General features: G+C 69.4%; 105 protein-coding genes and 1 pseudogene (1 of these 106 running past the window's edge). 71 read left to right on the top strand and 35 right to left on the bottom strand.

Annotated elements, in window-relative coordinates; genetic code table 11:
* Together ABZ453_RS17115 and mqnP are read left to right on the top strand one after the other, a co-directional pair.
* Positions 1-1,339 carry the 3' portion of a menaquinone biosynthesis decarboxylase gene (locus ABZ453_RS17115; protein ID WP_359015764.1) on the top strand. It extends 122 nt beyond the left edge of the window, so 1,339 of the gene's 1,461 nt are visible here — the last part of the coding sequence; its start codon lies off the left edge, out of view; its stop codon occupies positions 1,337-1,339.
* Positions 1,336-2,238, top strand: a complete 903-nt coding sequence (mqnP, locus tag ABZ453_RS17110) for a menaquinone biosynthesis prenyltransferase MqnP (protein ID WP_359015763.1) — start codon at positions 1,336-1,338, stop codon at positions 2,236-2,238. Before ABZ453_RS17115 ends, mqnP begins: the two co-directional genes overlap by 4 nt.
* Here mqnP and ABZ453_RS17105 read toward each other — a convergent pair.
* Entirely contained in the window at positions 2,228-2,833 is a 606-nt protein-coding gene (locus tag ABZ453_RS17105) for a rhomboid family intramembrane serine protease (protein ID WP_359015762.1), read from the bottom strand. The genes mqnP and ABZ453_RS17105 overlap by 11 nt on opposite strands.
* A gap of 153 nt (positions 2,834-2,986) precedes the next feature.
* Here ABZ453_RS17105 and ABZ453_RS17100 point away from each other — a divergent pair, with 153 nt between their 5' ends.
* The 7 genes from ABZ453_RS17100 to ABZ453_RS17070 all read left to right on the top strand — a co-directional run bounded on the left by ABZ453_RS17100 (position 2,987) and on the right by ABZ453_RS17070 (position 7,756).
* On the top strand, positions 2,987-3,619 hold the full coding sequence (locus ABZ453_RS17100; RefSeq protein WP_359015761.1) for a UbiX family flavin prenyltransferase: 633 nt from the start codon (positions 2,987-2,989) through the stop codon (positions 3,617-3,619).
* A 73-nt stretch (positions 3,620-3,692) separates the two neighbouring features.
* Positions 3,693-4,148: an Lrp/AsnC family transcriptional regulator gene (locus tag ABZ453_RS17095; RefSeq protein ID WP_240869314.1), complete on the top strand. Its 456-nt coding sequence runs from the start codon at positions 3,693-3,695 to the stop codon at positions 4,146-4,148.
* Positions 4,149-4,198: 50 nt separating this feature from the next.
* Positions 4,199-5,362, top strand: coding sequence for an aminofutalosine synthase MqnE (mqnE, locus tag ABZ453_RS17090; RefSeq protein WP_359015760.1), 1,164 nt, complete (start codon positions 4,199-4,201; stop codon positions 5,360-5,362).
* Between the two features lie 102 nt (positions 5,363-5,464).
* On the top strand, positions 5,465-6,103 hold the full coding sequence (locus ABZ453_RS17085) for a UdgX family uracil-DNA binding protein (RefSeq protein ID WP_359015759.1): 639 nt from the start codon (positions 5,465-5,467) through the stop codon (positions 6,101-6,103).
* A 16-nt stretch (positions 6,104-6,119) separates the two neighbouring features.
* Entirely contained in the window at positions 6,120-6,644 is a 525-nt protein-coding gene (locus ABZ453_RS17080) for a GNAT family N-acetyltransferase (protein WP_359015758.1), read from the top strand.
* Positions 6,645-6,734: 90 nt separating this feature from the next.
* Complete coding sequence (locus ABZ453_RS17075; RefSeq protein WP_359015757.1) at positions 6,735-7,043, top strand: DUF4229 domain-containing protein; 309 nt, start codon at positions 6,735-6,737, stop codon at positions 7,041-7,043.
* A gap of 50 nt (positions 7,044-7,093) precedes the next feature.
* On the top strand, positions 7,094-7,756 hold the full coding sequence (locus ABZ453_RS17070) for a TetR/AcrR family transcriptional regulator (RefSeq protein WP_359015756.1): 663 nt from the start codon (positions 7,094-7,096) through the stop codon (positions 7,754-7,756).
* Here ABZ453_RS17070 and ABZ453_RS17065 read toward each other — a convergent pair.
* Together ABZ453_RS17065 and ABZ453_RS17060 are read right to left on the bottom strand one after the other, a co-directional pair.
* On the bottom strand, positions 7,721-8,419 hold the full coding sequence (locus ABZ453_RS17065; protein ID WP_359015755.1) for a hypothetical protein: 699 nt from the start codon (positions 8,417-8,419) through the stop codon (positions 7,721-7,723). The genes ABZ453_RS17070 and ABZ453_RS17065 overlap by 36 nt on opposite strands.
* A gap of 35 nt (positions 8,420-8,454) precedes the next feature.
* Complete coding sequence (locus tag ABZ453_RS17060; protein WP_359015754.1) at positions 8,455-9,744, bottom strand: DUF6716 putative glycosyltransferase; 1,290 nt, start codon at positions 9,742-9,744, stop codon at positions 8,455-8,457.
* A 250-nt stretch (positions 9,745-9,994) separates the two neighbouring features.
* Here ABZ453_RS17060 and ABZ453_RS17055 point away from each other — a divergent pair, with 250 nt between their 5' ends.
* Positions 9,995-10,348, top strand: a complete 354-nt coding sequence (locus ABZ453_RS17055; RefSeq protein WP_359015753.1) for a hypothetical protein — start codon at positions 9,995-9,997, stop codon at positions 10,346-10,348.
* Between the two features lie 74 nt (positions 10,349-10,422).
* Here the strand turns inward: ABZ453_RS17055 and ABZ453_RS17050 are convergent, their stop codons facing one another.
* Together ABZ453_RS17050 and ABZ453_RS17045 are read right to left on the bottom strand one after the other, a co-directional pair.
* Positions 10,423-11,268 carry a MaoC/PaaZ C-terminal domain-containing protein gene (locus tag ABZ453_RS17050; protein ID WP_359015752.1) on the bottom strand — a complete coding sequence of 282 codons (846 nt, stop codon included), beginning with the start codon at positions 11,266-11,268 and terminating at the stop codon, positions 10,423-10,425.
* Positions 11,268-12,590 (bottom strand): 3-oxoacyl-ACP reductase, encoded by a 1,323-nt coding sequence (locus tag ABZ453_RS17045; protein WP_359015751.1) that lies wholly within the window; start codon positions 12,588-12,590, stop codon positions 11,268-11,270. The genes ABZ453_RS17050 and ABZ453_RS17045 overlap by 1 nt, the downstream gene beginning before the upstream one ends.
* Positions 12,591-12,859: 269 nt before the next feature.
* On the opposite strand from ABZ453_RS17045, the gene ABZ453_RS17040 reads away from it, so the two are divergent.
* From ABZ453_RS17040 to ABZ453_RS17030, 3 genes are all read left to right on the top strand, one after another.
* Positions 12,860-14,812 (top strand): AMP-dependent synthetase/ligase, encoded by a 1,953-nt coding sequence (locus ABZ453_RS17040; protein WP_359015750.1) that lies wholly within the window; start codon positions 12,860-12,862, stop codon positions 14,810-14,812.
* Between the two features lie 258 nt (positions 14,813-15,070).
* Positions 15,071-16,987, top strand: coding sequence for an AMP-dependent synthetase/ligase (locus ABZ453_RS17035; protein WP_359015749.1), 1,917 nt, complete (start codon positions 15,071-15,073; stop codon positions 16,985-16,987).
* A 151-nt stretch (positions 16,988-17,138) separates the two neighbouring features.
* Positions 17,139-19,454, top strand: coding sequence for an MFS transporter (locus ABZ453_RS17030; RefSeq protein WP_359015748.1), 2,316 nt, complete (start codon positions 17,139-17,141; stop codon positions 19,452-19,454).
* Positions 19,455-19,547: 93 nt separating this feature from the next.
* Here ABZ453_RS17030 and ABZ453_RS17025 read toward each other — a convergent pair.
* The 4 genes and pseudogenes from ABZ453_RS17025 to ABZ453_RS17010 form a co-directional block, all read right to left on the bottom strand.
* Positions 19,548-20,382 (bottom strand): annotated as a pseudogene (locus tag ABZ453_RS17025) (YceI family protein).
* A gap of 21 nt (positions 20,383-20,403) precedes the next feature.
* Positions 20,404-21,024: a TetR/AcrR family transcriptional regulator gene (locus tag ABZ453_RS17020; RefSeq protein ID WP_359015747.1), complete on the bottom strand. Its 621-nt coding sequence runs from the start codon at positions 21,022-21,024 to the stop codon at positions 20,404-20,406.
* A 103-nt stretch (positions 21,025-21,127) separates the two neighbouring features.
* On the bottom strand, positions 21,128-21,373 hold the full coding sequence (locus tag ABZ453_RS17015; RefSeq protein ID WP_359015746.1) for a DUF397 domain-containing protein: 246 nt from the start codon (positions 21,371-21,373) through the stop codon (positions 21,128-21,130).
* A complete protein-coding gene (locus tag ABZ453_RS17010) occupies positions 21,370-22,224 on the bottom strand; it encodes a helix-turn-helix transcriptional regulator (RefSeq protein WP_359015745.1) in 855 nt (284 codons plus the stop codon). The genes ABZ453_RS17015 and ABZ453_RS17010 overlap by 4 nt, the downstream gene beginning before the upstream one ends.
* Positions 22,225-22,339: 115 nt before the next feature.
* Between ABZ453_RS17010 and ABZ453_RS17005 the strand changes: the two genes are divergently transcribed.
* A complete protein-coding gene (locus ABZ453_RS17005) occupies positions 22,340-22,837 on the top strand; it encodes an ATP-binding protein (protein ID WP_359015744.1) in 498 nt (165 codons plus the stop codon).
* On the opposite strand, the gene ABZ453_RS17000 is transcribed toward ABZ453_RS17005, so the two are convergent.
* A complete protein-coding gene (locus ABZ453_RS17000; protein WP_359015743.1) occupies positions 22,764-23,669 on the bottom strand; it encodes a LysR family transcriptional regulator in 906 nt (301 codons plus the stop codon). The genes ABZ453_RS17005 and ABZ453_RS17000 overlap by 74 nt on opposite strands.
* A gap of 197 nt (positions 23,670-23,866) precedes the next feature.
* Here ABZ453_RS17000 and ABZ453_RS16995 point away from each other — a divergent pair, with 197 nt between their 5' ends.
* Positions 23,867-24,388, top strand: coding sequence for a DUF6817 domain-containing protein (locus tag ABZ453_RS16995; RefSeq protein ID WP_359015824.1), 522 nt, complete (start codon positions 23,867-23,869; stop codon positions 24,386-24,388).
* Between the two features lie 62 nt (positions 24,389-24,450).
* On the top strand, positions 24,451-26,229 hold the full coding sequence (gene kstD, locus ABZ453_RS16990; RefSeq protein WP_359015742.1) for a 3-oxosteroid 1-dehydrogenase: 1,779 nt from the start codon (positions 24,451-24,453) through the stop codon (positions 26,227-26,229).
* Here the strand turns inward: kstD and ABZ453_RS16985 are convergent.
* Complete coding sequence (locus ABZ453_RS16985) at positions 26,226-26,900, bottom strand: class I SAM-dependent methyltransferase (RefSeq protein WP_359015741.1); 675 nt, start codon at positions 26,898-26,900, stop codon at positions 26,226-26,228. The two genes, kstD and ABZ453_RS16985, sit on opposite strands and share 4 nt — an antisense overlap.
* 848 nt (positions 26,901-27,748) lie before the next feature.
* Here ABZ453_RS16985 and ABZ453_RS16980 point away from each other — a divergent pair.
* The 3 genes from ABZ453_RS16980 to ABZ453_RS16970 are packed head-to-tail and all read left to right on the top strand — an operon-like array spanning position 27,749 to position 31,343.
* Positions 27,749-30,172 (top strand): glycoside hydrolase domain-containing protein, encoded by a 2,424-nt coding sequence (locus ABZ453_RS16980; RefSeq protein ID WP_359015740.1) that lies wholly within the window; start codon positions 27,749-27,751, stop codon positions 30,170-30,172.
* Between the two features lie 26 nt (positions 30,173-30,198).
* Positions 30,199-30,663, top strand: coding sequence for a hypothetical protein (locus ABZ453_RS16975; RefSeq protein WP_359015739.1), 465 nt, complete (start codon positions 30,199-30,201; stop codon positions 30,661-30,663).
* Positions 30,660-31,343: a hypothetical protein gene (locus ABZ453_RS16970; RefSeq protein WP_359015738.1), complete on the top strand. Its 684-nt coding sequence runs from the start codon at positions 30,660-30,662 to the stop codon at positions 31,341-31,343. The genes ABZ453_RS16975 and ABZ453_RS16970 overlap by 4 nt, the downstream gene beginning before the upstream one ends.
* A 407-nt stretch (positions 31,344-31,750) precedes the next feature.
* Here the strand turns inward: ABZ453_RS16970 and ABZ453_RS16965 are convergent, their stop codons facing one another.
* A complete protein-coding gene (locus tag ABZ453_RS16965) occupies positions 31,751-31,954 on the bottom strand; it encodes a cold-shock protein (protein ID WP_003992177.1) in 204 nt (67 codons plus the stop codon).
* A 286-nt stretch (positions 31,955-32,240) separates the two neighbouring features.
* Here ABZ453_RS16965 and ABZ453_RS16960 point away from each other — a divergent pair, with 286 nt between their 5' ends.
* Positions 32,241-33,089, top strand: a complete 849-nt coding sequence (locus tag ABZ453_RS16960; protein WP_359015737.1) for a menaquinone biosynthesis protein — start codon at positions 32,241-32,243, stop codon at positions 33,087-33,089.
* A gap of 107 nt (positions 33,090-33,196) precedes the next feature.
* Positions 33,197-35,026, top strand: coding sequence for a serine/threonine-protein kinase (locus tag ABZ453_RS16955; protein WP_359015736.1), 1,830 nt, complete (start codon positions 33,197-33,199; stop codon positions 35,024-35,026).
* Here ABZ453_RS16955 and ABZ453_RS16950 read toward each other — a convergent pair.
* Entirely contained in the window at positions 34,998-35,603 is a 606-nt protein-coding gene (locus tag ABZ453_RS16950; protein WP_359015735.1) for a hypothetical protein, read from the bottom strand. The genes ABZ453_RS16955 and ABZ453_RS16950 overlap by 29 nt on opposite strands.
* A 5-nt stretch (positions 35,604-35,608) precedes the next feature.
* Positions 35,609-40,174, bottom strand: a complete 4,566-nt coding sequence (locus tag ABZ453_RS16945; protein ID WP_359015734.1) for an FtsK/SpoIIIE domain-containing protein — start codon at positions 40,172-40,174, stop codon at positions 35,609-35,611.
* A 271-nt stretch (positions 40,175-40,445) separates the two neighbouring features.
* On the opposite strand from ABZ453_RS16945, the gene ABZ453_RS16940 reads away from it, so the two are divergent.
* From ABZ453_RS16940 to ABZ453_RS16915, 6 genes are all read left to right on the top strand, one after another.
* Positions 40,446-40,748 carry a WXG100 family type VII secretion target gene (locus tag ABZ453_RS16940; protein WP_133043420.1) on the top strand — a complete coding sequence of 101 codons (303 nt, stop codon included), beginning with the start codon at positions 40,446-40,448 and terminating at the stop codon, positions 40,746-40,748.
* Between the two features lie 105 nt (positions 40,749-40,853).
* Entirely contained in the window at positions 40,854-41,177 is a 324-nt protein-coding gene (locus ABZ453_RS16935; protein ID WP_359015733.1) for a hypothetical protein, read from the top strand.
* Positions 41,178-41,203: 26 nt separating this feature from the next.
* On the top strand, positions 41,204-42,694 hold the full coding sequence (locus tag ABZ453_RS16930; protein ID WP_359015732.1) for a putative T7SS-secreted protein: 1,491 nt from the start codon (positions 41,204-41,206) through the stop codon (positions 42,692-42,694).
* Between the two features lie 276 nt (positions 42,695-42,970).
* Positions 42,971-44,074, top strand: coding sequence for a hypothetical protein (locus tag ABZ453_RS16925; RefSeq protein ID WP_359015731.1), 1,104 nt, complete (start codon positions 42,971-42,973; stop codon positions 44,072-44,074).
* A 47-nt stretch (positions 44,075-44,121) separates the two neighbouring features.
* A complete protein-coding gene (locus tag ABZ453_RS16920; protein WP_359015730.1) occupies positions 44,122-44,772 on the top strand; it encodes a hypothetical protein in 651 nt (216 codons plus the stop codon).
* Positions 44,765-45,358: a hypothetical protein gene (locus tag ABZ453_RS16915; protein WP_359015729.1), complete on the top strand. Its 594-nt coding sequence runs from the start codon at positions 44,765-44,767 to the stop codon at positions 45,356-45,358. Before ABZ453_RS16920 ends, ABZ453_RS16915 begins: the two co-directional genes overlap by 8 nt.
* 414 nt (positions 45,359-45,772) lie before the next feature.
* Here the strand turns inward: ABZ453_RS16915 and ABZ453_RS16910 are convergent, their stop codons facing one another.
* The 9 genes from ABZ453_RS16910 to ABZ453_RS16870 all read right to left on the bottom strand — a co-directional run bounded on the left by ABZ453_RS16910 (position 45,773) and on the right by ABZ453_RS16870 (position 52,227).
* Entirely contained in the window at positions 45,773-46,663 is an 891-nt protein-coding gene (locus ABZ453_RS16910; RefSeq protein ID WP_359015728.1) for a hypothetical protein, read from the bottom strand.
* Positions 46,664-46,699: 36 nt separating this feature from the next.
* Complete coding sequence (locus ABZ453_RS16905) at positions 46,700-47,368, bottom strand: hypothetical protein (RefSeq protein WP_359015727.1); 669 nt, start codon at positions 47,366-47,368, stop codon at positions 46,700-46,702.
* Between the two features lie 9 nt (positions 47,369-47,377).
* Positions 47,378-48,583: an enoyl-CoA hydratase/isomerase family protein gene (locus ABZ453_RS16900; protein ID WP_359015726.1), complete on the bottom strand. Its 1,206-nt coding sequence runs from the start codon at positions 48,581-48,583 to the stop codon at positions 47,378-47,380.
* A 1-nt stretch (position 48,584) separates the two neighbouring features.
* Positions 48,585-48,887 carry a hypothetical protein gene (locus tag ABZ453_RS16895; RefSeq protein ID WP_359015725.1) on the bottom strand — a complete coding sequence of 101 codons (303 nt, stop codon included), beginning with the start codon at positions 48,885-48,887 and terminating at the stop codon, positions 48,585-48,587.
* Between the two features lie 60 nt (positions 48,888-48,947).
* Complete coding sequence (locus ABZ453_RS16890) at positions 48,948-49,907, bottom strand: hypothetical protein (RefSeq protein ID WP_359015724.1); 960 nt, start codon at positions 49,905-49,907, stop codon at positions 48,948-48,950.
* A gap of 71 nt (positions 49,908-49,978) precedes the next feature.
* Positions 49,979-50,638: a hypothetical protein gene (locus ABZ453_RS16885; RefSeq protein ID WP_359015723.1), complete on the bottom strand. Its 660-nt coding sequence runs from the start codon at positions 50,636-50,638 to the stop codon at positions 49,979-49,981.
* A 284-nt stretch (positions 50,639-50,922) separates the two neighbouring features.
* Positions 50,923-51,441 carry a hypothetical protein gene (locus ABZ453_RS16880; RefSeq protein WP_359015722.1) on the bottom strand — a complete coding sequence of 173 codons (519 nt, stop codon included), beginning with the start codon at positions 51,439-51,441 and terminating at the stop codon, positions 50,923-50,925.
* 145 nt (positions 51,442-51,586) lie between these two features.
* Positions 51,587-51,928, bottom strand: a complete 342-nt coding sequence (locus ABZ453_RS16875; protein WP_359015721.1) for a hypothetical protein — start codon at positions 51,926-51,928, stop codon at positions 51,587-51,589.
* Positions 51,925-52,227 (bottom strand): hypothetical protein, encoded by a 303-nt coding sequence (locus ABZ453_RS16870; RefSeq protein WP_359015720.1) that lies wholly within the window; start codon positions 52,225-52,227, stop codon positions 51,925-51,927. Before ABZ453_RS16870 ends, ABZ453_RS16875 begins: the two co-directional genes overlap by 4 nt.
* A gap of 157 nt (positions 52,228-52,384) precedes the next feature.
* Between ABZ453_RS16870 and ABZ453_RS16865 the strand changes: the two genes are divergently transcribed.
* On the top strand, positions 52,385-52,675 hold the full coding sequence (locus tag ABZ453_RS16865; RefSeq protein WP_359015719.1) for a winged helix-turn-helix domain-containing protein: 291 nt from the start codon (positions 52,385-52,387) through the stop codon (positions 52,673-52,675).
* A gap of 30 nt (positions 52,676-52,705) precedes the next feature.
* On the opposite strand, the gene ABZ453_RS16860 is transcribed toward ABZ453_RS16865, so the two are convergent.
* A complete protein-coding gene (locus ABZ453_RS16860) occupies positions 52,706-53,446 on the bottom strand; it encodes a VOC family protein (RefSeq protein WP_359015718.1) in 741 nt (246 codons plus the stop codon).
* A gap of 170 nt (positions 53,447-53,616) precedes the next feature.
* Here ABZ453_RS16860 and ABZ453_RS16855 point away from each other — a divergent pair, with 170 nt between their 5' ends.
* The 15 genes from ABZ453_RS16855 (at position 53,617) to ABZ453_RS16785 (ending at position 64,483) form a co-directional block, all read left to right on the top strand.
* Positions 53,617-53,949: a type VII secretion target gene (locus ABZ453_RS16855; RefSeq protein ID WP_359015717.1), complete on the top strand. Its 333-nt coding sequence runs from the start codon at positions 53,617-53,619 to the stop codon at positions 53,947-53,949.
* Positions 53,946-55,346 carry a putative T7SS-secreted protein gene (locus ABZ453_RS16850; protein ID WP_359015716.1) on the top strand — a complete coding sequence of 467 codons (1,401 nt, stop codon included), beginning with the start codon at positions 53,946-53,948 and terminating at the stop codon, positions 55,344-55,346. The genes ABZ453_RS16855 and ABZ453_RS16850 overlap by 4 nt, the downstream gene beginning before the upstream one ends.
* A 47-nt stretch (positions 55,347-55,393) precedes the next feature.
* Entirely contained in the window at positions 55,394-56,185 is a 792-nt protein-coding gene (locus tag ABZ453_RS16845) for a hypothetical protein (RefSeq protein ID WP_359015715.1), read from the top strand.
* Complete coding sequence (locus tag ABZ453_RS16840) at positions 56,182-56,349, top strand: hypothetical protein (protein ID WP_359015714.1); 168 nt, start codon at positions 56,182-56,184, stop codon at positions 56,347-56,349. The genes ABZ453_RS16845 and ABZ453_RS16840 overlap by 4 nt, the downstream gene beginning before the upstream one ends.
* A 56-nt stretch (positions 56,350-56,405) precedes the next feature.
* On the top strand, positions 56,406-57,023 hold the full coding sequence (locus ABZ453_RS16835) for a hypothetical protein (protein ID WP_359015713.1): 618 nt from the start codon (positions 56,406-56,408) through the stop codon (positions 57,021-57,023).
* Positions 57,023-57,604, top strand: a complete 582-nt coding sequence (locus tag ABZ453_RS16830) for a hypothetical protein (protein WP_359015712.1) — start codon at positions 57,023-57,025, stop codon at positions 57,602-57,604. The genes ABZ453_RS16835 and ABZ453_RS16830 overlap by 1 nt, the downstream gene beginning before the upstream one ends.
* A 389-nt stretch (positions 57,605-57,993) precedes the next feature.
* The gene (locus ABZ453_RS16825; RefSeq protein WP_359015711.1) at positions 57,994-58,725 is read left to right on the top strand and encodes a hypothetical protein; all 732 of its coding nucleotides are present in this window, start codon (positions 57,994-57,996) and stop codon (positions 58,723-58,725) included.
* 17 nt (positions 58,726-58,742) lie between these two features.
* Positions 58,743-59,591 (top strand): hypothetical protein, encoded by an 849-nt coding sequence (locus ABZ453_RS16820; RefSeq protein WP_133043403.1) that lies wholly within the window; start codon positions 58,743-58,745, stop codon positions 59,589-59,591.
* Positions 59,588-60,895, top strand: a complete 1,308-nt coding sequence (locus tag ABZ453_RS16815) for an ATPase, T2SS/T4P/T4SS family (RefSeq protein WP_133043402.1) — start codon at positions 59,588-59,590, stop codon at positions 60,893-60,895. The genes ABZ453_RS16820 and ABZ453_RS16815 overlap by 4 nt, the downstream gene beginning before the upstream one ends.
* Positions 60,896-60,900: 5 nt before the next feature.
* The gene (locus ABZ453_RS16810) at positions 60,901-61,863 is read left to right on the top strand and encodes a type II secretion system F family protein (protein ID WP_359015710.1); all 963 of its coding nucleotides are present in this window, start codon (positions 60,901-60,903) and stop codon (positions 61,861-61,863) included.
* Positions 61,860-62,783 carry a type II secretion system F family protein gene (locus ABZ453_RS16805; RefSeq protein WP_359015709.1) on the top strand — a complete coding sequence of 308 codons (924 nt, stop codon included), beginning with the start codon at positions 61,860-61,862 and terminating at the stop codon, positions 62,781-62,783. Before ABZ453_RS16810 ends, ABZ453_RS16805 begins: the two co-directional genes overlap by 4 nt.
* A gap of 62 nt (positions 62,784-62,845) precedes the next feature.
* Entirely contained in the window at positions 62,846-63,097 is a 252-nt protein-coding gene (locus ABZ453_RS16800) for a hypothetical protein (RefSeq protein WP_133043400.1), read from the top strand.
* A gap of 23 nt (positions 63,098-63,120) precedes the next feature.
* Positions 63,121-63,573: a TadE family protein gene (locus tag ABZ453_RS16795; protein WP_133043399.1), complete on the top strand. Its 453-nt coding sequence runs from the start codon at positions 63,121-63,123 to the stop codon at positions 63,571-63,573.
* Positions 63,573-64,025 carry a TadE/TadG family type IV pilus assembly protein gene (locus tag ABZ453_RS16790; RefSeq protein WP_359015708.1) on the top strand — a complete coding sequence of 151 codons (453 nt, stop codon included), beginning with the start codon at positions 63,573-63,575 and terminating at the stop codon, positions 64,023-64,025. The genes ABZ453_RS16795 and ABZ453_RS16790 overlap by 1 nt, the downstream gene beginning before the upstream one ends.
* Positions 64,026-64,039: 14 nt before the next feature.
* Positions 64,040-64,483, top strand: coding sequence for a pilus assembly protein TadG-related protein (locus tag ABZ453_RS16785; RefSeq protein ID WP_359015823.1), 444 nt, complete (start codon positions 64,040-64,042; stop codon positions 64,481-64,483).
* 10 nt (positions 64,484-64,493) lie between these two features.
* Here the strand turns inward: ABZ453_RS16785 and ABZ453_RS16780 are convergent, their stop codons facing one another.
* Positions 64,494-65,918: a sigma-70 family RNA polymerase sigma factor gene (locus ABZ453_RS16780; protein WP_359015707.1), complete on the bottom strand. Its 1,425-nt coding sequence runs from the start codon at positions 65,916-65,918 to the stop codon at positions 64,494-64,496.
* Positions 65,919-66,141: 223 nt separating this feature from the next.
* On the opposite strand from ABZ453_RS16780, the gene ABZ453_RS16775 reads away from it, so the two are divergent.
* The gene (locus tag ABZ453_RS16775) at positions 66,142-66,555 is read left to right on the top strand and encodes an SsgA family sporulation/cell division regulator (RefSeq protein ID WP_359015706.1); all 414 of its coding nucleotides are present in this window, start codon (positions 66,142-66,144) and stop codon (positions 66,553-66,555) included.
* Between the two features lie 103 nt (positions 66,556-66,658).
* On the opposite strand, the gene ABZ453_RS16770 is transcribed toward ABZ453_RS16775, so the two are convergent.
* The gene (locus ABZ453_RS16770; RefSeq protein ID WP_359015705.1) at positions 66,659-67,009 is read right to left on the bottom strand and encodes a hypothetical protein; all 351 of its coding nucleotides are present in this window, start codon (positions 67,007-67,009) and stop codon (positions 66,659-66,661) included.
* Positions 67,010-67,120: 111 nt separating this feature from the next.
* On the opposite strand from ABZ453_RS16770, the gene ABZ453_RS16765 reads away from it, so the two are divergent.
* The 3 genes from ABZ453_RS16765 to ABZ453_RS16755 all read left to right on the top strand — a co-directional run bounded on the left by ABZ453_RS16765 (position 67,121) and on the right by ABZ453_RS16755 (position 73,052).
* Positions 67,121-67,768: a hypothetical protein gene (locus tag ABZ453_RS16765; RefSeq protein ID WP_359015704.1), complete on the top strand. Its 648-nt coding sequence runs from the start codon at positions 67,121-67,123 to the stop codon at positions 67,766-67,768.
* A 104-nt stretch (positions 67,769-67,872) separates the two neighbouring features.
* Positions 67,873-72,414 carry a DUF6531 domain-containing protein gene (locus ABZ453_RS16760; protein WP_359015703.1) on the top strand — a complete coding sequence of 1,514 codons (4,542 nt, stop codon included), beginning with the start codon at positions 67,873-67,875 and terminating at the stop codon, positions 72,412-72,414.
* Positions 72,411-73,052: a hypothetical protein gene (locus tag ABZ453_RS16755; protein ID WP_359015702.1), complete on the top strand. Its 642-nt coding sequence runs from the start codon at positions 72,411-72,413 to the stop codon at positions 73,050-73,052. Before ABZ453_RS16760 ends, ABZ453_RS16755 begins: the two co-directional genes overlap by 4 nt.
* A 160-nt stretch (positions 73,053-73,212) precedes the next feature.
* On the opposite strand, the gene ABZ453_RS16750 is transcribed toward ABZ453_RS16755, so the two are convergent.
* Both ABZ453_RS16750 and ABZ453_RS16745 read right to left on the bottom strand, forming a co-directional pair.
* Entirely contained in the window at positions 73,213-74,241 is a 1,029-nt protein-coding gene (locus ABZ453_RS16750; RefSeq protein WP_359015822.1) for a hypothetical protein, read from the bottom strand.
* Between the two features lie 50 nt (positions 74,242-74,291).
* Positions 74,292-74,945, bottom strand: coding sequence for a hypothetical protein (locus ABZ453_RS16745; RefSeq protein WP_359015701.1), 654 nt, complete (start codon positions 74,943-74,945; stop codon positions 74,292-74,294).
* Positions 74,946-75,235: 290 nt separating this feature from the next.
* On the opposite strand from ABZ453_RS16745, the gene ABZ453_RS16740 reads away from it, so the two are divergent.
* The 4 genes from ABZ453_RS16740 (at position 75,236) to ABZ453_RS16725 (ending at position 80,818) form a co-directional block, all read left to right on the top strand.
* Positions 75,236-78,208 carry a BTAD domain-containing putative transcriptional regulator gene (locus tag ABZ453_RS16740; protein ID WP_359015700.1) on the top strand — a complete coding sequence of 991 codons (2,973 nt, stop codon included), beginning with the start codon at positions 75,236-75,238 and terminating at the stop codon, positions 78,206-78,208.
* 8 nt (positions 78,209-78,216) lie between these two features.
* Complete coding sequence (locus ABZ453_RS16735; protein ID WP_359015699.1) at positions 78,217-79,080, top strand: A24 family peptidase; 864 nt, start codon at positions 78,217-78,219, stop codon at positions 79,078-79,080.
* Between the two features lie 90 nt (positions 79,081-79,170).
* Positions 79,171-80,370 (top strand): cyclic dehypoxanthinyl futalosine synthase, encoded by a 1,200-nt coding sequence (mqnC, locus tag ABZ453_RS16730; RefSeq protein ID WP_359015698.1) that lies wholly within the window; start codon positions 79,171-79,173, stop codon positions 80,368-80,370.
* A gap of 7 nt (positions 80,371-80,377) precedes the next feature.
* Positions 80,378-80,818 (top strand): hypothetical protein, encoded by a 441-nt coding sequence (locus tag ABZ453_RS16725; protein ID WP_359015697.1) that lies wholly within the window; start codon positions 80,378-80,380, stop codon positions 80,816-80,818.
* Between the two features lie 9 nt (positions 80,819-80,827).
* Here ABZ453_RS16725 and ABZ453_RS16720 read toward each other — a convergent pair whose 3' ends face one another.
* Entirely contained in the window at positions 80,828-81,853 is a 1,026-nt protein-coding gene (locus ABZ453_RS16720; RefSeq protein WP_359015821.1) for a chitinase, read from the bottom strand.
* A 304-nt stretch (positions 81,854-82,157) separates the two neighbouring features.
* On the opposite strand from ABZ453_RS16720, the gene ABZ453_RS16715 reads away from it, so the two are divergent.
* Genes ABZ453_RS16715 through ABZ453_RS16700 form a run of 4 tightly spaced genes read left to right on the top strand, consistent with a single transcriptional unit; the run spans position 82,158 to position 86,738 of the window.
* Positions 82,158-82,547, top strand: coding sequence for a hypothetical protein (locus ABZ453_RS16715; protein ID WP_359015696.1), 390 nt, complete (start codon positions 82,158-82,160; stop codon positions 82,545-82,547).
* A gap of 17 nt (positions 82,548-82,564) precedes the next feature.
* Positions 82,565-84,880: a glycosyltransferase gene (locus ABZ453_RS16710; RefSeq protein WP_359015695.1), complete on the top strand. Its 2,316-nt coding sequence runs from the start codon at positions 82,565-82,567 to the stop codon at positions 84,878-84,880.
* The gene (locus ABZ453_RS16705; protein WP_359015694.1) at positions 84,880-86,019 is read left to right on the top strand and encodes an acyltransferase; all 1,140 of its coding nucleotides are present in this window, start codon (positions 84,880-84,882) and stop codon (positions 86,017-86,019) included. The genes ABZ453_RS16710 and ABZ453_RS16705 overlap by 1 nt, the downstream gene beginning before the upstream one ends.
* A gap of 23 nt (positions 86,020-86,042) precedes the next feature.
* Entirely contained in the window at positions 86,043-86,738 is a 696-nt protein-coding gene (locus ABZ453_RS16700; protein WP_359015693.1) for a demethylmenaquinone methyltransferase, read from the top strand.
* Between the two features lie 102 nt (positions 86,739-86,840).
* On the opposite strand, the gene ABZ453_RS16695 is transcribed toward ABZ453_RS16700, so the two are convergent.
* Complete coding sequence (locus tag ABZ453_RS16695) at positions 86,841-87,179, bottom strand: PASTA domain-containing protein (protein WP_359015692.1); 339 nt, start codon at positions 87,177-87,179, stop codon at positions 86,841-86,843.
* A gap of 83 nt (positions 87,180-87,262) precedes the next feature.
* On the bottom strand, positions 87,263-87,787 hold the full coding sequence (locus ABZ453_RS16690) for a GNAT family N-acetyltransferase (RefSeq protein WP_359015691.1): 525 nt from the start codon (positions 87,785-87,787) through the stop codon (positions 87,263-87,265).
* Between the two features lie 97 nt (positions 87,788-87,884).
* On the opposite strand from ABZ453_RS16690, the gene ABZ453_RS16685 reads away from it, so the two are divergent.
* Positions 87,885-89,177 carry a geranylgeranyl reductase family protein gene (locus tag ABZ453_RS16685; protein WP_359015690.1) on the top strand — a complete coding sequence of 431 codons (1,293 nt, stop codon included), beginning with the start codon at positions 87,885-87,887 and terminating at the stop codon, positions 89,175-89,177.
* Positions 89,178-89,596: 419 nt separating this feature from the next.
* On the opposite strand, the gene ABZ453_RS16680 is transcribed toward ABZ453_RS16685, so the two are convergent.
* Entirely contained in the window at positions 89,597-90,400 is an 804-nt protein-coding gene (locus ABZ453_RS16680) for a C40 family peptidase (RefSeq protein WP_359015689.1), read from the bottom strand.
* Between the two features lie 767 nt (positions 90,401-91,167).
* Here ABZ453_RS16680 and ABZ453_RS16675 point away from each other — a divergent pair.
* The 14 genes from ABZ453_RS16675 to nuoN are packed head-to-tail and all read left to right on the top strand — an operon-like array spanning position 91,168 to position 107,210.
* The gene (locus ABZ453_RS16675) at positions 91,168-91,527 is read left to right on the top strand and encodes an NADH-quinone oxidoreductase subunit A (protein ID WP_003992243.1); all 360 of its coding nucleotides are present in this window, start codon (positions 91,168-91,170) and stop codon (positions 91,525-91,527) included.
* A 15-nt stretch (positions 91,528-91,542) separates the two neighbouring features.
* A complete protein-coding gene (locus ABZ453_RS16670) occupies positions 91,543-92,097 on the top strand; it encodes an NADH-quinone oxidoreductase subunit B (RefSeq protein ID WP_055635348.1) in 555 nt (184 codons plus the stop codon).
* Entirely contained in the window at positions 92,094-92,855 is a 762-nt protein-coding gene (locus ABZ453_RS16665) for an NADH-quinone oxidoreductase subunit C (protein WP_359015688.1), read from the top strand. The genes ABZ453_RS16670 and ABZ453_RS16665 overlap by 4 nt, the downstream gene beginning before the upstream one ends.
* Positions 92,852-94,174: an NADH-quinone oxidoreductase subunit D gene (locus tag ABZ453_RS16660; RefSeq protein WP_359015687.1), complete on the top strand. Its 1,323-nt coding sequence runs from the start codon at positions 92,852-92,854 to the stop codon at positions 94,172-94,174. Before ABZ453_RS16665 ends, ABZ453_RS16660 begins: the two co-directional genes overlap by 4 nt.
* Complete coding sequence (gene nuoE, locus ABZ453_RS16655; RefSeq protein WP_356771105.1) at positions 94,171-95,040, top strand: NADH-quinone oxidoreductase subunit NuoE; 870 nt, start codon at positions 94,171-94,173, stop codon at positions 95,038-95,040. The genes ABZ453_RS16660 and nuoE overlap by 4 nt, the downstream gene beginning before the upstream one ends.
* A complete protein-coding gene (nuoF, locus tag ABZ453_RS16650; RefSeq protein ID WP_208779888.1) occupies positions 95,037-96,386 on the top strand; it encodes an NADH-quinone oxidoreductase subunit NuoF in 1,350 nt (449 codons plus the stop codon). Before nuoE ends, nuoF begins: the two co-directional genes overlap by 4 nt.
* On the top strand, positions 96,383-98,887 hold the full coding sequence (locus ABZ453_RS16645) for an NADH-quinone oxidoreductase subunit G (protein ID WP_359015686.1): 2,505 nt from the start codon (positions 96,383-96,385) through the stop codon (positions 98,885-98,887). Before nuoF ends, ABZ453_RS16645 begins: the two co-directional genes overlap by 4 nt.
* Positions 98,884-100,245 carry an NADH-quinone oxidoreductase subunit NuoH gene (nuoH, locus tag ABZ453_RS16640; RefSeq protein ID WP_359015685.1) on the top strand — a complete coding sequence of 454 codons (1,362 nt, stop codon included), beginning with the start codon at positions 98,884-98,886 and terminating at the stop codon, positions 100,243-100,245. Before ABZ453_RS16645 ends, nuoH begins: the two co-directional genes overlap by 4 nt.
* On the top strand, positions 100,238-100,879 hold the full coding sequence (nuoI, locus tag ABZ453_RS16635) for an NADH-quinone oxidoreductase subunit NuoI (RefSeq protein WP_356771113.1): 642 nt from the start codon (positions 100,238-100,240) through the stop codon (positions 100,877-100,879). The genes nuoH and nuoI overlap by 8 nt, the downstream gene beginning before the upstream one ends.
* Positions 100,876-101,718 carry an NADH-quinone oxidoreductase subunit J gene (locus ABZ453_RS16630; protein ID WP_359015684.1) on the top strand — a complete coding sequence of 281 codons (843 nt, stop codon included), beginning with the start codon at positions 100,876-100,878 and terminating at the stop codon, positions 101,716-101,718. Before nuoI ends, ABZ453_RS16630 begins: the two co-directional genes overlap by 4 nt.
* Positions 101,715-102,014, top strand: coding sequence for an NADH-quinone oxidoreductase subunit NuoK (gene nuoK, locus ABZ453_RS16625; RefSeq protein WP_071373444.1), 300 nt, complete (start codon positions 101,715-101,717; stop codon positions 102,012-102,014). Before ABZ453_RS16630 ends, nuoK begins: the two co-directional genes overlap by 4 nt.
* Before the next feature lie 14 nt (positions 102,015-102,028).
* The gene (gene nuoL, locus ABZ453_RS16620; RefSeq protein ID WP_359015683.1) at positions 102,029-103,975 is read left to right on the top strand and encodes an NADH-quinone oxidoreductase subunit L; all 1,947 of its coding nucleotides are present in this window, start codon (positions 102,029-102,031) and stop codon (positions 103,973-103,975) included.
* A 5-nt stretch (positions 103,976-103,980) separates the two neighbouring features.
* Positions 103,981-105,555, top strand: a complete 1,575-nt coding sequence (locus ABZ453_RS16615) for an NADH-quinone oxidoreductase subunit M (protein ID WP_359015682.1) — start codon at positions 103,981-103,983, stop codon at positions 105,553-105,555.
* Complete coding sequence (gene nuoN / locus ABZ453_RS16610) at positions 105,552-107,210, top strand: NADH-quinone oxidoreductase subunit NuoN (RefSeq protein WP_359015681.1); 1,659 nt, start codon at positions 105,552-105,554, stop codon at positions 107,208-107,210. The genes ABZ453_RS16615 and nuoN overlap by 4 nt, the downstream gene beginning before the upstream one ends.
* Before the next feature lie 66 nt (positions 107,211-107,276).
* On the opposite strand, the gene ABZ453_RS16605 is transcribed toward nuoN, so the two are convergent.
* The gene (locus ABZ453_RS16605; protein WP_359015680.1) at positions 107,277-107,804 is read right to left on the bottom strand and encodes a hypothetical protein; all 528 of its coding nucleotides are present in this window, start codon (positions 107,802-107,804) and stop codon (positions 107,277-107,279) included.
* Between the two features lie 208 nt (positions 107,805-108,012).
* On the opposite strand from ABZ453_RS16605, the gene recQ reads away from it, so the two are divergent.
* On the top strand, positions 108,013-110,043 hold the full coding sequence (recQ, locus tag ABZ453_RS16600) for a DNA helicase RecQ (RefSeq protein WP_359015679.1): 2,031 nt from the start codon (positions 108,013-108,015) through the stop codon (positions 110,041-110,043).
* 109 nt (positions 110,044-110,152) lie between these two features.
* On the opposite strand, the gene ABZ453_RS16595 is transcribed toward recQ, so the two are convergent.
* The gene (locus ABZ453_RS16595) at positions 110,153-113,155 is read right to left on the bottom strand and encodes a fumarate reductase/succinate dehydrogenase flavoprotein subunit (protein ID WP_359015678.1); all 3,003 of its coding nucleotides are present in this window, start codon (positions 113,153-113,155) and stop codon (positions 110,153-110,155) included.
* 29 nt (positions 113,156-113,184) lie between these two features.
* Positions 113,185-114,033, bottom strand: coding sequence for an ABC transporter ATP-binding protein (locus ABZ453_RS16590; protein WP_359015677.1), 849 nt, complete (start codon positions 114,031-114,033; stop codon positions 113,185-113,187).
* Positions 114,034-114,134 lie beyond the last annotated feature (101 nt).

The following is a 114,134-nucleotide window of genomic DNA, read 5'->3' as shown; positions in this document are numbered from 1 at the left end:
GGCAGGCGGCCCCGCACTGCTCTTCGAGAACGTGAAGGGCTCCGCCATGCCCCTCGCGATGAACGTCTTCGGCACCGACCGGCGGCTGCTGAAGGCCCTGGGCCTGAAGTCGTACGGCGAGATCAGCGAGAAGATCGGCGGTCTGCTGCGGCCCGAACTGCCGCACGGGTTCGTCGGGATGCGCGAGGCCTTCGGCAAGCTCGGCGCGATGACGCACGTACCGCCGAAGAAGGTGAAGTCCGACAACGCGCCGGTGCAGGAGGTCGTCCTCACCGGCGACGACGTCGATCTCGACCGGCTGCCCGCGCTGTTCACCTGGCCCAAGGACGGCGGCTCCTTCTTCAACCTGGGCCTGACCCACACCAAGGACCCGGAGACCGGGATCCGCAACCTCGGCCTGTACCGGCTCCAGCGGCACGACAAGCGCACCATCGGCATGCACTGGCAGATCCACAAGGACAGCCGCAACCACTACCAGGTCGCGGCGCGGCGCGGCGAGCGGCTGCCGGTCGCGATCGCCTTCGGCTGCCCGCCCGCGGTGACGTACGCCTCCACCGCGCCTCTGCCCGGTGACATCGACGAGTACCTCTTCGCCGGGTTCATCGCAGGCAAGCGGATCGAGATGGTGGACTGCAGGACGGTGCCGCTGCAGGTGCCGGCGCAGGCGGAGGTCGTGATCGAGGGCTGGCTGGAGCCCGGCGAGATGCTCCCCGAGGGCCCCTTCGGCGACCACACCGGCTTCTACACCCCGCAGGAACCGTTCCCCGCGCTGAGGATCGACTGCGTGACGATGCGGAAGCGGCCGCTGCTGCAGTCGATCGTCGTGGGCCGGCCCCCGACGGAGGACGGACCCCTCGGCCGTGCGACCGAACGCTTCTTCCTCCCCCTGCTGAAGATCATCGTCCCGGACATCGTGGACTACCACCTGCCCGAGGCGGGCGGCTTCCACAACTGCGCGATCGTCTCGATCGACAAGAAGTACCCCAAGCACGCCCAGAAGGTCATGCACGCGATCTGGGGGGCTCACATGATGTCCCTGACGAAGCTGATCGTGGTCGTGGACTCCGACTGCGACGTCCACGACCTGCACGAGGTCGCGTGGCGGGCGCTCGGCAACACCGACTACGCCCGCGACCTCAGCGTCGTCGAAGGCCCCGTCGACCATCTCGACCACGCCTCCTACCAGCAGTTCTGGGGTGGCAAGGCCGGGATCGACGCGACGAAGAAGTGGCCCGAGGAGGGCTACACCCGCGACGGTGGCTGGCCCGACATGGTCCTGTCCGACCCGGATACGGCGGCGAAGGTCGACCGCCGCTGGAAGGAGTACGGCCTTTCATGAGCAGTGCCTCCGCCGCGATCCCGCAGCCAGGACGCACCAAGGCGTTTCTGCGTCTGGTGATGATCGAGCACTCGGTGTTCGCCCTGCCCTTCGCGTACATCGCCGCGCTCACCGCGATGTACGAGTGGGACAAGAACATCCACTGGGGGCGGCTGCTCCTGGTCACCGTCTGCATGGTGGGTCTGCGGACGTTCGCCATGGCCGTGAACCGGATCATCGACCGGGAGATCGACGCCCGGAACCCGCGCACGGCCCACCGCGAGCTGGTCACCGGCGCGATGTCGGTGAAGCACGCCTGGACCGGTGCCCTCATCGCGGTCGTGGTCTTCCTGGGCTCGGCGGCGCTGCTCAATCCGCTCTGCCTGGCGCTGGCGCCGGTCGCGGTCCTCCCGATGGTCGTCTACCCCTACGGCAAGCGGTTCACGAACTTCCCGCAGGCCATCCTGGGGCTCGCCCAGGCCATGGGCCCGATCGGCGGCTGGCTCGCCATCAGCGGCGAGTGGAACTGGCACGCGGTGATCCTCGGCCTCGCCGTGGGCATCTGGATCGGCGGCTTCGATCTGATCTACGCCTGCCAGGACGTCGCGACAGACCGCGAGGTCGGCGTCATGTCGGTCCCGGCCCGCTTCGGCATCCCGGCGGCCATCTGGGGCGCGCGGGTCTGTCACTTGCTGACCATGTCCCTCCTCGTCTGGTACGCCGTCGCCACCGACGCGGGAGGGTTCTTCTGGGTCGGTCTGATGATCGTCGCGGGCGCCTTCGTCTACGAGCACTCGATCGTGCGACCCCACGACCTGTCCCGCCTCAACCGCGCGTTCTTCAGCGTCAACGGCTTCATCGGCATCGCCCTGTTCGTGTGCGCGCTGCTGGACCTGCTGGTTCGGGGCCTCACCGTGTGAGTGCGGGAGGCGAGGCGGGGCGGCGCCGGAACCAGAACGCCGTCCCGACTCCCGTCGCCAGGCCTATCAGGTGGGCCTGCCAGCTGACGCCCGTCTGCAGGGGGGACAGGCCCAGGAGGATCGACGTGCCCCAGACGGCGCCGATCAGCAGGCCCACCAGGACGCCCAGCGGGCGGCGCTCGACGAAGCCGCTGACCAACAGGAAGCCGAACAGGCCGAAGATCAGGCCGGACGCGCCCGCGGTGTTGGTGTGGTCCGGGGCTGTCAGCCACACGCCCAGTCCGTCGGCGACGATGATGACGAGGCAGAGGGCGGCGAACCGGCGCAGTCCGCCCAGCGCCGCGAGGAAGCCCATGACCAGCAGCGGCACGCTGTTGGCGGCCACATGGGCGAAGCCGAAGTGGATGAACGCGGCCGGGACGATGTCCACCAGCTCGGAGACCCGGCGCGGCATGATGCCGAGACCGTCGAGCGCGTGGCCGCTGACCACGTCGACCACTTCCAGCAGCCACAGCAGGGCGACCCAGCCCACCATCAGCTTGGCCGCGGCCTTCGCCCGCTCACCCCGCGACCACTCGAACTGCGTACCCGACATGCCGTCCCCCAACGATCCGCCCGACCCCTGAGGGGTCCTAGGGACAACGGCCGAGCCCCCTCGACCGGTTCCCACCCCGCGGCGCCGGATAGGCTCGGTGTCGTGGACCCAGTCAAGCCAGGAGAGACGCCGCGTACACCTTGGATCGTAGGGGTGTCCGGCGCTTCCGGCACGCCATATGCCGCGTCGGTGCTGCGTGCGCTGCTCGACGCCGGCGAGAGCGTGGACCTGGTCGTCAGCCGGGCCTCCCGGCTCACCCTCCTGGACGAGACGGGGATCTCGTTCCGGGACGCACACTGGCGTGACGACCTGCGGGAATGGCTGACGCGGGGTGCCGACGGAAAGCCCGGGACCTACACCGTGGACGTCGGCGCCGTGCGGTACTGGCCCGCCGGGGACCTCGCCGCGGGCCCGTCCTCGGGGTCGTACCCGGTCAAGGGCATGCTCATCGTGCCGGCCTCCACGGCGTGTGTGGCCGGTGTCGCGCTCGGGCTGTCCAAGGATCTGCTCCAGCGCGCCGCGAGCGTCACACTGAAGGAACGCCGGCCGCTGGTCGTGGCCGTACGGGAGACCCCCTTGAACGGCCAGACGCTGCGCCACCTCGTCGCCCTCGACGACGCGGGCGCCACCGTGGTCCCCGCCTCGCCCGCCTTCTACGCGGGCGCCACACACATCCAGGACCTGGTGGACTTCGTTGCCGGGCGGGTGCTGGACGCGGCGGGCGTCGGGCACGGCCTGTACCGGCGCTGGAAGGGCGAACTGGGCGGCGGCCACAGCGCGGACTAGGGCGCCGGCACCTGTGAGCACCTCGCACTACCTCTCATCACTCGGGAACTCTTCAGCGGAAGGCATCGATCGCATGGACGCGGTGGACAGGCAGCTCATCCAGGCCCTGAGGGAGAACGGCCGGGCCTCGTACGCGGAGCTGGGGCGCCTCGTCGGTCTGTCGGGGCCCAGCGTCACCGACCGCATCAACCGGCTGGAGGCGGCCGGTGTCATCACCGGCTACCGCGCCACCGTCGACGCCGCCTCGCTCGGCCTCGGCGTCACCGCGCTGATCGGGATCTCCCTCTCCGACGCGGCCGACCACGAGGACGTGGCCCAGCGGATGAAGGAGCTCAGCGAGATCGAGGACTGCTGGTTCATCGCCGGCGACGACTCGTTCATGCTCAAGGTGAGGGCGAACGACGTGGACGGCCTGGAGAAGATCATCCGGCGGCTCAGCGGGACGAAGGGCGTGTCCCGGACCCGTACCACGATCGTGCTCTCCACGAAGTGGGAGAACCGGGTGGGTGAGCTGCCCGAACAGGTGTGAGCCCGTGGGCGTACCGTTGGGTCGAGTTGTCGTAGAGGAAAGGTCGTGGCATGGACGTCGGGCTCAAGCGCGAGCTGGAGGAGAAGGTCCGCTCCGGTGAGCGGCTGTCCCGCGAGGACGGCATCGCGCTGTACGAGTCGGACGACCTGGCGTGGCTCGGCGGCCTCGCCCACGAGGTGCGCACCCGCAAGAACGGTGACGTGGTCCACTTCAACGTCAACCGGCACCTCAACATGACCAACGTGTGCACGGCCTCCTGCGCCTACTGCTCCTTCCAGCGCAAGCCGGGTGAGAAGGACGCGTACACGATGCGCATCGAGGAGGCGGTGAAGCTCGCGAAGGCGATGGAGAGCGACAACCTCACCGAGCTCCACATCGTCAACGGGCTGCACCCGAACCTGCCGTGGCGCTACTACCCGCGGTCCCTGCGGGAGCTGAAGGCCGCGCTGCCGCACGTGTCGCTGAAGGCGTTCACGGCGACGGAGATCCACCACTTCGAGACGATCAGCGGCCTGTCGGCGTCGGAGATCCTCGACGAGCTGATCGACGCGGGCCTGGAGTCCCTCACCGGTGGCGGCGCCGAGATCTTCGACTGGGAGGTCCGGCAGCACATCGTGGACCACCGCACCCACTGGGAGGACTGGTCCCGCATCCACCGGCTGGCGCACGAGAAGGGTCTGAAGACCCCGTGCACCATGCTGTACGGCCACATCGAGGAGCCGCGCCACCGCGTCGACCACGTTCTGCGCCTGCGTGAGCTGCAGGACGAGACCGGCGGCTTCCAGGTCTTCATCCCGCTGCGCTACCAGCACGACTTCGTGGACATGAAGGACGGCAAGGTCCGCAACCGGCTCCAGGCGCGCACGCAGATGGCGACGGGCGCGGAGGCCCTGAAGACCTTCGCGGTCTCACGCCTCCTCTTCGACAACGTCCCGCACGTCAAGGTCTTCTGGGTCATGCACGGCGTCCAGACCGCGCAGCTGGCGCTCCAGCACGGCGCCGACGACATGGACGGCTCGGTCGTCGAGTACAAGATCACCCACGACGCGGACAACTTCGGCACCCCGAACAAGCTGACCCGCGAGGACCTCCTGGACCTGATCCGCGACGCCGGCTTCCGCCCGGTGGAGCGCAACACCCGCTACGAGATCATCCGAGAGTACGAGGGTCCGGACCCGGCGCGAAGGGAAGAGCCGCAGCCGATGCGGGTCTGAGCCCCGTCGGGGCGGGTGCGGGTGAGTGGGGGCTGGTCGCGCCCCGCGGCGCAGCCGCACATCGATGCGGTCCCGCGCCCCTTGGGTGGGTACTCGCAGCGCATGTCGTCCGAAGACGCGTATACAGCGGAACCTTTTCTCCCGGAGCGGCGCGACTTGGGGGCACTGCGCAAAGCCGCCGCAGACTGCCGTGGCTGTCCGTTGCATCGGGACGCCACTCGGACGGTGTTCGGTGAAGGGGACGCTCACGCGCGCGTGATGCTGGTCGGGGAGCAGCCCGGGGATCAGGAGGACCGGCAGGGGAAGCCGTTCGTGGGGCCCGCCGGGAAGCTTCTCGACCGGGCTCTCGCGGACGCCGGTATCGACCCGGGGGACGCCTATGTCACCAACGCGGTCAAGCACTTCAAGTTCACCCGGGCCGAGCCCCGCAAGCGGCGCATACACAAGGCGCCCACGCTGCGCGAGATGACCGCCTGCGGGCCCTGGCTGGCCGCCGAGCTGGCCGTCGTGGAGCCGGAGCTGATCGTGGTGCTCGGGGCCACCGCCGGCAAGGCGCTGCTGGGGTCGTCGTTCCGGGTCACGCAGGTGCGCGGGACGGTGCTGGAGGAGGACGTTCACGGCCGGCGGGAGCGCCTGGTGCCCACCGTTCACCCCTCGTCCGTGCTGCGCTCGGACGATCGGGAGTCGGCGTACCAAGGACTCGTAGCGGATCTGAAAGTCGCGGCGCGCGCCCTGGTGTAAGGGCTACGATACCTGGGTGTCCCTTACCTTCACTCTCGACCCCGCCGTCACCCCCGCCCTCCGTGACGGCATCCTCGACCTGTGGACGGACGTGTCCAACGCCGGCGGTTCCGTCGGCTTCGTGCCGCCGGTGACGGCGGAGACGATCCGGCCGGAGCTGGTCCGGCACATGGTCGCGATGGCGGAGGGCCGCACCCGGCTGCTCGTCGGGCACGACGAGGACGGACGGGTCGCCGCCACCGCCTTCCTCGCCCTCAACACGCACCGGCTCATGACCCACTGGCTGTGGCTCTACACGGTGATGGTCCACCCCCGCCACCAGGGCAAGGGGTACGGCCGCGACCTGCTGGCCGCCGCCCAGGACGCGGCGTGCGGATTGGACGGCATCGAGGCGATCCGGCTCACCTGCCGCGGCGGCCTCGGGCTGGAGCGGTTCTACGGCTCCTGCGGCTACAAGGAGGTCGGCCGTGTCCCCGGCGCGATCCGGGTGGCACCGGGCGACGACCGCGACGACGTGATCATGCTGCTGCCACTGCGCTGAGCCCCCGCCTGCAAGATCGGGTACCTGACGTGCTTCACTGGACGGTGCCCTTTGGCAATGTTCGTACCGTTGACGGAAGAGTGGATTGAGATGCTCCGCTACACGCTGATGCGCCTCGGGATCTTCGCGGGCTGCTTCGTGGTCGTCTGGGGTCTCGTCTACACCGGCATCGTCCCGCGCGGCTTCGGCGCCTCCAACGGCATCTGGATGGTCCTGCTCGCCCTGTTGATCTCGGCCCCCATCAGCTTCGTCGTCCTGCGCAGGGAGCGGGACCGGGCCTCGATCAAGGTCGTCGAGCGGGTCGACCGGATGAAGGCGAACTTCGAGGCGAACGCGGCCCAGGAGGACGACGTGGACGACGCGGCCCGCACCCAGGGCCAGGCACCCCAGACGTCGTAAGCCTGTCACGCGGGGTTTGCACGCGCTTGGTCCCAACTACTCTGTGCGGCATGGGTGCCGTGAAGACCAAGCGGATGCCGCGGGCGGTGCGGGAGCAGCAGATGCTGGACGCCGCCGTGCGTACCTTCGGGCAGCGTGGGTACATGGCCGCGTCGATGGACGAGATCGCCGAACTGGCGGGCGTGTCCAAGCCGTTGGTCTATCTGTACCTCAACTCGAAGGAAGACCTGTTCACCGCTTGCATCCGGCGTGAGGCGAAGGCGCTGACGGAGGCGGTGCGGTCCGGGGTGCGGCGGGAGCTGCCCGTCGACCGGCAACTGTGGGAAGGGCTGCGGGCGTTCTTCACGCACACCGCGCAGAACCCGGACGGCTGGGCCGTGCTGCATCTGCAGGCCCGTACCCACGGCGAGCCGTTCGCGGCCGAGGTGGCGGCGATGCGCGAGGAACTCGTCGCGTTCGTGACGCAGTTGATCGTGGTGGCCGCGCGGGAGGCGCACCGGGATCCCGATCTGGCCGAGGGCGAGGTCGCGGGGCTCGCCGAAGCGCTGGTCGGTGCCGCCGAGTCCCTCGCGGCCTGGGCCAACGCGACCCCCGGCGTCACCGCGCGGCAGGCCGCGGCCACCCTGATGAACTTCGCCTGGGCCGGGCTCGGCAACCTGATGGAGGGGCGGCCCTGGTCACCCCCGCAGGAGGCGGAGCAGCCCGTCCCGTGACGCGGCCACGTCGACGACGTCCACGCCGGTTCCCGTGAGCAGCGACGCCAGGGCGGGCTCGGGGCGCAGGGTGACAAGGCGGGACGCGACCGGGCCGAGCAACAGCTCGGTCTCCAGAGCCGCCTCGGGCCGTACGACGTCCATTCCGGCCCGTGCTGCCAGCCGGCGCAGGCGCTGGTCGCTCTCGCGTGGATGGGCGAAGTAGCGCTCGGCGTTGAGCCGGTGGGCGAGCGCGGCCACCTCGTCCACGGGAACGCCCGGCGCGCCGACCAGGTCGGTCCCGGACAGCACCTCGGGCGGCCCGAACCGCCGCCGCACCCAGCCGTGCCCCGGCCCCCGCGCCTCGACGACGTTCCGCGCCCCGACCGTCGCCACCAGCAGCCGCAGCGCCCGCGAACAGGACGCCCCCACGACGACCCGCTCGACACCGGCCAGCCGAGGAGCGAGTGCGAGTGGCGACCCGTACAACCCGACCGGCATCCCCTCGTTCCGGGCCAGCCGTGCCGTGCACCACACCCGCTCCCGAGTCCGGGCATGCCACGGCAGCACGACGGCGACCTCGCACCCCGACCCGTCCCGCTCACCCCACTCCAAGACCTCCAGCAGCCCACGGACGGAGTCGGCCACCGCGATCCCGGTCCCACCCGCCACACCGACGGCCACCTGCGTGAGGGCACCCGCCGAAGTGCCACGCCCCCTCACGCCGACCCCCAGCGGCGCAGTGCCGGTGCCACCCTCTGGTGGCCCACGCGGTACAGCCTCTTCGCGCCGCGGCGGGCCGCCGTGCGGACCGCGCCCCGTACCCCGCCGGAGGCGGCCGGAGCGGCTGTCGGCAGGGGGTGGCCCTTTTCGTCGAGGCCGTGGCGGGCCAGGATCGGCAGGAGGTAGGGCCCGGCGGAGCTCGGGGTGTAGTACGGGCGCAGGGGCGGCAGGTGACGCAGGGCGCGCAGGTCGGCGAGGCGGGCGCGGGCCGCCGCGTACGGGTCGGTCCGGCCGATGCCCTGCGCCGCCGCCCACTCGGCACGCGGCATCGGCAGCGCGCCCGCGTCCAGGTCGTCCCAGGAGGCCAGGCAGCCGGAGTGCAGGAAGTAGTGGTTGCCGTGCGCCTCGCGGACGCCGAGGTCGGTCAGGATCGCCGTCGGGATGCCCCGGTGCATGGACTCCAGGGCGGCCGTGGAGCTGACGGTGACCAGCAGGTCGGTGCGGTCGAGGACCTCGGCCATGTTGCCGTAGACCAGCCGGAGGTTGGCCGGGGCGGGCTCGGAGAGCCGCTCGACGAGGAGTTGGTACGGGTCCGCCTCGACGTGCGTGGTCTGCTCGCCCGGCAGACTGCGCAGCTTGACCAGCACCTCGCGGCCGGGATGACGGCGGGCGTGTCCGGCGGCCCGCTCCAGGAGGTGCAGCCGGGCGCTCCGTTCCTTCGGCACCGAGGGCTGCACGGCGAAGGTGAGGGTGAACGGCCGCTCGGGGGAAGGGCGGTGGGGCTGCCCGGTCAGGAAGGGCAGGGCGCACTCCACCACCGAGTCCGGGTCCACGCCGACCGAGTCGAAGGCGCGGGCGAAACGGGCCGCGTCGTGGGCCGAGTTGGCGAGGACGAGGTCCGTGCCCGCGCGGGTCAGCAGCCCGTCGACCATCTTCTCGTAGACGACCCCGACGTATCCGCTCACCGTGACCGGTCGCCGCTCGCGGCCCTCCCAGGCCCGCCCGAGGGTGTGCGTGAGGGCGAGGACCGTGCCGCCGGAGACGGCCAGGACGACCACGTCGGCGGCGGCCAGTTCCCCGTCGCCGGCGAGCTCGGCGACCGTCGCCTCGCGGCGCGTGCCGGGCTCGATGCCGACCTCGGCGAGCTGACGCTCGGTGGGTGTGGAGCGGCCCCGCAGGAACACGGCGTCCAGCGCGTGCTCCGGGGCGAGTTGCCGGGCCACCGAGGCGCCCCATTTCCAGCGGGTGTCGGAGTCCGCGACTACGGCGATACGTCTGTGCGACATGCCCGGAGGTTAGGAACGGCTCCTGAGCGCGGGGTGAGTCTTCCCTGTGTTGTTTCCTGCGGATGTGAGTGCCGACTGTGAGAATTCGGTCAACTCGCCTTACCAGAAGCGGAAGTTCGAAACCGCCCGAGTGAATGGACGGCAGCTGTTCGCCCGTTGTTCATGAGGCATGAAGGGTGACAACTGTCATCCCGATCGGCGGACGACGGACACTGGGGGAACGCGTCCCTCCGCCCGTACTTTCATGCTCATGACGAAGACCAGTGGCGAGGACCCGCAAAAGACCGACATCAAGGTGAGCCTCATCGGCGGCCACCGCCTCAAGGGCGAGACCCTGCACGTGCGCACCCTCACCGCATCCCTCATCGGCGGCGCCGACATCGACCTCACGGACATCGACATTCCCGACGGCGCCGAGCTGCGCGTCACCAAGCTGAGCCTGATCGGCGGCGTCAGCCTCAAGGTCCGCCCCGACGTCCGCGTCGAGGTCCACGGCATCCGCCTCGGCGGTGTGAAGGACGACGGCCCCACCGAGCCAGGCGGCCCGACGGTCCGTATCGACGCGTGGGGCCTGATCGGCGGGGTCAGCGTCAGCCGCGGCTGAACCGGTCGGTCACGGCAGGGGCAGGGGCAGAGCGCCCGGAGGCCGTGTCGTCGGCCGCGAGGAGCGGGGAGGCGCTACGGCAGCGGATCGACCCGCCCGCTGACGTGCACGCGATCACCGCTTCCGCGCAGCTCGAACCGGCCCCCCTCCGCCCCGTACGTCACCGTGCCCGGCAGCAGCACCGGCGCCCGGAACTCCGCCCGCACCCGCACCGGGTCCGGCGCCCCATGGGCGGCGAGGCAGCGGGCCACGGTCCACATGCCGTGCGCGATGGCGCGCGGGAAGCCGAAGAGGCGGGCGGTGAGGGGATGGAGGTGGATGGGGTTGCGGTCGCCGGACGCGGCCCCGTACCGCCGCCCGACGTCCCCGGCCAGCCGCCACTCGGCGAGCACGGGAAGCGGTGCCCGCTCGGCCCGTTCGGCGGACGGCTCGGCGTGCGTGCGGTGCCGCGCGAGATACGTGCTGCGCGACTCCCACACGACGTCCCCGCTCTCCCCGCCGTCCCGCAGCTCGGTGATCACCGAGGCCTCGGTGCCGCGCCGGTGCGGCTCCAGGCCGCCGACGTGGACGGCGAGTTCGTACGCGCCGGTGGCCGGGAGCGACCGGCGCCGGGTGATGTCGACGGAGGTGTGGACGAGGCCGAGCAGCGGCAGCGGGAAGCCGCGGTCGCTCATCAGGCGCATGGCCAGCGGGAAGCCCAGGACGTGCGGATACGTCAGGGGCAGGGCGTCGTCGCCGGTGGCGAAGCCGCAGACCCGCTCGTACGCGGCCAGCCGCGCGAGGTCGACGCGCAGGCCGGGCAGGACGAGGCGGGTGCGCGGGAACTCCGCGTCGGGGCTCGGCCGTTTGAAGGGGGACAGGAGGGCGCCCCGGGCGAGCAGGGGCGGGAGGGAAGGAGAGCCGGTGAGGACGAGGGACATCACGCCCCCAGCAGGCTCTGGCCGCATACGCGGACGATCTGGCCGTTGACGGCGCCGGACGCCGGATGCGCCAGCCAGGCGGTGGTCTCGGCGACGTCGGCCGGAAGTCCGCCCTGTGCGAGGGAGTTCATCCGCCGCCCCGCCTCCCGGATGAACAGGGGGATCGCGGCCGTCATCGTCGTCTCGATGAACCCGGGCGCCACCGCGTTCACGGTCACCCCGTGCTCGGCGAGGGCGCGGGGCGCGAGCGAGCGGACCAGTCCGACGACGCCCGCCTTGCTCGCGCCGTAGTTGGTCTGCCCCGCGTTGCCCGCGAGCCCGGCGATCGAGGCGGTGGCGACGATCCGGCCGCCGCGCCGGAGCGCCCCGGCGTCGAGCAGCGCGTCCGTCGTGCGCAGCACGCTCGCGAGGTTCACGTCGAGCACCGAACCCCACCGCTCGGCGGGCATGTTGACCAGCCGCCGGTCCCGGGTGATCCCGGCGTTGTGGACGAGCACGTCCAGCCCGTCGGGCAGGGCGTCGGCGATCCGCGCCCCCGCGTCGGGCGCGGTGATGTCGAGCGCGAGCGCCCTCCCACCGAGCCGCTCGGCCACCCGCCGGGCATCGTCCTCGGCCTGCGGCACGTCCAGTACGACGACCCGTGCCCCGTCCCTGGCCAGCACCTCCGCGACCGCCGTACCGATCCCCCGTGCGGCACCGGTGACGAGCGCGGTACGACCGGCGAGGGGCTGGTCCCGGTCGGCCGGCACTTCGCCCCCTGGGCCGACCGCGGCCCCCGACCCCGTACCCACCGCGATCATTTGCCCGCTCACATACGCCGACCTGGGTGAGAGCAGGAAGCGCAGGGTCGACTCCGCCGCGGGGGCGTTGGTCAGGCGGATCAGGTTCACCGTCCGTCCGCGCCCGATCTCCTTGCCGAGGGAGCGGACGAAGCCCTCCAACGCCTGCTGGGCGGCGGCCTGGTGGTGGTCCGTGGGGTCGAGCGGCGCGCCCAGGACGACGATCCGGCCGCTGCTCGCGACCGACCGCACGACCGGGTGCAGCGCCGCGTGCACCTCGGCGAGCGTCTCGACGTCCCGCACCCCGGTGGCGTCCAGGACGACCGCGGCCGGTGCGTCGGCGCTCCCGGTCAGGCCCGTGCGGGCGAGGACGGGGGAGAGGTCGAGGTCCGACTTGCCGGCGGTGAGGGCCTGCAGCCCGCCGGTGAGCGCGGGGCGTCCGGGCGACCAGCGGTGCAGGGGCGCCGGTTGCGGCAGCCCGAGCCGGCGGGTCAGGAAGCGGCCGGGCGCGGTGCCGGCGAAGCGCAGATAGCGGTCGGCCATGTCCAGTCTCCCCAGGCGGCGGCTTGCTTACTCCAGAGTCAGGTTACCCGAGGTAATAGCACGTGGGGAGGTGAAAAAGGTTCAACATACCGCCCGGTAACGTCTTTTCGGCATGAAAAGCGACGACCTTGCACATCCCTGACGCACGCCCACCGCCGGACCACCTCCGTACCCTCACCGGACCATCACGCCGGCACCGTACGATCTCCTCCCCTTGACCTGCGACAACTCCCCGGCAGGGCAACTGGGTTGAACATCTGGAGCCGCCCGTGTCCACCTCGCACCAGCCCGCCGACCTGGTGGTCCACTCCACGGCGTACGACGGCGCACCGATCCTCGTGGAGCCCGCCGTCCGCCGGCTGGACGGAGAGGTGCGCGAGGTCTCGGTACCGCTCTTCGTGCCCCCGGTGCGCCACGGCTCGCTCGCCGACCTGCCCTTCGACAACGCCCGGATCGCCCCCGACGACCGGGTCCTCAGCCGCCGTACCGAGGCGGGCCGTTGGACGGACGTGACGGCCGCCGAGTTCGCCGCCGAGGTGCTGGCCACGGCGAAGGGACTGATCGCGACCGGGCTCACACCGGGCGACCGCGTCGCCGTCATGGCCCGCACGGTCTACGAGTGGACGCTCCTGGACTTCGCCGCCTGGGCCTGCGGCCTGGTCACCGTGCCGATCTATCCCACCTCCTCCCTCTTCCAGACCCGCTGGATCCTCCAGGACTCCGGCGCGGTGGCCCTGGTGACGGAGACCGGCGCCCAGGCCGCGGCCCTCGGCCCCGAACTGGACCGCGTGCCCGATCTGCGGCACCTGTGGGTGATCGAGAAGGGCCATGTGGAGCGCCTGGGGGAGTGCGGCGCACAGGTGCCGGACCAGGAAGTGGCCGTACGGCGCGGGATGCTGGGCCCCGACACGCTGGCCACGATCGTCTACACCTCGGGCACCACTGGCCGTCCCAAGGGCTGTGCGATCACGCACGGCAACTTCTTCGCCGAGGTCGACAATGCCATCGAGCTCCTCTACCCGGTCTTTCGCTCCCGCACCAGCGAAGAGGCGTCGGTCCTGCACTTCCTGCCGATGTCGCACATCTTCGGCCGGATGGTGGCCGTCGCCTGCATCAGGGCGCGGGTGCGGCTCGGGCACGCGCCGAGCCTGAAGTCGGAGGAACTGCTGCCCGACCTGGAGAGCTTCCGGCCGACCTGTCTCGTCGCCATCCCGTACATGCTGGAGAAGGTGTTCAACGTGGCCCGCGCGCGGGCCGAGACCGGCGGCCGGGTGAGCGCCTTCGACCGCGCGGTGGGCGTCGCCTGCCGCTACGGCGAGGGGCGCGAGGCCCGCCAGTCCGGTACGGGCCCCGGCCCGGGCGCCGTGCTGAAGACCGCCCGCGCCTTCTACGACCCGCTGGTCTACCGCCGTATCCGCAACGCCATGGGCGGCCGGGTCCGCTACATGATCTGCGGCGGCTCCCCGCTGGGCCGCCGGCTCGCCTCCTTCTACGCGGGCGCGGGCATCGACGTCTACGAGGGCTACGGGCTCACCGAGACCACGGGCGCGGCCACCGTCTCCCCGCCCCTCAAGCCGCGTCTGGGCACCGTCGGCTGGCCGCTGCCCGGCACGAAGGTGCGCATCGCGGCCGACGGCGAGATCCTGCTGGCCGGCGGTCATGTCCTGCGCGGCTACTGGGACCCGAACGCCGGCGGGGTCGTCCCGGCGACCGCCGACGGCTGGCTCCCCACCGGTGACATCGGGCGGCTGGACGAGGACGGCTACCTCCACATCACCGGCCGCAAGAAGGAGATGCTGATCACGGCGGGCGGCAAGAGCGTCGCCCCGGCCCCGCTGGAGAACTGGCTCCGTCAACACCCGCTGATCTCCCAGGTGATGGTCGTCGGTGACGCCCGACCCTACGTCGGCGCCCTGGTCACCCTCGACATGGAGGGCGTCAACCACTGGCGCCGGATGAAGGGCAGGCATCACCCGGTCCCCGCCGAACTGCTGCTGGAAGACGAGGAGTTGCGGGCAGTCCTGCAACGCGCGATCGACGAGGCCAACAAACTGGTCTCCCGCCCGGAATCCATCCGCCGCTTCACGGTCCTGCCGGTCGACTTCACGGAGGAGGCGGGCCACCTGACGCCGTCGATGAAGCTGCGCCGCGAGGCGATAGCCGAGGAGTTCGCGGAGCAGATCGAGCAGCTCTACGACTCTTACGGCGCGACAGCGCAGTAGAGGGGCGCGGGGCTGTGACATGGGCGGCTCCGCCGCGTGGGCGCGACGAGCCACAACGGACCCGCACCCCAACGACACCCCCACCCACTTCCCCCACCGGCATTCCCGGATCATCACGAACTCGCCATGGCCGAGACGTATCCTTTCTGCTGTAACCAGCGGTAACATCCCGGCCACGCACCGCCGGTGAACAACTCGGTACGCACCGCACGTACCACTGCAGAGCGGTACCGAGCTGCACGCCCCAGGAGAGCTGCCATGTCCGTGTCCGTGCCCTACCCCGCCGCGTCCGACTACGACGGCGTACCCCAGCTCCTCGAGCCGGAGATCCGCCGGCTGGACGGCGAGGTGCGCGAGACGTCGGTGCCCCCGCTCGTGCCGCCGCCCACGCACGGCTCCCTCGCCGACCTGCCCTTCGACAACGCGGACGCGGCGCCCGACGCCCGTGTCCTCAGCCGCCGCGCGGAGGACGGCGGTTGGGCGGACGTCACCGCGGCGGAGTTCGCGCGGCAGGTGCTGGGTCTGGCCAAGGGGCTGATCTCGGAGGGGCTGGTCCCCGGCGACCGGATCGCCGTGATGGCGCGGACGATCTACGAGTGGACGCTTCTGGACTTCGCGGCCTGGGCGGCGGGCCTGGTGACCGTCCCCATCTACCCGACCTCCTCGGTCTTCCAGACCCGCTGGATCCTCCAGGACTCCGGCGCGGTGGCCCTCGTCACGGAGAACGCGGGTCAGGCGGCGGCCCTCGGCCCGGAGCTGAGCCAGCTGCCGGACCTGCGGCACATGTGGATCGTCGAGAAGGGCCACCTCGACCGGCTCGCCGAACTCGGGCAGCCCGTCCCCGACCAGGAGGTCGGCGTGCGGCGCGGCATGCTAGTCCCCGACACGCTCGCCACGGTCATCTACACCTCGGGCACCACCGGCCGTCCCAAGGGCTGCGTCCTCACCCACGGCAACTTCCTGTCCGAGGTCGACAACGCGATCGAGCTGCTCTACCCGATCTTCAAGTCGAAGGCGGACAACCCCTCCACCCTGCTCTTCCTGCCCATGTCGCACGTCTTCGGCCGCATGGTGGCGATCGCCTGCGTCCGCGCCCGGGTCCGCCTCGGCCACGCCCCGAGCCTGCAGGCCGAGGATCTGCTCGCCGACCTGGCCGCCTTCCGCCCCACCTTCCTGCTGGTCATCCCCTACATGCTGGAGAAGGTCTTCAACAACGCCCGTGCCAAGGCGGAGAGCGGCGGCCGGGTCTCCGTCTTCGACCGCGCCGTCAACGTCGCCGTCCGCCACGCCGAGGCGACCGAGGCCCGGCACGCCGGCACCGGCTCGGGCCCGAGCACGGCCCTGAAGGCGGCCCGCACCTTCTACGACCCGCTGGTCTACCGCCGTATCCGCAACGCCATGGGCGGCAGGATCCGGCACATCATCTCCGGCGGTTCCCCGCTCGGCCGCCGTCTGGCCGCCTTCTACGCGGGCGCGGGCATGGAGATCTACGAGGGCTACGGCCTCACCGAGTCGACCGGTGCCGCGACCGTCACCCCACCGCTCAAATCCCGTCTGGACACGGTGGGTTGGCCGCTGCCCGGGACCAGGGTGCGGATCGCGGCGGACGGCGAGATCCTGCTCAGCGGCGGTCAGATCTTCCGCGGCTACTGGGACCCGCACGGCGGCGGCGTGATCCCCTCGCAGACCGACGGCTGGTTCCCCACGGGGGACATCGGCCGCCTGGACGAGGAGGGCTATCTGACCATCACCGGCCGCAAGAAGGAGATCCTGATCACCGCGGGCGGCAAGAACATGGCCCCGGCCCCGCTGGAGAACTGGCTGCGCCAACACCCGCTGATCTCCCAGGTGATGGTCGTCGGTGACCGGCGTCCCTACATCGCGGCGCTCATCACCCTGGACATGGACGGCCTCAGCCACTGGCGCCGGATGAACGGCAAGCACCCGGTCCCGCCGGAACTCCTGGCCGATGACGAGGAGTTGAGAGAAGTTTTGCAAAGGGCGGTGGACGAGGCGAACAAGCTGGTCTCGAGGCCCGAGTCGATCCGGCGGTTCGCCGTGCTGCCCCGCGACTTCACCGAGGCGGAGGGGCATCTGACCCCGTCGATGAAGCTCCGCCGGGATGTCGTGCTGCGGGACTTCGAGGCGGAGGTCGAGGGCCTGTACGCGCGGTGAACGACCGCGTGTGACCCGTTCCGCGGTCCGTGTGAAGCTAACGAAACGTTTGCGTTTCGTTGCCCGGGTGGCATACGTTGGCATGGTTTGCTGTACGAAACCGTTTCGGACCGATGTGCTGAACAACCAGCCCCCTGAGGGGAGTACCACCTTGGAAGCCATCCCGGTCGCCACCGCCCAGGCCGGGCCCTCCGGCCAGACCCAAGCTCCGTCCAAACACCGCTGGTGGGCGCTGGCCGTGATCGGCCTCGCCCAGCTCATGGTCGTGCTCGACGCCACGATCGTGAACATCGCACTGCCCTCCGCCCAGCAGGACCTGGGCTTCGACAACAACGGCCGGCAGTGGATCGTCACCGCCTACTCGCTGGCCTTCGGCAGCCTGCTGCTCCTCGGCGGCCGCCTCGCCGACCTCTTCGGCCGCAAGACCACCTTCGTCGTCGGCATCGTCGGATTCGCCGCCGCCTCCGCGCTCGGCGGCGCGGCGAACGGCTTCACGATGCTGGTGATCGCCCGCGTGGTGCAGGGCCTGTTCGGCGCCCTGCTCGCCCCGGCGGCGCTCTCCCTGCTGACCACCACCTTCACTGAGGCCAAGGAACGCGCCAGGGCGTTCGGCATATTCGGCGCCATCGCCGGTTCCGGCGCGGCCGTCGGCCTGGTCCTCGGCGGTCTGCTCACCGAGTACCTCGACTGGCGCTGGACGCTGTACGTCAACGACGTCATCGCCGTTCCCGCGCTGATCGGCGCGATCGTCCTCATCAGCCGTTCCGTCCCGGCCGAGCGGCCCAAGCTGGACATCCTCGGTGCCCTCCTGGTCTCCGGCGGCCTGTTCGGCGTCGTCTACGGCTTCGCCAACGCGGAGACGCACGACTGGGGCAACTGGATGACCTGGGGCTTCCTCGTCGCGGGCGGGGTTCTGCTGGTCGCGTTCTTCCTCTGGCAGACCCGGGCCGCACACCCCGTACTGCCGCTGCGCGTCCTGGCCGACCGCGACCGCGCGGCCGCCCTGTCGACCGTGCTCATCTCCTCCGCCGGCATGTTCGGCGTCTTCCTCTTCCTCACCTACTACCTCCAGTCGACGCTGGGCTATTCACCGGTCAAGAACGGTGTGGCCTTCCTGCCGATGGTGGCCGCGCTGATGGTGATGGCGCAGTTGTCCACCAACGTCCTGGTGCCGAGGATCGGCCCCAAGACCGTCGTACCGGTCGGCATGCTCCTCGCCGTGGGCGGCATGATCTGGCTGACCCGCCTCGGCCTGCACAGCGGATACGCCTCGGACGTGCTGGGGCCGCTGCTGCTGCTCGGCGCCGGATTCGGCATGTCGATGCCCGTCGCGATGAGCTATGCCACCTTCGGCGTGCAGGCGAGCGACCAGGGCGTGGCCTCGGCGGCCGTCAACACCACCCAGCAGGTGGGCGGTTCGATCAGTACCGCGCTGCTGAACACGCTCGCCGCCACCGCCGCCGCCAACTACGCCAAGGACCACCTGACCGACCCGCTGGTCAAGGCGAACGCGGCCCTGCACAGCTACGAGGTCGCCTACTGGTGGTCGGCCGGCTTCTTCGCCTTCGCCGTGATCGTCACGGCGCTGCTGTTCCGCGCGAAGAAGAGGGGGAACGAGCCGGCCAAGGAGGCCGGGGCGCCCGTCGAGGCCACGATCCCGGAGACGCCGGCCGCCGCGAGGGCCACCACGGCCGTGCTCCCCGCCACGACCGCGGCCGCCGTCCGGGGCCAGGTGCGCGACGGCACGGGGGCGCCCGTACCCCGCACCGCCGTCACCCTGCTCGACAACTCCGGCCGTCAGCTGGCCCGAGACGTCTCCGGCCCGGACGGCACCTACGCCGTGGACACCGCCGAGCATGGCAGCCTCGTTCTGATCGGCTCGGCGCCCGGCTACCAGCCGCAGGTCGTCACGCTGACCCTGAACGGCGCGCCCGTCTCCCACGACCTGGTGATCCTGCCGAGCCCCGGCGGACTGACCGGCACCGTGCGCGGCGGCGACGGGGAGGTCCTGCCCGGCGCGCTGGTGGTCGCGACCGACCAGCACGGTGACGTGACGGCCTCCACGACGACCGGCATGGACGGCGGCTACCGGATCGGCGACCTGCTGCCCGGCGACTACACGCTGAGCGTCAGCGCCCCCGGCCACCGCCCGGCCGCCGTACCCGCCACCGTCACCGCCGAGACCGCCCGCTGCGACATCCAGCTGACCGCCGCGGCGACCCTGCGGGGCACGGTGCACACGCCCGACGGGCGGGCGCTCGACGACGCCCGGGTCACTCTGATCGACGCCGCGGGCAACGTCGTCGGAACCCGCACCACGAGCGTCGACGGCAGCTACGCCTTCACGGATCTCTCCAGCGAGCAGTACACGGTGATCGCCAGCGGATACCCGCCGGTGGCGACCCAGGTCACGCTGGACGGCGGCCGGGAAGGCGTCGACATCCTGCTGGGCCACAAGGAGTCCTGACCGGAAGTCCCCCCACCCACCGACCCCCATGCGGCAGCGTCCGCCACCCGGAGTCCCGGGCGGCGGACGCTGTCGTATATACGGTCCCGATGCTCAGCCCAGGGACGGCAGTCGCTCGCCCTGGACGGCCTGGACGTCGAGTTCCACGCGCAGGGTGGCGCCGATGGCGGCGACGCCCGCCTGGACGACCTGGTTGTAGTTCATGGCGAAGTCCTCGCGCCGCAGCTCGGTGGTGGCGCGGAAGGACGCCCGCACCCCGCCCCAGGGGTCCGGGCCGGTGCCCAGGTAGGACAGGTCCAGATCGACGGAACGGGCCACACCCCGCAGGGAGAGTTCGCCGTGCACGGTCCAACGGGCCTCACCGGCCGGGGTGATGCCCGTGCTGCGGTAGGTGATCTTCGGGTGGACGTCCACGTCGAGGAAGTCGGCGGAGCGCAGATGGCCGTCGCGTCCCGTTGCCGGTGTCGATCGAGGCACCCTCGATGACCGCCTCCACGCTCGACGCCAGCGGGTTCTGAGCGACCTCGATCCGCCCCCCGAACTCCTTGAACCGCCCGTGCACGCTGGTCAGCCCGAGATGCTGGGCCACCGCGCTGACGCTGGAGTGCGCCGGATCGATGGTCCACGGCCCGGGCGGCGGAAGCTCCACGCCCCCGGCCCGGGCCAGTACGAGCGAGCCGAGGTCGGCGCCGCCGGAGGCGGTCACGATGGCGGTGGAGGCGACGGGGGCGTAGCCGAGGGCGGTGACGATCACGGTGTACGTGCCGGGCGCGAGGGCGTCGGTGGCGACGAGCCCCTCCGCGGTGGCCTCCCGGCGGACCGCCTGCTGCCCCGCCATGTCCGTGACGGTCAGCACGGCGTGCGGGACGGCCCAGCCGTCCTTGGTACGGATCCGGGCCCGCAGGCCGCCTGTGTGGGTGCTGGTCATGAACGCTGCCTCTCGAAGTGCTCAGGCGGTGACGCTGTTCCGGGACGGGGGAGGCGCGAGGAGCACGGGGAGGACCACGGCGTCGACGTACGCCCGCAGGAAGGCGCGGGTCGGGGGCAGATCTTCCAGCAGTCCACGGGCGACCAGGGCGCCGAGCAGCATGTGGGCCGCGTGGTCCAGGGCGGGGTTGTCGGCGTTGATCTCGCCCCGGTCGACGGCGTGCCGCAGCACTCGCTGGAAGGCCTCCAGCTCCACGTTGAGGATCCGTTCCCGGAACACCCGCCCCAGGTCCGGATGCCGGTGCATCGCCACGGCGAGGCCGCGCATGAGCGAGGACGTCTCCTCCATGGAGGACTCGGCCGCGCGGTCCAGCAGGACGTCGAAGTCCTCTCGCAGTGATCCCGTGTCCACGTCGGCGACGACGCCGGACCTCTTGTGCCGCATCGCCTCGACGACCAGCTCGACCTTGCCGCCCCACTGGCGGTAGAGCGTCGCCTTGCTGGTCCGGGTGCGGGTGGCGACGGCGTCCATGGTCAGTCCGTCGTACCCGACCTCGCCGAGCAGCTCCAGCACGGTCTCGTACAACGCGCTCTCGCGCTCGGCCGTGAACCGACTGCGCCGCGACGCCGCGACCTCGGTCACTTTCCTCACCTTCCCCAGGTGAACGATACGGTTTCGTACGTATCCTTACCTCTTCGACCTTACCCTGTGCGACTGCAAAACGAAACAGTTTCGTACGCGCCGGTCACTTCGTGGACGCGAGGAAGGCGGCCCAGGCGGTGGGGGAGACGGTGAGGTGGGTGCCGGCTTCCGGGCGGTGCTTGGAGTCGCGGATGTGGACGGTGGCGGGGGTGAGGGCGACTTCGAGGCATTCGCCGCCCCCGCCGCCGCTGTAGCTGGACTTGCGCCAGCTGTACGCGACTTCGAGGCACTGGCCGCCTTCACCGTCGCTGTAACTCGACTTGAACCAGCTGAGCTTCTCTATGGTCATCGCTCTTCCAGCATCTTCTCGATCAGCTCTAGGGACTCGTGCGTGTTGAGCGCCTGCGCCCGGATGATCCCATAGCGTGCGGCCAGGACGCGTACCTCTTCTCGGTCGGTGATCAGGCGCGGATAACCCTGGTTCTCCATGTAGGCCACCTGGTCCTTGCCCTTCGGGATGAGCAGGGTGAACGAACCGCCCAAGCTGGGGTGTTCGGTACGCCCCGTCGGCATCACCTGCAGCTGCACATTCCGCATGCGCCCGATCCGCAGCAACTGCCGAAGCTGCCCCGCGTGCACCTCGGGTCCGCCGATCGGCCGTTCCAGGACCGCCTGTTCCATCACGAAGGAGAACTCGGGCGGAGGCCACCGCTCGAAGACCTGCTGACGTGAGAGGCGGTCCGCCACGCGCTTCTCGATGGTCTCCTCGTCCAGCGGCGGATGGCGTTGGGTGAACACGGCCCGCGAGTAGTCCTCGGTCTGAAGCAGCCCGAGCACGCCCATCGTGCTGTAGTCGTACAGCGCGACCGCCTCGGCCTCCAACTTGGCGTACCCCCGATACCACTCTGGATGCCTGGTCCGCGCCTTCGCCATCGCCTCCCTGACGTCCGGGATCACCTCCTTCAACAACCCGCCCGCGTCCAACAACTCGTCCGCCTTCTCCAGGAAGTCCGGCTGGGGTGTCCGTACGCCCCTTTCCATCGCCGAGATCTGGTCGGGCCCGTACGACACCAGCTCGCCGAACTCCTTCTGCGTCAGCCCCCTCCGCTCCCGCAGCAGCCTGAGCATCTTGCCCAGGGCCGTGAACAAGCCCGTCGTCCCCTCGGCCTCCGCCGGTGTCTCCGGCCTCCGCTCCTCCACGGCTCCACCCTCCGGCCCGACAACCCGTACTCCGCACCGAACGCGGCCGTACAGCTACCCACAGTCGCCACGTTGCTCCTGGTCAGGGTAGAGACAACCCAGCACTCTCAGTCACGTGAACGCCGAAATCCCCACCCCCACAAGCACCCCCACCGCCGAACTGACCCAGCGCCTCAGCTCGACGCCCCGAGGCGCACGCCTCGCCCGTCATCTCACCGCGCAGCAACTGGACACCTGGGGATTCCCGCACGACAGCGACCTGAACGACACCGCACAGCACGTCGTCGCGGAACTCGCCGCCAACGCCGTCACCCACGGCCGCGTGCCCGGGCGGGACTTCGAGCTGAAGCTGTCACTGCTGCCGGCCGAGGACACTCTGCGTATCGAAGTGAGTGACGCTCGCGGGGATCGAGCGCTGCGGTTCGCCGCCGCCGACCCGGAGGGCGACGGAGGCCGTGGGCTCGTCCTCGTGACGCTTCTCGCCGCCTGGGGCGTCACTCCCCGCCCTGTCGGCAAGACTATCTGGGCCGAACTGCCCCTCAAGGAGCCGAAGTCGACCCTCGCCGTCGACTCTCGACGACCGTGTCCGCGAACGCCCGCGCCGGAGGACTGAGCGCGTCCCAGCGTCGTACGGCCCACCCGACGACAAGGGGGCGCAGGGCCGGGACCGGGATCAGCCGCAAGGCACCGTCCCCGGGCACCGCGAGCCCAGGCAGCGCGGGTACCAGCGCACGGCCCACCCCCAACTCGGCCAGCAACAGTGCCGTGTCCCAGTCCGCGACACTCGTGTCGTAACCGAAGCCGATCCCCAACTCCGCGCAGGCCGACTCCAGATGCGCGGCCGACGCCGAGTTCGGGGGGAGGCGGATCAGACGTATGTCGTTCAGCTCGGCCGCGTCCAGGGACAGGCGTCCGGCCCACACGTCGTCGTCCCTCACCGCCAGCACCCACGGCAGTTCGACCACCGCCCGCTGCTCGATCCCGCGCACCGGCGGACCGAGGGTGATCCACGCCAGGTCCAGCGTGCCGTCGGCCAGCGCGTCGAAACTGCCGCGGCCCGAACTGACCGTACGGAACTCGACGTTGACCTTCGGGTAGCGGCGCCGGAAGCGAACCACCGCGTCCGACATGAAATGCCGTACGGTCGTCGCGCCCGTCGCGACGCGGACGTACCCGCTCTCGCCCTCGACCAGGTCCCGCAACTGCCGTACGGCGAGGTCGAGTCCGGAGATCCCCTCGGCCGCCGCGGCCTCCAGTACCCGGCCGGCCTGCGTCGGGACGACCCCGCGCGGCTGCCGTTCCAGAAGCGCCACCCCGGTCTCCCGCTCCAGCCGCTTGACGTGCTGGCTGACCGCCGACTGGGTGCAGCCCAGATCGCGCGCCACCGAACTGAGGCTTCCGGCCCGGCACACCGCCACGAACACACGCAGGTCGTCGAGGGTCACAACCCCCAAGCTAGCACTTGGAGTTGGGCAGAAATCCCAAGGATTGACTGTGCGGAGGGCGCGGTACGACGATCCTCTGAGGGCCCCCAAGGGCGGCAACCCGCTCCAGGCGCCGGAGCGGGTGCCGACCCATACGCCGAAGGGACTTCACCGTGCCCCTAACCGTCCTCACCCCCCAGCACCGAGCCACCGCCCTGATGCGGGACCTCGGCGCCGACCGTCAGCCGCACCCCGGCGGCACGCTCCTCGCCCATCTCGACCGGGTGCGCGAGCGGCTCGCCGGCTGGGGCGCCCGGCCCGCGCTCCAGCTCGCCGGCCTCTGCCACGCCGCCTACGGCACGGACGGATTCCCGACGGCGCTGCTGTCGCTGGACCGGCGGGGCGAACTGGCCTCCGTGATCGGGCCGGAGGCCGAGGAGATCGTCCATCTCTACGCGAGCTGCGACCGCAGGTCCACCTACCCCGATCTCGCGACCCCGGGCGGCCTCTTCCACGACCGGTTCACCGGCCGGAGCCATGCCCCCGCGCACCACCTCCGCCGGGACTTCGCCGAACTCACCGCCGCCAACGAACTCGACCTCGCCCACCGCAACCGCGACTTCCGCGCCCAGTGGGGCCCCGAACTCCTCGCCCTCTTCAGTCGCTTCCAGCCCCTGCTGACCCAACGTGCCTGGCAGGACTGCCTCACCGTGCTCGGCCCCGGCCGGCACGGCTCTTGACTTCCCAAGACCCCCGCGCCACATTCCGGTCCCCTTGTCCTCATGCGGTAGAAGGGACCGACATGTCCACAAGCGCGGACCGTGCGAGACGAACAGCCCGACCCACCCGCAGACAGGTGCTCGGTACGACGGCCGGGGCGGGGCTCGCCCTCGCGGCGGGCGCCCGCGGTGCCGGTGCCGCCGACCTGCCCCTGCTCGGCACGTACGACGTCGTCGTCATCGGCTCCGGTGCCGCGGGGATGACCGCCGCCCTCACCGCGGCCAAGCAGGGGCTCGGTGTCGTGGTCGTGGAGAAGGCGGCCACCTTCGGCGGGTCGGCGGCCCGTTCCGGAGCCGGGGTGTGGATCCCCAACAACTCCGTGATCCTCGCCGCAGGCGTCCCGGACACCCCCGCCAAGGCCGCCGCCTATCTCGCCGCCGTGGTCGGATCGGACGTCCCCGCGGCGCGGCAGCAGGCCTTCCTCGCCCACGGGCCCGACATGATCTCCTTCGTCATGGCCAACAGCCCGCTGCGGTTCCGGTGGATGGAGGGCTACAGCGACTACTACCCCGAACTGCCCGGCGGCCTCCCGAACGGCCGCTCCATCGAACCCGACCAGTTCGACGGCAACCTCCTCGGCGCCGAACTCGCCCATCTCAACCCGCCGTACATGCAGGTCCCCGCGGGCATGGTCGTCTTCAGCGCCGACTACAAGTGGCTCGCCCTCGCCGCCGTGAGCGTCAAGGGCGCCGCCGTCGCCACCGAGTGCCTGGCACGCGGCACCAAGGCGGCGCTGCTCGGACAGAAGCCGCTGACCATGGGGCAGTCGCTCGCCGCCGGGTTGCGCAAGGGGCTCATGGACGCCGGGGTTCCGGTGTGGCTCGGCACCCCGCTGACCAGCCTGTACGTCGAGGGTGGTGCCGTCACCGGCGCGGTCGTGACGAAGAACGGCACCTCCGGGCTCGTACGCGCCCGCCGTGCCGTCGTCGTCGGCTCCGGCGGGTTCGAGCACAACGCCTCCATGCGCGCCCAGTACCAGCAGCAGCCCATCGGGACCGACTGGACGGTCGGCGCGAAGGAGAACACCGGGGACGGGATCCGGGCCGGGCAGCAGGTGGGCGGCGCGCTCGGGCTGATGGAGGACGCCTGGTGGGGACCGGCCATCCCGCTGCCCGACCAGCCGTACTTCTGCCTCGCCGAACGCACCCTCCCCGGCGGCCTGCTCATCAACGCGGCCGGCGCGCGCTTCGTCAACGAAGCCGCCCCCTACAGCGACGTCGTCCACACCATGTACCGGCGCAACCCCACCGACCCCGACATCCCTGCCTGGCTGATCGTCGACCAGAACTACCGCGACCGGTACCTGTTCAAGGACGTCCTGCCGACCTTCACCTTCCCCGACACCTGGTACAGCTCCGGCGCCGCCCACAAGGCATGGACCCTCGACGCCCTCGCCTCCTCCGTCGGCGTCCCGGCCGCCGCGCTGCGCGCCACCGTCGACCGCTTCAACTCCCTCGCACTGAGAGGGACCGACCCGGACTTCGGGCGCGGGGACAGCGCGTACGACCACTACTACACCGACCCCTCCGTCCTCCCGAACTCCTGCCTCGCCCCGCTCTGGCTGCCGCCGTACTACGCCTTCCGCATCGTCCCGGGCGACCTGGGCACCAAGGGCGGTCTGGTGACGGACGCGCGGGCGCGGGTCCTGCGGGCCGACGGGTCCGTCATCCGCGGTCTGTACGCCGCCGGGAACGCCAGCGCCGCCGTGATGGGGCACAGCTACGCGGGCGCCGGGTCGACCATCGGTCCCGCGATGACGTTCGGGTACATCGCGGCGCTGGACATCGCCGGGGTGCTCTAGGGGGTGGTGGCCGTGGCCGGTTTGCGGACTATGAGGAAGGCCTGCGGGGACGTCTCGCCGAGGCTCTCGTCGGCCTCGCGAACCGTCCGGGAATGAAGTGCGAAGCCGGCGTCCGTCAACAGCCCGGCCACGGCGTCCGGTTGGCGGCGCTGGAAGGTCAGCGACACGTCGTGGCCGAAGGGGCGGTCGTGGTGGCGGTGCTTGTCACCCGCCTGAAAGGCGACCAGCAGCGGTCCGCCGGGTGCCAGCACCCTGTGGAACTCGGCGAAGAGGGCGGGCAGCCGGTCCACAGGGGTGTGGATGGACGAGTACCAGGACAACGCGCCCGCCAGCGACCCGTCGGGAAGGTCCAGGTCCAGCATCGAGCCCTGCTCGAACCGCAGACCCGGATTCTCCCGGCGGGCGATCGCCAGCATCGACTCCGACAGATCGAGGCCGAAGACGTCCAGCCCCAGGGCGGCGAGACGCCCCGTCGTGCGGCCGGGACCGCACCCCAGGTCGGCCACCGGCCCCTCGCGATCCACCAGTGCGGCGAAGACGTCGAGTATCGCCCGCTCCACCGGCCGGCCCTTCAGCTCCTCCTGGAACAGGACGGCGTAGTCCTCGGCGATGGCGTCGTAGAACACCCGCGTCTCGGTCAGGAACCCGGTTTCGGTCTCGGAGTCGGTCATGGTCGAAACCGTAGCGACCGCCACTGACAATCGACCGCGCCGAGCATCGAGGGTGCCCTCACCAGCGCCGTCCGGGGCACGAGGTGAACAAAAGCGGTTTCAGGCCAAGTTCTCCTGCCGGGACCCTGACGTGCGCATGTTCGATTAAGGTGATCACGCCTCGATCAGTGGCTCAGACCAACCACTCGGTCGACGGGCACAACACGACCGGCTACGGGACGGCTCCCGTACGCCGAGCCGAACGGGGGGGCCTGTGCATTCGAAACGTGCCGTACCGAAGAGACGCATGCCGGCGGCGAGCCTGATGACGGCTGCGGCCGCGCTGGGAGTCATGTCCTCGGCCCACGCTGCGAGCGGAGCCCGCCATCTTCATCGGTGACGCGGCTTTCACCGTGGCCGGCACCTTCGACGGCGTCAAACGCCAGCCGAACCAGTATCTGGCCACCTGGGTCGCGACGTAGGCCGCCCTGGCACCGCGCCCCGGCCACCCCGAGCGTCTCGAGCTGTCCCACCGGTCATGGAACGGATCGTCGAGCCGGGGCTCCGACGCGCCCCGGAGCCCACGCCAGGCACATCACCCGGCAGGTCCTGACCGAAATCGGCCGCGCTCGGCCCGCGCGGAGGATGCGTCGGAACATCCATCGGCACCGCAGCCGCATCCGTAGGCACCGCAGCCGTCGTGGGCGTCTCGTTCCCCAACGAGCCGACCCTCTCGTCGGCCTGAACCCGTCCTGGCGCGCGTCGGCCGCATCCAGCCCGTGGAGCGCTGCGGCGCTGATGCACCACCACTCACCATCACCACCCAGCACCACCACGCTCATCGGCATATCGCATGAGAGGGACACAACGTGGCAGACGAGCAAGTCCTCAGAGCCCAGAAGTGGGTGAACTCCACCTACAAGGGCGTCACCGGTTACGTCGCCTGTCCGGAGGACGGCCACACCGGCTGGGGGACCATGTACTCCCTCATCATGGGCCTCCAGCACGAGCTGGGCGTCAGCCCGGTCGTCGCTTCGTTCGGCCCGGGCACCTACTCCAAGGTCGACGCCCTCGGCAACATCGGCTTCGGCTGGGACAAGAACCGCAACATCGTCGCCATCCTCCAATACGGGCTGTGGTGCAAGGGCTACTGGGCGGTCGAGCCGGGCAGCGAGGGCTGGTACACCGGAGTCACCCGTGACGCCGTGGCCAAGCTCCGCGGCGACATGGGCATCGGCGGAGAAGGCGTGATCAACGCCAAGATAGCCAAGGCCATCCTCAACATGGACGCCTACGTGGTCGTGGCCGGTGGCACCGACGGCATCCGCTCGATCCAGCAGTGGCTCAATGGCCGCTACTGGGACCGCAGCGCCTACTACATCGGGCCATGCGACGGCATCTACTCGCGTGACGTCCAGAAGTCGCTGGTGATCGCCCTCCAGTACGAGATGGGCATCGCCGCGCCGAACGGCAGCTTCGGCCCCGCGACCCAGTCGGGACTGCAGAGCCATACCCTCGCCCAAGGTGACTCCGGCGTTTTCGTCCAGCTCTTCTCCGCCGCGTGCCTGTTCAACTCGCCGACGTTCGACGGCAACGACAACCCGGTCACCACCACCTGGCGGTCCAATTTCGACTCGAGCCTCGTCGACTGGGTCACGGCGTTCCAGAAGTTCAACAAGCTGACGGCCAACGGCCGCGGCGACTACGAGACCTGGGCGCAGCTCCTCGTTTCGATGGGGGACGCCGATCGCCCGGCGACCGGTTCGGACACCCGGTTCGAGATCACCGCTTCGCGCGCCAAGTGGCTGTACAGCAACGGCTACCGCTATGTCGGCCGCTACATCTACGACCCCCCCAACTCCACGCTCGACAAGGAGATCAAGCCGGGCGAACTCGACACCATCTTCGCCGCCGGCCTGAAGGTGTTCCCGCTCTACCAGGACAACGCCCGACAGCTGTCCGACTTCACGTACACCAACGGCTACCAGCACGGCCTCAACGCCCACAAGCACGCCTCCGACTACGGCTTCGACCGGGGCACCACCATCTACTTCGCCGTGGACTACGACGCCACGGGTGAGGAGATCGAGAGCGCGGTCGTGCCGTACTTCCAGGGCGTGCAGGCGGCCCTGGCCAGTCAGGGCAAGAAGTACACGCACGGCGTCTACGGCTCACGCAACGTCTGCACGATCGTCAGCAACAAGACGTACGCGCGTTTCTCCTTCGTCTCCGGCATGTCCTGGGGCTTCTCCGGCAACCTCGGCTTCCCGATCCCCAGGAACTGGTCCTTCAACCAGATCAAGGAATTCAAGGTCACCAACGGCACCGACACCTTCGACCTGGACCGCGACGTCGTCTCCGGGCTCGACCGCGGAGTGTCGTCGGTCAACGACAAGGGTGGTCCGGCGGACGGCTTCATCACGTACATCCAGAAGCTGTACGACCTCTCCGGTGCGTACGGTGCCACCGGCCAGAAGCGCAGCCAGCTGGTCATGGAGTACATCCGGCACTACGCCTACGGCAACCGGGGTACGGCCAACAAGCTCGGCTGGTGGTACCTGATCGGGTCGTACGACTCCGGCTTCGTCGACTACTGCGACAACAACGGCATGAGCATCAAGGGATCGTTCACCGACCCGTTCACCGGCTACCAGCTCGGCTCCGAGCACATGATGGCCACGGCCAACGCCCACCTGCTGACGGCCCAGCCGGACAACAAGAAGTCCGCGAACGGCGGCGACGTCGGCGGCTGGGCCGGTGACCTGATGACCTTCTGGGCCGACTGGCGCAACTCCGAGCAGCAGTACGCGGACCCGCTGAAGTTCGCCCACGACAAGCTCGGCGTGCCCGGCGTCGCCTCGTCCTTCGGCTTCGACGACCTCATCGAGGACGCGGACGGCTATCTGCTCGCCAGGGCGGTGCGCGGCGGCAAGAACATCGTCGACGCCGTGAAGGACCACTACAACGGCAGTGGCGGCCTGAGCCGCTTCAACGACTACTTCACGGGCCGCTGGGGCAACGCCACCGACTGCAAGGACTCCGCCCACAACGCCCTCACCGCGCTCGACGGAACCCTCTCGGTCGCCCAGGCGTACCTCATCACCGGCGCAGGGGCGGTGCTCCCGTCCGATTACCAGAACCTGCCGGGCGGCTACGACAAGCTCAGAAACTTCGAGCAGGGCTTCGTCGACGCACTGCTCGCCCGTATGGGAACGGAGCAGCGGAAGCTGTCCGTGTACAAGGAGAACCACGCGCGCTACCTGAAAGCGGCGCGCGCCCGCTCAGGAAGCTGAACGCAGCAGAGAGCCAGGCAAAAGGCATGAAGGCACTAGGACTCCTCACGGTCATCGCCGTACTCGGCGCGTGGCTGGTGTGGAACGCGTGGAACGTGTTCCGCCTCGTCACCGACGTACGGGGCGGCTCGTGGCGGCGCCCCATGTGGTGGACGCGCCTGTGCTCCGTCGCGCTCTTCGCCGGTGTCGCCGCATGGATCCGAGGCCTGTTCGCCAGCGGGCTGGATGCCCGCAAGACCTGCCTCTACGTCCAGCACGAACGATACGACGAGGCGTACCGGCAGTCCCACGCCGCCGAGTTCAACAAGATCTTCCCGCTGCGCAACATGTGCAACGCGCACGCGGACCTGGTCCCCGCTTGGGTCAACCCGACGATCGCGGTCTGCGGAGTCGTCGCACTGGCCGCGACCGTGGCCTCGATCGTTCTGTGGTTCGGGACCGCGCGCGCCCTCAGACTTTCGCCACCTGCGAGAAAGGAGCACCAGTCATGATCCTGACTGGTCTGTCACGCCGCCGCTTCATCGGCGCCACGTCGTCGGCCGCCGCCGCTGCGATGCTCATCAACGTCGGTGATGCGGGTACGGCTGTGGCCGCCACGGGCCAGAGCCCCGAGCCCCACGCCTGGAAGGGAAGGAAGTCCCGCAACGGCTGGCCTGTCCTGGCGCAGGCCCCCAGCCACCGCATCGAGGGCAGCGGCCAGGAGGTGCGCCTCGCAGGGGGCGACGCATCGGTGATCCTCCTCCATGTCGCCCGCCGCTTCCACTACGAGATCGACTCCCTGCGAGCGGGGGACGTGCACGGTTGGACGGCCCACGCGGACGGGACGGAGCCCTACGAATCGAACTATGCGTCGGGCAGCGCCCTGGCAATCCGCCCGCTCTGCTACCCCAGCGGCTCGAAGGGCAACTTCTACCCGAACGAACTGGTGGTCGTCCGCGACATCCTCAGCGAGCTCGACGGCACAGTCGCCTGGGGCGGCGACTTCGAGGCAGCCAAGGAATCCCACTTCGAACTCACGCTCCGCCCCGGCCACCCTCGCCTCAAGGGGGTGGCCCGCAAGATCCAGGGCTGGCAGGCAGGCCCCGGCAACCACGGTGCGGGCGCGACCGACGCCTTCGACCCGCGCCGTCGCAAGGCAGCTCGCGCGTTCGAGCGGCGCACGGCGAGCTGAGCCGGTTTCGTGCCCGAAGGGGGCGGGGGCCGGCCGCCCCGCCCTTGGGTACGTGCACCCTGGCGGTGCCCGTGCGGCACGGTTGCCGTCCTCGCCGGCTGATGACGCTTCTTTCAGCCGTGTCGCCGGGGGCGTAGGCGAGCCGCGACGATCTTGTTCGTGACTCGATGGGCGTCGGCCGGACGGGTGATCCGTCGCGTTCGGGCGTGTCGGAGATCACAGGGCGGAGGCGGCCGTCCGGGTGAAGAGGGGCGGGTCGGTGGTCCCGCGGCTCGGGGTACCGCCCTCGGCGGGCAGGACGCAGGCGCCCCGGGGCAAAGGCAGGAGCCCCGCTGCCTTGCGGCGCGGGGCTCCTTGGGTACTGCTATCTGTTCCGGATCAAAGCACCAGGCTCCGAGACCGAATGATCAGACGGGGGTGACGTTCTCCGCCTGCGGGCCCTTCGGGCCCTGGGTCACGTCGAAGGAGACCTGCTGGTTCTCCTCCAGCGAACGGAAGCCGCTCGCGTTGATCGCGGAGTAGTGAACGAAGACGTCGGGGCCGCCGCCTTCCTGGGCGATGAAGCCAAAGCCCTTTTCGGCGTTGAACCACTTCACGGTTCCGGTAGCCATAAGCCCTCCTTGGGCCCAAAGGGTTGCCCTGCTCCAGAACCCTGCAAGTGTGAAAACAAGTGCCGCACAACTGCATACGTCTGAAAACGACGAGAGCCCGCGGTTACATGCTCCGCAGGCTCTGTACTGCAAGGAAACCAAACTGCAACTTGCGGCGAGCCTAGCACGCAGGCAGCCGAAAGCAATAGAGGGCAAGATCACGTCACCCGGATGTTTGAAAGATCCGCGAGTGGTTGACACCGGGGCCGAAGTCTGGAGCGTACCCCATAGGGTCTAGCCTCGCGATGTGGACAATTCTCGCACCCGGCCGCGCGTCGGCCACATCCAGTTCCTGAACTGCCTGCCCCTGTACTGGGGGCTCGCGAGAACGGGCACGCTCCTCGACTTCGAGCTCACCAAGGACACCCCGGAGAAGCTCAGCGAGCAGCTGGTGCAGGGAGACCTCGACATCGGGCCCATCACCCTCGTCGAGTTCCTCAAGAACGCGGACGACCTGGTCGCCTTCCCCGACATCGCCGTCGGCTGCGACGGCCCGGTCATGTCCTGCGTCATCGTCTCGCAGGTCCCGCTGGACCAGCTCGACGGCCGTCGGGTCGCCCTCGGGTCGACCTCGCGCACCTCGGTCCGCCTGGCCCAGCTCCTCCTCGCCGACCGCTACGGCGTCCGGCCCGACTACTACACCTGCCCGCCCGACCTGAGCCTGATGATGCAGGAGGCCGAGGCGGCCGTACTGATCGGGGACGCGGCGCTGCGCGCCAACCTCCTCGACGGCCCGAAGTACGGCCTGGCCGTGCACGACCTCGGGAGCCTGTGGAAGGAGTGGACCGGTCTGCCGTTCGTCTTCGCGGTGTGGGCGGCCCGCCGCGACTACCTGGAGCGCGAACCGGTCATCACCCGCCGCGTCCACGAGGCCTTCCTCGACTCCCGCAACCTCTCCCTGGAGGAGGTCGGCAAGGTCGCCGAACAGGCGGCCCGCTGGGAGGCCTACGACCAGAACGTCCTGGAGCGCTACTTCACCACCCTTGACTTCCGCTTCGGCGGCCCCCAGCTGGCGGCCGTCGCCGAGTTCGCCCGGCGCGTCGGGCCGACGACCGGGTTTCCGGCGGACGTGAAGGTGGAGCTGCTCCAGCCGTAATCACTACGCTGCTGAAGGTGGAGCTGCTCCAGCCGTAATCACTACGCTGCTGCACACCAGGCGTACCGGGGGAGCGTGACGCCGGCGTACAGGGGGAGAGTGACGCCATGCAGCCGCTCGGAGTCGACGAGCCGACCGTCGTCGGGCCCTACCGGCTGCTGGGCCGGCTCGGCTCCGGCGGCATGGGCCGGGTCTACCTGGGCCGCAGCGCCGGGGGCCGCACGGTCGCGGTCAAGATCGTGCACCCCCACTTCGCGCTCGACGAGGAGTTCCGCGCCCGCTTTCGCCGCGAGGTGGACGCGGCACGGCGGGTCGGCGGCGCGTGGACGGCACCCGTCCTCGACGCCGACCCCGAGGCGCCCGTCCCCTGGGTCGCCACTGGCTACGCGGCGGGCCCCTCACTCGCCACGGCGGTCGCGGACACCGGTCCGCTGCCCGCCCATTCGGTACGAGCGCTGGGCGCGGGGCTCGCGGAGGCGCTCGCGGCGGTGCACGAACTGGGCCTGGTGCACCGGGATGTGAAGCCGTCCAACGTCCTGCTGACCCTGGACGGGCCCCTGTTGATCGACTTCGGCATCGCCCGTGCCACGGACGGCACCGCGTCCCTCACCTCCACCGGCGTCTCGATCGGCTCGCCCGGCTACATGTCCCCGGAGCAGATCCTCGGCAAGGGTGCGACCGGCGCGGCCGACGTCTTCTCCCTCGGTGCGGTGCTGGCGTACGCGGCGACGGGTGAGCCGCCGTTCCCCGGCGACTCGTCGGCCGCGCTCCTCTACAAGGTCGTCCACGAGCAGCCCGAACTGGGCGCGATGAGCGGTGAGTTGCGGGAGGTCACGGAGGCGTGCCTGGCCAAGGACCCGGCCGCCCGTCCCACCCCCGCCGACCTCGCCCGGCGGCTGGCCCCCGAGGGGGCTGCGCGGCTGGTGGCGGGCGGGTGGCTGCCGGGGGCGTTGGTGGAGCAGGTGAGCCGGAGCGCCGTACGGCTGCTGAACCTCGAGGCGGTGGACACGGGCGAGGCTGTTTCGGGGCCGGTGGGGTTCAGCAGGCCTTCGGTGGGGGGTGGTGAGCTGGGGGCGATCGCGGGGGAGTTCGGGCCGGCGCCGGTGATGGCGGGGGAGGGGGAGGGGACGGCCGGTGCCATGGCCTCCGGCGCCTCGGCCTCCGACTCCTCGGCCTCCGGTGCCTTGGTCTCCGACGCCTTGGTCTCCGGCGCCTCGGCCGGCGGTGCCTCGGCCGGCGGTGCCTCGGCCTCCGGCCCTTTGGCCGCCGTACCCGAACCGCGGGACGCGCCTCCCGTCGAGCAACGGCCCGGGAAGGTCTCCGTGTCGGTGGCGGCGACGTCCGTGCCGGGGGAGGGCGGACGCGGGCGGAAGCTGAGCTGCACGGTGGCGCTCGCGGTGGCGGGGGCGCTGGCGGCGGTGACGGTGGGGTCGGTGGCCCTGCTCGACCAGTGGCGGAGCGGGGACGACCACGACTCCGGGGCCGGCGCGGGCAGCAGGCCCCCGGCGCACTCGGTCACGCCGAGCGCGGGAGCGAGTGCGACGCCGACTTCCACGACGAGCGAGGTGCCCAGCCCGAGTGCCGCCGCCGTTCCCGTCTCCTACCTCGGCAGCTGGGAGGGACAGGCCACCGCGCTGAACGGCACCCTTCCGGTCGGTACCTTCCGGCTCACGGTCCACCAGGCGTCCGTGGGACAGGAGTTGGGCCGACTCCGGCAGACCGACCAGCTCGGCGGCGTCTGCACCGACGTACTGTCCGTGAAGTCGGTGACGAAGAAGGAGCTCGTCGCCACGTCGGTGGGCGCCGCGTCCAACCACGAAGGCTGCAACCCGACCCCGCACACGGTGCGGTTGTCGCTCGTCGGCGACGACTTGAGGTACGTGTCGGACAGCGAGGCGGAAGGCCGGCCTACGGCTCGGATGTCGAAGGTGGGGTAGGGCGGTTCGCGCGCACGTACTTCACGAGCGCGGCGATGATCAGTGCGGTCGTCGCCAGGGTGGCGAGGAGGCCGACCGCCCAGAGGTACGGGTACTCGACGTGCACCCAGCAGGGGCCGCCGCGGCTGTAGCAGCCGTACTCCCAGTCCTTTTGGTGCTTGGGGCGCCACGTCGTGCTGATCACGCCCGCGATCAGATAACCGGCGCCGAGCCCGGGCAGCGACCCGATCGCCCAGCCCAGCGAACGGAGCCTGCCCGCCTTCCAGTCCATGCGGGTCAGCGGGGCGACGAACGCCGCGAACGCCAGCGGCACGCAGGCACCGACGGTGGCCGCGAGGGCGTAGGCGCCACCAGGCCACGACGAAGCGAAGTCGCCCCAGATGGCGTGACCCCACAATTCCTGGAGGAGGATCAACGGGGCGATGAGGAGCAGGAAGACGGGGATCACCAGGCAGGCGAAGAGACAGTTGCCGCGTTCTTCGCGCTGCTCCTGTCTCGGTCTGCCCGGCCGGTGCTCGTACCGCAGTGCCGCCCCGGCCGCCTTCCTGCGCCCCGGCTTTCTCGAACCCGTACCCACGATCCCTACAGCGGTGTCGTGACCGTGACGTGTTCGCCGGTGCCCAGGTGCAGCATGCCCTTGCCCGGGGTGATCGGGCCGCCGACCATGCTGCGGTTGGTGCGGATGCCGATGAGCTCGCCGGAGCCGGACTCCTGCGGGGAGAGCAGGATGCCGCGGCGGGCCTTCTTCGCGTCGACCTGCCAGCCGGAGAAGCCGTCGCAGATCTCGTCCTCGTCACCGGCGATGACGACGGCCAGCCCCTCCTCGGCGCCACGCTCCACGATCCGCTTGAAGACGTCCTCGGCGTCGCAGTCGTCCAGCACCTCGGCGTCGTCGACCAGGACGACGACCGGGTCCTCCGGCTTGGCCGTCTCGACGAGTTCCGTCAGCTCGTCCTCGTCGACGTCCCGGCCGGTGAAGACCTTCAACACACCTTCCAGACCGTCCAATTCGCGCAGGGGCGAGGGGCGCGGAGCCGCGACGACCAGGCGGACGCCCTTGCTCAGGTAGGACCGGGCGAAGCTCAACAGCATCGTGGACCGGCCGGACTTGGCAGGTCCGCCTATGACGAACGCCGGCACGCCCTGCGCCAGGTCAGGCCCGAACGCGGTGAGCTCGTCGCCGCCGATACCCGCGAGGGCCCACAGCTGTGCGGAGGCCGTCGCCGGGTCGCGCATGGCCCACGCGTCGTCGAAGGAGATACGGCTCGGCAGCACATCCACCCGGAACGGCCGCAGCGAGCGCGGTACTTGGGCGTCCCGGGCGGCCGCCGCCTCGCCGATGGCGGCCAGCGCGGCGTTCTGGCCCTGACCCGTGGTGTCCTCGGAGAGCAGCGCGAACTGCGTCTCGGCCGCCGTCTCGCTTCGGAAGGCGCGGCCCGGCGGGATTTCCTCGGGCACCTTGCGGGAGTTGATGTCCAGCATGGAGAAGTCGGCCCGGTCGGCGAGCCGCAGACCGTACTTGTCCTCGGTGAGGGAGGAGATACGGCCCGCCAGCAGCTGCCGGTCACCGGTGATCACGACATGCAGACCGACGCTCGCGCCCTCGCGCATCATCGCCATGATCTGGTCGGTCAGATCGCCGTGGTTGTGCTCGCCGAGCGTGGGCAGCCAGCCCTCCCAGCGGTCCAGCAGCACCACGATGTGCGGCAGCCGCTCCTCCGCCGAGACGGCCGCCCGCTGCTCGCCGATGTCCGCGAAACCCCGGTCGGCCAGCAGCTCCTGACGGCGGCTCAGCTCACCGGACAGCCGGCTGATCAGCCGCTCGACCCGCTCCAGCTGGTTGCGGCTGACGACCGCGCCGCAGTGCGGCAGGCGGGTGAGCGCGTTCAGGGCGCCGTTGCCGCAGTCGATCCCGTAAAGGTGCACGTCCGCACAGGAGTTGGTGCGCGCCAGCGAACCGGCGATGGTGCGCAGCACCTGCGAACGGCCGGTGCGCGGTGCGCCGGCGACGATGAGGTGCCCGAAGGTCGCGAAGTCGACGACGACCGGACGCCGTGCCTGGTCGGCGGGCAGATCTTCGATGCCGTACGGCGCGGCGGGCAGCGACCCCTGGCTCCGCGGGGCCGGCACGTCGTCCAGGAGCAGCGTCTCGTCCAGCGCCGGCAGCCACGGCGAGTGCTGCGCCGGGATGCCGAGCGCCTGGTTGGCCTCCCTTACCGCGTCCACCAGCACCTTCAGGTCGGTGATCTCGTCGTCCTCGCGGACCTCGGACTTGGGCTTGGCCAGTGCGGCCCGGCCCAGGTCCGGCCAGGTCAGCGAACCGGCCCAGGGCGCGAGCGTGGCGGGATCGGCGGCACCGGGGCGGCGGCCCCCGACGCGGCCCGACTGGAAGGGGATCAGCGAGGCGTGCCCGAGGCGGACGTACGCCCTACCCGGTGTGCTCTTCGCGATGTGCCCGGCGTCGGGCGCGTCGATGACGTCCGTGGACTCACCGGCGTCGGTCACGCGCAGGGCGATACGGAGGTTGGTGTTGGCGCGGATCTCGGGGGAGACGACACCGGAGGGCCGCTGGGTGGCGAGGAGCAGGTGGATGCCGAGGGACCGTCCACGCTGGGCGATGTTGACCAACCCCGTGACGAAGTCGGGCAGATCGCGCACCATCGAGGCGAACTCGTCGATGACGATGAGGAGTCGGGGCACGGGCGGGTGCGACGGATCCCGCCGCACCAGGTCCTGGTAGTCCTCGATGTCCTTGGCGTCGGCGGCGGCCAGGATGTGCTCGCGGCGCTTCAGCTCGGCGCCCAGCGACTCCAGGGCGCGCTCGACGAGATGGGCGTCGAGGTCGGTCACCATGCCGACGGTGTGCGGGAGTTTGACGCAGTCCTTGAACGCCGAGCCGCCCTTGTAGTCGACGAGGACGAAGGTCATGTTCTCCGGTGTGTTCGCCACCGCCAGCGCGGCGACGATGGTCTGCAGCAGCTCCGACTTACCCGAACCGGTCGTACCGGCGATCAGACCGTGCGGGCCGTCACGCCGCAGGTCGATGCCGAACGGGCCGTCGTAGGACTCACCGATGACCGCCATCGTCGACTGACCGCCCATCCGCCACCGCGCGGCGATCGCCTCCCGTGTGGGCGGCTCCAGCTGGAGCACGTCGAGCAGCCGGCTGGAGCCGGGCAGCGCGGAGTCCTCGGTCTCGCCGCTGATGTCGCGCAGCGGGGACAGGGAGCGGGCGAGCCGGGCGCACCAGGCGGCGGAGACGAAGTCGGGCCGTACGTTCTTCTTGCGCAGCGCGCCGGTCTGCTCGACGCGCAGCCGCAACTCGGGGGTCTGGATGGTCTGTTCATCAGCCTGTGCGGCGCTGGGATGCCAGGCCTGGAAGGAGGGAAAGCCACCGACGGCCTGCTGCGCCACGGGAGTCGGCTGCCCGTCGTTCCCGGTCTGCCGGGGCTCGGCGACCACGAAGGCCTGGCACTCACCGGGCAGGAAACGCTCCTCCTCGTCCAGGCAGATCGCGTAGATCGCGACGGACGGACCTTCCCGCAGCAGTCGTACGACACCGGGCATGGACCGCAGCCGCCGCGACCCGTCCCATACGACGACGATGTCCGGGTCGGAGAAGGCGGGCCCGTCCGTCTTGCCGCGCCCGCCCTGCTTCAGTGCCTTCTGCCGGGCGTCGAGCACCTGCGTGAGCTCGCCGACGCGCGCACCCACGGTCTCGGAGTCCGTCCCGATCAGGACGTTCACGTCCTGCCCGCTCGCCGGGCGGGAGTGCGGCAGCCAGCGCACCCAGTCCCAGCGTTCACGGGCGTTGTTGTCGGTCAGGACATAGAACTGCACGTCCATCGGGCTGTGCAGCACGGCGGTCTGGGCGACGGCCCAACGCCCCATCGCGGGCGCGGAGTCACCGGGACCGGCGACGCCGATCACGCCGAGTTCCCTCAGCGGGAGGGCGACCGGCGCGTCCTCGATGAACCAGCGGACCTTGCGCTTGTGCTCGTCCTGCTCGGGATCGTCGAGCTCGACCTCGGAGGGGACGCGTCCGGTGCCGAAGCGGATCAGGAGGTGATCGGCGTCGGTGCGGCGGCGCTCCCAGAGCCGGGTGCGCGGGCCGGTGCCGGTGACGAGGACGGCGGCGGGGTCGGGCACGGCCTGCCGCCGGTCCGTCCGCTCGGCGACCAGCGCCTCCTGGGCGTCCTTCTCGATCCGCGCCTTGTGTTCCTGGTACTCCTTGCGCTGCTTGGCGTGCGACTTCCGGCCGTGCTTCTTGTCCATGAAGTAGTTGCCGAACAGCATGACCGGGCTCATCACAGCCATGATCAGGTAGTACCAGCGCCCGAACATCATCACGGACACCACGGCACCGACCAGCGGCAGCAGCGCCATCAGCCAGGGCAGCGGCCGGGCCTCGTAGTCACCGGGCGGGTTCGGCAGCGAGAACGACGTCTGCCGCTCGGCGGGGCGCAGCCGCGGGGGCCGGTTGTAGTCGAGCCCGGCACCGTCGTCGGACCACTTGAGGGCGGCGTTGGGCGGCGAGTAAGAGACCAGCTCGAGAAGGGAGTTGCCAAGGGCGAGCTGAGATCCGAGAGGCCAGTCCCCACCGTCGAAGTCCTCACCGTCGAGACGACCGGAGCCGTCCTCGTCCTTCTTCTGCAGGGTGACCTGACAGGTGCCGTCGATGGCGATGGACAAGGTGGCGGCACGGGAGGGGAGTTCGGGGTCGTCGACACGGATGTGGTCGGCCGGCCCGCTGCCGATGTCGTACCGTCCGACACCGAGCCGATGCACGGCGCCGGCGGCGGGACCGCCGGCGACCCGGAACTCGACGACGCCGGTGGGCTCACCGAGGATGCACCCCGCGGGGTCGTGCAGGCTGACGACGACGCCGTCGCGGAGGGGGGAGTTGACGACGGTGGCACTCGGGTCGACGGCGTATCCGTCGACGTAGGCGAGGGGCGCGGAGCCGGTGCTCCCGCCACTGCTCCGGTGCGCCCCGATGGGGATGACCTGTGCGTCGTCGCCGCCCCATCCGACGTGCCTCGCCAACTCCTGCGCGATGGCGCCCACCGTGGACTCCGGATCGGCGTCGAGCACCACGTCGGCACTGGCACCGCCGAGCGGGTCGACGACGGTCAGACTCAGACGCACGCTTCGGTCCCCCAACACACCGGAACCACCGAGCGCGGTGGCTCCACTCAACACAGTGACAGTGACTGTGACCTTAACCGTCCCGCCTTTGCCCGGCGCAACGGATGTGCACCGGTTCACGATTCCCTTGCATGAGGCCCCTGCGGCCCCATGGGTCCCACCCGTAAGATCTTTGCTCGTGCGGACGGCCGGCCATCCACGGCAGGCCGCGTCTCCGCCAACAGAGCCACGGGGGAAGGCCCTGCGGCCACACCAACGGGAGGGAGCCGTCATGGCCGGCAAAGACACCGATCTCACATATGCGGAGATGGAGAAGGTCGCAGGCGACCTGATCAAGGACATGCACGAGCTGGAAGACCGGATCAAGAACATCGAGAAGCGCGTCTCCGCCCTCGTGGAGAACGGCTTCACGACCCAGAAGGCCTCGGGAGCGTACGACGACTCCATGAAGGACTTCACCAAGGGCGCGACGAAGACGATCCAGGGCCTGCACGGGCTGTCGGACTTCCTGAAGAAGGCCAAGGAAGCGTACGAACAGCTGGACGAGCAGCTGGCGAAGCAGGCCAAGGGTTAGTCCGCCGTATGCACACGGAGCGGCGTCGGTGCGGTGATCCCCTGCGGTCACGGCACCGACGCCGCTGTCTCTGAAAACTCCTGAGGCGACTTTCAACGGGGAATCATGTCGGACCAGACAGCGGACCTTGCTCGTATCAAAGAGAGTGCTCGATCAATCTCCAAGATCCACAAGGAGTTCACGCAGAGCGCGAATCCGGCGGACGGACTGGGCGTGTCTGTTCTGGGTGAGAAGGGCCTGGTCGACGTCTTCGACGACTTCGGTGACAACTGGCGGGTTCACCGCCAACGCCTGGCGGATGAGCTGGAGAAGCTCTCCAAGATTCTGACCACCGCATCGAAGGCGTACGAGGACATCGATCACCAACTCGCCGAAGCCCTGCGAGGTACGGATTCGAAGAAACCGGGAACCGGCGGGGGGCCCAAGTGACGCGTCCTCGAGCCGATGAGTGGGCGGTGATCGGTGAGTCGGCCGACCCGATCCCGGGTGATCCTGAGGAAGTAGCCAAGCTCGGAAGGGATCTCCGCAGGACTGCGGAATCCATCAAGAAGCAGGCGGACGAGATCAAAGCCCTCGCATCCGTCGAATCCTGGAAGAGCAAGGCGGCGACGGAGTTCCGAGAGCAGGCCGAAGGAGCCGAAGGGAAGCTGCGGAAGGCGTTCAGACGCTACGACACCGCAGCTGACGCCCTCGGGGGAAAGGTGGTCGACGGCGGGTCTTCCCGGGAGTACGCCTCGGAACTCCATCGTGCCCAGCAGATGGCTGACAAGGCGCTGCGGGACGCCCAGCACGCTCACGACGAGCAGCAGGCGAGCAGTGGTGCGATCGACAAACTGCCGAAAGACACCCCTGATGACGACCCCGGCCGAAAGAAGCTGCAGCATCGCCACGAAGCGGCGAGTGCGGCAATGGAACGGGCGAAGAAGGACCTCGAGGCGGCCAAGGAGGTCCGGGACGCGGCTGCCAAGAAGGCCAGAGACGCCATTCGGCACGCCATCGACCACGACGGCTTGAAGGACAGTGGCTGGGACAAGTTCAAGGGCTGGGTGCACGACCATGCCGCGCTCATCGAGAAGATCCTGGCGGTGTCCGGTTGGGTCGCGACTATTTGCGGGACCCTGTCTCTGATGGTGGGCTGGATTCCGGTCATCGGCCAGGCGCTTGCGGCTGTCCTTGGGAGCATCGCACTCTTTGCCACCGTGGTGTCCCTCGTGGGTCACACGCTCCTGGCCCTGGCAGGTGAGGGCAGTTGGTTCGACGTAGCCCTTGACGTGGTTGGACTGGTCACGCTGGGCATCGGCCGTGGGGCAATTGCCGGGGCCAAGGGCGCGTCGCTCGCCGCCAAGGTTTCCGCGCGGTCGGCGGCGGGCCGGGCGCTGAGAGCGGGCATTAGGTCGAAGCCTGGCACGGCCGCATACCAGCGGGCACTCAACCAGACTTGGAAGAAGGCCAACCAGCTCAGTGGTCAGTCCCTCCGTGGCAAAGCCGGAGCCAAAGCGCTCGCCGATGCGCCGAAGGGCTGGAACCCCGGTGCCGCTCGACTGAAGGAGGCTTTCAGCCCGAAATCGATCGGCAAGGAGTTCCTGGACGGCTTCAAAGGGGTCAAGGACTTGGGCCCGAGCAACCTTCGGCAATTGGGTCACAGCGACACTTGGGCGGGAGTGCGTCCGAGGATCGGTGACTCCGGGATCGCCGACCTCGAAAAGAACCTGGGGCGGATCTCGGATTCCGTGCGGGGTGATGGTGCGGTGAAGGCGGCCAGCGATGTGTTTAAGACCCAGACTAGAATCTGGGCGGGCTCGACAGGTTTTGCATCCGCTACCGACCTGCTCGACAAGGGTGAGATCACGGGATGGGTCGGCGACCATATCGGGGTAAAAGGGCTGGACGACGGCGTCTGGTCGGCTACCGGAGTCAAGGATGCCACGACGACAAGTAGCGGATGAGCAGGACTGATGATGGCCGAGAAGTCAGGACGCGGCGACGAATCGGGGAAACTGCCCGAGCCTGTGGTGCGCCCTCGGGGCATGAGGCCACACGGTGTTCAGGCCGTACGTCGGGCCCGGCTCTATTCCGACGGGGCGGCCCTCGTCCTACGTGACCGAGGCCTGAGTGAGCACCGGTACCCGGTCAGCTCCGGGGGAATCCGGCGCGCTGTCTTCTCCCCACCATCTGATGGTTTGTGGGTCGCCGGCTCGGGGCGGCCTGTCGACCGCTGGGGTGTGCTGGCATTCCAAGAGCAGGACGGACAGACCATCCTTGAGGTGCCACTGGCTGATTGGCTACCGGAGGCCAATGTCGTCGGGACTCTGGACCTAAGGCCGGAGAAGTGTCTGGACCGGACAGGGCTGAAGGAGCTGCTGACAGCTCTCGCAATTCCCTTGGAGGAGAACTCACAACCGCGCGTGGGTGATTCAGCGCGAACAGATGCGGGAAACAGGGCGCATCGGGCAGTGCACAAAGAACTGCCCCGTTGGTACCACTGGGTCAGAGGGTTTGGGATCTTCGGCTGGTTTGTCGCTCTCGTCGTGGCCTTCGCCGCTGATGTGGACTGGTTCCTGCCAGTCGCCGCGGGAGCCTTGTTCCTCGTGCCAGCAGCGGACACAGTGGTGCGTTTCGGCGTACGGCTGAGCAATTGGCGTTCTGACGGCGCGCAGTTCGCCGATGCCGTCGTGATCACGCCCGATCCGGCGGTCGAGGCCGAAGCGACTCGGAGATTCCTTCGCACCGCGTCCGTGCGCGTGCTGCCCGGCGACGTGGTGGTAACGGACACCATCGGTCAGGAGCGCTGGATCGCGCGGAGGGGCGCGCATGGCATCTCGCGACTGGTGCGACTGACCGCTCCGGGTACCCGGCAGCCCCTCGGCGTGGAGTTCCGGGACGGGAACGGCGAGGTACGAGCGCTGCTGCCGTGGAGTTACTGGTTTGCCGGTCCGCAAGGCCAGGATCGATGGACCGAGATGGTGGCCGCCCTCTCAGTCCCCGAGGCGGACGAGGAGCTACGGCGCGCTGGACCTCAACCATCGGCCACAGAACCCTGGTGGACGGGACACATCCTCGCTGCCGATGCCCGAATGATGTCACCGCTGCGCGCCAAAGAAGCCCGACAAGAGACCAGTTGGCACCGCTCGGTCGTCGGTGGCAATGAACTGTTGCTCGTCCCGCTCTTCAGCCTCGTCTTGCTGGCCGGAGTCTTTGGCGACGACGGGGCTGCGCGCCTGGCGGGTTTGCTTTCCGCCCTGACCATCGCAACCGAGCTGGCCCCGGTCGCGGTCGGCTCATTGATCAGCCGGGTCTACCGCGACAAGCCGGGCGGGCATGGCTGAAAGTGCTTATTTCAGATCCACGACGAAACTGACGACCCGGAGCTCTCATGACCTCGAATGGGACCGGCGCCAGCGGCGCTGCCCCTCCAGCCGACTATCGGTTGCTGTTGCCGGACGGTTGGTTCCGTGTACGGATCGACCCCGATGGGCGTGAGCAATCGGTCGATGCGCTGGTGGACCGCCAGTTCGAGGGAGTCGACAACGCCCCCCACATCAAGCGGCAACTGCGCGAGCGGCTTCTCGCACAGGCCGTCGCCGCATACCAGGACGGTGGGATCGAGCTGTACCTGAGCCTGCAGCAGGCGGGCCCGATGACGATTCCCGCTTCGCTTTTGATCACGCTGGTTACACCACCCCCTGGAGGATCCCTGCCGGCTACTGCCGATCTGGCAACGCGCCTCGCGGCCGATGGGGATGGGGACGTCTCGTTGGTGGAGTTGCCCGCAGCGACGGCGGTACGTGTGCGCCGAGAGACGGGACAGCCTGACCGTCCAGCTCCGGCCGGTGCACCGGGAGACCCGGACGAGGTCCTTCCGTCGATCACGTTGGACTACCAACTGCCAGTCCCCGCTACCGAGGCCTACCTGCTTCTGACCTTCTCCACCCCCCTCATCCAGATCGGTGACGCGATGGTTGAGCTCTTCGATGCAGTGGCCGGTTCCCTGACTTGGATGGACGGTGATGGTGCCCATGAGTGACATCCAGGCGTGCGGCATCGTCTGCCCGACGGATTGGGTGCCACTTCCCCTCGATCCCTCGGACGACGTCAAGCGATGGGCCAAGAGCACTGCTGCGGATCTGTGCGAGCGGAGCAGAACGGCAGGGTATGAGTTGGACAAGGGGGCACTGCGGAAGAACCTGCGCAATTGGGCGGACGACAGCCGCAGCCGGGATCCGCTCTATGCCTTCGCCTTCTACCCGGACGGCTTCGACACCGCGCTGGCACTGCTTGAAGTCGATGTCATCGTTCCTGACGACACGGTGCCGCAGATCTCCCTCGACTGGTTGGCGGACACGTTCAGCGCACATGATTTCGGTCCTCCGCAAAGCTCCCGAACAGACCTCCCGATCGGCCCCGCCGTACGCCTCCGCCAGAACTTTGCTGCCGAAGGCTCTCCACGCCGTGGACCTGGAGTGCTGCTGCAGAGCGTCACCTACGGGATTCTGCCGACCGGTGCCGAGAGTGCCGTCGTGCTCCTCTTGTCGTGGACGACACCGGGCATTGACGAGGAGATGGAGGAGGCGGCGGACAGCATTGTGCAGACACTGACGGTGGATTTCTGACGAAACAGACGGTCGGACTCTCAGGCAGGATCTCGACAGCGTCGATGTGGCTTCCGTGCTCACACGGCAGGAGCAGGAAGGCGCTCACTGGAGAGGGAGGATCATGTACGGTGGTTCGCTCTTCCCCGGACTGTCCCCGGTGCGGCGAGGAGCCCGCACCGGCGCTCCGCATTCCATCGGTACCCCTGTAGGACAAAGGGTATCGGTGGGGTTCCGGGTTTCGCCCACTGTGAACTTCTCAGTAAACGCGAGCAATTATGGGCCGATCGGGCGCTGAAGGATGCGACATGTGTCGCGATCTTGCCTAAACGGATGACCCAGCTCCCGGCCGGTTTACGCGACAGCGATCCGCGCCGACGGTTTGCGGAACGCTGCCGAGGCTTCCGCCTCCCGTGTGTGTACGTGCTGTTGCCGTCAGAGATCGCCCGGCTGCGGCTTGGCCGCTTCTCCGGACGGGCCCATCAGGATCGAGTGGGTCTCGTGGACGTCTTTTGCTGCCTTGGAGGGGACCCGGACCTCGACCATCACGATGCCGCTCGGGAGGCGGGTGAGGAGTGGAGGCTGGGCGCCCGTCGGGAGTTCGGTGAGGAAGCGGGTCAGGCGGTCGCGCTGGCCGGTGGACAGTTCGCTTTCGGACACCGCGCGGACCGTACCGGAGAGCAACTGGCACAGGCGCTCTGCGGTGTCAGGGTTGCCGGTGAACAGGCGGATCCAGGATCGGTCGGAGAAGGTCAGCCGTACATCCGCTTCTACTTCGCTGTACTTCATCTGCCGGGCCTCGGCGATGGCGTCACGAGGGAACTCGGCCAGTTCGTCGGCCTTGTCCAGGGTGCCGCTTCGGGTGCCGAGGAAGAGCAGGCGTCGGCTCGTCAGGACGAGGTCGGTGGTGTAGCCCTCGGGGCGGCGCGCGGGGTCGAGTTGCCAGGGGACCGTACGGGCCAGGGTGCCAGGCGCCGCCCACATGACCGGGAAGTCCTCGACCTCGTTCTCGGGCTCCTCCGGCTTGCCACGTACCTGCACGTCCCCGAAGGGCGAGCCGGCGGCTCCGCCGATGTTCGCGATGATGTTCGCGATCACCGGAATCCCGACCAGGAAGGCACGGCCCGTGCGGCGGGCGACGCGGTCCCCGGTCGTGTGCAGGGAGTAGGTTGGCCCCTCCGGCCAGTCGGCCAACGCGGCCTGGATGTCGTTGCGATCGGGATCGCGGAACCAGCGAGATCCCGCGACGGCGGGGGCGATGCCGGTGGCGAACTTGCCTGTGGTCCTGAGGAGCAGGTCCTCGTCGGCGCTGGGATACCAGTCCATCAGTACGTCACTTCTCCCCAGAAAAACGTGATTCGATCACTCGGGCCGAACATCGGTGCCGGTCGGTGACGGGAATTCCACCGAGCCGACGATTCCCGCGACCGCGTGCGAGAACTCGTCCCACTGTTCCACGGAAGCGGTGTCGAGGGTGAACACAGCGGTGTACGGGCCACTGGAGAATGGGACATGCACCTGGATCTGTCCCATGACGAGTTCCTCGTCCTGGCCTGATTTCGTGTATGCGCCGTCCAAGAGCAGCTTGCGGAACGTCACGCCGCAAACGGCTGGACCACACGGAAGATCCAGCCATGTCACCTCACGTAGTTCGTCGCGGAGCAACAGGGCCTGTATTCCTTGGGCGACGATCTCTTGGTTCGTTTCGCCCGACTCGAACACCGCGACGGTCAAGGAGCAGTGGGCCACTCCGCCGCCGTCCTCGATGTTGTACAGACCGATACCGAAGAATCCGACCCCGCTGGCGAGCATCTCGTCCGCCATGCCGCTGTACAGCGATCCCATGGCGTCCCACAACGGCTCCTCACCGTGCGGGTAGATTTCCCGGACGAGTTGGCGTGCGGCCTGTGCCCGTTCATCGGCGTCGAGTGAGACCTCGATGGCGTGCATCCCGGTCGGTAGCTGGAAGGCCATAGGGGGCAACGAAGCGCCGTCGATGATCAGGCTCTGAGAGGTCGCGGTGCTGTCCATCCGGTTTGCTCAACTCCCGAAGCCGAAGTCGTTCTTCGCTATGTTGTAGCCCTTGAACACATCGAGGCCGCCCTTGATCGTGGCATCGATGGTGCGGCCCGCCTTACCCATGGGGGCCACCAATTCGGCGCTCTTGACGAAGGGCAGCTTGGTCGCGAGGTTGATCCCCTGGGTGCCGAGCCACTGTCCCTTGCGGATGTTCTGCAAACCGCTCTCGACCGCGAGGGTCAACCGGCTGCCGCCTTCGCCGAGCTTCACCACAGGAGCCGCCTTCAAGGGCCCGAAGAGCAGGAATGTCTTGCCGACGCTGGTTACACCCCGGTACCCCTCGCCCAGTTCAGCGGCACGTGCCACTGCGCTGGCGCCCTTCACGAGTTCGGCGCTGCCGGTGAGACCCTTGACTCCCGGCAGGATGCCGAGTGCATCGAAACCGATATCGGTCCAACTGACGTCTGCACCGGCTGCCTTCGCGACGAGATGTGTCAGAAGCGCCGCCCCACTTGCGATCATCGCCGCCGCTGCGAAGATCGCACCTATCGGTTCGAACGGTGCGGTAATGATGGCCAAGAGGCCGAGGACACCGCTCGCCAGACTCAGTAGATCGCCGATCGCCTTGAACACGTCGGCGTGGTCCTTGATCCAGTCGCCGGTGGCGTCCCACGCATCCGCGATCCCGCTTCCCAGCTTGTCCCAGAACCCCGGTTCGTCGGGTGCGATGGCACCGGCCTTGTCGAGTTCCTTGCTTATCTGCCGGGCTGCCTGCCGGTACTCGTCCTCCAGTTCGTGGACCTTCTGGATGACGCCGTCCACGGCGCTGGAGGCTTTGGCCAGATCGTCGCTGCCCTTGCCGTCGGCTTTGGCCTCGGCTTTCGACTGTGCGTCGAGTTTCTCGCCTGCGGACTTCTCCAGTCTGTCCGCTCGGTCTTGGAAGTCCTGGAGTTCGTTGGCCCAGCGGTGCAGGGCGCGGGAGGCCTTGTCGAAGGATTCGTGGCTCTGGCGTATGAGAGGGGTGACGTCTTTGCCTATGTACTCGGTGAAGGCGATCGCCGTCTTGCCCTTCCAGGCGCCGCATTCGATGCGCTCCAGCTCACCCAGCGCCGTGCCGAGTTCACCCGCCAGCTTGCCCAACTGCTTGGCGAGATCCCGGGTGTCCTCCACGCTTCCTGGCGTGGGATCCCAGCCTATGTGAGGGAATGCAGGCCGCTGTCCTGCCACGTCACTTGTCCTTCTTCTGCGGGGCTTTCAGGGACTCGGCCAGGTCCAGGTCGAGCTTGCCAAAGCTCTCCCCGATCTTGTTGATCATTTTCACGGCGCCCTGGGTGTGTTTGCCGAGCTGCTTGATGCCGTAGGCCCAGTCGTCGGCGAAGTCGTGGACGTCGTCGACGAGTTTGCCCTCGCCGACCGCCGAGGCGTCGGTGTTCTTGAGGGTGCGGCGGGTGGTCTCCATGCGGTCGCTTATGGAGGAGAAGGTCTTCTTCAGGTCCTGGAAGACGGTGTCTTCGAGACGGAGGTCACTCATGGCGCACTCGGTTTCTCATGACGATGGACGGCCCGTGGCTGCGGGCCGTCCATGGGTTCGTCAGCGGTTGACGGCTTGGATCTCCTGGACGGTGACGTTCTGGGTGGCGCCGAAGGTGCCATCGGGCAGGTCGTCGCCGGTGCCGTCTGAGCCGGTCCAGTGGATCTTCCAGGTGATGGTGGCCTTGAGTGGGTAGGTGCCGTTCCCCGAGGAACGCAGGTACTTCACGCCGCAGGGCGGGGTCTGGTTTGCCTTGCCCTTGGCGTAGGGCTCACCGATGCGGCCACCGTTGATCTGGCAGATGCCGGATGCCGGGTAGGTCTCCGCGTCTGTCGTGCCCGGGTCGATCTTCAGGGAGACCGGTTCAGCGGTGGTCGTTGCGGAGATGCCGAGTACGGGGATCGAGGCGGTGACGGAGACCGGCTTGAACTGAGCCCCGTCGAGCCAGGCCCAGGTCGGCAGGTTGACCTTGGTGGCGTTGGCCGGGGCGAGGGTCACCTTGGTGCTGGGGACGCGGATCTCGTTGTAGGCGAGTTCGGCCAGGATCTTCGGCGTTACGGCGTTCTCGATGTTGGCCGGGGGAGGATCGCCCTTGTCCACCCAGAAGATGGGCTCGGTGCACTTGTCCCAACCGGGCGGGAAGCTCTCGTTGACGTACGAGTCCCACCAGTAGCCCTTGCCGTCCTTGTCCTGGTTGAAGTCCTTGTACGGGTGGCCGTTGACGTACCTGTCGCGTTGTTGGGAGTCCCATTGGTCGCCCGTCGAACCGGCCTCCCAGATCGGCTCCAGATAGGCCTTGAGTGCCGCGGGCGTGTACTTCGGGGCGTACCAGCAGGCCGGCGGGGTCCAGGGGGTGGTGGCGGTTACGGGGCCTACGGAGCTGCCGGTGCCGTTCTTGGAACGGTCAAAGACGATGACGCCGACTTTGGATGAGAGAGTTCCGTTGTCGGACGCGTCTCCCGAAGTGCTGGTGTCCGAGCCGCCCCCGATCGAGCCACCGCCCCCTGGGCGGTCCGCCATGGCTGCAGGCGCCAACAGCAGGCACACCGATGAGGCGAGAGCTACCGCAGTTATTACGCGTCGGACGCGGGTCACGGCTGGCACCTGTCGGCTCCCCGGGCAGAAACGATCTTCATCAGCTCCCAGACCCCCTTGGCGTTCTTCTCAACCTGCACGCCATAGGAAACGTAGCTGTTCTTGGTCACCTTGGTCTTTTTGACCTCGCCGGTCTTGATGACCTTGTTGTAGCCCTTACTCTCATCTCCGCAGTACGTGAGCGATGCCTTGTTCTTGGATTCGACGGAGACCTGCCGATCGAAGTAGCGGACGGTTCCGGTGACCGTCAGCCCACCGTCCACAAATGACTTGACCCACTGCTGAGCCGCCGCAGCGCCTTCGCCCTCCGTGTAGTACTCGAGAGCGGGGAGCCTGGGATTCTGGGCTCCGATGGCTGCGTCCAGCGCGCGGACGAAGTCTGCATTGTCTTTGAGGATCGCGTCTTTGACCGGATCGCCGACCTCCTCAGGAGCGAACATGAGCGTGTCGCCAGCTGGCATTTCGATCGTCGGACGATCGGCGGAGGCCGTCGTCGTAGCGCTCGGCGATGCCGACGCGGAACTGCCTGTGTCGGCGCCCGCGATTTTGTCGTTCTTGCTGGCCTTGTCGCCCCCGCCCCCGCCCCCGCAAGCCGTCAGCAGCAAGGCTGCGGCTGCGGTGAGCGCGGCGGCAGCGGGCAAAGTGCGGCGCTTCATCTGGTGGGCTCCCCGTGAGACTGAAGTTCGTCAAGGGCACAAACGCTATCGGTGGGGTTCCTGGTTTCGCCAGAGCGAACTTCCCTGCGGACTTGGACAAGTGTGGACGTACTGGGGGTGTTGGGTGCGGAGGTTGTGTCCCGGCCGCGTCCCCATGGGCACCTGCGTCACAGGGCGTTCGTGTCGAACACTCGCCACTGCTGCAGGGTTTCCGCTTGCTATCACGTTGTCCCCGCGTCTCGGGCGCCAGGACGGTGGGTACGCCGGCTCACGAGTCACTGGCCCTACGAGCTACACATAAGCCTCGAACGTCCCGTCCCCCGGTCGGGTACGACGATGTCCGAGTCGATGTCGCCGGTGAGGAGGCCCAGGAGGACCGCTGTGGCGGGGGCGTCGTAGTGTTCCCAGGCCTCGGCGATGTCCCGGGAGACAAGGAGGGTGCGCCAGGAAGCCGGCTTCTGGTCGGGGTGGGCCAGCCAGTTGAGGGTGTCGCCGTCGATGGTCTTCGCCCAGGCGATCAGTTCGTAGCCGAGATCGTCGCTGAATTCCTCCGGCTGCTCGTCCTCCTCCTCCCAGATCTCCGCCGCGAAGTCGCTGCGGCCGTCGTTGTACGCGACGATGTCGTAGGCCTTCCGCACGTCGGCGGGGACCAGGAGTTCGATGTAGCCGCAGAAGGCCCCGGAACCATAGGCGTCGACAAGGGCCCTGTAGTCGGCCGGGAGTTCGCGGTGCAGGGTGGTCTCGACCGATGCCCAGTCACCGGCGGGCGGCTGAGCCGGCGGTGAAATTGAACCCCTGCTCACTCGTCGCCTCGATGGCGATGCTGTGGGGCCCACGCTCTCCAGCGTCCGGCGGGGGCCTAGCCTGATCGTCCTCCAACTGGCCGCGAGCCCGGACGCGTTCGAGTCTCGCGTCCGAGCTCGGTTGATGCCGGGGGATTTCGGTTCGCTATCGCGGCTTCCTGCATCTCGGGCACGCACACGGAGGATACGCCGACGTACGCGGCAGCGGCTCCGTGCGACCGCCGGCCACGATCTCCAGCTTGCCGCTGTCAGCCGTGACGGTGCCGCCCGCGTCGACCGTGTAGATGCGGAGCGTCAGGCGAGAGCGGCGGTGGGTGGAGTCCAAGAGGTCCAGGACGTCCTGCCGGGGTGGGTAGTGGGTGGCGCAGTCCTGGCAGGCGTAGACGTTGAAGCCGGGGCCGGTTGGGGCGTGGACCTCGTGGACCAGGACCGGTTCGTCCGTGGTGCGTTCGCAACGGGCGCACATGCGCATGGCGGGGCGGGTCATCGGGTGGCTCCCACCGGCACGCGTACGCCGTGGATGTGCTTCGGGCCTACGTCGATGCCGAGCGTGGCCAGACGTGCGGCTCGGCGGCGGTCGCGTTGGCGGCGGTGTTCGACGGGGTCGAGGACGTACGGGCGTACGAGGCGGGAGGCCGTTCCGTCGAGGAGTTCGGTGAAGGGGGGAGGGGGTGGAGTGGCGGCGATGCGGAGGGGAGGACGGGCGCCGAGGCGGTGGCGGCCTCGGGGGTTCGGGGTGCACAGGGTCAGCACCCAGGTGAGGGCGCGGGCGATAAGGTCCAGCATGTCGACGCTCCATATCGGCGTTGGCCATGCCCCGGGACGGCTTCCCTCCGTCGCCGGGGTCCTTTGAAGCACGGTACAGGGTGGTACTGGGTGACGTATAGCGGTTAGGTGTGCTCCATCGAACTATGCAGATCAGTGGTGTCGTACGTTGTTCGATATGGCAGAGCAGGCGAGCGGGTCACCCATCGATCCGAACCAGATCGCTTACGTGTATATGCAGGTCGCCGATCACATCGCGGCGCGTATCAGGTCGGGCGAGCTACGGCCGGGAGCGCGTCTGCCCGGGGAGCGGGACCTGGCTGCGGAGTACGGTGTTGCGCATTTGACGGCGCGGCGGGCCACACGGGAACTGCGTGAGCGTGGACTTGTCGTCACGCTTCCGTCGAAAGGCACCTTCGTCGCATACCCGCCCGATGGCGATGCTCCCGCGGATGACGATCAGGAGTAACCCGGCGAAGTCCTTACGGTGGCCCTGGCCTCAAGGCAACGCAAGCACGCAGAACTCGTGCCCCTCCGGGTCCGTCAGGCAACTCCAAGGGACGTCACCCTGGCCCAGGTCGAGGTCGGTCGCGCCGAGAGCCCGTAGTCGGCTCACCTCCGCCGTCTTGTCGTCACCGGGATACGGCAGCAGGTCGAGGTGGACGCGGTCCGGCACGGTCTTCGCGTCGGGGGTGCGGAGGAATTCCGCATACGGACCGACACCTTTCGCAGAGCGCAACACTGCATGGTCGTCCGTCACTTCGTGCAGGGTCCAGGTCGTCGCCTCGTCCCAGAACCGGGCCATCGCCCGCGGATTCGCGCAGTCGACCACCACCGCGGCGATCGGCCCGGTGTCCCGGTAGACCTCCCGCGGCTCCAGGACGCAGAACTCGTTGCCCTCGGGATCGGCGAGGACCGTCCACGGCACCTTGCCCTGCCCCACGTCGACCGGCGTCGCACCGAGCGCCTTCACACGCCTGACCAACTCCGCCTGATGGGCATCGGAAGTGGTGGCGAGATCGAGGTGCATGCGGTTCTTCGTCGGTGTCTTCGCTTCCGGGACGGGAACGACGTCGATGCCGAGAACTACCGGGTCCGGCCAGACGAGACCGCCGGAGGGTCCGACGTACGTCGTCGCGCCGGAGCTGTACGCGCTCCAGCCGAGCGCATCCGCCCAGAACCGGCCGACCGTCGAGTGATCAAGGGCCTTGATGTTGACCATCACGGGGCGCAGTGCCATGCCGACGATCCTATGAGGTCCTATGAGGTCAGGTGACTGCGCAGCCCGCGGAGGGTCCGGTCCGGGCAACCCGTTCCGGACGCTCCCTTTGCAGTCCTTTGGTTGCTGACCGAAAAGACGTCGAAGGACAGTAACCCTGGCCGCCCATGCCTGAGGGGCGGATGTGACGTATGCGTACGGGGGTCGTAGTGGCGGATCACGTCAAGGTGTCCACATCGGAGCTGAAGGAGATCAGCAGGTCGGTGGCTCGGCTCAAGGCCAACTTCGAGCAGGCCAGGGACCTTGTCGACAGTTACGGCGCCGAGATCGGGTCGGGAGACGTTGCCTCCGCGCTGGACGACTTCGCCGACGACTGGAAGAAGAAGCGCAAGGAGCTCTGTGACGGGCTGGAGTTCCTCGGCAAGACGGCGGGCGCGGCGGCGAAGGCGTACGACGGTGTCGATCAGCATCTGGCGGACGCGCTGCTCAAAGCCCAGCCGGGGGACGGTGGCAAGGGCAAGTGAGCTACGACTTCTCCGGTGTCGACTGGCAGACGGCGCGGTATGACGAAAAGGAGTTCACGCCCGGCGACCCGTACGAGGTCGCCCGGCTCGGCAAGCGCATCGCCGACACCGCCAAGCTCATCGAGGAGCAGGCCGGAAAGCTGAACAACCTTGTGGATGGCAACGGTTGGGACTCCGACGCCGGGCGGGCGTTCCAGGACAAGACCCGTGACACCGTCGGGCTGCTCACCAAGACGCATCAGCGGTATGCCGCCGCCGCTTCCGCCCTCGGGTCGACCGTGCCGTACGAGCCGATTGCCGACACCGTCCGCGAGAACTGGGCCACCGCCCTCAACCACGCGCAGAACCTGGTGCGTACGGCCCTGAAGAAGGCGCAGGCCGCCGACGCGGACGGCAGCCGGTACCAGAAGCAGATCGACCAGCATCCCGGGCCGGACGAGCACCCCGACAAACAGAAGCTGAAGCGGCAGAAGGACGCCGCGGACGGGGAGTTGGAGGCCGCGAAGAGGGATCTGCGACGCGCGCTCGAATACCGGGACACCCAGGCCGGGTACGCGGCGAAGGCCATCCGGGACGCCCTCGACCACGACGGACTGAAGGATCCCGCGCATCACTGGTGGGACAACTGGAAGGACTGGGTCGCGGAGGTCGGGCACTGGGCGGGGGTGGCCGCCGCCGCGCTCGGGGTGCTGGCCCTCGTCCTCAGTTGGGTACCGATTCTCGGCGAGGTGCTCGGCGCGCTGGCGCTCATCGCATCGGTCGTCGCCCTGGTCTGCGACACCGTCTCGGCGCTGGACGGCAAGGGCACCTGGCTGGACGTCGCCATCGACGCGGTCGGTGTGCTGTCCTTCGGCGCCGGGCGGATCCTGGGGACGACGGCCAAGGAGGCGGCCGTCGCCGCGAGGGGGACGTCCGCGCTGCAGAAACTCCTGGATCTGCGCGAGATCGGAGTCGGCAGGGAAATGGCCGCCGAGGTGGCCGAGGAGGTGTCAGGACTGAGGGCGGGAAAGATCAGCGAAGCCCTCGCGAAGGGGCCGAACAGCGTTCTGCCAAGGATGCGGTCCGTGGTCAAGGAGTCCTTCAACTTCAAGGCGTACGCCAACGACATCCGCGAGGCGGGGAAGCCGACCGACCTGGACAAGATGCTCGCCGACGGCGCCCCGAGGCTGGCGGACATCGCGGACTCCTCGTTCAAGAGCATGGCGAGGCAGGCCAAGATCCTCTACTACGGCAGTCAGGGAGCGCCGCTCCTTGCAGGCTGGGGCAACCTGGCGCACACGCACTCCGGCGAGCCATGGGTCACAGGGCCGAATTTCCTGAAGGGAGCGAAAGAGCTTCCGGTGATCGGCGCCGGCGGGACACCGTTCTACAACTGGCATTGGAATACCGATGGATGACGTCGGTCGGTTGCTCCGTAACCCGACATCGAGAAAACAGGGATCACGTGACCAGCGAGGATGACCGGTCCGTCGAGGAGTTGTTCGCGGAACTTCCGGAGAAGCGTCAGCAGGCGATGGCCGAGGTCGGCTTGGGGCTGCCCGAACTGCTCCGGATGGCCGCTGCTCCGGGCGGCCTGCGTAAGGTGCGTCGGATTCTCGCCGACGTCTCCACCAGCCCTCGGCCGTCAGGGCCAGGAGAGGGCAAGAGGCCGGCGATATGGCCCTGGGGACGTCTGGTGCTGGCGACCTTCGCCTCGGCTCTCGTCAGCCTGCTCCTCAGTCTGTTCATCGGTACGTCGTCGGCCTTCGTGGGCATCGGGCTCGGGCTGCTGGTGATCTGGCTGGCCTTCAAGACCCCCGACTCCCGTGGGGCTCCTGCCGCACGGTTTCTCACGGCGGCCACCTATTTCGTCCTGATCTTCGCCGGTTCGCATTCGGCAAACGCCTGGTATCTCCAGTTGCATGGCGAGGAACAGACGGTCACCCTCGCCTCACCCACCCACCAGTGGACGCATGGCACCCGCGAGACATACTGCAGAGTGCGGCTGCAGGACGGTTCGGTCCACGAGGTGATCGACAACAAGGCCGGATGCGCCGACCGAGTGGGGCAGAGGACCACGGCCGTCGTCGACCCGTCGGGCCACTACGACCCCTCTCTCGGCACGAGGTCGGACCTCGGCGGCATCGTCGAGGGGTACATCTGCCTGGGTGCCGCCGTACTTCTGGTCCTGACCCCGTTGATCGCTGTCACCGCAGGACGACGCGACGGCAACCGCGCGCGGAGGGCGGTGGCGTGAGCGAGTTCGGAGACAGATCGGCTCTCCGCTTCGGCTTCTGGGACTACCTCTGTCTGGGCGCCGCGGCGGTGCTGGTCCTGGTCCCGGTGACCGCGGCGATCCTGAGCGGCGTCAACGAGGCGCGGGGCGCCAGACGCGGCCGAGTGATCGGTACGGCGGCATGACCGAGGAGCCGAACAACCCGAACAGCCCGCACGAGCCGAGGGAAACGAGTCCGTCCATGTCCACGGCGACCACCGCCACCGACCCCGCCCCCGTCCCCCCACCCCCCTCCGACTATCGCCTCGCCGTCCCCGAAGGCTGGGAGCGTGTCGTCCTCGACCCCGACCGCTGGCCCCACCGCATCGACAAGCTCGTCAACCGGAGCCTGCGCCGCACGAAGGCGACGCCGCAGCTGAAGGCGGCGCTCGCGGAGCGGATGCGGGCTCAGGCGGGGGCGGCGCACGCCAACGGCGGGCTGGAGATGTACGTCGTCAACCAACTCCTCGGCCAGGTACCGGTGTCCGCCGGACTCGTCGTCACGCAGCTGAAACCCCCGCCCGGTACGGCCGCCGGCGAGCTGTCCGACATCGCGCTCTCCCTCGGCGCCCGGGGTGAGGACGTCACCATGACCGACCTCCCCGCCGGTCCCGCCGTACGACACCTGTACCGCCGCCGCCCCGCCTCCGACGACGCGGACGGCAACAAGCTCACCGTCACGCACCTGGACGTCTACCTCGCCGTCCCGCACGCCGATCAGCGGCTGCTGCTGTCCTTCTCCACCCCCATGGAGCCGCTCGCCGACGCGCTGGTCGGCCTCTTCGACTCCATCGCCCGCACCCTGCAATGGATGGCCTGATGCCCGCCTTCTCCTCGTCGACCGTGCGTCTGAAGGCACCGGACGACGCGGTCCGCCTGCCGGTGCGGGAACCGGTCGACCTCGCCGCATGGGCGGTGGAGGCGGCCCGGGAGCGGACGGACGACGAGCGGCTGGTGCCGGCCCTGGCCGAGGAACTCCACGAGGCCGCCGCCGACGCCCGCACCCGGGGTCCCGTCGCCGCGCTGTCGTACGTCCCGGAGCCCCACCGGGGCGAGTTGGCCCGCATCGAGCTCTCGGCGCTGCTCGCCGACGACACGTACCCGACGATGACCGTCGACCTCCTGGCCCGCTACCTCACCACCATCACGGCGATCTCCTTCCGCCCACCCGAGGCGGAGTACCACGACCTCCCGGCCGGCCCGTCCGTCCGCGTGCGGCACGCGTACGTCCAGGACGCCGACCGGGACGGCACGGGGACCATCCTGGAGACCTGCGCGTACGGGATCGTGCCGGACGAGGGCTGGGGGCTGGTGCTGCTGACGTCGTGGCGGGCGATGGCCCGGACCGACGAACTGTGCGCGCTGACCGACGACTTGGCCAGGACCGTCACGATCGGGTGAACCCGACCGGGCAAAGATCACGACACGGTGGCTCAAAGGCTTCGTGAGCGAATCGTGCAGGCCTCATGGGTGGAGCGTGATGAACGTCCCGGTACGGGTGGGATGTCGGGGCGATGCCGGATTCACTGACGCACAGGTGGCGGAGGGTTCCGAGGCCGCGCACAACTGGGAAGTACGCACTCCGAGTTGCGGGTGGATAACGGTGTGGGAGGTGCGGTCCAGGAGTCAGGACGCGCCTTGAGGGGCTTATGTGCGGCTGATACGGTGCCATGGCTTGACACTCACTTCTGTGCTGGACAGCCCGCCGGTCGCAACCCGGGGTCAGTGGTCGGGAAGTGTGAAGTGTCCATATTGGTAGGCAATTTCTTGGGTGTACGGGGAGCTGTTGCGTGAAGATCCAAGAGCGTACGGGGGCGGGCGCGGGACGTTCCGCGGTTCCGGCTCAACCGTCGGTCGGCGACCGGCTTCCCACTCCTCCTCGCGAGCGCAAACCCGCGCTGGCCGCGCTGGCGGTGCTGTTGATCCTGCTGGGTGCGCTCGGTGCCACGACGCTGGTGCTGCAGGCCGGGGACCGGATCGAGGTCATCGAGCTGACCGGCGACCTCCAGGCAGGCGACTCCATCACCGACGCCAAGATCACCTCTGTGATGGTGAACAAGGACTCGGGCGCCGAGTTCGTGCCGTGGTCGCAGCGTGAGCTCCTCAAGAAGCTCCAGGCCAAGTCCACCCTCTACAAGGGCACGGTTCTCGTCGGCCCGATGTTCGCGACGAAGAACTCCCTGCCGCAGGGCAAGGCGACCGTCGGCGTCTCCCTCAAGGAGGGCCAGTACCCGACCGGCCTGAAGGCCGGGGACAACGTCGCCGTGTACCGCGTGGGAAGCAACTCCTCCTCCAGCGGCAACTCCTCCAGCTCCTCCTCGTCGAACAGCTCGTCCGGCGGCGGCAACTCCTTGCTGGTCGAGCGGGCCGTCGTGGCCGACGTCAAGGACAACGGCAGCGGCGACGTCATCAGCAGCACCAGCCTGCCCGTCACCCTGACCGTCGACGCCTCCGACGCCGCCGCCCTCACGCAGGCCGCGTCCGACGGGTCGGTCGCCGTCGTTCTCATTCCCGGCAACTAAGAGGCGGCACCCAACCCATGGCCCTCATCGCCCTCGCCGCCGACAAGGGTTCCCCCGGCGTCACCACCGCGGCCGTCGCGCTCGCCGCGGTCTGGCCGCGTCGCGTGCTGCTCGCCGAGACCGATCCGGCGGGCGGTGACCTGGTGTACCGCAGTGCCGCCGCGCACGGCGGGCCGCTCAACCCCAACACCGGCATGCTGTCGATAGCCGCGACGGCCCGGAGAGGTCTCGTACCCGACCAACTCTGGGACCACGTGCAGCCGTTGAGCGGTGGACTCGAAGTGCTCGTCGGGCTCGGGATCGCCGAGCAGGCCGCCGGTCTCACCGGTCTGTGGCCCACCCTCGGGCACGCCTTCGCGAGCCTCGCCGACTCCCCGAACGCGCCCGCCGACGTCATCGCCGACTGCGGCCGCATCAGCGGCGACACCCCCGCCGTCGACCTGTTCCCGCACGCCGCCCTGGTCCTGCTGATCAGCCGGACCGAGCCGGAGGCGATCGCCCGCGTCCGCGACCGCGCCCTCGCGCTCGCCAACAAGCTGCACGGCGGCCCCCGTGGCGCCGCGAGCCTCGCCACCCCGCTGATCGGCGTGATCCTGATCGCCGACACCAACAGCGCCGGCAAGATCGCGGGCCAGGTCAACGACATGCTGGTGCACGCGCAGACCGGCGCCCGCGTGGTCGGCACCATCGCCGACGACCCCGCTGGAGCCGACCAGTTGGCCGGCCGCAAGCGCGGCCGGCTGGAGAAGTCCCTGCTCATCCGCTCGGCCCGCAAGGTCACCGCGGACCTCTACCAGCAGTACGGCGCCGCCTGGTCCGTACCGACCCATGGCCAGGTCAGCGGCCATGCGGGGGCCGGGGCATGACCGCTGTCGACCACCAGTTGGTCAAGCGGTTCCGGCAGGACGCCGGTGACCGGATCGCCGAGCAGCGCCGGCTCGACCAGGCGAACAACGTCACTCCGATGTCCACCGAGGACGAGCGGCAGTACGCGCGCGCGGTCATAGCCCAGATCCTGGAGGAGTACGCCCGCACCGAGATCAACGCCGGGCGCACCCCCCTCGACGCCGAGACCGAGGAGCAGTACGCCGCCGCCGTGCACGCGGCGCTGTTCGGCGTCGGCCGGCTGCAGCCGCTGCTGGACAACCCCGAGGTCGAGAACATCGACATCAACGGGTGCGACCAGGTCTTCGTCGGTTTCGCGGACGGGCGGGAGGTGAAGGGGGAGCCCGTCGCCGAGACGGACGAGGAGCTCATCGAGCTGATCCAGGTGCTCGGCGCCTACTCGGGCCTGTCGTCCCGGCCCTTCGACTCCGCCAACCCCCAGCTCGACCTGCGCCTTCCGGACGGTTCGCGTCTGTCGGCCGTGATGGACGTGGCCCGGCGGCCGGCGCTGTCCATCCGTCGCGCCCGTATGGGCAAGGTCTTCATCTCCGACCTGGTCGGCAACGGCACGCTGGCGCCCGAGGTCGCGCACTTCCTCGCCTGCGCCGTCCGGGCCCGCAAGAACATCATGATCGCGGGTGCGACGAACGCCGGTAAGACGACTCTGCTGCGGGCCCTGGCCAACGAGATCCCGCCGCACGAGCGTCTGATCACCGTCGAGCGTGCTCTGGAACTCGGGCTCGACACCTTCCCCGAACTCCACCCGAACGTCGTGGCGTTCGAGGAGCGGCTGCCCAACTCCGAGGGACAGGGCGCCATCAGCATGGCGGAGCTGGTGCGCCGGTCGCTGCGTATGAACCCCTCCCGCGTCATCGTCGGTGAGGTCCTCGGCGACGAGATCGTGACCATGCTGAACGCGATGTCGCAGGGCAACGACGGCTCGCTGTCCACGATCCACGCCAACAGCTCCAGCGAGGTCTTCAACCGTATCTCCACCTACGCGCTCCAGGCGTCCGAGCGACTGCCCATCGAGGCCAGCCAGATGCTGATCGCGGGCGCGGTGAACTTCGTCGTGTTCATCCAGCGGCGCAACAACTACCAGACGGGCGGCCGCCTCCAGCGCATGGTCACCTCCGTTCGCGAGGTCAACGGCGTGGACGGCCGGGTGCTGTCCAGCGAGGTGTTCGCCGAGGCGCCGGACGGCCGGATCGTGCCGCACGCGCCGATCTCGTGCCTGGAGGACCTGATGCAGCACGGCTACCGGCCCACCGGAACGTGGGGGTGAACACGATGACTTCAGTGGCACTCGGGTCGCTCGGCTCCATGGGCGGGCTCTTCTCCACCACCGTCCTGTACTCCATCGGGTCCGGTGTCGCCGTCGGCGGCGGCCTCGCGCTGTTCATGGTCGCCGTACGCGGACTGCCCGTGAAGCCCGACCACGAGAAGCAGAAGGCGGCCGAGCGGGCGAGCGAGCTGATCCGGTTCGCCGGTCAGCGCGGTTCACTGGCCGCCATCATCGGCCTGGTCGTGCTGCTGCTGACCCGCTGGGCGGTCGCCGGGATCGCCGCCGGTGTCCTGGTGTTCTTCTGGGACCGGTTGTTCGGCGGCGCCGCCGAGGAACGGGCCGCCATGCGGCGCGTGGAGGCCCTCGCCTCCTGGACGGAGTCGCTGCGCGACACGATCGCCGGCGCCGTGGGCCTGGAGCAGGCCATCCCCGCGTCGGCGCGCGCCGCGGCCCCGGTCCTGCGTCCGCACCTGGACGCGCTCGTCGACCGGCTCCGCTCCCGCACCCCGCTGCCCGACGCGCTCCAGCAGCTCGCCGACGAGATCAACGACGCGTCCGCCGACATCATCGTCGCGGCCCTCATCCTCAACGCCCGCCTCCGCGGCCCCGGTCTGCGGCAGGTCCTGGGCGCACTCGCGAAGTCGGCGCGTGAGGAAGTGGACATGCGCCAGCGCGTGATGGCCCAACGGGCCTCCACCCGTCGCTCGGTGCAGATCGTCGTCGCCGTCTCGGTCGCCTTCGTGCTCGGACTGTCCATCTTCAACCGCGAGTTCGTGGCGCCGTACGGCACGGCGGTCGGCCAGCTCGTCCTCGCCTGCGTGTGCGGTCTGTTCGCGCTCGGTTTCTGGTGGCTGCGCAAGCTGTCGACCATCGAGACGCCCGAACGCTTCCTGGTCCGCGACGAGTCCGGGGTGCAGTTCGTCCGGCCGCGGATGCCCGCCCAGCCGGAAGAAGGGGTACGACGGTGAACCTCACCATGCCGGTCGTCGTCGGCGCGGTCCTCGGCCTCGGCGTCTACGTCCTCGTGCGCGCCCTGATGCCCTCCAAGCGCAGCGCGGTCTCGCAGGTCGCCCGCATCGACGCGATGCGGGCGCGCGGGGCGGCGTACGAGTCGGCGCGCACCGCACGCGACCAGGGCCGCCTCGGCTCGCTGCGGGCCGAAGTCGGCGAGCGGGTGGCCGAGTTCTATCTGCAGCAGGGCTGGGAGCAGCGCTCGCTGCGGGCGGACCTCGCGGTCCTGGAGCGCAGCTGGGAGAAGATCCTGGCGACCAAGGTGCTGCTGGCGGTGGCGGGTCTGTTCTTCGGCCCGTTCCTGTTCGCCGTCGTGTGGACGATGGGCTTCGGCCACAGCCCGATCATCCCGGTCTGGCTGGCGCTGATGTTCGGGGCGGTGTTCTTCTTCCTGCCCGACCTGGAGGTACGGCGGGACGCGGCCGAGAAGCGGCGCGATCTGCGGCGGGTGATCGGCGCCTATCTGGACCTGGTGTCGATGAGCCTCGCCGGTGGCCGCGGTCTGCCCGAGGCGCTGATGGCGGCGGCCGAGATCTCCGACGGCTGGGCCAACCAGCGCATCCGCAACGCCCTCGCCGACGCCCGTATCACCGGTGTCAGCCAGTGGCAGGCGCTGGGCGCGCTCGGTGAGGAACTGGGCGTGGAGGAGCTCAAGGACCTCTCCGCCTCGCTCGCCCTGGTCGCCGACGACGGTGCCAAGGTCCGTGAGTCCCTCGCCTCCCGGGCCGAGACCATGCGGCACCGCGAACTCGCCGAGATCGAGGGCAGCGCGGGCGAGAAGTCCCAGTCGATGCTCGTGGCCCAGCTGCTGCTGTGCGCCGGCTTCCTGGTGTTCCTGATCTTCCCCGCGGCCATGCGGGTGTTCCAGGTGCAATGACAAGGGCCGGCACCACCGACGCCATCCAGCCGCCGAACCGCTTCTGAGAGGAACAACTCATCATGAACACAAGGAACTTCACCACCGGCATCCCGGCCGTGGACTTCCTGGTCACCTTCCTGCAGGGACGGGTGCAGCGCGCCCGCTCCGGCGAACTGGACCGCGGTGCCTCCGCGGTCGAGTGGGTCATCATCTCCGCGGTCGTCGTGGCGATCGTCGGCGTGGTGGCCGCCATCATCAACGCGGCGCTGAGCGACGGCGCCAACAAGGTCGGCAACTGCATCAAGGGCGCCGACGCGGGCAAGACCTGCTGAACGCCCGTACGAGACCAACGGGGTTGTCGGTGCGCGTACGTCGCTGGGTACGCCGACGGGTGGAGGCCGCCTCCGCCCGCGGCGACTCCGGCATGACCGCGATCGAGTTCGTGCTGCTCACGCCGGTCCTCTTCTTCATGATCTTCGCGACCGTGCAGTTCGCGCTGTACTTCTTCGCCGACCACGTGGCGCAGGCGGCGGCCCAGGCCGGTGCCCGCAAGGCCCGGGCCACGGCGCATGACGAGCCGGGCGGCTGGCGGGGCGAGGCAGGGGACGTGGTGGACAGCTACATCCGCCAACTGGGTCCGCAGCTCGTGCTGTCGCCGGACGTGAAGATGGTGCAGCCGGATCAGAACACGGTGGGCGTGGAGATCACGGCACGGATCCCTACGGTCTTCCCCGGGCTGAACCTGACCGTGCACGCGCAGTCGGAAGGACCGGTGGAGCGGTTCGTGCAGGACAACGGGGGGAACTGATGGACGCCCAGAGGGGTGATGACAGCAGGGGCGATGTCAGCAGGAGCGATGACAGCAGGGGCGACGACCGGGGACTGTCCACCATCGAGGTGGTGATCCTCGCCCCGGTGATGATCCTGTTCATCCTGGTGCTGGTGGCCTTCGGTCAACTCGTCGACGGCCGTGGCGCGTTGGACGGGGCGGCCCGGGACGCCGCCCGCGCGGGCTCGATCCAGAAAGACCACGGCACCGCGATGGCCGAGGCGCGGAAGGCGGCGGAGGCGGACCTCTCGGACGTCTGCTCCGGCCCGGTCTCCGTCGTACAGACCAGCCAGGGCTTCGAGCCGGACACCATCTTCACGGTCGAGGTCAGCTGCCAGGTCCGGGGCCTGGCGATGCTCGGCCTCGACGTCCCCACGACGCTTACCTCCAGCTTCAGTTCGCCCCTGGATCCCTTCCGGAGGACGGCGTGAGGAATGCCGTGCGCATGTGGTGGTCCGCGCGCCGGGCGCGGCTCGACGACCGCGGTTCGGGCGCCGGCGCGGTCATCATCTTCGCGATCGTCTTCCTGTCCCTGTCCGCCTTCGTGATCGACGGCGGCCTGTCGATCTCCAAGCGCGAACGGGCCGCCGACATAGCGGAACAGGCGGCCCGTTACGCCGCCCAGGACATCGACCGGGAGGCCCTCTACGACAACGCGGGCGGCCCCGCGCCGATCAACTACCAGGACTGCGACGCCCGGGTGAAGATCTTCGCCCGGCAGATGGACATGTCCGGCGCGGACATCGCCGCGACCCACTGCGTGGCGGCCGACGCCGAACAGGTCCAGGTCGAGGTGCAGTTGACGTACACGCCGGTCTTCACGGGGATGTTCTACGGCGGTGACGTGGTCGTCCACGGCCAGGCGGTGGCGCAGAACGAGGTCGGCTGAGGCGCGGGCTTCAGTGGTGCGGGTGTCCGTGCCCGTGTCCTTGCTTGTGCTTGTGCTTGCGCTGTTCCGGTCCCTGTCCGTCATGAGGGCCGTGTGGCCCACCGCAGGTGTCGGTGGGCTCAGGCGTGGGCGCGGGTTCGGTCTCCGTGGGCGGGGTGACCGGGGGCGTCTCGCCGTCGTCCGGCGGGGGAGTGGTCTCGTCGACGGGCGGCGGACTGGAGGTGGCCGGGGGCGTCGGTTCGTCGCCGGTTCCGTCCGTGGGCGGGGGAGCGGGGTCCGTCTCCTTCGGTACGGTCGTCGGCGTCGGGACGGGCTCACTCGGTGCGGCGGTCGCGGGTACGTCCGTGGAGTCGACTCGGGGCTCCGACACGGCCGTACCGCCGGCCGCAGTCGTCGCGGCGACCAGGTCCACCGGTACCGAAGTGCCCTCGCCCTCCCTCGACTTGACCCGCCCCTTCTTCACCGACGGCCCCACCGGAGCGTCAGCCACCGGTGTCCGTACCGCCGGTCCGTCCGCCGCCGGGACCCGGCCCGCCGGAGCGGTGGGCGGGCCGCCGTTGCCGAGTACGAGGACGAGTGCTGCGGCACCCGCCACGACCACCCCGGCCGCTGCGGCAACCGGCTTGGTCCCGCCGGTCAGGACGTGCCGCACCCCGTGCAGCACGCCCTGTGTCCCCGTCGCGGAGCCCGCCGTGGCGAAGGCGAGCAGGAACTTCCCCGCGCCCCCCATCGCCAGCACCAGCAGCGCGGGCCCGACCAGCGCGGGCAGACGGTCGTTGGCGCTCATCAGCGCCGCGAGCCGCGCCCGGCAGTCCTCGCAGCCGTCCACGTGCCCGAGCAGCCGCTCGGACTGGCGCGCCGAGGCCGCCCCGCGCACGTACGCCGGCATCCGCGCCCAGTGCACCTGGCACGCGGGGTCGTCGGGCGCCCCGGTCTGCGCCCGCAGGAACGCCTGCCGCATGCCCTCACGCGCCCGGTGCAGCAGGACGGCGGTCGCCCCCTCCTTGGTGCCGAGCTGCGGCCCGATCGCCGCCAACGGCTGCCCCTCCGCCTCGGCCAGCCACAGCGCCTTCACCCATCGCTCGGGCAGCTGCTCCAGCACCCGTACGACGAGGTCCACGGAGGACACCCGCTCGGCCGGATCGCCACCCTGCGCGGGCACCTGCGCCTGCTCGTCGCCGTGCGGATCCCGGGGAGTCTCGCGTACGGCGGTGCCGGCGGCGGTCGCGAGATGGCGGACCGTCGTCATCAGGTACGCGGGGACGTTCTCGATCTCGTGCCCCTGAGCCAGGCGGCGCCAGACCCTGAAGTGGGCCTCGGCCACGAGGTCCTCGGCGGCATGGGCGTTGCGGGTGAGCGAGCGGGCGTACGCGACGAGGCGGGGTTGCTGCTCCTCGTAGACGCGGGCGTACGCGGCCGTGGAACCGTCGGGCATGGCGGAACGCTCCAGTTGGTGCCTGCTGGGGGAGGGACGGGGCAGAAGGCTTGTAAGCCTAGATGGCAGAACTTTCAATCAAAGTTTCGTGAGCCCCGTAAAGTGACGCACGTCACGCCGGAATCTTCCGTACCGGCGTAATGCAATCGCCACTTGCGTGCTCCAAGAAGTGCAAGGACTCACCGGCACCGCCGCCCGCGCCCGACCCCGACGGAGACCGCTCGTGTACATAGCGCTCGAACAGCCCACCGGCGCCCATCTGCTGACGCCCGACCACGAGGAACTGGCGGTCCCCGTGACCCTCCGCTACAGCTCCGAGGACCCGCTGGCCGTCCACCTCGTCTTCCCCGCCTGGATCTCCCTGGACGAGGAGGAGGTCACCTGGACCTTCGCCCGCGCCCTCCTGGAGGAGGGCCTGGACGCTCCCGCCGGCCTCGGCACGGTCCATGTCCGCCCGTACGGCCCGACCGACACGCTGGCGGAGTTCCGCGCCCCCGAGGGCGTGGCGGTCGTCCGCTTCCGCACGGCGGACCTCCGCCACTTCCTCCACCGCTCGTACACGGTCACGGAGCCGGGCGGTGAACCCCTCCGGCCGGCGCTGGACCGGGGGCTGGCGACGCTGTTCGGGGCGGCTTGAGGCGTCGGCGGCCTGGCTGTGCTCCGTCAGTCGGCCTGGCTTGCCCCTTGCCGCCGCCACTCCGTCAGTCGGCCTGGCTGTGCCCCTTGCCGCCGCCACTCCGTCAGTCGGCCTGGCTGTGCCCCTTGCCGCCGCCACCGGCCTGCCCCTCCGGGCGGACCGCGTCCTCAGCCTTCTTCGCCAGGTCGACGTCGAGCTTCCTGAACTCCCGTACGACCGCGTCGGACATGTCGGCCAGGGCGTTCAACTGCTGGGTGATGTCCTCGCGTCCGTCCTCCCAGTTGGACTCGAAGTCACCGAGGGCGTCGTTGACACCGCCGTCGCCGATGTCGTCCCGGTAGGACTCGAAGAGCTTCTTGGTGTGGTTCAGCCGGGTCTTTAGGGAGCGCAACTTGCTTCCGTACTCCTCGAGTTCACCGAGCGGTAGCGCGAGGTCGCTCTTGCCCTTGCCCATGCGTCCGTCCCCCGTTCCGACGATCTCGTAGTCTGGGCGGCACCGTACAACTTAACGACGTTGGCACGAGCGATCGAGAAGACTTCGCGGAACGGGGGAACGGGATCCGTCATGGCCCGCTACATGGAGGCGCTGACCGTCGAGCGCGGAGGCTTCCGGATCAAGGTCCCCGAGTCGTGGTGGGAGTTCGACGTCCGCCCCGAGTCGCGCGACGACTCCATCCGCCGCATGGTGAGCGAACGGGTTCGGCGGCACCCGGAGTTGGCCCCGCACCGGGACACGTACGTCGGCTTCCTGCGGAAGGCGGCGGCGGACGCGTGGAAGTCGGGTGCCCTGTACTGCGGTTGCATGGCGGAGAGCTTCGGCGGCGAGACGCCGGTCACGGGCTCGGTGACGGTGTCCCTGGTCGGCGGCCGTACCCGCGACGGCGCGCCCCTGTCCACCGACCCCGCCGCGATCGCCGCGGGCCTCGCGCCCAAGGAGGCCAGGAAGGAGGGCGACTCCTGGCGGAAGGTGACGACGGTCGACATCCCCGGCGTGGGCCCGGCGGCCCGCACCCACGGCATCGAGGACATCGCCGTACCGGACGACTCCCTGGGCCGCACCCTCCGCGCCGTCCTCATGCAGACGTTCATCCCCGTCCCGGGCCAGGAGGGCAAGGTCGCCCTGGTGGCGGGCAGCAGCCAGGTCCTGGACCTGGCCGACTCGTTCTTCGACATCTTCGACGCGATCACGTCGACGTTCCGCTTCACGGGTTGATCCGGATCACGCCGGTGGCTCCTTCACCTCGAACGTAAGTGCACGGTAAGTTCGCGTGTGCATACGGGTGTTGATGTCGATGTGCGCGTGACGGGGGTTGCGGAATGGCGGGGCAGCGGCCACGGGACTGGTATGTCCTGGATCTGGACAAGGACCCGACACCGGGTGACCCGGACCGGGTACGGACGCTCGCCAGAACCCTGCACGAGTTCGCGGAGGACGTCTCCGGCGCCCTGAAGGTCGTCAAGGGCATGGCGGACGACGACGCGACCCTGCAGTGGGCCGGGAAGTCCGCGGAGGTCTTCAAGGACGAGTTCTCCGGCGTCCCGAAGAACCTCAAGAAGCTGAAGAAGTCGTACGAGATGTGCGGCGACGCGCTCGCGGCGTACTGGCCGAAGCTGGAGCGGGCGCAGGCGCTGGCGGACAAGGCGCTGGCCAGGGGCAGGGAGGCGCGGCACGACCTGTCCTCGGCCAAGTCCCGTCTGGCGTCCGCCGATTCCTGGGTGACCCGGGCCACCAAGGAGGCCGACAAGTACAAGGACGACCCCACCGGCAGCAAGTCCGCCGCCGACAAGCCCGACGCGTCCAAGGTCCGCGCCGCCACTCGCGACGCCCAGGCTGCGAAGTCCGCCCACACCAAGGCCCAGTCCGACGTCACCGACGCCCAGGACGCCCTCTCCGCCGCCAAGAAGATGGCCGAGGACGCCCGCAGGATGCGCGAGGACGCGGCCCGCGAGGCCAAACAGAAGATCGACGACGCCTCGGACGCGGGCATCCAGAACCGCTCGTGGTGGGAGGACGTCGGCGACTGGTTCGAGGACAACTGGGACACGATCGTCACGGTCTGCAAGGTGGTCGTGACAGTCGTCGGCGTCATCGCGATGATCATCGGCGGCCCGATCCTGGGCGCGATCGTCCTGGTGGCGGCCCTCGTGGTCCTGGCGGACACCCTTTACAAGTACTCCAAGGGCCAAGCGTCCTTGTGGGACGTGGGGTTCGCGGCGCTGGACTGCATACCCGGGGGCAAGGGGATCACTTCGCTGGGGAAGCTGGCGAAGGGGATGAGAGCCTTCGGTAAAACCGGGCTGAAGGGCATGGCCCTCAGCGTTCGGGGGTTGGGCGAGACCGCCCGTGTCCTGGGCCGCCAGATGAAGAAGCTCATCACCCGCGGCGACCCGGTCGACCTGGCCACCGGCGAGCTGGTCATGTCGGCGACCGACGTGCTGTTGGACGGCGTTCTTCCCCTCGTGCTGGAACGCCACCACCGCACGAGCGTCCGCAGTGGCCGTTTCCTGGGCCCTTCCTGGACGTCCACACTCGATCAACGCCTGTTGCTCGACGACGCCGGCGTGCGGCTCGCCGTTGACGACGGCATGGTGCTGCATTACCCGGTGCCGGATCCGGAGGTTCCCGTACTGCCGGTGGAAGGCCCGGCCTGGCCGCTGAGTTGGGATGTCGACGGCGGTCTCGCCGTGCACCATCCGGAGACGGGCCGCACGTTGCGTTTCCGGCCGCTGCCCGACCACACGTCGGGCGAGCTTCCGCTGTCGACGATCAGTGACCGGAACGGCAACACCGTCACCGTGACCTATCGGGCGGACGGAACGCCCGCGGAGATCACCCATCACGGCGGCTACCGCATAGGAGTGACCTGCGGGAATGGCAGGATTACGGAACTGGTCCTGCACAGTCACCCCGAACGGCCGACCCTGGTCCGCTACGGCTACGACGACCACGGCAATCTCTCGGCCGTCCACAACTCCTCCGGGTTGCCCCTGCGGTTTGCCTATGACGACCACCGGCGCCTGACGCGCTGGGAGGACCGCAACCGCGTCTGGTACAGCTTCGAGTACGACAACCTCGGCCGCTGCGTGGCCGGCCAGGGCATGGACGGATTCCTTTCCTACACCTTCGCGTACGACGAGGAAGCTCACCGCACCGTAGCGGTCGACTCGTTGGGTCACGCCACGCACTACCGGTTCAATGGCGCCTACCAACTCGTCGAAGAGACAGACGAATTCGGCCACAGGGTCACACAGGAGTGGGACCATCGGGACCGTCTGCTGCGCCGCACCGACCAACTGGGCCGCTCGCTGACCATGGAGTGGGACGTAGCGGGCCGACTCACCGCCGTCGAGTTGCCCGACGGCTCGGTTTCCACCACCCGCTACAACGACCTCGGCCTGCCGGAGGAGATCACCGAGTACGACGGTGCCGTCCTGCGACAGCAGTGGGACGAGCGCGGCAACTGCATCTCGCTGACGACCGCCGACGGGGCGACCACCGTCTTCACCCGCGAGCCGACGGGTGCGCTGGCCACACTGACCGACGCGACGGGCGCCGTCCACCGCTTCACCAACAACCGGGCCGGACAACCGACTTCTGCCACAGATCCGCTCGGGGCGACCTCCACCTACTCCTACGACCCGTTCGGCCGGTGTATTGCCGTCGTGGACCCGATGGGAGGCCGGACCCTGCGAACCTGGTCCCCCGAGGGACTGCTGACCTCGAGAACCGGCGCCGACGGCAGTGTGGAGAGCTGGACCTACGACGGCGAGGGCAACCAACTCACCCACACCGACGCGCTGGGCCGAACGACCACCTTCGCCTACGGCCCCTTCGACCTGCTCACCTCACGCACGACGCCGGACGGCGTACGCCACAGCTTCCGGCACGACACGGAACTGAGGCTGATCCAGGTGACCGGCCCGCGCGGGCTCACCTGGGACTACCGCTACGACGCGGTGGGCAACCTGGTGTCCGAGACCGACTTCGACGGCCGCACCCTGTCCTACAGCTACGATCCGGCCCGCCAGTTGCTCAGCCGTACGAACGCCGTCGGGCAGACGGCCGAGTTCGCCTACGACGAGGTCGGCAACCAGATCAGGGCGACGTTGGACGGCAGGGCGACCACGTACTCCCACGACCGCGCCGGCCGGCTCGTCCAGGCCGTGGGCCCGGACGCCACCCTCGTGTACGACTACGACCGCGGCGGCCGTATCACCGCCGAGGCCGTCGACGGCAGGGTCCTTGCCACGGGCTACGACGTCCTCGGCCGCCCGGTGAGCAGGACCACCCCGAGCGGTGCCGTCGCAACGTACGGATACGACGCGGCAGGACACCGTACGGCGCTCAGGGCCGGCGATCGCACCCTGGCGTTCGCGTACGACCACCTCGGCCGGGAAACGACCAGGTGGACCGACACCGGCCTCACACTCGGCCTTGCCTGGGATGCCGGGGACCGACTCACCACGCAGCGGCTCACCTCGCCCACCAGCCCGCGCCCTCTCGCGCACCGCAGCTACACGTACAGGCCGGACGGCCACGTGACCACGCTCGACGACCGAACGGCAGGACGCCGCACGTTCGAACTCGACGGCGCGGGACGCGTCCTCACCCTACGCGCGCAAGGCTGGACGGAGTCGTATGCCTACGACGAGCAGGGAAACCAGACACACGCCACCTGGCCGGATCGCTTCTCCACGCGGGAGGGGCGTGGCGAGCGCGTTCACCAGGGCAACCGCGTCCTGCGCGCCGGCGGCGTTCACTACGAGTACGACGCCGCCGGGAGGGTCGTGCTGCGCCGTCGCACACGGCTGTCACGCAAACCCGACATCTGGCGCTACACCTGGGACGCCGACGACCGGCTCACCTCGGCGGTGACGCCCGACGGCACGGTCTGGCGCTACTTGTACGACCCCGTGGGCCGCCGAGTCGCCAAGCAGTGCCTGGGCGCCGACGGGCAGAGTGTGGTGGAGGAGACCCGGTTCACCTGGGACGGCCCGCACATGGTGGAACAGACCACGCTGCGCGCAGACTCCGCCGAGGTGTCCACCCTGACCTGGGAACGCGACGGCACGCGACCCCTGACCCAGACACAGCGCACCACGCTCGCCGAAGCGCCGCAGGACCTCGTCGACGAGCGGTTCTTCGCCATCGTCACCGACCTCGTCGGCACACCGACCGAGCTCGTCTCGGCGGACGGCGACATCGTCTGGCGCTCCGACGCCACGCTGTGGGGCCTGACGGCACTGGACGGGGCGTATGACACGTCCACACCCCTGCGCTTCCCCGGCCAGTACTTCGACCCCGAGACGCAGCTCCACTACAACTTCTTCCGGTACTACGACCCGGTCACCGCGGCATACATCAGCGCCGACCCGCTCGGCCTGGACGCGGGCCCGAACCCACGCGCCTACGTGCCGAACCCGCTGTCGTGGCTCGACTACCTGGGCCTGCTCACCTGCGCCGAGAACGCCGACCTGCTGGCCAAGAACCTGGCACGGGAGGGCCGGGCCAAGAGCGCGGGTGAGGCTGCCGCCCACCTCGTGCCGTCGGGCATGAAACGAAACGGGGCGGCCCAGGCCAGGGCCCTGCTGGAGAAGTACGGCGTCGACATCAACGACGCGGTCAACGGGGTGCCGCTGGGGCATCCTCGGCCGCACAACTTCACGCATCGTAAGTTGTTCCTGACACGGTTGAATGTCCACCTGAACCTCACGGTGGACCGGATGACAGCTGCCGGATACGGAGCGCGTGCCATCCGCAGCGCACTGCGTGGGGAGCTGCGCTCTATCGGACAACAGGTCGAGAGAGAGCTGGCGAGCGGGCAGCCGTCGGCGAACGCGGTGTGGACGGCACCATGACGGACCTTGCCGAGGTAACGATGAATACGGATGGTGACGCGATGTCTGACGCGGCTGAGAGGCCTTTGTCGGTGTATCGGCTTCTGCCGGGCCTCAGTGAATACCGGACGCTGCATCTCAACAATTTCGATGCGGTGCAGGTCATGCGCTGGCAGCGTGCCGGAGACCAAGCGGATCGGCCCACTCGGCTGCGTGCCGAATGGTTGGGAGAGAAAGGCTGGCCCAAGAGCGACTTCCCTACCGGGTACCACGGCGCTCCCGTGCTCAGCCGTCGCCTTGCCGAGCAATTCTGGGATGAGTTGCATACAGCTGGCAGTCTCGTGCCCGTTGACATCGACGGTGCGAAAGACGACGAATATTTCCTCTATTTGGTGGATCAGGTAGTCGACTGTCTGGACCTGCGCAGGTCGTCCAAGCCGAAGAGGATGGACGGGGAAGTCAAGAAGGCGGTTTTCCGTGTTGAAGCGTTGCCCACGCATCTTCCGGCCTTCCGCCTGCCTCAATTCCCCGGAGCAGTCCAGTGGAACGGCTGGGCGGCCGACCGGCTGATTGACCTCACCGAGGACCAGATCGAGCGACGTCTGGTCTGGTCCCAGGATCCGTCGGCCAAACCTCATCCCGATCCATGGGGATTCTGACCCAACTCGGCAGCTTCGCACTCTGCAGCACGTTCTGCACATCCCGATTCCGGAACCCCACGACTTCGCGGTGCTCAACGCGGACCTGCGGAGATCGAACCGGTCGAGCGGCGTGTGGACACGTTGTTGCGGGCGGAATTCGAGGCCGGCCGCTCGTACGTCAGCGGTTGATCGCCTGGATCTCCTGGACGTTCATGTCCTGGGTCGTGTCGAAGGTGCCGTCGGGGAGGTCGCCCCTGGCGCCGCCAGTGCCCTCCCAGGAGATCTGCCAGGTGATGCTGGCCTTCAGGTGGTACGGCGTGCCGTTGGTGGCCTTGAGGTACGTGATGCCGCAGGGCGGGGTCTTGTCCGCGTCGCCCGGTTTGTACGGGGTGCCGATCGAGCCGTCGTCGTTGATGGTGCAGTCGCCGGAGGCCGGGAAGGTCGTCGCGTCACCGGTACCCGGGTCCAGGTGGAGGGCGACCGGCTTGGCTGTCGTTTCGGCCCAGAGGTTGGTGCGGGGGAGTTCCGCGCGGACCTTGACCTCCTGGAACGTGCCCTTGTCGAGCCAGACCCAAGTGGGCAGGTTGACCGTGGACTTGGCGGTGGGTTTCAGCTCGATCTCGGTGTTGGGGACCTTGATCTGGTTGTAGGCGTAGTCGGCGAGCATCTCGGGCGTGGGGGCGTGCGGCACCTTGGGAACCACGTTGGCGTCCTGCCAGAACATGATGCGTCCGCAGTCCCAGGAGTCCGGGTCGTTCTCGTCCGGGGCGACGCTGCGCCAGAAGTAGCCGTCCTTGCCGACGTTGTAGTTCTTGTAGCCCTCGGCGACGCTGTTGGTGTCGTCGAAGTTGTTCTCCGGCTTGCCGTCCTGGTAGTGGTCGGTCCACAGGCCCTTGCCGTACCAGGACTCGTGAATACCGACGTCTCCGTCGCCGTCCGTACGGTCCACGAAGTCCTTGAGCTCCTGGCCGGTGAACACCGGTTCGTACCAGCAGGCGGGGGGCTTCCAGTTGACGTCGACAGAGGAGATCGCGCCGCGCTTGCCGCCGGTGGGGCCGCTGACTTGACGGACCTTGATGGTGGAGTAGGTGGCCGAGGCGTAGATGTCGCTGCCGTGCTTGCCGCCCGAGGGGTTTGAGGTGCCGGGGGAGCCGGAGGACGGGGGCGGGGTGTCATTGGCGTGCGCGGTTCCGCCGCCGATCAGCATCAGGGTGACGCCGGCGGCGGGGAGCAGGCGTCCGGAGAGCGCGTGCCGCCTCACTTCTGGCACTCCTTCGACCGCTCCGTGACATCCACCACTGATGTCTTCCAGACCTTGGTGGAACCGCTGGGCGGGAACACGAGCAACTGGTACTTCACATAGCTGTCCGCGTTCTCGTCGGTGTAGAGGATCTTGCCGGTCTTGATCTCCTTGCTGAAGGACTTGCCCTGGTTACGGCAGAAGGTGACGAGTTCACGCTTGCCGCCACTCAGCGAGGTGACGTTGGCGTCGTAGTACTTGTCCGTGCCGGTGACCGTCCAACTGCCCTTCACCCAGGCCTGGATCTGCGACTTGGCGTAGTTCGCGGCCTGGCCGCTCGCGTAGTACTGGTAGGCAGGGTCGTTCGGATCCTGTTGCGCGATGCCGTGCTTCAGGGCTCGGATGAAGTTCTCAGCGCCGGTGAGCGCCGCCGCCTGCTTGGCGTCGGACGGTGTCTCGAAGTCGAACACCAGGTGGAAGTCGCTGGGAACGCTGACGTCGGGAGCGTTCACGTCGGAAGCCGACGCCGAAGTCGACGGGCCGGCCGAACCCGTGTCCGCTCCCTTGATGTCGTCCGAGGATGACTTCTCACCCCCACCGCACGCGGTGAGCAGCAGCGTCGCCGCCAAGGTGAACGCGGCGGCAGTGGACGTCAGTGCGCGGCGGGCCACGGTTGATCTCCCCCGAAGTCGGCTGTGTGCAACGGGGAACGAAGTTATCAGGGGCGGGTAAGGGGGCCTTGAGCGGCGGTGGGGGATTGTGTGGGGAATGTGCGGAGTGAGGGTGTCGCGGACGCGAACGGGCGGACGATCCAGGTCTCAGTCATGTATCCGCGCTTCGGCCTGGCAAATGAGAGTTCATAAGATCTCTGTAGGCTCAGTACGCCCAAGCACCCACCCACCCGCACCACTTCCAGCAGCACGCCCAGCCACCGCCCGCACACGACCCCAGGACACCCGCCATGCCTCGACGCCGCACCTCCAGCTCGTCCAGCTCGACGGGCGGGTCAACCGGCAACTCGACGGGCAGCCCGGCAGTGAACTCGTCGGCTCCCAGGAACCGGACCCCGCAGCCCGTCCGTATCCGGCGTCGCAGCTTCGGGGACTTCGTCAAGGCGTTCTTCGCGTTCGTCGCGCTGCTCGTGCTGGTCGTCGGCGTGCCGGGTGCGCTCGCCGTCAGCATCGGGTGGCCGCTGCCCAGCGGGGCGCCCAGCCTCGACTGGCTGCAGCAGGAGATCACCGTCTGGACGTTCATCCACATTCTCACCGTGGTGGTGTGGCTGGCCTGGGCGCAGTTCACCGCCTGCGTGCTGGTGGAGGTGAAGGCCGCGCTCAGCGGGGTCGGCGTACCCGGGCGCGTTCCGGGGGCGGGCCCCAGCCAGATCCTCGCCCGGCAGCTCGTCGCCGCGCTGCTCCTCGTCGGCGCCACCGCCGCCAGCCTGACCCCGGGGCTGTCGCAGCTCGGTCACAGCCTGGAGGGGAACCAGAAGCCGACCGTGGCCGCCGCCCAGGCGACGCCCGGTCTCTTCGCCCAGCAGCAGGAGCAGGCCGCGCACACCGCCGCCGCCCTCGCCGAACAGGCGTCCCACGCGCAGGCCGACGCCGCGGCCACCGCCAAGCAGCACGGTGACACGAAGTACTACCGCATCCAGCCGCCCGAGGGACGTCACCATGACTCCCTCTGGGAGATCGCCCAGCGGCACCTCGGCGACGGACGGCGGTACAAGGAGATCTACGAGCTCAACAAGGACCGGGTGCAGCCGGACGGTTCCAGGCTGTCCGAGGCCAGCCTGATCCGGCCCGGCTGGATCATGGAGATGCCCGGGGACGCGCACGGCGGCGAGCTCGTGGAGATGCCCGACGCCAACGCCCACGTCTCGCCCGAGGTGCAGCAGCAGATCCACGACTACGCCAAGTCCGCTGCGCACGCGCTGGAAAGCGGCGGCCGGCAGGTCTCCGTGCCTCAGCAGCGGCCCGCAGCCAACCAGGAGCACCAGCAGCAGGCCACCGCCTCCGAATCCGGCTCCCACACCCACTCCAGCTCCGACTCCTTCGGTCTTTCCGAAGCCCTCCTCTCCGCCCCCCTCCTCGCCGCCGGTCTCCTCGGTGCCCTCGGCCGTCGGCGTCGGCAGGCGTTGTGGCAGTCGGCGCTCGGTGCCGTCGGCGGCCGGCGCGGTATGGAGCCGCCCACGCCCACGGGGGACGCCGCCGACGCGCAGGACGCGCTCCTCGTCGGCGCCGACCCCGAGGCCGTACGACTGCTCGACCGCTCCCTGCGCGGGCTGGCCGCGCAACTCGCCGGGGAGTCGCGGCCGTTGCCGACCGTCTACGCCGCTTGGCTCACCGATGGCGACTTGCATCTGCAGCTCGCTCAGCCCGCCGGGAAGCCGCCGGCGCCCTGGCAGCTCGGGCAGGACCAGACGTTCTGGATGCTGGCCCGCAGCGATGCCGAGCGGTACCCGGAGGTGGATACTGCGGCGCCGTACCCCGGTCTCGTCAGCCTCGGGACCATGGACGACTCCCGGCTGCTGCTCAATCTGGAGGCCGTGCCCGGCATCGTCTCGCTGAGCGGGCGGGAGGCCGACCGGGCGGCCGTCTTCGCCTCCGTCGCCGCCGAGTTGGCGACCAACGGGTGGTCGGACCGGATGACGATCACGCTCGTCGGGTTCGGGGAGGATCTGACTCCCCTCGCTCCCAACCGGCTCCGTCACCTCGACGGCATCGACGACCTGATCGAGACCATGGAGGCCGAGACCCGGCAGCGGCGCGGGGCTCTGGGGGCCGCCGGCCACGACTCCGTGCTCACCGGGCGCACCGGGCCCGCCCAGCACACCCGTTGGGCGCCGCACCTCGTCCTGCTCGCCGCCCAGCCCTCCCCCGAGGACGCCGTCAAGCTCGCCGAACTCGCGTCCGACGCCAGCAGGTTGGGCATCGGCTACCTCGTCGGCACCGAGACCGGCGATCTGCCGGGCGCCGCCTGGGAGATGGAGATCACCGGCGCGGGCAAGCTGCTCGCCCCGCTCCTCGGCCTCGAACTCGACGCCCAGCTGCTGCCGTCGGCGCAACAGCGGGCCGTCGTCGAGCTGTTCGTCGAGGCCGACCCCGAGCGCGATCCCCAAGGGCCCACGCCCACACCGCCGTTCCTGGTCGACATCAGCGAGCAGGGGCGGCCCGCGGTGTACGCGCGGCTTGTCGGGTCGTACGAGATCATCGGGCTGGAGACCCCGGACGGGGAGCGCAGCGCGCTGCTGCACGAGGCACTCGCGCTGTTGCTGCTGCACCGCGAGGGCGTTCATCCCCGGGTGCTGGCCTCCGCGTTGTGGCCGAGGGGCGTCACGGAGGACGTGCGGGACGCGCTGCTGGAGCGGCTGCGGGTCTGGCTCGGTACCGATCCGGACGGCAGCCCCCGGCTGTCCGCCGACGCGACCGGGCGGCTCGTGCTCGCCAAGTCCGTCGTCTCCGACCTGGACGTGCTGCGCTCGCTGTACCACGAGGCCACCCAGGGCAAGGGCGTCGACAGCCGTGTCGTCCGCGGGCGTCTGCTCACCGACGCGCTGGTCCTGGTCCGCGGCCCGCTGCTCGCGGACCGGCCCGAGGGACGCTACCGCTGGCTCACCCACGAGATCATCGACGCCCAACTCCCCTTGCTGGTCGCCGACATCGGGCTCGCGCTGTCGGCGTTCCACCTGGAGAAGGACCGCGCGGAGAAGGCCATCGAGGCGCTGAACGCGGCGCTCAACTCCGCGCCCGCGGACGAGCGCCTGTGGAACGAGCTGCTGCGCGCCACCCACGCCACGGGTGACACCGACCGTCTGAAGTCCCTCGCCGCCGACCTCGTCCACCGCAGCGGTGCCCGCGGGCTGCCCGCGCGCACCGAGGCCCTTCTCGACGAACTGCTGCCGTCCTGGCGCACCGGCGTCGCCGCGGTGGGATGAACGCCGGGGTGAGCACGGGGGCGCTGGTCGCCGTCGCCGCGGTGTGGGGCGCGGTGGCGGGATCGCTGCTGCCGAGGGCCGCGTACCGGTTCTCGGTGCCGTCGGGGGAGAGCTGGCGAGAGGCGTGCCCGGGGGAGCACCGCATCGGCGGACGGCTCGGCGGCTGGCTCGGCCGGGCCCGCTGCGGTGAGTGCGCGGGCGTCCGCACCGAAGAAGTCGGCAAGGAGGGCCGAGCGGCTGCCGGAGAAGCGGGCAAGGAAGCCCGAGCATCTGCCGGGGAGGCCGATACGGCCGTCGGGGCAGCCGGGGAAATCGTGCCGGCGCCGTCGTACGGCCCCAGTACCCCCGCCCTCGTCCTCGCCACCGCTCTCGTCTGTGCCGCCCTCGCCGCCGCCACCGGCACCCGGCCCGAACTCGCCGTCTGGCTGCTTCTCGCGCCCGTCGGGGTGCTGCTGGCCGTCGTCGACTTCCGGGTGCAGCGGCTGCCCGACCCGCTGACGCTTCCCCTCGCGGGCGTTGCGCTCGTACTGCTCGGACTCGTCGCCCTCGTACCGGAGCACGCGGGCGACTGGCCGACCGCGCTGTACGGCGCCCTCGCCCTCGGCGGTGCCTTCTTCCTGCTGTTCCTCATCAACCCGGGCGGCATGGGCTTCGGGGACGTGAAGCTGGCGCTGGGGCTCGGGGCCGTGCTCGGGTGGTACGGGTGGGCGACGGTGATGCTCGGGACCTTCGCCGCGTTCCTGCTCGGCGCGCTGTACGGCGGCGCGCTCGTCGTGGCGCGGCGGGCCGGGCGCAAGACGGCGATCGCGTTCGGGCCGTTCCTGATCACGGGGGCGTTCCTGGGGCTGCTCATCGGGGCGTACGCGGCCTGACGTCGGGGTTGTCGGGGGGCTGGCGTAGGCTGGTTCGGTCCGTGCACCGCGGACGCAGCCGTCCACAACCCTTGACGAAAGGGACGCCCGGTGACCGAGAAGGCCGACCTCCAGTCCGTGCTCGACCGTGCCGCCGCCGGTGGACGCATCACGCCGGAAGAAGCGCTCGACCTCTACCGCGATGCCCCGCTGCACGCGCTGGGCGCGGCCGCGGACGCCGTACGCCGCCGCAAGTACGCGGGCACCGAGCACATCGCGACGTACATCATCGAGCGGAACATCAACTACACGAACGTGTGCGTCACGGCGTGCAAGTTCTGCGCCTTCTACGCCGCCCCCAAGGACACGGCCAAGGGCTGGACGCGCGACCTCGACGACATCCTGCGCCGGTGCGCGGAGACCGTCGAGCTGGGCGGCACGCAGATCATGTTCCAGGGCGGCCACCACCCGGACTACGGCGTGGAGTACTACGAGAAGCACTTCAAGGCCATCAAGGACGCCTTCCCGCAGCTGGTGATCCACTCCCTCGGCGCGTCCGAGGTCGAGCACATGGCCCGTATCTCCGCGGTGTCGGTCGAGGAGGCCATCACCCGTATCCACGCGGCCGGCCTCGACTCCTTCGCGGGCGCGGGCGCGGAGCTGCTGCCGGAGCGGCCGCGCAAGGCGATCGCCCCGCTCAAGGAGAGCGGCGAGCGCTGGCTGGAGATCATGGAGACCGCCCACGGGCTGGGTGTGGAGTCAACGTCGACCATGCTGATGGGCACGGGCGAGACCAACGCCGAGCGGATCGAGCACCTGCGGATGATCCGTGACGTGCAGGACCGCACGGGCGGCTTCCGGGCCTTCATCCCCTACACCTACCAGCCGGAGAACAACCACCTGAAGGGCCGTACGCAGGCGACGATCTTCGAGTACCTGCGGATGATCGCCATCGCCCGGGTCTTCCTGGACAACGTTCAGCACATCCAGGGCTCCTGGCTGACCACGGGCAAGGAGGTAGGCCAGCTGTCCCTGCACTACGGCGCCGACGACCTCGGCTCGATCATGCTCGAGGAGAACGTCGTCTCCTCCGCCGGAGCCAAGCACCGCTCCAACCGCCTGGAGATCATCGACCTGATCAGGAAGGCGGGCCGCGTCCCGGCGCAGCGCTCGACGACCTATGAGCACCTGGTGGTCCACGACGACCCGGCGAACGACCCGGTCGACGAGCGCGTGATGTCCCACATCTCCTCGACGGCGATCGCGGGCGGCACGGCACACCCCGAGCTGAAGCTGCTCGCCTCCAACTGACCTGCCTGTGCTGACTATTCACGTGGCGGACGAGGTCCGCCACGGCACCGAAACAGTGAAGGACGGTGCCGTGGCGGTCGACGGGAGTCGGATCGCCGCGGTGGGTTTGCCGGAGGAGCTGCTGGAGCGGTTCCCCGGGGCGCGGGTGCGCACGTGGCCGGGGGTGCTGGGGCCGGGCCGCGTCCACGAGGGCCCGCTGCCGGACGCCCCGAGCCCCCGCGAGCGCGTCCACGCGGTGCTGAAGTCGGGAGCGACGGCCGTCCTGCGGGAATACGTCGACTCGCCCGAGCTGCGCGCGGCCGCCGCCCGGAACGAGGTGCTGGTCCTGGCCTCCGCGCAGGCACCGGCGATCACCGTGCACGGCAGAGCGGACCTGGCCGTCTTCGACGGGACCGGCGCCTGCCTGGCGACGGTGTGCGCCGGGCGTCTGGTGCACCGGCGCCGCTAGGACCCGGCGCTATCCGGCGAGGGCCTCGCCGAATGCCCCCGAACTCTGCTTCACTCCACTGCAGTCGGTCGCCGCGTCCGTCCCGCTGCCCTTCGCGCACTGCTGGTCCCGGAACGTCGACCACATCGACACCCAGGCGATCTCCTTCTCCTCGGCGAACGTCCGCACCTGCGCCGCGTCGGACAGGGCGAACGTCTCGCCGGCGACGTCGTTGACCCCGATCATCGAGGTCAGGGCCATGCCGTGCCAGGCACCGGCGGCGGAGAGCCCGAACACCTTCCGCAACTGGGTGTGCGCGGCCCTCGCCGAGGTCAGCGCGTAGTCCCCCATGTCCCCGGCGTACGACTCGCCGTAGTTCATGGTCATGAGGTTGACCGTGGCGACCTGGACGTCGTACGTGTTCGCGGACTCCAGCAACGCCAGGCTGTCGGAGTCCAGTCCGGACGGCATCACGGGCAGCGTGAAGGAGACCTCCAGGTCGGGCCGTTCCTTCTGCAGTGCCGCGATCGCCTCCGACCGCAGCGAGACCGTGTCCGCGTCGGTCAGCTCGTCGCCCTCGATGTCGAAGTCGGCCTGGCTGGAGCCGGCGGCGTCAAGTGCCGTGCCGTAGGCGGCCGCCAGCTTCGAGACGCTCTCGCAGGTCGCCGCGAGTTCCTTGCCGGAGGCCCCGCCGAAGGAGACCCGGACCGTCCCGCCGTCCGCCGTGAGCCGGGAGATCCGGGACTTCACCGCCGTGTCCGCGATCGCGTCCTCCCCGTTCCACCGGGGCGTGCAGTCATTGCCGTCGGAGATCACGAAGGCCAGGTTGTACGTCGACGGCGACCCGCTGGAGTCATTGGCGGAGGCCTCGGTCGCGCTGACGTAGGGGGCGTAGGAGGTGGCGCTTGAGGAGACGTCGGCGGTGGCGCTTGAGGAGGCGTAGGAGGTGGCGCTTGGGGAGGCGGCGGCGGTCTGCTTCGGCCCCGCGGAGCATCCCGCCGTGGCCAGGGCAAACACACAAGTGAACCCGGCAGCCGGCCTCAGCAAACTCCGCATGGACATGCACCCACTCTCGTGATTTCCGTCTCAGGTCCGAAACGAAGCCCTATTCAAAAGGAGAACGTCTCACACGAAGCTTGTGCTCACGAACTCGGGAAATCCATGGGAAGTTCATGGGAGGCGTGGTATGAAACGGGCCAACCGGGCGGAACGAAGGGGATGTTCGGCGCACCTCCTCCCGAGGTGAACCGCGCAGGCATTCACAGAAAGTCTCAGCCGGGGGACAGGTTGAGGGCCTTCTCATATGTGCCGCACAAGAAGTCGAGTTCCAGTCACATAAAGCCTTCCTAATGTCTGGGGAATGCATTCCGAGCCTGCCATCGAAAACCGCGCGACCACCAGCGATCGCCGCCGCAAACGCGGCAACGGGTCCGTCGAGGGGCCTGTGTTCGTTGACAACTCCGGACGCCGGTCCAAGCTGCTGAAGCGGTTCGGCCTCCTGGTGGGTGTCCTGTGTCTCGGGTACGCCGTCGTCCTGGGCCTCGCCTTCCTGGGCATCGGCACCTCGGTCACCCCCTCCTCGCTGCTGCCCTTCCGGGGCGGCCAGGCGGGCCCGGCCGGCAACGGCCCCGCCGGCTACCGGCAGCAGGGCGGCATCGGCAACCGGACAGGTGCCCGGCCCGGTGACATCCCCTCGGTGCCACCGTCCGGCACGCCCACTCCGTCCGCGTCCGCCACCGCGGCCAACTGACCGGAGCGCCCAGCCACATGACCACGACGACGTCCCCACGTGGCCGCCGGCGCGCCCCCACCCGTATCGAACGGGCGGCGGGCAAGGCCGCGGCGCTGCAGAAACCCCGCGTCATCCTCGCGCTGCTGCTCCTGCTCGCGCTGACCAGCGTCATGCTGCTCGACGGCTATCTGCGCGCCGAGGTCGGCGGCGACGAGCGGGTGCGCGACGGAGCGAGCTCCAGCAAGGTGCCGGACAAGATCCTGGGCGGCGGCCCGATCCTGACCTTCCGCGGCGGACAGGCCACCACGCTCTCGGTGCCGGACAAGACCATCGCCCTCACCTTCGACGACGGCCCCAACCCGACCTGGACGCCCCAGGTGCTGGCCATCCTGAGGAAGTACGACGTCCCCGGCACGTTCTTCCTGGTCGGCTCGATGGTCTCGCGCTACCCGGGCATCGTGAGGACGATGGTCCAACAGGGCAACGAGGTGGGTGTCCACACCTTCACCCACGTCGACCTCTCCTACCAGAGCACCGCCCGGGTCAACCGTGAGATGACGCAGACCCAGCTCGCGCTGGCGGGTGCGGCCGGCATCACCACGACCCTGTTCCGGGCGCCGTACTCCTCCGGGACCGACGCCATCGACAACTACAGCTGGCCCGTCTACCAGCGGCTCGGCAAGGACGGCTACACCAGCGTCTTCGTCGACACCGACAGCGACGACTGGAAGAAGCCGGGCGTCTCGAAGATCGTCCAGTGGGCCACGCCGAAGAGCGGCAAGGGCGCGGCGGTCCTCATGCACGACGCGGGCGGCGACCGCTCGCAGACGGTCAGGGCGCTGCCCGAGTACATCGAGAAGATGAAGGCGAAGGGCTATACCTTCACCACGGTCAGCGGGGTCATCGAGAAGGACAACGCCAAGAACCGGCCCGAGGGGACGAGGGTAGCGGGAGGTGCCGCGGGCGCCACGGGAGAGCAGTCCGCGAACGGCCCGGGCGCGGCGGCGGACATGAGCGGCTCGAACGGTGCGAACCGCTCCCGGCTCCAGGCCGCCCACCGCACCGCGACCGGCGCGACCCTCTACGAGGGCAGGGCGCTCGTGTTCGCGGTCGCCGTCGCCGAGTGGACCGTGCCCACGCTGTCCGTCGGACTCGTCATCGTCGGTGTGGCCGTCATGGGCCGCTTCGGGATGATGCTGATCCTCGCCCGGCGCCACCACCGGCAGCGCAACAGACGCCGCTTCAGCTGGGGACCGACGGTCACCCGCCCGGTGAGCGTGATCGTCCCGGCGTACAACGAGAAGGAGTGCATCGCCAACACCCTTGAGTCACTGTCGAGGAGCACCCACCCGATCGAGATCATCGTGGTGGACGACGGCTCGACGGACGGCACCTCCGAGATCGCCCGCAACGCCGCCATGGACCTGGGCATGCACAACGTCCGCGTCATCCGCCAGGAGAACGCGGGCAAGCCGGCCGCCCTCAACAACGGTGTACGCAGCGCCAGTCACGACATCGTCGTGATGATGGACGGCGACACGGTCTTCGAACCGGACACCGTACGGCAGTTGGTGCAGCCCTTCGCCGACCCCGAGGTCGGCGCGGTCGCCGGCAACGCCAAGGTCGGCAACCGCGACACGGTCATCGGGGCCTGGCAGCACATCGAGTACGTCATGGGCTTCAACCTCGACCGGCGCATGTACGACGTGCTGCGCTGCATGCCGACCATCCCGGGCGCGATCGGCGCGTTCCGCCGGGAGGCGGTGCTGGAGGTCGGCGGGATGAGCGAGGACACCCTGGCCGAGGACACGGACATCACCATCGCCATGCACCGCGCGGGCCGGCGGGTGGTCTACCAGGAGCACGCCCGCGCGTGGACCGAGGCGCCCGGCTCCCTGAAGCAGCTGTGGTCCCAGCGCTACCGCTGGTCCTACGGCACCATGCAGGCGCTGTGGAAGCATCGCAAGTCCCTGACGGACAAGGGGCCTTCGGGGCGCTTCGGCCGGGTCGGGATGCCGCTGGTGGTGATCTTCCAGATCGTCACCCCGGTCTTCGCCCCGCTGATCGACGTCTTCACCGTCTACTCGATGATCTTCGTCGACTTCCGGGCCGCGCTGTACGCCTGGCTGGCGGTCCTCGGCGTCCAACTGGTGTGCGCCGCCTACGCGTTCCGCCTGGACCGGGAGAAGTACCGCTACCTGCTGATGATGCCGCTCCAGCAACTGGCCTACCGGCAGATGATGTACCTCGTCCTCATCCACTCCTGCGTCACCGCCCTGACCGGCGGCCGACTGCGCTGGCAGAAGCTGAAGCGCACGGGCGAGGTCGGGACACCGGCGGGGGTGAGCTGATGGGAGCGCACAGCAGGGGTGCCGTCGGACCGGGCGCGCCCGCGGATACGGCTCGGTTGCCCCCGGTCGAGCCCGCGCCCCCGGCCGGGGAGCCCGGTCCGAGGGCGTCCGGCCGGGACCGCTACTTCGACACGCTCCGGGCCCTCGCGCTGATCCGCGTCGTCACGTACCACACCTTCGGCTGGGCCTGGGCCGGCCTGGTCTTCCCCTCCATGGGGATCATGTTCGGCCTGGCCGGCACCCTGATGGCGAAGTCCCTGGAGCGCCCGTCCGGCAAGGTGATCAGGAGCCGGCTGCGCAGACTCCTGCCGCCGTTCTGGTTCTGGGGCTTCTTCGTCGTGTCGGCGATGCTCGTGCACGGCTGGATGCCGGGCTGGGAGATCGTCTACTGGATCCTGCCGCTGGGCGACCCGCCCGGCAACGCGTGGGGCGAGCAGGCTTGGGAGATCCTCTGGTACCTGCGGACGTATCTCTGGTTCGTCCTGCTCTCCCCGCTGCTCCTGCGCGTCTTCCGGCTCGCCCCGATCCCCGTCCTGTTCCTCTCCCTCGCCCCCGTCCTGGTCCTGAACTTCGTCTGGGCCGGCCCCGACAACCGCCTCGGCAGCGCCCTGTGGGACCTGTCGACGTACCTCTTCTGCTGGATCCTCGGCTTCGCCCACCGCGACGGTGTGCTGCGGCGGCTGCGGCCCGCCCTGGTCGTCGTGCTCTCCCTGGCTGCGGTCGGATACGGCGGCTGGTACGCCTTCACCCACCAGGCCGACGCCGGCACCTACGACCTCGACGAGATCCCGCTCGCGCAGGCCTTCTGGTCGGCCGGCTACGTCCTGCTGCTGATGTGGGCCAAGGCCTGCTTCAGGATCGACTTCGTCCGGCTGACCCGCTTCCGCCGTACCGACCGACTCGTGGCGGTCTTCAACGCGCGTGCCGTGACGATCTACCTCTGGCACGAGATCGCGCTGATCCTGGCGGTCCCGCTGATCGACCAGTTCTGGAACGTCCCCGCGTTCGAGAAGTGGCTTCCGCTGGACAGCCAGTGGTTCGTGTTCGGCATCGGCTGGATCCTGATCGCGGGGTTCGTCCTTGCGTGCGGATGGGTGGAGGACGTGGCCGGGAAGAAGAAGCCGACGCTTCTTCCCTGAGGGCGGGCTGCAAGAATGGCCGCGTGACCCGCGCATCCCTGGACAAGCAGCCGCACGAAGTCGCCTCGATGTTCGACCACGTGGCGGAACGGTACGACCTGACCAACGACGTGCTGTCGCTCGGCCAGGACCGGGCGTGGCGCAGGGAGGTGGCCAGAGCCGTCGACGCGCGGCCCGCGCAGAAGATCCTGGACCTGGCCGCCGGTACGGCGACCTCCTCGCTGCCGTTCGCCCGCACGGGCGCGTACGTCGTCCCCTGCGACTTCTCGCTCGGCATGCTCCAGGTCGGCAAGCGCAAGCACCCCTGGCTGCCGCTGACCGCGGGCGACGCCACGAAGCTGCCGTTCAAGGACGACACCTTCGACGCGGTGACCATCTCCTTCGGTCTGCGCAACGTCCAGGACTTCGACGCGGCCCTGCGCGAGATGTACCGGGTGACCAGGCCCGGCGGGCGGGTCGTGATCTGCGAGTTCTCCCACCCGACCTGGGCGCCCTTCCGCACGGCCTACACCGAGTACCTGATGCGGGCCCTGCCGCCGGTCGCCCGCGCGGTCTCCTCGAGCCCCGACGCGTACGTCTACCTCGCCGAGTCCATCCGTGCCTGGCCCGACCAGCCCGCGCTGGCCGGGCACCTGCAGAAGGCCGGCTGGTCGAAGGTGGCCTGGCGCAACCTCACGGGCGGGGTCGTCGCCCTGCACCGCGGCTTCAAGCAGGGCTGACGACGGCGGCGGCTTCAGGTGGAGCCGCCGAAGCCTTCAGGCTGAGCCGATCGCGGCTTCAGGCTGAGCCGATGACGGCTTCAGGCTGAGCTGACGACGGCTTCAGGCTGAGCTGACGACGGCGTAGGGGTCGCCGGGCTCGTCCAGCTCGCGCTGCATCCCGCCGGTCGGGGGGCGCGGGATGCGCGGCTCACGCACGCCTCCGCCGCCCTCTCCCTCGCCGAAGTCGAACCACACGTACACCATCGAGTCCCGGGGCACCTCGGCGCCGGGTGCGGGGTACTGGCGGACGACGTACTCGACGACGGTGAGATGAAAGTCGGGCCGGTCCGGCGCGTTGATGAACAGACCGCGCGACTTCGCCGCCTCGCGCGCGTCCATGGCCATCAGTCCGACGAGCCTCGGAACTCGTACTTCGGGTGTCTTGGGCGGTATGTGCACAGATGTCACCCCCAGCGGTACTGGAAGGGTAACCGCGTGGGGGTGGTGACCGGAAGCCTCAAGTGTCTTTCTGTAGCCACCCGTTACTTTGAGTAACCATCCTGTAGGTCCAGCCGGAAGCAGAGGGCGTCCTCCGGGAGCCACGGGTGCGGAAACGTCTGCGCCAGTTCCATCCCGAGGCGCTTGGTGACCGCGATGGACCGTTCGTTTCCGGGTCTGACCATCGCCACCACGCTCGGCACCCCGGCCGCCCTGAGCCGCTCCAGCGTCATCCGCGCGGCCACGGTCGCGTACCCCCGGCCCCAGAACTCCCGTCCGAGCCGCCAGCCGATCTCGATCTCGCCCGTGGGGCCCCACTCCCGCGGCCAGGGCTGGGCGCCGGTGAAGCCGATGACCTCGCCCTGCTCGCCGACCATGGTCCACAGACAGAAGCCCAGCTCCGCGTCGTGCCGGCGCTGGCGGGCGGTCAGCTCCTCGTAGACCGACAGCTCCGCGGACCTGCCGCCGTGGAACTCCATGACCTCCGGGTCGTCGAAGACCCGGTGCCAGGCGATCGCGTCCTCGTCGGTGGGGACGCGCAGCCGTACGACAGGCAGAGCTCGGTTCACGGGGCAGCCCTTCAGCCGGGTGATCAATTCTGCTGAATAGACTGCCCATGTCCAGTGCCGGTCGGCACGCAGATTTCGAACTTGGGGAGATCCCGCCGTGACCGTCGAGACTGAGCCCCTCTCCGAAAACACCGCCGATGTGATCGTCGTCGGCGCGGGGCCGGCCGGCTCCACCACCGCGTACCACCTCGCCAAGGCCGGACTCGATGTGCTCCTGCTGGAGAAGACCGAGTTCCCGCGCGAGAAGGTCTGCGGCGACGGCCTCACCCCGCGCGCGGTCAAGCAGCTCGTGGCCATGGGAATCGACGTCTCCGAGGAGGCCGGCTGGCTGCGCAACAAGGGCCTGCGCATCATCGGCGGCGGCGTCCGCCTCCAGCTCGACTGGCCGGATCTGGCCTCTTTCCCGGACTACGGCCTGGTCCGCAAGCGCGACGACTTCGACGAGCAGCTCGCCCGCCAGGCGCAGAAGGCCGGCGCGCGTCTCTTCGAGCGCTGCAACGTCGGCGCCCCGATCACCGACGAGCGCACCGGCCGCATCACCGGCGTCCACGCCAAGTTGGGTGAGGAGAAGCGCGAGGTCACCTTCCACGCGCCGCTCGTGGTGGCCGCCGACGGCAACTCCACCCGGCTGTCCCTGGCGATGGGCCTGCACCGCCGCGAGGACCGCCCGATGGGCGTCGCCGTCCGGACGTACTTCACCAGCCCGCGCCACGAGGACGACTACCTGGAGTCCTGGCTGGAACTGTGGGACCGCCGCGGCGCCCAGGACCGTCTCCTGCCCGGCTACGGCTGGATCTTCGGCATGGGCGACGGCACCTCGAACGTCGGCCTCGGCGTCCTCAACACCTCCGACTCCTTCAAGGAACTCGACTGGCGCGAGGTCCTCAAGGCCTGGTGCGCCTCCATGCCGGAGGACTGGGGCTACACCCCGGACAACATGACCGGCCCGATCCGCGGCGCCGCCCTGCCGATGGCCTTCAACCGCCAGCCCCACTACACGCGCGGGCTGCTGCTCGTCGGCGACGCCGGCGGCCTGGTGAACCCCTTCAACGGCGAGGGCATCGCCTACGCCATGGAGTCGGGCCAGATCGCCGCCGACGTCATCGTCCAGGCGCACGCCCGCGCGACCCCCGCGGGGCGCGAGATGGCGCTGCAGCGTTACCCGCGGGTGTTGAAGGACACCTACGGGGGCTACTACACGCTGGGCCGCGCCTTCGTGAAGCTCATCGGCAACCCGAAGGTCATGAAGATCGCGGCCCAGCGCGGCCTGACCCACCCGGTGCTGATGAAGTTCACCCTGAAGATGCTCGCCAACCTCACCGACCCGACGGGCGGCGACGCGATGGACCGCATCATCAACGGGCTGAGCAAGGTGGCCCCGAAGGCGTAGTCCGCGTCACCGGGGTCGTGGGCGCGCACGGGAGCGCCAAACGGAAACACCGGGCACATGGATCGCTGGATCGCCTCAGGATCCGGGCCGGGGCTCAACGGCCCCTGGTCCGGACCCGGGTGACGGCACAGACTGAATGGCGGTGCCGCCGGTGCCGGCGGGCGTGACGGCGTACGCGCGCCGTCGCTGCGACGGCGTGGGTGGCCGCAGGGTCGTCCGCTGCCGCGCCGAGCACCTCTCGGACTGGAACAAGCCAGGCATGCTGCATGGCGAGGCGGCAAAGGAGTGCACAAAGGAGGAAAACGTCGCCGAGTTGGGGCCCAACTCAGGGCAGACTCGACGACTCCAGGGTCAAGAACGGTGTGACGGAGGGCCGCTGCCCCCGAGCGGCTGCGGCCCTCCACATGTCGTGCCGGGAGTCAGAGCACCCGCACCGCGCCGGTCGGCGGGTCGTACGACAGCGGCTTCTCGACCACACCGGTCGACGGGTTCTGCGCGCCGACGAACATGCCGTCGCCGACGTACACCGCCACGTGGTAGGCGCTGCCCGCGCTGCCCCAGTACAGGATGTCGCCGGGCTGCAGGTTGCTCAGCGAGACCTGGGTGCCCGCCGTCGACTGGTCCTGCGAGACGCGCGGCAGGCTGATGCCGACCTGCTTGAAGGCGGTCTGTACGAGGCCGGAGCAGTCCCAGGAGTTGGGACCGGTGCCGCCGGAGACGTAGGCGTCGCCGATCTGTGCCTTCACGAAGGCGATGACCGCGGCGGCCGAACCGGTGGCCGTCGAGGAGCTCGTGGAGGCGGTGCTGGTCGTTGTGGCGGCCAGCGTGGTCCGCTCGGCGCTGCGGGACGCGGCCCGCTCGGCGGCGGCCTTGCGGGCGGCCTCCGCCTTCTTCTTGGCCTCCGCCTTCTTCTTGGCCTCGGCGAGGTCCGCCTTGGCCTGCTTTGCGGCCTTCGCGGCGGCCGCGTCACGCTCCGCCTGCAGCTGGTAGTTCGCGGCCGCCTGCTGCGTGGCGTCTGCGGACTGGGCGACCTGAGCGGCCAGGTCGGCCGTCAGCGTGGGCAGTTGCAGGGTCTGCGTCGTCTCGGCGGCGCTCGCCGAGGCCGACGCACCCGCCGCCGCCATGCTGAGAACACCACCGGCAACTCCGGCACGCACCGCGAGACTCGTCGTCGCGTTGCGGCGGGCTTTCCGGTGGCTGCGTATGTGAGCGGTGTGGGACATGAGAACAACCGGTATCAGGGGCTCCTCCATACCTTCAAGAAACGTGTGGTGCGCCACAGTTGCTCAATGGGCGGCCCAAATTCCCCTCGCGGAGTTCTTTATTGACGCCGTAACGGACATTGCGGACTCCACCCGTCGGGCCCGTGATCACGGTGTTTCGTCTATACGCCCGAATTGCCCCGCGCCTACCATCGGTTGGGACCGTTGGCCAAGCTCTCTTCTCGGGGGGCTCTTGTGAATGTGGCGGAGGTCACGCAACGGTCACGAGATCGCCCGCGTCCCGCGCGAAGATCACGAGCTGATTGCGGCCGGATCGCGACCGGGACTCGCTCGTGAACGCGTGCACGCGTCCACACCGCACCCCGCACCTCCCCCTGATGTGTGAACGCGGCCCTCTATCAAGGCATCCGGTCCAGCGCCAATTTGCATGCAAGGGAAGTCTCTTGATATTGAGACGTCCCACCCGAACTGCGCCGACGAGCAGAAATGTCACCTCTGGTGATCAGTCGGACGCCTCTCGTGCGAAGATCACCGCTCTTCCGGCTTCATGATCCTTCGTCAGGTGGTGGAGATCACAAAGCTTGTGCAATACCCCGTGTCGCAGATCACAGAGCGTCGGGCATAAGATGCGAGGCAGTTGGGCTTGTGACCTGCTTCACATGTTCTCGATCTTCGCCGGGACGAGCGGGGTGAGAGAGACGTATGAGGCCGGTGTGAGTCCGATGCCATCGCCAGCAGTCAGTGCCGACTGAGAGGAGCGAGGAGCGGTGAACGCCTATGCGCCCATCCTCGTACTGGGAGCCCTCGGGGCAGGCTTTGCGATCTTCTCCGTGGTCATGGCCACGCTGATCGGTCCGAAGCGGTACAACCGGGCCAAGCTCGAGGCCTACGAGTGCGGTATCGAGCCGACCCCCACGCCGGCCGGCGGCGGGCGCTTCCCCATCAAGTACTACCTGACGGCGATGCTCTTCATCGTCTTCGACATCGAGATCGTCTTCCTCTACCCCTGGGCCGTCACCTTCGACGCCCTGGGGATCTTCGGGCTCGTGGAGATGCTGCTCTTCGTGCTCACCGTCTTCGTCGCGTACGCGTACGTATGGCGGCGCGGCGGCCTGGAATGGGACTGAGGGGCCTTTAACGACATGGGACTCGAAGAAAAGCTGCCGAGCGGCTTCCTGCTGACCACCGTCGAGCAGGCCGCGGGCTGGGTGCGCAAGGCGTCCGTCTTCCCGGCCACCTTCGGCCTGGCCTGCTGCGCCATCGAGATGATGACCACCGGCGCCGGCCGCTACGACCTGGCGCGCTTCGGCATGGAGGTCTTCCGCGGTTCGCCCCGCCAGGCGGACCTGATGATCGTCGCGGGCCGGGTCAGCCAGAAGATGGCGCCGGTACTGCGGCAGGTCTACGACCAGATGCCGAACCCCAAGTGGGTGATCTCCATGGGGGTCTGCGCCTCCTCGGGCGGCATGTTCAACAACTACGCGATCGTCCAGGGCGTCGACCACATCGTCCCGGTCGACATCTATCTCCCCGGCTGCCCGCCGCGGCCCGAGATGCTGATGGACGCCATCCTCAAGCTGCATCACAAGATCCAGAACTCCAAGCTCGGTGTGAACGCCGAGGAAGCGGCCCGCGAGGCGGAGGAAGCGGCGCTCAAGGCCCTGCCCACGATCGAGATGAAGGGGCTGCTGCGGTGAGCGACGCGAACGGCACCGGCGCGAACGGTTCCGCGAACGGGGTGAACCCCGAGAAGGACCTCGGCGCCTCCAACCTCCCCGGCCAGCGCGGCGAGGGCGGCGAGGAGATCCGCGTCCAGCGCGGCATGTTCGGCGCCAACAACGGCGGCGACACCTCCGGCTACGGCGGCCTGGTCCGCTCGGTCCGTCTCCCGGGACCGGCGACCCGCCCCTACGGCGGCTGGTTCGACGAGGTCGCCGACGAACTGGAGGGCGCCCTGGAGGAACAGGGACTGCTCCCCGACAACGCCATCGAGAAGACGGTCGTCGACCGCGGCGAACTCACCTTCCACATCGAGCGGGAGCACCTGCTGCGCGTCGCCCGCACCCTGCGCGACGACCCGGCCCTGCGCTTCGAGCTGTGCACCGGCGTCAGCGGCGTCCACTACCTCCACGACAAGGGACGCGAGCTGCACGCCGTCTACCACCTGCGCTCGATCACCCACAACCGGCTGATCCGCCTCGAGGTCAGCGCCCCGGACGCGGACCCGCACATCCCGTCCCTGGTCTCCGTGTACCCGACCAACGACTGGCACGAGCGCGAGACCTACGACTTCTTCGGGATCGTCTTCGACGGTCACCCGGCCCTGACCCGGATCATGATGCCGGACGACTGGCAGGGCCATCCGCAGCGCAAGGACTACCCCCTCGGCGGCATCCCCGTCGAGTACAAGGGCGCCCAGATCCCGGCTCCGGACCAGCGGAGGTCGTACTCGTGAGCACTTCGCACGCTTCTCCTCGCGAGACCACGGAAGGCACCGTATATACGGTCACCGGAGGCGACTGGGACGAGGTCGTCCAGACCGCCGCCCGCGCCGACGACGAGCGCATCGTCGTCAACATGGGTCCCCAGCACCCCTCCACCCACGGAGTGCTGCGCCTGATCCTGGAGATCGACGGCGAAACGGTCACCGAGGCCCGCTGCGGCATCGGTTACCTCCACACCGGCATCGAGAAGAACCTCGAGTTCCGCACGTGGACGCAGGGCACCACGTTCGTGACGCGCATGGACTACCTGACGTCCTTCTTCAATGAGACCGCCTACTGTCTCGCCGTCGAGAAGCTCCTCGGCATCGAGGACCAGATCACCGAGCGCGCCAAGATCATCCGGGTGCTCCTGATGGAGCTGAACCGGCTCTCCTCGCACCTGGTGTGCATCGCCACCGGCGGTATGGAGCTCGGCGCCACCACGATCATGATCTACGGGTTCCGTGATCGTGAAATGATTCTCGACATCTACGAGCTCATCACGGGCCTGCGCATGAACCACGCGTACATCCGGCCCGGCGGACTCGCCCAGGACCTGCCGCCCGGCGCGGTGGACCACATCCGCGAGTTCGTGAAGAAGATGAGGAAGAACCTCCCCGAGTACGACAAGCTCGCCACCGGGAACCCCATCTTCAAGGCCCGCATGCAGGACGTCGGCTACCTCGACCTGGCCGGCTGCATGGCCCTCGGCGCGACGGGACCGATCCTGCGCTCCGCCGGCCTGCCGCACGACCTGCGCAAGGCACAGCCCTACTGCGACTACGAGACCTACGACTTCGAGATCCCGACCGCCGACACCTGCGACTCCTACGGGCGCTTCCTGATCCGCCTTGAGGAGATGCGCCAGTCGCTGGGGATCATCGAGCAGTGCCTGGACCGGCTGCAGCCCGGCTCGGTCATGGTCGCCGACAAGAAGATCGCCTGGCCCGCCCAGCTCGCCCTGGGACCGGACGGGCTCGGCAACTCCCTCGACCACATCAAGAAGATCATGGGCACCTCCATGGAGGCCCTGATCCACCACTTCAAGCTGGTCACCGAGGGCTTCCGCGTACCGCCGGGACAGGCGTACGCGGCCGTCGAGTCACCCAAGGGCGAACTCGGGGTGCACGCCGTGTCCGACGGCGGCACCCGCCCCTTCCGGGTCCACTTCCGCGACCCGTCCTTCACCAACCTGCAGGCCATGGCGGCGATGTGCGAGGGCGGCCAGGTCGCCGACGTCATCGTCGCCGTCGCGTCCATCGACCCCGTGATGGGAGGCGTCGACCGGTGACCACCAGTTCTTCCGAGCGGGGCGTCAGCCTGGGCATGCCCGAACTGCCCGCGCCCGCCTATCCGGACGACGTCCGAGCCCGGCTGGAGACGGACGCGCGCGAGATCATCGCCCGCTACCCGGACTCCCGCTCGGCCCTGCTGCCGTTGCTGCACCTCGTGCAGTCGGAGGAGGGCCATGTCACGCGCACCGGGATGCGGTTCTGCGCGGACGTGCTGGACCTGACCACGGCCGAGGTCACCGCCGTCGCGACCTTCTACACGATGTACCGGCGCAAGCCGAGCGGTGACTACCAGGTGGGCGTCTGCACCAACACCCTGTGTGCGGTGATGGGCGGCGACGCGATCTTCGAGGAGCTGCAGGAGCATCTCGGCGTCGGCAACGGCGAGACCACCGAGGACGGCAAGGTCACCCTGGAGCACATCGAGTGCAACGCGGCCTGCGACTTCGCGCCGGTGGTGATGGTCAACTGGGAGTTCTTCGACAACCAGTCCCCGGCCAGCGCCAAGCGCCTCGTCGACGACCTGCGCGCGGGACGGGAGGTCGAGCCCACGCGCGGGGCGCGCCTGTGCACCTTCAAGGAGACCGCGCGGATCCTGGCCGGCTTCCCCGACGAGCGGCCAGGGGCCGTCGAGGCAAGCGGCAGTGCGGGACCGGCGTCGCTGGTGGGCCTGCGCCTGGCAAAGGGAGAGACCGCACCCGCGCGCGTGGTCCATCCACGGGACGGCGGACCGCACGACGAGCAGGACAGGGCCGTGCACGAGCCCTCTCCGACCGAGCACCTCAGCTCACACGACGCGCCACAGGACACGTCGGCCTCCGACCCAGCCCACCCGGCAGGGCCTGCCGCCGAGGAGGGGGAGTGATGACCTTGGCACCCGAACTCAAAGACACCAGCCCCGAGAAGCTGCTCGCACCCGTGCTGTCGGCCTTCTGGGACGAGGACAAGTCCTGGACGCTGGACGTCTACCGAAGGCACGAGGGTTACGAGGGGCTCCGCAAGGCGCTCGCCATGTCGCCGGACGACCTGATCGCGTACGTCAAGGACTCCGGTCTGCGCGGCCGCGGTGGCGCTGGATTCCCGACGGGAATGAAATGGCAGTTCATTCCCCAGGGTGATGGAAAGCCACACTATCTAGTTGTCAACGCCGACGAATCGGAGCCGGGGACCTGTAAGGACATCCCGCTCCTCTTCGCGAACCCGCACAGCCTCATCGAGGGCATTGTCATCGCGTGTTATGCCATCAGGTCGTCGCATGCCTTCATCTATCTGCGTGGTGAAGTCGTCCCCGTTCTGCGGCGGTTGCACGAGGCCGTGCGCGAGGCCTACGCGGCGGGCTACCTCGGCGAGAACATCCTGGGCAGCGGGCTGAACCTCGACCTCACCGTGCACGCCGGCGCCGGCGCGTACATCTGCGGTGAGGAGACCGCACTGCTCGACTCGCTCGAAGGCCGCCGTGGTCAACCGCGGCTCCGTCCCCCTTTCCCTGCGGTGGCGGGCCTCTATGCGTGCCCGACTGTGGTGAACAACGTCGAGTCGATCGCGTCGGTTCCCGCGATTCTGCATCGGGGCAAAGAATGGTTCCGGTCGATGGGCAGCGAGAAGTCGCCGGGCTTCACGCTCTACTCGCTCAGCGGCCATGTCGCGAGCCCCGGCCAGTACGAGGCCCCGCTCGGCATCACGCTCCGCCAGCTGCTCGAGATGAGCGGCGGAATGCGGCCGGGGCACCGGCTGAAGTTCTGGACTCCGGGCGGTTCCTCGACGCCGATGTTCACCGACGAGCACCTCGACGTGCCCCTCGACTACGAGGGCGTGGGCGCCGCCGGCTCGATGCTCGGCACCAAGGCCCTGCAGTGCTTCGACGAGACGACCTGCGTCGTCCGCGCCGTCACCCGCTGGACCGAGTTCTACGCCCACGAGTCCTGCGGCAAGTGCACACCGTGCCGTGAAGGCACCTACTGGCTCGTGCAGTTGCTGCGCGACATCGAGGCCGGCAAGGGCACCATGTCCGACCTCGACAAGCTGAACGACATCGCCGACAACATCAACGGCAAGTCCTTCTGCGCCCTCGGCGACGGCGCCGCCTCGCCGATCTTCTCCTCGCTCAAGTACTTCCGCGAGGAGTACGAGCAGCACATCACCGGCCGGGGCTGCCCCTTCGACCCGGCGAAGTCGACGGCCTGGGCCGACCGCCCGGAGGTGAACGCATGACCGTGACCACCAACGCTCCCGCGGGAGGGGGAGAGGCGGCGGTCCCGCCGGAAGATCTCGTGACGCTGACCATCGACGGCGCCGAGATCAGCGTGCCCAAGGGCACCCTGGTCATCCGGGCCGCCGAACAGCTCGGCATCGAGATCCCTCGCTTCTGCGACCACCCCCTCCTCGACCCGGCCGGCGCCTGCCGCCAGTGCATCGTCGAGGTCGAGGGCCAGCGCAAGCCGATGGCGTCCTGCACCATCACGTGCACCGACGGCATGGTCGTCAAGACGCACCTCACCTCACCGGTCGCCGAGAAGGCCCAGCACGGGGTGATGGAGCTGCTGCTCATCAACCACCCGCTGGACTGCCCGGTCTGCGACAAGGGCGGCGAGTGCCCGCTGCAGAACCAGGCCATGTCGCACGGCCAGGCCGAATCCCGCTTCGAAGGCAAGAAGCGGACGTACGAGAAGCCCGTCCCGATCTCCACGCAGGTGCTGCTCGACCGTGAGCGGTGCGTGCTGTGCGCCCGCTGCACCCGCTTCTCCAACCAGGTCGCGGGCGACCCGATGATCGAGCTGCTGGAACGCGGCGCGCTGCAGCAGGTAGGCACCGGAGAGGGCGACCCCTTCGAGTCGTACTTCTCCGGCAACACCATCCAGATCTGCCCGGTGGGCGCGCTGACCTCGGCGGCGTACCGATTCCGCTCCCGCCCCTTCGACCTGGTCTCCTCTCCTTCGGTCTGCGAGCACTGCTCCGGCGGCTGCGCGACCCGCACCGACCACCGGCGCGGCAAGGTCATGCGGCGGCTCGCGGCCAACGACCCCGAGGTCAACGAGGAGTGGATCTGCGACAAGGGCCGCTTCGCGTTCCGGTACGCGCAGCAGCGCGACCGGCTCCAGACGCCGCTGGTGCGCAACGCCGAGGGCGACCTCGAACCGGCCTCGTGGCCGGAGGCGCTGCAGATCGCGGCCCAGGGGCTGCTCGCCTCGCGCGGCCGCACCGGCGTCCTCACCGGCGGCCGACTCACCGTCGAGGACGCCTACGCGTACAGCAAGTTCGCGCGCGTGGCGCTCGACACGAACGACATCGACTTCCGCGCGCGCGTGCACAGCAGCGAGGAAGCCGACTTCTTGGCGTCCCGGATCGCCGGGCACGGCCGTGACCTGGACGGTACGGGTGTCACGTACACCTCCCTGGAGAAGGCGCCGGCCGTCCTGCTGGTCGGGTTCGAGGCCGAGGAGGAGGCCCCCGGCGTCTTCCTGAGGCTGCGCAAGGCCTGGCGCAAGCACGGGCAGAAGGTGTTCTCGGTGGCCACGCACACCACGCGCGGCCTGGAGAAGGCGGGCGGCATCCTGCTTCCAGCGGCCCCCGGTACCGAGACCGAATGGCTGGACGCGCTCGCGAGCGGGGTCGGCCTGGACGGCGACGGTGCTACGGCCGCCGAGGCGCTGCGCGGCGAGGGCGCGGTCATCGTCGTCGGCGAGCGGCTGGCCGCCGTCGCGGGCGGCCTCACCGCCGCCGTACGGGCCGCCTCCGCCACCGGCGCCCAGCTGGTGTGGATCCCGAGGCGCGCCGGAGAGCGCGGCGCCGTCGAGGCCGGCGCGCTGCCGTCGCTGCTGCCCGGCGGACGCCCGGCGACCGACCCACGCGCGCGTGAGGAGGTCGCCGCGGCCTGGGGGCTCGCCGAACTCCCGCACCGCTACGGCCGCGACACCAGCCAGATCGTCGAGGCCGCGGCCAACGGCGAGCTGCAGGCACTGCTGGTCGCGGGCGTCGAGATCGCCGACCTGCCCGACCCGGCACGCGCACGTGAAGCACTTCACGAGGCCGGGTTCGTGGTGTCGCTGGAGCTGCGGCCCAGCGAGGTCAGCGAGCACGCCAGCGTCGTCCTGCCGGTCGCCGCGGTCGCCGAGAAGCCGGGCACCTTCCTCAACTGGGAAGGCCGCGTGCGCTTCTTCGAGGCCGCGCTCAAGCCCGACCAGATGACCCGGCGTCTCGCGCCGACCGACGCGCGCGTGCTGCAGATGCTGGCCGACGCCATGGACGTCCACCTGGGCCTGCCGGATCTGCGCACCATCCGCGCGGAGATCGACCGGCTCGGCCCCTGGGACGGCCCGCGGGCCGGCGGATCCCTGCAGAGCGCGGGCGTGCTGCCGCGGCCGGCGGCCGGAGAGGCCGTCCTCGCCGGGCACCGTCTCCTGCTCGACCTCGGCGTCCTCCAGCAGGGCGACGAGGCGCTCGCCGGAACCCGGCACGCCGCCCACGCGCGCGTGTCGGCCGCGACGGCCGCCGAGGCGGGCGTCAAGGACGGCGACGTCCTCGCCGTGACGGGTCCCGCCGGAACGACCGAACTGCCCCTGCGGATCACGGAGATGCCCGACCGGGTGGTCTGGCTTCCGCTGAACTCCGTCGGCAGCGGCGTCGCCTCCGACACCGGGGCGCTGCCCGGCGCCCTCGTCCGTATCGGCCCGGCGACGTCCGTCGGCGAGGCCCCGAAGGAGGTGGAGGCATGAGGTACCTCGCCGCTGAAGACCTCTCGATGTTCGGCCGCGACCCCTGGTGGCTGGTCGTCATCAAGGCCGTCTTCTGCTTCGCCTTCCTGATGGTGACCGTGTTGTTCTCCATCGTGTGGGAGCGCAAGGTCGTCGCCTGGATGCAGCTGCGCATCGGCCCCAACCGGCACGGCCCCTGGGGCATGCTCCAGTCGCTCGCCGACGGCATCAAGCTGATGCTCAAGGAAGACGTCATCGTCAAACGCGCGGACAAGGTGGTCTACGTCCTCGCGCCGATCGTCGCGGCCATCCCGGCCTTCATGGCGATCGCGGTGATCCCCTTCGGCCCGGCCGACAACGAGATCTCGATCTTCGGCCATCGCACCACGATGCAGCTCACCGACCTGCCGATCGCGATGCTCTACATCCTCGCGGTCGCCTCGGTCGGCATCTACGGCATCGTGCTCGCGGGCTGGAGTTCCGGATCCACCTACCCGCTGCTCGGGGGCCTGCGCTCCTGCGCGCAGATGATCTCCTACGAGATCGCCATGGGCGCCGCCTTCGCCTCGGTCTTCCTCTACTCGGGCTCGATGTCGACCTCGACGATCGTCGAGCACCAGCACGACCGCTGGTACATCCTGCTGCTGCCGGTCTCCTTCATCCTCTACATCGTCACCATGGTCGGCGAGACCAACCGCGCCCCGTTCGACATGCCGGAGTCCGAGGGCGATCTGGTCGGCGGCTTCAACACCGAGTACTCGTCGATCAAGTTCGCGATGTTCATGCTCGCCGAGTACGTCAACATGGTGACCGTCTCGGCCGTTTCGACCACGCTCTTCCTCGGCGGCTGGCGCGCCCCCTGGCCGATCAGCACCTTCTGGGAGGGCGCCAACCACGGCTGGTGGCCGCTGCTCTGGTTCGTGATCAAGGTGCAGCTGCTGCTGTTCTTCTTCATCTGGCTGCGCGGCACGCTCCCGCGGGTCCGCTACGACCAGCTGATGAAGCTCGGCTGGAAGGTCCTCATCCCCGTGTCCGTGGTCTGGCTGATGCTGGTCGCGACCGTGCGGGCGCTGAGGAACGAGAACTACGACTTCGCCGACATCGCCCTCTACATCGGCGGCGGCGTCCTCGCCCTGCTGCTCCTGTCCTTCGTCGTCGACATGTTCCGCGAGAAGGCCAAGGAGAGCGAACAGCCCGCCGCGCAACCCGCCGGGTTCGACCCCATGGCGGGCGGATTCCCCGTACCGCCACTGCCCGGACAGGAGCTTCCGCCGGTTCCCAGGCGCGGCCCGCGCCGGGAGCGGGAGCTCATTGTCAGTGGTGGACCGGATACTGCCAGTGACGGATCTTCGGATGGAAAGGAGGCGTCCGATGGCTGAGGAGCCGAAGGAGACCAAGCCCGGTTTCATGAACCCCGTCGCCGGCTTCGGCGTGACCTTCAAGGCCATGTTCAAGAAGCGGCTGACCGAGCAGTACCCGGAGCAGAAGAAGACCACCGCTCCGCGGTTCCACGGACGGCACCAGCTCAACCGCCATCCGGACGGCCTGGAGAAGTGCGTCGGCTGCGAGCTGTGCGCCTGGGCCTGCCCCGCCGACGCCATCTACGTGGAGGGCGCCGACAACACGGACGAGGAGCGCTACTCGCCCGGCGAGCGGTACGGGCGCGTGTACCAGATCAACTACGCCCGCTGCATCCTGTGCGGCCTGTGCATCGAGGCGTGCCCCACGCGCGCGCTCACGATGACCAACGAGTTCGAACTGGCCGACTCCAGCCGTGCCAACCTCATCTACACCAAGGAGCAGCTGCTTGCCGGCCTGGAAGAGGGCATGGTCGACTCCCCGCACGCGATCTACCCGGGGACCGACGAACAGGACTACTACCGGGGCCTGGTGACCGAGGCCGCGCCGGGCACGGTGCAGCAGGTGGCGCTCTCCAAGGGCGAGGTCCCGCAGGAGGCCGCCTCCACCTTCGGCGAGGAAGAGCCCGCGTCGGAGAAGGTGATCGGCCGATGAGCCCGCTGCAACTCGCCGCCTACTCCACCTCCACCGGAGAGGCCTTCCAGTTCTGGGTCCTCGGTACCGTCGCCGTGATCGGCGCCCTGTCCACCGTCTTCATGAAGAAGGCCGTGCACAGCGCGCTCTCCCTCGCCGGCACCATGATCATCCTGGCGGTCTTCTACCTCGCCAACGGCGCCTACTTCCTGGGGATCGTGCAGATCGTCGTCTACACCGGCGCGATCATGATGCTGTTCCTGTTCGTGGTGATGCTCGTCGGCGTGACGGCTGCGGACTCGCTGAAGGAGACCATCAAGGGCCAGCGCTGGCTGGCCCTCCTGTGCGGCCTCGGCTTCGGCATCCTGCTGCTCGCCGGGATCGGCAACGCCTCCCTCAAGCAGTTCGACGGCCTGGCCGAGGCGAACGCGAACGGCAACGTGCAGGGCCTTGCCGCCCTGATCTTCACCAAGTACGTCTTCGCCTTCGAAATCACCGGCGCCCTGCTGATCACGGCGGCCATCGGCGCCATGGTGCTCACCCACCGCGAGCGCACCGAGCGCGCCAAGACCCAGCGCGAGCTGTCCGAACAGCGCGTGCGCGAGGGCAAGCACGTGCCGCCGCTGCCGGCCCCCGGTGTGTACGCCCGGCACAACGCGGTCGACATCGCGGGCCTGCTCCCCGACGGCACCCCGTCGGAGCTCACGGTCAGCAAGACGCTGCGCGATCGCGGCCAGATCCGTGACGTGTCCGCCGAGGCGCTCAACGACCTGCGGGCGCTTGAGCAGCGCGCGCAGGAGCGCCTGGAGCGCACCGAGATCGAACCGGCCACCTTCAAGCGGGAGGAGGCGTCGAAGTGAACCCGGTCAACTACCTGTACCTCTCGGCCCTGTTGTTCACGATCGGTGCCACCGGCGTGCTGATCAGGCGCAACGCCATCGTGGTGTTCATGTGCATCGAGCTGATGCTGAATGCCTGCAACCTCGCGTTCGTCACCTTCTCCCGGATGCACGGCAACCTCGACGGCCAGGTCATCGCGTTCTTCACGATGGTCGTCGCCGCCGCGGAGGTCGTGGTCGGGCTCGCGATCATCGTGTCCCTGTTCCGTACCCGCCACTCGGCCTCGGTCGACGACGCCAGCCTGATGAAGCTCTGAGGGGTCGCTGAATCGTGGAGAACCTGATTGCGCTGCTGGTGGCGGCGCCACTGCTCGGAGCGGCCGTACTGCTGTGCGGCGGCCGGCGGCTCGATGCCGTCGGCCACTGGATCGGCGTCCTGATGTCGACCCTCTCCTTCGTGTTCGCCGTGATCCTCTTCGCCGACCTGCTCGGCAAGAACGCCGAACACCGCACCCTGATCCAGCACCTGTGGACGTGGATCCCCGTCGAGAGCTTCCAGGCGGACGTCACCTTCCGCCTCGACCAGCTCTCAATGACGTTCGTCCTGCTGATCACCGGCGTCGGCTCGCTGATCCACCTGTACTCGGTCGGGTACATGGAGCACGACGAGCGCCGCCGCCGCTTCTTCGGCTATCTGAACCTGTTCCTCGCGGCGATGCTGCTCCTGGTCATCGCCGACAACTACCTGCTGCTGTACGTCGGCTGGGAGGGCGTCGGTCTCGCCTCGTACCTCCTGATCGGCTTCTGGCAGCACAAGCCCAGCGCGGCGACGGCGGCGAAGAAGGCCTTCCTGGTCAACCGTGTCGGCGACATGGGCCTGTCCATCGCGATCATGCTGATGTTCGCGACGTTCGGCACCTTCGCCTTCGGGCCGGTCTTCAGCCACGCGGGGGACGCCTCGGAGGGCAAGCTCACCGCCATCGCCCTGATGCTCCTGCTCGCCGCCTGCGGCAAGTCCGCCCAGGTGCCGCTGCAGTCCTGGCTCGGGGACGCGATGGAGGGCCCGACCCCGGTCTCGGCCCTCATCCACGCAGCGACGATGGTGACCGCGGGCGTCTACCTGATCGTCCGCTCGGCGGCGATCTTCAACGGCGCGCCGGACGCGCAGACGGCCGTGGTCGTGGTCGGAGCGGTCACGCTCCTGTTCGGTGCGATCGTCGGTTGCGCGAAGGACGACATCAAGAAGGCGCTGGCCGGCTCGACCATGTCGCAGATCGGCTACATGGTGCTGGCGGCGGGCCTCGGCCCCATCGGCTACGTCTTCGCGATCATGCATCTGGTGACGCACGGCTTCTTCAAGGCCGGGCTCTTCCTCGGCGCCGGTTCCGTCATGCACGGCATGAACGACGAGGTCGACATGCGCAAGTACGGCGGCCTGAGGAAGTACATGCCGATCACCTTCATCACCTTCGGCCTCGGCTACCTCGCCATCATCGGCTTCCCGGGCCTGTCCGGCTTCTTCTCCAAGGACAAGATCATCGAGGCTGCCTTCGCCAAGGGCGGCGCGGAGGGCTGGATCCTGGGCACCTGCGCCCTGGTGGGCGCGGCCATCACCGCCTTCTACATGACGCGCGTGATGCTGATGACGTTCTTCGGAGAGGAGCGCTGGAAGAACCAGCCCACCCGCTCCCCGGAGGCGCCGAGCGCGGAGCCCGCCGCCGAGCACCACGGCGAGCACGCCGAGCCGCACCCGCACGAGTCCCCGAAGGTCATGACGATCCCGATGATCGTGCTGGCTTTCGGTTCGGTCTTCGCCGGCGCGTTCTTCAGCATCGGCGACCGCTTCCTGCACTGGCTGGAGCCCGTCACCGGCCACAGCGAGGGGGACTCCCCGCTCAGCGCCGGGGCCGTCACCGGCGCGACGATGGTCTGCCTGATCATCGGTGTCGGCATCGCGTACGCCATGTACGGCCGCCGCCCGGTACCGTCCGTCGCTCCGCGCGGGTCGCTGCTCACCCGGGCCGCCCGGCGCGACCTGCTGCAGGACGACTTCAACCACGTCGTCCTGGTCCGCGGCGGCGAGCACCTCACCCGCTCCCTGGTGTACGTCGACCACACCCTGGTCGACGGCGTCGTCAACGGCACGGCGGCCTCGGTCGGGGGCCTGTCCGGACGCATGCGCAGGCTGCAGAACGGCTTCGCGCGCTCCTACGCGGTCTCGATGTTCGGCGGCGCGGCGATCCTCGTCGCCGCGACCCTGCTGATGAGGGCGGTCTGATACCGATGTCCTTTCCTCTGCTGACAGCGACGGCGGTGCTCCCGGCGATCGGCGCGATCGCCACAGCCGCCGTACCGGCCGCGCGGCGCACCACCGCCAAGTGGCTGGCGCTGACCGTCTCGCTCGCCACCCTCGCCCTGGCCGTCACCATCCTGGTCCGCTTCGACCCGGACGGCGGCCGCTACCAGCTCACCGAATCCCACGCCTGGATCAAGGACTTCGGGGTCCGCTACGAACTCGGCGTGGACGGGATCGCGGTGGCGCTGATCGCGCTGACCGCCCTGCTGATCCCGTTCATCATCCTCGCGGGCTGGCACGACGCCGACCCGCTGGAGACCGGGAGCCGTCGCTGGCGTCCCACACAGGGTTTCTTCGCCCTGATCCTGGGCGTCGAGGCGATGGTGATCATCTCCTTCGAGGCCACGGACGTCTTCCTCTTCTACATCTTCTTCGAAGCCATGCTCATCCCGATGTACTTCCTCATCGGCGGCTTCGGGGACCGTGCCCACGAGCACGGCGAGGAGGCGGCGTCCACGCAACGGTCGTACGCGGCGGTGAAGTTCCTCCTCTACAACCTGGTCGGTGGCCTCATCATGCTGGCCGCGGTGATCGGCCTGTACGTGGTCGCCGGGAACTTCAGCCTCCAGGAGATCGCGCAGGCCCGCGCGAACGGCTCGCTCCACATGGCGACCAGCACCGAACGCTGGCTGTTCCTCGGCTTCTTCTTCGCCTTCGCGGTGAAGGCGCCGCTGTGGCCGCTGCACACCTGGCTGCCCAACGCCATGCAGGAGTCCACCGCGCCGGTCGCCGTCCTCATCACGGCGGTCGTCGACAAGGTGGGCACCTTCGCGATGCTCCGCTTCTGCCTCCAGCTCTTCCCGGAGGCCAGCAAGTGGGCGACGCCCGTGATCCTCGTCCTGGCCCTCATCAGCATCGTCTACGGCGCGCTGCTCGCGGTCGGCCAGCGGGACATCAAACGCCTGGTGGCGTACGCGTCCATCTCGCACTTCGGCTTCATCATCATGGGCATCTTCGCGATGACCAGCCAGGGCCAGTCCGGTGCGACGCTCTACATGGTCAACCACGGGATCTCCACGGCCGCGTGGATGCTGCTGGCCGGGTTCCTCATCTCCCGGCGCGGCTCGCGGCTCATCGCCGACTACGGCGGCGTGCAGAAGGTCGCCCCGGTGCTCGCCGGCACGTTCCTGATCGGCACGCTGGCCACGCTCTCCCTGCCGGGACTCGCGCCCTTCGTGAGCGAGTTCCTCGTCCTGGTCGGCACGTTCACGCGCTATCCGGCGATCGGCATCATCGGCACCTTCGGCATCGTCCTCGCCGCGCTGTACGCCCTCGTCCTCTACCAGCGGACGATGACGGGCCCGGTGAAACCGGAGGTCTCCGCGATGCCCGACCTCAGAGCCCGTGAGCTGGTGGTCGTCGCTCCGCTGATCGTTCTGCTGATCTTCCTGGGCGTCTACCCGAAGCCGGTGACGGACATCGTCAACCCGGCCGTGAAATCGACCCTGTCCGACGTACACAAGAAGGACCCCAAGCCCGAGGTGGAGGCGGTGGCCAAGTGAGCGCAGCAGCCGTCCACAGCCTGTGGACAACGGCGGCCACGGCGGCCGAACCGATCTCGAAGATCAACGCGCCGAAGATCGAATACGGGCAGTTGTCGCCCACCCTGATCGTCGTGGGCGCGGCGATCGTCGGGGTACTGATCGAGGCGTTCGTGCCGCGCAGGTCGCGTTACTACGCCCAGGTGTTCGTCTCCGCCGTCGCGCTCGTCGCCGCCTTCGCGGCGGTCGTGGCGCTCGCGGCCGACGGATACGGCACCACCAAGGCGCACATCGCGGCGATGGGCGCGATCGCGGTCGACGGACCGTCGCTGTTCCTGCAGGGCACGATCCTGCTGGCCGGCCTGGTCGGCCTGTTCACCTTCGCCGAGCGGCGCCTGGACCCGGCGGCACACGGCAACCGGGTCGACTCCTTCGTCGCGCAGGCCGCGTCCGTGCCGGGCAGCGACAGCGAGAAGGCGGCCGTGAAGGCCGGGTTCACCACCACCGAGGTGTTCCCGCTGCTGTTGTTCGCGGTCTCCGGAATGCTGGTCTTCCCCTCGGCCAACGACCTGCTGACCCTCTTCGTGGCCCTGGAGGTCTTCTCCCTCCCGCTCTACCTGCTGTGCGCCCTGGCCCGCCGCAAGCGGCTCATGTCGCAGGAGGCCGCGGTCAAGTACTTCCTGCTCGGCGCCTTCGCCTCGGCGTTCACGCTGTTCGGCATCGCGCTGCTGTACGGGTACGCGGGCTCGGTGTCGTACGGGACGATCGCGCGGGTCGTCGACGGCACGGTCACCAACGTCGACCCGGCGCTCGCGGACACCATGGGCAACGACGCGCTGCTGCTGGTCGGCGGCGCGATGATCGTCATGGGGCTGCTTTTCAAGGTGGGCGCGGTCCCGTTCCACATGTGGACGCCGGACGTCTACCAGGGCGCCCCGACCCCGGTGACCGGGTTCATGGCGGCGGCGACGAAGGTGGCGGCCTTCGGCGCGCTGCTGCGTCTGCTGTACGTCGTCCTGCCCGGTCTGCGCTGGGACTGGCGGCCGGTCATGTGGGCCGTCGCGATCGTCACCATGCTGGGCGGTGCGATCGTCGCGATCACCCAGACGGACATCAAGCGGCTGCTGGCGTACTCGTCGATCGCGCACGCGGGATTCATCCTCGCGGGTGTCATCGCCACCTCGAAGGACGGTGTCTCGTCCGTCCTGTTCTACCTGGCCGCGTACTCCTTCGTGACCATCGGCGCCTTCGCCGTCGTCACCCTCGTGCGCGACGCGGGCGGCGAGGCCACCCACCTGTCCAAGTGGGCCGGACTCGGCCGACGTTCACCGCTGGTGGCGGCCGTGTTCGCGGTGTTCCTGCTGGCCTTCGCCGGTATCCCGCTGACCTCCGGCTTCGCCGGGAAGTTCGCCGTGTTCAAGGCGGCGGCGGAGGGCGGGGCGGCCCCACTGGTCGTGATCGGTGTGATCTCCTCAGCCATCGCGGCCTTCTTCTACATCCGCGTGATCGTGCTGATGTTCTTCAGCGAGCCCAGGCCCGGAGGCCCCACGGTCGCCGTGCCGTCCCCGCTGACGATGACCGCCATCGGGCTCGGTGTGGTGGTCACGCTCGTCCTCGGTATCGCACCGCAGTACTTCCTGAACCTGGCGAGTCAGGCGGGAGTGTTCGTGCGCTGACCCACGACGGGCACGCACAAGGCCCCGGTTCCCCCAGGTGGGGGCCGGGGCCTTCGCGCTGCCTGATCAGGTGGTCGCGCACGTGACGTCGGGGTTGTACGGCGAGAAGAGCCCGTTGTCGTTGGGCTGGTAGATCCACGCGTGGAGGGTGTAGTAACCGGCTACCGGGTGCTTCTGGAAGGTCTCGCCGAACAGCGTCGGCGTGGCCTGCCCCTTGTCCTTGACGATCCACTCCACCGCGACCAGCCTGCGGTTGGCGCCGACCTCGTCCGTGTCCACGAAGTCGAAGTCGTCGGCGACCTTGTCCGCGTAAACCAGCGCCGCGGGCTTCGCCGGATCGAGCGAGCCGATATTCGCCTTGTTGACGTAGTGGTAGCCCACCCCTCCCGCGGTGGTGGCGTAGCACCGGCCCAGCGGGACGAAGTCACTGTCCTTGGCGAGGCCCTCGTAGGCGTACCGGGCCGTCGCGTTGTAGGTGTCGATGAGATCGGTCCAGACGGAGGGGTCGGTGTCCGCCTCGGCGGGCACGGCGGCCAGCGAGAAGGCGGCGGCCATCGCCACGGTGATGGCGGCCTTGAGGGGCCGAGGGGACATCGCGGTGCTCCTTGCGCTCGGGGATGGGCGGGCCACCCCCGTCCCGCCCGAGCAGCATGTCCCGGCCGCCGGGAGCACGCCATGCGACGGGAGCCGTTGGGCTGACGCCGGGCTCCATCGGCACAGCCTGTGGATAACTCCGGCGCTGTCGGTCGGGACCCCTATCGTGGAGGCAGTGGTCGAGGGACGACGTACGGGGGACAGGACTATGGGTGGGATGGGCGGGATCAGCGCGATGCCAAGGGTGACCGAGACGGCAGGGGCGACTGAGAGCGAGGCGCTGGCCACGCTGCACCGGGTCTTCGGGTACGAGGCCTTCCGCGGCGAGCAGGAGGCGGTGATCGAGCATGTGGTGGCCGGCGGCGACGCCGTGGTCCTCATGCCGACCGGCGGCGGCAAGTCGCTGTGCTACCAGATCCCGGCCCTGGTGAGACCCGGTACGGGCGTGGTGGTCTCGCCGCTCATCGCGCTGATGCAGGACCAGGTGGACGCCCTGCGGGCGCTCGGCGTGCGCGCCGGGTTCATGAACTCCACGCAGGACTTCGACGAGCGCAGGGTGGAGGAGGCCGAGTTCCTGGCCGGGGAACTGGACCTCCTCTACCTGGCGCCGGAGCGGCTCCGCCTGGACTCCACCCTCGATCTCCTCTCCCGCGGCAAGATCTCCGTCTTCGCGATCGACGAGGCGCACTGCGTGTCCCAGTGGGGCCACGACTTCCGCCCCGACTACCTGGCTCTGTCCCTGCTCGGCGAGCGCTGGCCGGACGTGCCGCGCATCGCACTCACGGCTACGGCCACGCACGCGACGCACCAGGAGATCACCGAGCGGCTGCACATGCCGACGGCCCGCCACTTCGTGGCGAGCTTCGACCGGCCCAACATCCAGTACCGGATCGTGCCCAAGGCCGACCCCAAGAAGCAGCTGCTGGGCTTCCTGAAAGAGGAGCACGCGGGCGACGCGGGCATCGTGTACTGCCTGTCGCGCAAGTCCGTGGAGGCGACGGCGGAGTTCCTCAGCCGCAACGGCATCGAGGCGGTCCCGTACCACGCCGGTCTGGACGCGGGCACGCGCGCGGCGCACCAGTCCCGGTTCCTGCGGGAGGAGGGATTGGTCGTGGTGGCGACCATCGCCTTCGGCATGGGCATCGACAAGCCGGACGTCCGCTTCGTCGCCCATCTCGACCTGCCCAAGTCGGTCGAGGGCTACTACCAGGAGACGGGCCGCGCGGGCCGCGACGGTCTGCCGTCCACGGCCTGGATGGCCTACGGCCTCAACGACGTCATACAGCAGCGCAAGCTGATCCAGCTCGGCGAGGGCGACGAGGCGTTCCGCCGACGGGCCGCCGCCCACCTGGACTCGATGCTGGCGCTGTGCGAGACGGCCCAGTGCCGGCGCGGACAGTTGCTGAACTACTTCGGCCAGGAACCGGACCCGGCCGGCTGCGGCAACTGCGACACGTGTCTGACCCCGCCCGAGACCTGGGACGGCACGGTCGCCGCGCAGAAGGTGCTGTCAACGGTGGTGCGGCTGCAGCGGGAGCGTGGACAGAAGTTCGGCGCGGTGCAGATCATCGACATTCTCCTGGGCAAGCGCACCGGCAAGGTCATCCAGTTCGACCACGACCAGCTGTCGGTGTTCGGCATCGGCGAGGAGCTGACCGACGGAGAATGGCGGGGCGTCATAAGGCAGTTGCTGGCCCAGGGACTGCTCGCGGTCGAGGGCGAGTACGGCACGCTGGTGCTGACCGAGGCCAGCGGATCGGTGCTGCGGCGCGAGCGGGAGGTGCCGCTGCGCAAGGAGCCGAAGAAGCCGGCGACCTCGCGGTCGGCGTCCTCGTCCACCGGCCGGGGGGAGCGCAAGGCCAAGGCCGCCGCGGTGGAGCTGCCCGAGGCCCTGCAGCCGGCGTTCGAGGCCCTGCGCGCCTGGCGCGCCGAGCAGGCCCGGGAGCAGGGCGTCCCGGCGTACGTCATCTTCCACGACGCGACGCTGCGGGAGATCGCCCTGGCCTGGCCGACGTCGGTACGGCAGCTCGGCGGCATCAGCGGGGTCGGCGAGAAGAAGCTGACGACGTACGGGGAGGGTGTGGTGGCGGTACTGGCCTCACTGGGCGACGCCCCAGGTGCGGATGCTCCGGCGACGGACGGCCAGGCGAGGAACGGCAAGCCGGCGGCGGACGACAAGCACATGCACGACGACTGGCCCGAGATGGACGCGGAGCCGGAGCCGGACGACTGGATATAGGCGGCCGGGGGTGCCGTGGGGCTGCAGGTTGGCCGGCCGCCCGGGTCGGGCATCGGTGACCCGGGGAGGCCGGTGTCCGACGGCGAAAGGCCAGGGCGTCAGCATGGGATCACAGCGCCCGCGCCGCGTACGCCCTGACGTCCGCGTCCGTGTCCGTCGTGGCCGTGGCGAGGGCCGCGCGGGCGTCGGCGGTGTGGTTGTGCCGGGTCAGGGCCAGCACGGCGGCCTTGCGGACATCGGCGTTCGGGTCGGCGAGGACCTTCGCCAGGGCGGGGACGGCCACGTCGGACTCTGCGGCGGACAGCGCGGTCGCGGCGCCCGACCGGACCTGCCACGCGGAGGTGGACAGGGCGGCCACGGCACGTGCGGCCAGCGGCGGCGGACACCCGGTCGTACCGAGCGCCCCGTAGGCGGCACCCCGGACCAGCGCGTCGGGGTCATGGGTGAGGTCGGCAAGGGCGGCAAGGATGGTGGCCGACGGGCTGCCGGGCCCGATGTCGTCGGGCACGGTGTCGTCGGAACCGACGGTCCCTGCACCGCCCTCCGCCCACACCGTCGCCAGCGCCCTGGCGAGGGTCACCCGGACCTCGCGGGACGGGTCGGCGGTGGCGGCCCGGGCCAGTTCCGTGGCGGCGTCGACCGAGACCAGGGCCCGGACGGCCTCGATGCGGACCGGGATCTCCGCGTCGGTCAACGCCCCGGCGAACAGCGCCGCGTCACCCAGGCGCAGGGCGCGCAGAACGTCCAGAGCGGCGGCGCGGACGACCGGGTCGGCCACGGTCAGCGCGGCGGCGAGGCCGTCCCGGAGAGTGGTCTCCGCGGGCAGTGTCTCGACGAGTTCGCGGAGTGAGGCAGCGGCCGCGGCCCGCACCTCGGCGGCGCTGTCGCGAAGGGCCTCGGCGAGGGCGGGGCCCGTCCCCGGCGGCACCGTCTCCGTGAGGACGGCGACGGCCTCACGGCGGACGGCCGGCGCCGGGTCGGTCAAGTAGGTCCGCAGGGCACCGAGTTCGGGTTCCTCCTCGGCGAGGGCGACGAGTTCGAGGAGGCGCGCCGAGGCACGCTCGGGGGCGGAGGCGTCGGATGAGGGGGTCTGGTCCCCGGTCGGCTCGGAGAAGCCGGCCGAACCCGAACCCGAACCCGAACCCGAACTCGAACCCGAACCCGAACCCGAAGCCTCACCCGATCCCGATCCCGATCCCGAATCCGAAGCCGCACCCCCACGCGAAGCCGCACCCGCACCCAGCCCGGCACCCGTGCCCTCCGCCACCGACACGCCGCCCGTGACCGCACCTGCCGCCACCGGCGGCGTGTCCCGTGACCCGGCCGTGGCGACCTCCTCGGCGTGGACCTCGCCGAGGTGGCGGGACGGGCCGCCCACCGGCGTGAACTCGTCGATGGGCACGAGGTACGGAGCCACGGGACGGGCCGTGAACTCCATCGCACCGGAGGGGGACTTATGGAGATCGAGATGGTGGAACCAGGAGGTGTCGTCGCGATGGGGATGGTCCAGGCGATCGTGGTACAGGCCCCAGCGGGACTCCGTGCGGGCCAGCGACGCGCGCGCGGCCATCTCCGCGCAGTCGCGGATGAAGGTGACCTCGGCGCACCGCATCAGCTCGTGCGGGGTCCGCGCACCCATCGCCGCGATGTCGTCGCGCATCCGCTCGAAGGCCTCGAGGGCCAGCGAGAGCCGGGCGCCCGACTTCGGCGGCGCCACGTAGTCGTTCACGAAGCGGCGCAGCTTGTACTCGACCTGGGTCTGCGGCGGCCCGTCCGGGTTGCGCAGCGGGCGGTAGATCAGCTCGTGCGCCTCACGCAGCTGGTCGGCGGACAACTCCCCTTCGTACGGGGAGTACTGGGCCGCGTCCGCCCCGGCGAGGTCACCGAAGACAAACGCGCCGATCATGTAGTTGTGCGGCACGCAGGCCAGGTCGCCGGCGGCGTACAGCCGGGCCACGGTCGTACGGGCGTGGTCGTCCACCCGTACCCCCGACGCCGAATGGCCGCCGCACAGGCCGATCTCGGAGATGTGCATCTCCACGTCGTGGGTGCGGTAGTCGTGGCCGCGGCCGGAGTGGAAGGTCCCGCGCGTGGGCCGCTCCGTGGAGTGCAGGATCGACTCCAGGGCGGAGATCGACTCCTCCGGGAGATGGCTCAGCTTCAGGTACACCGGCCCCCGGTCGGAGGCGACCTCCGCCGCGAACTCGGCCATCATCTGGCCGGACCAGTAGTCGGAGTCGACGAAGCGTTCGCCGTGCCGGTTGACCTGGTAGCCGCCGAAGGGGTTGGCGACGTAGGCGCAGGCGGGGCCGTTGTAGTCCTTGATCAGCGGGTTGATCTGGAAGCACTCGATGCCGGTGAGCTCGGCGCCCGCGTGGTAGGCCATCGCGTAGCCGTCGCCCGCGTTGGTCGGGTTCTCGTACGTGCCGTACAGGTAGCCGGAGGCGGGGAGTCCCAGGCGGCCGCAGGCGCCGGTCGCCAGGATCACCGCACCGGCGCGCACCACCACGAACGCGCCCGTACGCGTGTTGAAGCCGACCGCCCCCACGGCACGTCCGTCCTCGGGGGACGTCAGCACGCGCACCGGCATCACCCGGTTCTCGATGCGGATCCGCTCCCGCATCTCGCGCCGCCGCAGCTGCCGGTACAGAACCTTCTTGACGTCCTTGCCCTCGGGCATCGGCAGCACGTAGGAGCCGGAGCGGTGCACCTGGCGGACCGCGTAGTCGCCGTGCTCGTCCTTCTCGAACTTCACGCCGTAGGACTCGAGCCGCCGCACCATGGCGAAGCCGCGGGTGGCGGTCTGGCGGACGGTGGACTGGTCGACGATGCCGTCGTTGGCGCGGGTGATCTCGGCGACGTAGTCGTCGGGCTCGGCGCGGCCGGGGATGACCGCGTTGTTGACGCCGTCCATGCCCATGGCGAGCGCGCCGGAGTGGCGGACATGGGCCTTCTCCAGCAGCAGCACGTTGGCGCCGTGCTCGGCGGCGGTCAGCGCGGCCATGGTGCCGGCGGTGCCGCCGCCGACGACGAGGACGTCGCAGGAGATCTCCTTCGCCTCGTCGAGGGTGGGGATCTGCAGAGGGGTGTCCACCAAAGTGCCTTTCACCATACGAGTCACCGTCCGAGTGCCGGGCCGGGTCACGTTCCGAGCGAGGAGAGGACGTCGCGGCGCAGCGCCACGCGCGCGGCGTCGTCGTGCGCCGTGCGGTCACGAGGGCGCGGCACCTCGCGTACGGCGGTCAGCCGGCCGTTGCCGAGCAGAGCCACGCGGTCGCCTAGGAAGAGCGCCTCATCCACGTCGTGGGTGACGAAGACGACGGTCGCGCCCGTGCCGCCGAGCACCTCCACCAGCAGGTCCTGCATGCCGGCGCGGGTCTGGGCGTCGAGCGCGCCGAAGGGTTCGTCCATGAGGACGGCGCGGGGCGCTCCCGCGAGCGCGCGGGCCAGCTGGGCGCGCTGGCGCTGTCCGCCGGAGACCCGGTGCGGCAACTGCCGTGCGTGTGCGGCGAGTCCGACCCGGTCGAGCCAGGAGTCGGCCTGGGACCGGCGTTCGGTGCGGGACAGGCCCTTGATGGCGAGCGGGAGTTCGACGTTGGCGCGCAGGGTGCGCCAGGGCAGGAGGGCGTCCTCCTGGAAGACCAGGGCGCGGTCCGCGGCGGGGCCGGTCATCGGGCCGCCGTCCTGGGTGATCTCGCCGGCGAGCAGCGGCAGCAGCCCGGCCAGGGTGCGCAGCAGCGTCGACTTGCCGCAGCCGGAGGCGCCGACGACGGTGAGGATCTCGCCGGGGGCGATGTCCAGGTCGACGTCCGCCAGGACCGCGGCGTCCGGACGGCCGAGGGCGGCGCGCCGGAGGGCGAGGCGCGTGCCCCGTACCGCGCCCGGCGCCTGCCCCTCCCTCTTCGGCGCTTGCCCCTCCCTCTCCGGGAGGGGAGGGCGGGACGCCTCGGGGTCGGTCACTTCCGGGGTGGTCTCTTCCCGGGCGGTCACTTCCGTGTCAGTAATCCAGGCCGCTGCGCTGGCCGCCGTGGTGGCGGGAAAATAGGGCCGGTGTCCGTCCGGGACGCCGACGAATCTGTGATGCCTTGTGA

Source organism: Streptomyces sp. NPDC005799, assembly GCF_040630525.1.
Classification (GTDB): domain Bacteria; phylum Actinomycetota; class Actinomycetes; order Streptomycetales; family Streptomycetaceae; genus Streptomyces; species Streptomyces griseorubiginosus_B.
Note: the sequence above shows the minus strand (reverse complement) of the source record. Positions and strands in the feature narration are given on the sequence as shown.

Bases quoted from the DNA above. Each gene is read 5' to 3' on its own strand.
- mqnP (WP_359015763.1), top strand. From the start codon at position 1,336: ATGAGCAGTGCCTCCGCCGCGATCCCGCAGCCAGGACGCACCAAGGCG.
- ABZ453_RS17105 (WP_359015762.1), bottom strand. From the start codon at position 2,833: ATGTCGGGTACGCAGTTCGAGTGGTCGCGGGGTGAGCGGGCGAAGGCC.
- ABZ453_RS17095 (WP_240869314.1), top strand. From the start codon at position 3,693: ATGGACGCGGTGGACAGGCAGCTCATCCAGGCCCTGAGGGAGAACGGC.
- mqnE (WP_359015760.1), top strand. From the start codon at position 4,199: ATGGACGTCGGGCTCAAGCGCGAGCTGGAGGAGAAGGTCCGCTCCGGT.
- ABZ453_RS17085 (WP_359015759.1), top strand. From the start codon at position 5,465: ATGTCGTCCGAAGACGCGTATACAGCGGAACCTTTTCTCCCGGAGCGG.
- ABZ453_RS17075 (WP_359015757.1), top strand. From the start codon at position 6,735: ATGCTCCGCTACACGCTGATGCGCCTCGGGATCTTCGCGGGCTGCTTC.
- ABZ453_RS17070 (WP_359015756.1), top strand. From the start codon at position 7,094: ATGGGTGCCGTGAAGACCAAGCGGATGCCGCGGGCGGTGCGGGAGCAG.
- ABZ453_RS17060 (WP_359015754.1), bottom strand. From the start codon at position 9,744: ATGTCGCACAGACGTATCGCCGTAGTCGCGGACTCCGACACCCGCTGG.
- ABZ453_RS17055 (WP_359015753.1), top strand. From the start codon at position 9,995: ATGACGAAGACCAGTGGCGAGGACCCGCAAAAGACCGACATCAAGGTG.
- ABZ453_RS17050 (WP_359015752.1), bottom strand. From the start codon at position 11,268: ATGTCCCTCGTCCTCACCGGCTCTCCTTCCCTCCCGCCCCTGCTCGCC.
- ABZ453_RS17045 (WP_359015751.1), bottom strand. From the start codon at position 12,590: ATGGCCGACCGCTATCTGCGCTTCGCCGGCACCGCGCCCGGCCGCTTC.
- ABZ453_RS17035 (WP_359015749.1), top strand. From the start codon at position 15,071: ATGTCCGTGTCCGTGCCCTACCCCGCCGCGTCCGACTACGACGGCGTA.
- ABZ453_RS17015 (WP_359015746.1), bottom strand. From the start codon at position 21,373: ATGACCATAGAGAAGCTCAGCTGGTTCAAGTCGAGTTACAGCGACGGT.
- ABZ453_RS16995 (WP_359015824.1), top strand. From the start codon at position 23,867: ATGCGGGACCTCGGCGCCGACCGTCAGCCGCACCCCGGCGGCACGCTC.
- kstD (WP_359015742.1), top strand. From the start codon at position 24,451: ATGTCCACAAGCGCGGACCGTGCGAGACGAACAGCCCGACCCACCCGC.
- ABZ453_RS16985 (WP_359015741.1), bottom strand. From the start codon at position 26,900: ATGACCGACTCCGAGACCGAAACCGGGTTCCTGACCGAGACGCGGGTG.
- ABZ453_RS16975 (WP_359015739.1), top strand. From the start codon at position 30,199: ATGAAGGCACTAGGACTCCTCACGGTCATCGCCGTACTCGGCGCGTGG.
- ABZ453_RS16970 (WP_359015738.1), top strand. From the start codon at position 30,660: ATGATCCTGACTGGTCTGTCACGCCGCCGCTTCATCGGCGCCACGTCG.
- ABZ453_RS16965 (WP_003992177.1), bottom strand. From the start codon at position 31,954: ATGGCTACCGGAACCGTGAAGTGGTTCAACGCCGAAAAGGGCTTTGGC.
- ABZ453_RS16955 (WP_359015736.1), top strand. From the start codon at position 33,197: ATGCAGCCGCTCGGAGTCGACGAGCCGACCGTCGTCGGGCCCTACCGG.
- ABZ453_RS16940 (WP_133043420.1), top strand. From the start codon at position 40,446: ATGGCCGGCAAAGACACCGATCTCACATATGCGGAGATGGAGAAGGTC.
- ABZ453_RS16935 (WP_359015733.1), top strand. From the start codon at position 40,854: ATGTCGGACCAGACAGCGGACCTTGCTCGTATCAAAGAGAGTGCTCGA.
- ABZ453_RS16920 (WP_359015730.1), top strand. From the start codon at position 44,122: ATGACCTCGAATGGGACCGGCGCCAGCGGCGCTGCCCCTCCAGCCGAC.
- ABZ453_RS16915 (WP_359015729.1), top strand. From the start codon at position 44,765: ATGAGTGACATCCAGGCGTGCGGCATCGTCTGCCCGACGGATTGGGTG.
- ABZ453_RS16910 (WP_359015728.1), bottom strand. From the start codon at position 46,663: ATGGACTGGTATCCCAGCGCCGACGAGGACCTGCTCCTCAGGACCACA.
- ABZ453_RS16905 (WP_359015727.1), bottom strand. From the start codon at position 47,368: ATGGACAGCACCGCGACCTCTCAGAGCCTGATCATCGACGGCGCTTCG.
- ABZ453_RS16895 (WP_359015725.1), bottom strand. From the start codon at position 48,887: ATGAGTGACCTCCGTCTCGAAGACACCGTCTTCCAGGACCTGAAGAAG.
- ABZ453_RS16890 (WP_359015724.1), bottom strand. From the start codon at position 49,907: ATGGCGGACCGCCCAGGGGGCGGTGGCTCGATCGGGGGCGGCTCGGAC.
- ABZ453_RS16885 (WP_359015723.1), bottom strand. From the start codon at position 50,638: ATGAAGCGCCGCACTTTGCCCGCTGCCGCCGCGCTCACCGCAGCCGCA.
- ABZ453_RS16875 (WP_359015721.1), bottom strand. From the start codon at position 51,928: ATGACCCGCCCCGCCATGCGCATGTGCGCCCGTTGCGAACGCACCACG.
- ABZ453_RS16870 (WP_359015720.1), bottom strand. From the start codon at position 52,227: ATGCTGGACCTTATCGCCCGCGCCCTCACCTGGGTGCTGACCCTGTGC.
- ABZ453_RS16865 (WP_359015719.1), top strand. From the start codon at position 52,385: ATGGCAGAGCAGGCGAGCGGGTCACCCATCGATCCGAACCAGATCGCT.
- ABZ453_RS16860 (WP_359015718.1), bottom strand. From the start codon at position 53,446: ATGGCACTGCGCCCCGTGATGGTCAACATCAAGGCCCTTGATCACTCG.
- ABZ453_RS16855 (WP_359015717.1), top strand. From the start codon at position 53,617: ATGCGTACGGGGGTCGTAGTGGCGGATCACGTCAAGGTGTCCACATCG.
- ABZ453_RS16835 (WP_359015713.1), top strand. From the start codon at position 56,406: ATGTCCACGGCGACCACCGCCACCGACCCCGCCCCCGTCCCCCCACCC.
- ABZ453_RS16830 (WP_359015712.1), top strand. From the start codon at position 57,023: ATGCCCGCCTTCTCCTCGTCGACCGTGCGTCTGAAGGCACCGGACGAC.
- ABZ453_RS16820 (WP_133043403.1), top strand. From the start codon at position 58,743: ATGGCCCTCATCGCCCTCGCCGCCGACAAGGGTTCCCCCGGCGTCACC.
- ABZ453_RS16815 (WP_133043402.1), top strand. From the start codon at position 59,588: ATGACCGCTGTCGACCACCAGTTGGTCAAGCGGTTCCGGCAGGACGCC.
- ABZ453_RS16810 (WP_359015710.1), top strand. From the start codon at position 60,901: ATGACTTCAGTGGCACTCGGGTCGCTCGGCTCCATGGGCGGGCTCTTC.
- ABZ453_RS16800 (WP_133043400.1), top strand. From the start codon at position 62,846: ATGAACACAAGGAACTTCACCACCGGCATCCCGGCCGTGGACTTCCTG.
- ABZ453_RS16790 (WP_359015708.1), top strand. From the start codon at position 63,573: ATGGACGCCCAGAGGGGTGATGACAGCAGGGGCGATGTCAGCAGGAGC.
- ABZ453_RS16785 (WP_359015823.1), top strand. From the start codon at position 64,040: ATGTGGTGGTCCGCGCGCCGGGCGCGGCTCGACGACCGCGGTTCGGGC.
- ABZ453_RS16780 (WP_359015707.1), bottom strand. From the start codon at position 65,918: ATGCCCGACGGTTCCACGGCCGCGTACGCCCGCGTCTACGAGGAGCAG.
- ABZ453_RS16770 (WP_359015705.1), bottom strand. From the start codon at position 67,009: ATGGGCAAGGGCAAGAGCGACCTCGCGCTACCGCTCGGTGAACTCGAG.
- ABZ453_RS16765 (WP_359015704.1), top strand. From the start codon at position 67,121: ATGGCCCGCTACATGGAGGCGCTGACCGTCGAGCGCGGAGGCTTCCGG.
- ABZ453_RS16760 (WP_359015703.1), top strand. From the start codon at position 67,873: ATGGCGGGGCAGCGGCCACGGGACTGGTATGTCCTGGATCTGGACAAG.
- ABZ453_RS16755 (WP_359015702.1), top strand. From the start codon at position 72,411: ATGACGGACCTTGCCGAGGTAACGATGAATACGGATGGTGACGCGATG.
- ABZ453_RS16750 (WP_359015822.1), bottom strand. From the start codon at position 74,241: ATGCTGATCGGCGGCGGAACCGCGCACGCCAATGACACCCCGCCCCCG.
- ABZ453_RS16740 (WP_359015700.1), top strand. From the start codon at position 75,236: ATGCCTCGACGCCGCACCTCCAGCTCGTCCAGCTCGACGGGCGGGTCA.
- ABZ453_RS16720 (WP_359015821.1), bottom strand. From the start codon at position 81,853: ATGCGGAGTTTGCTGAGGCCGGCTGCCGGGTTCACTTGTGTGTTTGCC.
- ABZ453_RS16715 (WP_359015696.1), top strand. From the start codon at position 82,158: ATGCATTCCGAGCCTGCCATCGAAAACCGCGCGACCACCAGCGATCGC.
- ABZ453_RS16710 (WP_359015695.1), top strand. From the start codon at position 82,565: ATGACCACGACGACGTCCCCACGTGGCCGCCGGCGCGCCCCCACCCGT.
- ABZ453_RS16705 (WP_359015694.1), top strand. From the start codon at position 84,880: ATGGGAGCGCACAGCAGGGGTGCCGTCGGACCGGGCGCGCCCGCGGAT.
- ABZ453_RS16680 (WP_359015689.1), bottom strand. From the start codon at position 90,400: ATGTCCCACACCGCTCACATACGCAGCCACCGGAAAGCCCGCCGCAAC.
- ABZ453_RS16670 (WP_055635348.1), top strand. From the start codon at position 91,543: ATGGGACTCGAAGAAAAGCTGCCGAGCGGCTTCCTGCTGACCACCGTC.
- ABZ453_RS16645 (WP_359015686.1), top strand. From the start codon at position 96,383: ATGACCGTGACCACCAACGCTCCCGCGGGAGGGGGAGAGGCGGCGGTC.
- nuoH (WP_359015685.1), top strand. From the start codon at position 98,884: ATGAGGTACCTCGCCGCTGAAGACCTCTCGATGTTCGGCCGCGACCCC.
- nuoI (WP_356771113.1), top strand. From the start codon at position 100,238: ATGGCTGAGGAGCCGAAGGAGACCAAGCCCGGTTTCATGAACCCCGTC.
- ABZ453_RS16630 (WP_359015684.1), top strand. From the start codon at position 100,876: ATGAGCCCGCTGCAACTCGCCGCCTACTCCACCTCCACCGGAGAGGCC.
- ABZ453_RS16615 (WP_359015682.1), top strand. From the start codon at position 103,981: ATGTCCTTTCCTCTGCTGACAGCGACGGCGGTGCTCCCGGCGATCGGC.
- ABZ453_RS16605 (WP_359015680.1), bottom strand. From the start codon at position 107,804: ATGTCCCCTCGGCCCCTCAAGGCCGCCATCACCGTGGCGATGGCCGCC.
- recQ (WP_359015679.1), top strand. From the start codon at position 108,013: ATGGGTGGGATGGGCGGGATCAGCGCGATGCCAAGGGTGACCGAGACG.
- ABZ453_RS16595 (WP_359015678.1), bottom strand. From the start codon at position 113,155: ATGGTGAAAGGCACTTTGGTGGACACCCCTCTGCAGATCCCCACCCTC.